At 46.5% G+C, this 90,287-nt stretch carries 79 protein-coding genes and 2 pseudogenes; 23 read left to right on the top strand and 58 right to left on the bottom strand.

The annotated features are described in order from the left end of the window. Nucleotides 1-121 precede the first annotated feature (121 nt). Nucleotides 122-796, bottom strand: coding sequence for a GTP pyrophosphokinase (locus OCV96_RS05595; protein ID WP_022312527.1), 675 nt, complete (start codon nt 794-796; stop codon nt 122-124). 366 nt (nt 797-1,162) lie between these two features. Here OCV96_RS05595 and OCV96_RS05590 point away from each other — a divergent pair, with 366 nt between their 5' ends. The 4 genes from OCV96_RS05590 to OCV96_RS05575 all read left to right on the top strand — a co-directional run bounded on the left by OCV96_RS05590 (nt 1,163) and on the right by OCV96_RS05575 (nt 5,938). Beyond that, complete coding sequence (locus tag OCV96_RS05590; RefSeq protein WP_022312526.1) at nt 1,163-1,429, top strand: hypothetical protein; 267 nt, start codon at nt 1,163-1,165, stop codon at nt 1,427-1,429. A gap of 1 nt (nt 1,430) precedes the next feature. Further along, on the top strand, nt 1,431-3,158 hold the full coding sequence (locus tag OCV96_RS05585) for a glycosyltransferase family 39 protein (protein ID WP_262593757.1): 1,728 nt from the start codon (nt 1,431-1,433) through the stop codon (nt 3,156-3,158). Between the two features lie 212 nt (nt 3,159-3,370). Further along, the gene (gene trhA, locus OCV96_RS05580) at nt 3,371-4,021 is read left to right on the top strand and encodes a PAQR family membrane homeostasis protein TrhA (RefSeq protein ID WP_172594694.1); all 651 of its coding nucleotides are present in this window, start codon (nt 3,371-3,373) and stop codon (nt 4,019-4,021) included. A 939-nt stretch (nt 4,022-4,960) separates the two neighbouring features. Further along, nucleotides 4,961-5,938, top strand: a complete 978-nt coding sequence (locus OCV96_RS05575) for a hypothetical protein (RefSeq protein WP_262593754.1) — start codon at nt 4,961-4,963, stop codon at nt 5,936-5,938. Nucleotides 5,939-5,983: 45 nt separating this feature from the next. On the opposite strand, the pseudogene OCV96_RS05570 reads toward OCV96_RS05575, so the two are convergent. Beyond that, nucleotides 5,984-6,103, bottom strand: a pseudogene (locus tag OCV96_RS05570) (hypothetical protein); the annotation flags it as partial. A gap of 181 nt (nt 6,104-6,284) precedes the next feature. Here OCV96_RS05570 and OCV96_RS05565 point away from each other — a divergent pair. After that, the gene (locus tag OCV96_RS05565) at nt 6,285-7,154 is read left to right on the top strand and encodes a LysR family transcriptional regulator (protein WP_262593753.1); all 870 of its coding nucleotides are present in this window, start codon (nt 6,285-6,287) and stop codon (nt 7,152-7,154) included. Nucleotides 7,155-7,177: 23 nt separating this feature from the next. Here OCV96_RS05565 and OCV96_RS05560 read toward each other — a convergent pair whose 3' ends face one another. The 3 genes from OCV96_RS05560 to OCV96_RS05550 form a co-directional block, all read right to left on the bottom strand. Next, on the bottom strand, nt 7,178-7,792 hold the full coding sequence (locus OCV96_RS05560; RefSeq protein WP_262593752.1) for a TFIIB-type zinc ribbon-containing protein: 615 nt from the start codon (nt 7,790-7,792) through the stop codon (nt 7,178-7,180). Between the two features lie 77 nt (nt 7,793-7,869). Beyond that, nucleotides 7,870-9,258 carry an MATE family efflux transporter gene (locus OCV96_RS05555; RefSeq protein ID WP_262593751.1) on the bottom strand — a complete coding sequence of 463 codons (1,389 nt, stop codon included), beginning with the start codon at nt 9,256-9,258 and terminating at the stop codon, nt 7,870-7,872. Nucleotides 9,259-9,334: 76 nt separating this feature from the next. Beyond that, nucleotides 9,335-10,714: an MATE family efflux transporter gene (locus tag OCV96_RS05550; RefSeq protein ID WP_262593750.1), complete on the bottom strand. Its 1,380-nt coding sequence runs from the start codon at nt 10,712-10,714 to the stop codon at nt 9,335-9,337. A gap of 233 nt (nt 10,715-10,947) precedes the next feature. Between OCV96_RS05550 and OCV96_RS05545 the strand changes: the two genes are divergently transcribed. The 3 genes from OCV96_RS05545 (at nt 10,948) to OCV96_RS05535 (ending at nt 14,052) form a co-directional block, all read left to right on the top strand. Then, a complete protein-coding gene (locus OCV96_RS05545) occupies nt 10,948-12,318 on the top strand; it encodes an NAD(P)/FAD-dependent oxidoreductase (RefSeq protein WP_118730651.1) in 1,371 nt (456 codons plus the stop codon). A gap of 27 nt (nt 12,319-12,345) precedes the next feature. Continuing rightward, nucleotides 12,346-13,203, top strand: a complete 858-nt coding sequence (locus tag OCV96_RS05540; protein ID WP_262593748.1) for a DegV family protein — start codon at nt 12,346-12,348, stop codon at nt 13,201-13,203. A gap of 114 nt (nt 13,204-13,317) precedes the next feature. Further along, nucleotides 13,318-14,052 carry a lysophospholipid acyltransferase family protein gene (locus tag OCV96_RS05535; RefSeq protein WP_262593747.1) on the top strand — a complete coding sequence of 245 codons (735 nt, stop codon included), beginning with the start codon at nt 13,318-13,320 and terminating at the stop codon, nt 14,050-14,052. A gap of 5 nt (nt 14,053-14,057) precedes the next feature. Here the strand turns inward: OCV96_RS05535 and OCV96_RS05530 are convergent, their stop codons facing one another. From OCV96_RS05530 to OCV96_RS05505, 6 genes are all read right to left on the bottom strand, one after another. After that, nucleotides 14,058-15,329 carry a cellulase N-terminal Ig-like domain-containing protein gene (locus OCV96_RS05530; protein WP_022312193.1) on the bottom strand — a complete coding sequence of 424 codons (1,272 nt, stop codon included), beginning with the start codon at nt 15,327-15,329 and terminating at the stop codon, nt 14,058-14,060. A 13-nt stretch (nt 15,330-15,342) separates the two neighbouring features. After that, a complete protein-coding gene (locus tag OCV96_RS05525; protein WP_262593746.1) occupies nt 15,343-16,518 on the bottom strand; it encodes an amidohydrolase in 1,176 nt (391 codons plus the stop codon). Further along, on the bottom strand, nt 16,518-17,417 hold the full coding sequence (locus tag OCV96_RS05520) for a M23 family metallopeptidase (RefSeq protein ID WP_262593745.1): 900 nt from the start codon (nt 17,415-17,417) through the stop codon (nt 16,518-16,520). The genes OCV96_RS05525 and OCV96_RS05520 overlap by 1 nt, the downstream gene beginning before the upstream one ends. 241 nt (nt 17,418-17,658) lie before the next feature. Beyond that, complete coding sequence (locus OCV96_RS05515; RefSeq protein WP_262593744.1) at nt 17,659-18,873, bottom strand: hypothetical protein; 1,215 nt, start codon at nt 18,871-18,873, stop codon at nt 17,659-17,661. A 404-nt stretch (nt 18,874-19,277) separates the two neighbouring features. Next, the gene (locus OCV96_RS05510) at nt 19,278-19,802 is read right to left on the bottom strand and encodes an SseB family protein (protein ID WP_022312198.1); all 525 of its coding nucleotides are present in this window, start codon (nt 19,800-19,802) and stop codon (nt 19,278-19,280) included. Nucleotides 19,803-19,888: 86 nt separating this feature from the next. Further along, on the bottom strand, nt 19,889-22,180 hold the full coding sequence (locus tag OCV96_RS05505; RefSeq protein ID WP_262593743.1) for a hydratase: 2,292 nt from the start codon (nt 22,178-22,180) through the stop codon (nt 19,889-19,891). A gap of 266 nt (nt 22,181-22,446) precedes the next feature. Between OCV96_RS05505 and OCV96_RS05500 the strand changes: the two genes are divergently transcribed. Next, nucleotides 22,447-23,589 carry a glycerate kinase family protein gene (locus tag OCV96_RS05500; protein ID WP_262593741.1) on the top strand — a complete coding sequence of 381 codons (1,143 nt, stop codon included), beginning with the start codon at nt 22,447-22,449 and terminating at the stop codon, nt 23,587-23,589. A 60-nt stretch (nt 23,590-23,649) separates the two neighbouring features. Here the strand turns inward: OCV96_RS05500 and galE are convergent, their stop codons facing one another. Next, the gene (gene galE / locus OCV96_RS05495) at nt 23,650-24,666 is read right to left on the bottom strand and encodes a UDP-glucose 4-epimerase GalE (protein WP_022153306.1); all 1,017 of its coding nucleotides are present in this window, start codon (nt 24,664-24,666) and stop codon (nt 23,650-23,652) included. A 175-nt stretch (nt 24,667-24,841) separates the two neighbouring features. Then, the gene (locus OCV96_RS05490) at nt 24,842-26,068 is read right to left on the bottom strand and encodes a UTP--glucose-1-phosphate uridylyltransferase (protein ID WP_227063694.1); all 1,227 of its coding nucleotides are present in this window, start codon (nt 26,066-26,068) and stop codon (nt 24,842-24,844) included. 298 nt (nt 26,069-26,366) lie between these two features. On the opposite strand from OCV96_RS05490, the gene OCV96_RS05485 reads away from it, so the two are divergent. Further along, nucleotides 26,367-26,510, top strand: coding sequence for a hypothetical protein (locus tag OCV96_RS05485; protein WP_022153308.1), 144 nt, complete (start codon nt 26,367-26,369; stop codon nt 26,508-26,510). A gap of 80 nt (nt 26,511-26,590) precedes the next feature. Here OCV96_RS05485 and OCV96_RS05480 read toward each other — a convergent pair whose 3' ends face one another. The 8 genes from OCV96_RS05480 to OCV96_RS05445 all read right to left on the bottom strand — a co-directional run bounded on the left by OCV96_RS05480 (nt 26,591) and on the right by OCV96_RS05445 (nt 36,063). Further along, nucleotides 26,591-28,360 carry a TFIIB-type zinc ribbon-containing protein gene (locus OCV96_RS05480; protein ID WP_227063641.1) on the bottom strand — a complete coding sequence of 590 codons (1,770 nt, stop codon included), beginning with the start codon at nt 28,358-28,360 and terminating at the stop codon, nt 26,591-26,593. Nucleotides 28,361-28,527: 167 nt separating this feature from the next. Beyond that, nucleotides 28,528-28,779 (bottom strand): sporulation transcriptional regulator SpoIIID, encoded by a 252-nt coding sequence (gene spoIIID, locus OCV96_RS05475; RefSeq protein ID WP_118501909.1) that lies wholly within the window; start codon nt 28,777-28,779, stop codon nt 28,528-28,530. 243 nt (nt 28,780-29,022) lie between these two features. Further along, nucleotides 29,023-30,777, bottom strand: coding sequence for a DUF2326 domain-containing protein (locus tag OCV96_RS05470; protein ID WP_262593740.1), 1,755 nt, complete (start codon nt 30,775-30,777; stop codon nt 29,023-29,025). Next, nucleotides 30,752-31,012, bottom strand: coding sequence for an ABC-three component system middle component 6 (locus OCV96_RS05465; RefSeq protein ID WP_262593739.1), 261 nt, complete (start codon nt 31,010-31,012; stop codon nt 30,752-30,754). Before OCV96_RS05465 ends, OCV96_RS05470 begins: the two co-directional genes overlap by 26 nt. A 30-nt stretch (nt 31,013-31,042) precedes the next feature. Continuing rightward, nucleotides 31,043-31,972, bottom strand: coding sequence for an ABC-three component system protein (locus tag OCV96_RS05460; protein WP_262593738.1), 930 nt, complete (start codon nt 31,970-31,972; stop codon nt 31,043-31,045). A 673-nt stretch (nt 31,973-32,645) separates the two neighbouring features. Next, the gene (locus OCV96_RS05455; protein WP_262593737.1) at nt 32,646-32,954 is read right to left on the bottom strand and encodes a helix-turn-helix domain-containing protein; all 309 of its coding nucleotides are present in this window, start codon (nt 32,952-32,954) and stop codon (nt 32,646-32,648) included. A 249-nt stretch (nt 32,955-33,203) separates the two neighbouring features. After that, nucleotides 33,204-34,925 (bottom strand): class I adenylate-forming enzyme family protein, encoded by a 1,722-nt coding sequence (locus tag OCV96_RS05450; protein ID WP_262593735.1) that lies wholly within the window; start codon nt 34,923-34,925, stop codon nt 33,204-33,206. A 28-nt stretch (nt 34,926-34,953) separates the two neighbouring features. Then, nucleotides 34,954-36,063, bottom strand: a complete 1,110-nt coding sequence (locus OCV96_RS05445) for a PASTA domain-containing protein (RefSeq protein ID WP_262593734.1) — start codon at nt 36,061-36,063, stop codon at nt 34,954-34,956. A gap of 324 nt (nt 36,064-36,387) precedes the next feature. On the opposite strand from OCV96_RS05445, the gene OCV96_RS05440 reads away from it, so the two are divergent. Beyond that, the gene (locus OCV96_RS05440; protein ID WP_262593733.1) at nt 36,388-36,696 is read left to right on the top strand and encodes a helix-turn-helix domain-containing protein; all 309 of its coding nucleotides are present in this window, start codon (nt 36,388-36,390) and stop codon (nt 36,694-36,696) included. Nucleotides 36,697-36,792: 96 nt separating this feature from the next. Here OCV96_RS05440 and OCV96_RS05435 read toward each other — a convergent pair. From OCV96_RS05435 to OCV96_RS05420, 4 genes and pseudogenes are all read right to left on the bottom strand, one after another. Next, a pseudogene (locus tag OCV96_RS05435) lies at nt 36,793-36,918 on the bottom strand (sporulation transcriptional regulator SpoIIID); the annotation flags it as partial. A 78-nt stretch (nt 36,919-36,996) separates the two neighbouring features. Beyond that, nucleotides 36,997-37,137, bottom strand: a complete 141-nt coding sequence (locus tag OCV96_RS05430) for a hypothetical protein (protein ID WP_262593732.1) — start codon at nt 37,135-37,137, stop codon at nt 36,997-36,999. Between the two features lie 51 nt (nt 37,138-37,188). Continuing rightward, entirely contained in the window at nt 37,189-37,497 is a 309-nt protein-coding gene (locus OCV96_RS05425) for a DUF2442 domain-containing protein (protein WP_262593731.1), read from the bottom strand. Between the two features lie 13 nt (nt 37,498-37,510). Then, complete coding sequence (locus OCV96_RS05420; RefSeq protein ID WP_227732704.1) at nt 37,511-37,774, bottom strand: DUF4160 domain-containing protein; 264 nt, start codon at nt 37,772-37,774, stop codon at nt 37,511-37,513. Nucleotides 37,775-38,042: 268 nt separating this feature from the next. Here OCV96_RS05420 and OCV96_RS05415 point away from each other — a divergent pair, with 268 nt between their 5' ends. Next, nucleotides 38,043-39,686, top strand: a complete 1,644-nt coding sequence (locus OCV96_RS05415; protein WP_227064276.1) for a sulfatase-like hydrolase/transferase — start codon at nt 38,043-38,045, stop codon at nt 39,684-39,686. Between the two features lie 109 nt (nt 39,687-39,795). Continuing rightward, nucleotides 39,796-40,038: a polya polymerase gene (locus OCV96_RS05410; protein ID WP_262593730.1), complete on the top strand. Its 243-nt coding sequence runs from the start codon at nt 39,796-39,798 to the stop codon at nt 40,036-40,038. A 90-nt stretch (nt 40,039-40,128) separates the two neighbouring features. Here the strand turns inward: OCV96_RS05410 and OCV96_RS05405 are convergent, their stop codons facing one another. The 14 genes from OCV96_RS05405 to OCV96_RS05340 all read right to left on the bottom strand — a co-directional run bounded on the left by OCV96_RS05405 (nt 40,129) and on the right by OCV96_RS05340 (nt 56,464). Further along, nucleotides 40,129-41,127: a DUF5688 family protein gene (locus tag OCV96_RS05405; protein WP_118538564.1), complete on the bottom strand. Its 999-nt coding sequence runs from the start codon at nt 41,125-41,127 to the stop codon at nt 40,129-40,131. A 317-nt stretch (nt 41,128-41,444) separates the two neighbouring features. Continuing rightward, nucleotides 41,445-42,698 (bottom strand): C40 family peptidase, encoded by a 1,254-nt coding sequence (locus OCV96_RS05400; protein ID WP_262593729.1) that lies wholly within the window; start codon nt 42,696-42,698, stop codon nt 41,445-41,447. Between the two features lie 176 nt (nt 42,699-42,874). Continuing rightward, nucleotides 42,875-44,266, bottom strand: a complete 1,392-nt coding sequence (gene asnS, locus OCV96_RS05395) for an asparagine--tRNA ligase (RefSeq protein WP_117466426.1) — start codon at nt 44,264-44,266, stop codon at nt 42,875-42,877. An 83-nt stretch (nt 44,267-44,349) separates the two neighbouring features. Next, on the bottom strand, nt 44,350-45,453 hold the full coding sequence (gene tig, locus OCV96_RS05390) for a trigger factor (protein ID WP_227064280.1): 1,104 nt from the start codon (nt 45,451-45,453) through the stop codon (nt 44,350-44,352). Nucleotides 45,454-45,535: 82 nt separating this feature from the next. Beyond that, a complete protein-coding gene (gene cls / locus OCV96_RS05385; RefSeq protein ID WP_262593727.1) occupies nt 45,536-47,008 on the bottom strand; it encodes a cardiolipin synthase in 1,473 nt (490 codons plus the stop codon). A gap of 158 nt (nt 47,009-47,166) precedes the next feature. Beyond that, entirely contained in the window at nt 47,167-48,879 is a 1,713-nt protein-coding gene (locus OCV96_RS05380) for an alpha-amylase family protein (protein WP_227732687.1), read from the bottom strand. 14 nt (nt 48,880-48,893) lie between these two features. Then, nucleotides 48,894-49,781 (bottom strand): ATP-binding protein, encoded by an 888-nt coding sequence (locus OCV96_RS05375; protein WP_262593725.1) that lies wholly within the window; start codon nt 49,779-49,781, stop codon nt 48,894-48,896. Between the two features lie 45 nt (nt 49,782-49,826). Then, entirely contained in the window at nt 49,827-50,807 is a 981-nt protein-coding gene (locus OCV96_RS05370; RefSeq protein WP_118505356.1) for a LacI family DNA-binding transcriptional regulator, read from the bottom strand. A gap of 30 nt (nt 50,808-50,837) precedes the next feature. Continuing rightward, complete coding sequence (locus OCV96_RS05365) at nt 50,838-51,671, bottom strand: MBL fold metallo-hydrolase (protein WP_227732678.1); 834 nt, start codon at nt 51,669-51,671, stop codon at nt 50,838-50,840. 4 nt (nt 51,672-51,675) lie between these two features. Beyond that, nucleotides 51,676-52,530 (bottom strand): carbohydrate ABC transporter permease, encoded by an 855-nt coding sequence (locus OCV96_RS05360; RefSeq protein WP_117466431.1) that lies wholly within the window; start codon nt 52,528-52,530, stop codon nt 51,676-51,678. Between the two features lie 3 nt (nt 52,531-52,533). Then, entirely contained in the window at nt 52,534-53,436 is a 903-nt protein-coding gene (locus tag OCV96_RS05355) for a carbohydrate ABC transporter permease (protein ID WP_022312692.1), read from the bottom strand. A 68-nt stretch (nt 53,437-53,504) separates the two neighbouring features. Next, entirely contained in the window at nt 53,505-54,863 is a 1,359-nt protein-coding gene (locus tag OCV96_RS05350) for a sugar ABC transporter substrate-binding protein (protein WP_262593724.1), read from the bottom strand. A gap of 112 nt (nt 54,864-54,975) precedes the next feature. Beyond that, entirely contained in the window at nt 54,976-55,671 is a 696-nt protein-coding gene (locus OCV96_RS05345; RefSeq protein WP_262593723.1) for a tyrosine-protein phosphatase, read from the bottom strand. Nucleotides 55,672-55,714: 43 nt separating this feature from the next. Next, nucleotides 55,715-56,464, bottom strand: coding sequence for a metallophosphoesterase family protein (locus tag OCV96_RS05340; RefSeq protein WP_022312695.1), 750 nt, complete (start codon nt 56,462-56,464; stop codon nt 55,715-55,717). 237 nt (nt 56,465-56,701) lie between these two features. Between OCV96_RS05340 and OCV96_RS05335 the strand changes: the two genes are divergently transcribed. Beyond that, entirely contained in the window at nt 56,702-57,178 is a 477-nt protein-coding gene (locus OCV96_RS05335) for a hypothetical protein (RefSeq protein ID WP_117466435.1), read from the top strand. Nucleotides 57,179-57,289: 111 nt separating this feature from the next. On the opposite strand, the gene OCV96_RS05330 is transcribed toward OCV96_RS05335, so the two are convergent. The 5 genes from OCV96_RS05330 to ispE form a co-directional block, all read right to left on the bottom strand. Next, a complete protein-coding gene (locus OCV96_RS05330) occupies nt 57,290-57,715 on the bottom strand; it encodes a YwiB family protein (protein WP_022312697.1) in 426 nt (141 codons plus the stop codon). A gap of 14 nt (nt 57,716-57,729) precedes the next feature. Then, nucleotides 57,730-58,572 (bottom strand): glutamate racemase, encoded by an 843-nt coding sequence (gene murI, locus OCV96_RS05325; protein ID WP_022312698.1) that lies wholly within the window; start codon nt 58,570-58,572, stop codon nt 57,730-57,732. Nucleotides 58,573-58,585: 13 nt separating this feature from the next. Continuing rightward, nucleotides 58,586-58,915 (bottom strand): hypothetical protein, encoded by a 330-nt coding sequence (locus OCV96_RS05320; protein WP_022312699.1) that lies wholly within the window; start codon nt 58,913-58,915, stop codon nt 58,586-58,588. Nucleotides 58,916-58,996: 81 nt separating this feature from the next. Beyond that, nucleotides 58,997-59,683 carry a GntR family transcriptional regulator gene (locus OCV96_RS05315; RefSeq protein WP_022312700.1) on the bottom strand — a complete coding sequence of 229 codons (687 nt, stop codon included), beginning with the start codon at nt 59,681-59,683 and terminating at the stop codon, nt 58,997-58,999. Between the two features lie 15 nt (nt 59,684-59,698). Further along, entirely contained in the window at nt 59,699-60,559 is an 861-nt protein-coding gene (gene ispE, locus OCV96_RS05310) for a 4-(cytidine 5'-diphospho)-2-C-methyl-D-erythritol kinase (protein WP_117466438.1), read from the bottom strand. Between the two features lie 281 nt (nt 60,560-60,840). On the opposite strand from ispE, the gene OCV96_RS05305 reads away from it, so the two are divergent. Further along, nucleotides 60,841-61,458, top strand: a complete 618-nt coding sequence (locus OCV96_RS05305; protein WP_262593721.1) for a hypothetical protein — start codon at nt 60,841-60,843, stop codon at nt 61,456-61,458. A gap of 98 nt (nt 61,459-61,556) precedes the next feature. Here OCV96_RS05305 and OCV96_RS05300 read toward each other — a convergent pair whose 3' ends face one another. From OCV96_RS05300 to OCV96_RS05285, 4 genes are all read right to left on the bottom strand, one after another. Next, the gene (locus OCV96_RS05300) at nt 61,557-63,137 is read right to left on the bottom strand and encodes a DUF3794 and LysM peptidoglycan-binding domain-containing protein (RefSeq protein WP_262593720.1); all 1,581 of its coding nucleotides are present in this window, start codon (nt 63,135-63,137) and stop codon (nt 61,557-61,559) included. An 82-nt stretch (nt 63,138-63,219) separates the two neighbouring features. After that, complete coding sequence (locus OCV96_RS05295) at nt 63,220-64,125, bottom strand: dihydroorotate dehydrogenase (RefSeq protein WP_022312704.1); 906 nt, start codon at nt 64,123-64,125, stop codon at nt 63,220-63,222. Next, nucleotides 64,125-64,901, bottom strand: coding sequence for a dihydroorotate dehydrogenase electron transfer subunit (locus OCV96_RS05290; RefSeq protein WP_227732659.1), 777 nt, complete (start codon nt 64,899-64,901; stop codon nt 64,125-64,127). Before OCV96_RS05290 ends, OCV96_RS05295 begins: the two co-directional genes overlap by 1 nt. A gap of 67 nt (nt 64,902-64,968) precedes the next feature. Further along, complete coding sequence (locus tag OCV96_RS05285; protein ID WP_022312706.1) at nt 64,969-66,234, bottom strand: dihydroorotase; 1,266 nt, start codon at nt 66,232-66,234, stop codon at nt 64,969-64,971. A gap of 118 nt (nt 66,235-66,352) precedes the next feature. Here OCV96_RS05285 and OCV96_RS05280 point away from each other — a divergent pair, with 118 nt between their 5' ends. Next, on the top strand, nt 66,353-66,979 hold the full coding sequence (locus tag OCV96_RS05280; protein WP_262593719.1) for a methylated-DNA--[protein]-cysteine S-methyltransferase: 627 nt from the start codon (nt 66,353-66,355) through the stop codon (nt 66,977-66,979). A 280-nt stretch (nt 66,980-67,259) separates the two neighbouring features. On the opposite strand, the gene OCV96_RS05275 is transcribed toward OCV96_RS05280, so the two are convergent. Genes OCV96_RS05275 through pyrB form a run of 3 tightly spaced genes read right to left on the bottom strand, consistent with a single transcriptional unit; the run spans nt 67,260 to nt 69,477 of the window. Further along, entirely contained in the window at nt 67,260-68,057 is a 798-nt protein-coding gene (locus OCV96_RS05275) for a YoaK family protein (RefSeq protein ID WP_117569103.1), read from the bottom strand. 53 nt (nt 68,058-68,110) lie between these two features. Then, entirely contained in the window at nt 68,111-68,536 is a 426-nt protein-coding gene (locus OCV96_RS05270) for an aspartate carbamoyltransferase regulatory subunit (RefSeq protein WP_022312708.1), read from the bottom strand. After that, nucleotides 68,530-69,477 carry an aspartate carbamoyltransferase gene (gene pyrB / locus OCV96_RS05265; protein ID WP_117466442.1) on the bottom strand — a complete coding sequence of 316 codons (948 nt, stop codon included), beginning with the start codon at nt 69,475-69,477 and terminating at the stop codon, nt 68,530-68,532. The genes OCV96_RS05270 and pyrB overlap by 7 nt, the downstream gene beginning before the upstream one ends. Before the next feature lie 101 nt (nt 69,478-69,578). Here pyrB and OCV96_RS05260 point away from each other — a divergent pair, with 101 nt between their 5' ends. Both OCV96_RS05260 and OCV96_RS05255 read left to right on the top strand, forming a co-directional pair. Then, nucleotides 69,579-70,520 (top strand): LysR family transcriptional regulator, encoded by a 942-nt coding sequence (locus OCV96_RS05260; protein ID WP_118730643.1) that lies wholly within the window; start codon nt 69,579-69,581, stop codon nt 70,518-70,520. Nucleotides 70,521-70,544: 24 nt separating this feature from the next. Next, a complete protein-coding gene (locus OCV96_RS05255) occupies nt 70,545-70,715 on the top strand; it encodes a hypothetical protein (protein ID WP_022312711.1) in 171 nt (56 codons plus the stop codon). A gap of 11 nt (nt 70,716-70,726) precedes the next feature. Here OCV96_RS05255 and OCV96_RS05250 read toward each other — a convergent pair whose 3' ends face one another. After that, a complete protein-coding gene (locus OCV96_RS05250; RefSeq protein WP_118540018.1) occupies nt 70,727-71,152 on the bottom strand; it encodes a protease complex subunit PrcB family protein in 426 nt (141 codons plus the stop codon). 174 nt (nt 71,153-71,326) lie between these two features. Here OCV96_RS05250 and OCV96_RS05245 point away from each other — a divergent pair, with 174 nt between their 5' ends. From OCV96_RS05245 to OCV96_RS05235, 3 genes are all read left to right on the top strand, one after another. Further along, nucleotides 71,327-72,100 (top strand): AzlC family ABC transporter permease, encoded by a 774-nt coding sequence (locus OCV96_RS05245; RefSeq protein ID WP_118730642.1) that lies wholly within the window; start codon nt 71,327-71,329, stop codon nt 72,098-72,100. Beyond that, the gene (locus OCV96_RS05240) at nt 72,093-72,392 is read left to right on the top strand and encodes an AzlD domain-containing protein (protein ID WP_022153690.1); all 300 of its coding nucleotides are present in this window, start codon (nt 72,093-72,095) and stop codon (nt 72,390-72,392) included. The genes OCV96_RS05245 and OCV96_RS05240 overlap by 8 nt, the downstream gene beginning before the upstream one ends. A gap of 412 nt (nt 72,393-72,804) precedes the next feature. Continuing rightward, nucleotides 72,805-74,853, top strand: a complete 2,049-nt coding sequence (locus tag OCV96_RS05235; RefSeq protein ID WP_262593718.1) for a glycosyl hydrolase 53 family protein — start codon at nt 72,805-72,807, stop codon at nt 74,851-74,853. Between the two features lie 515 nt (nt 74,854-75,368). Here OCV96_RS05235 and OCV96_RS05230 read toward each other — a convergent pair. Next, nucleotides 75,369-77,891: a glycogen/starch/alpha-glucan phosphorylase gene (locus tag OCV96_RS05230; RefSeq protein WP_413086705.1), complete on the bottom strand. Its 2,523-nt coding sequence runs from the start codon at nt 77,889-77,891 to the stop codon at nt 75,369-75,371. Between the two features lie 237 nt (nt 77,892-78,128). After that, entirely contained in the window at nt 78,129-81,281 is a 3,153-nt protein-coding gene (gene ileS, locus OCV96_RS05225) for an isoleucine--tRNA ligase (protein WP_262593716.1), read from the bottom strand. A 510-nt stretch (nt 81,282-81,791) separates the two neighbouring features. On the opposite strand from ileS, the gene OCV96_RS05220 reads away from it, so the two are divergent. Further along, on the top strand, nt 81,792-83,087 hold the full coding sequence (locus OCV96_RS05220; protein WP_227732882.1) for a diguanylate cyclase: 1,296 nt from the start codon (nt 81,792-81,794) through the stop codon (nt 83,085-83,087). A gap of 43 nt (nt 83,088-83,130) precedes the next feature. On the opposite strand, the gene OCV96_RS05215 is transcribed toward OCV96_RS05220, so the two are convergent. Beyond that, entirely contained in the window at nt 83,131-84,426 is a 1,296-nt protein-coding gene (locus OCV96_RS05215) for an ATP-binding protein (RefSeq protein WP_227732880.1), read from the bottom strand. 162 nt (nt 84,427-84,588) lie between these two features. Beyond that, the gene (gene spoVT, locus OCV96_RS05210; RefSeq protein ID WP_118503700.1) at nt 84,589-85,134 is read right to left on the bottom strand and encodes a stage V sporulation protein T; all 546 of its coding nucleotides are present in this window, start codon (nt 85,132-85,134) and stop codon (nt 84,589-84,591) included. A gap of 339 nt (nt 85,135-85,473) precedes the next feature. Here spoVT and OCV96_RS05205 point away from each other — a divergent pair, with 339 nt between their 5' ends. Further along, the gene (locus OCV96_RS05205; RefSeq protein WP_022154788.1) at nt 85,474-86,847 is read left to right on the top strand and encodes a sodium-dependent transporter; all 1,374 of its coding nucleotides are present in this window, start codon (nt 85,474-85,476) and stop codon (nt 86,845-86,847) included. Here OCV96_RS05205 and OCV96_RS05200 read toward each other — a convergent pair. Both OCV96_RS05200 and OCV96_RS05195 read right to left on the bottom strand, forming a co-directional pair. Then, entirely contained in the window at nt 86,837-88,516 is a 1,680-nt protein-coding gene (locus tag OCV96_RS05200) for an ABC transporter ATP-binding protein (RefSeq protein ID WP_262593715.1), read from the bottom strand. The two genes, OCV96_RS05205 and OCV96_RS05200, sit on opposite strands and share 11 nt — an antisense overlap. Then, the gene (locus tag OCV96_RS05195; protein ID WP_262593761.1) at nt 88,503-90,278 is read right to left on the bottom strand and encodes an ABC transporter ATP-binding protein; all 1,776 of its coding nucleotides are present in this window, start codon (nt 90,276-90,278) and stop codon (nt 88,503-88,505) included. The genes OCV96_RS05200 and OCV96_RS05195 overlap by 14 nt, the downstream gene beginning before the upstream one ends. Between the last annotated feature and the right edge of the window lie 9 nt (nt 90,279-90,287).

Raw genomic sequence — 90,287 nt, 5'->3', positions numbered from 1 at the left:
CGACATATTTCATAACCGCCGCAGTGCGATCCCTGCGGAGCATTTTTAATTCATAGGAAGAAATTTCCTATGAATTAAAAATGCTTCTGTCGTTTGTATTACACCGGCAGAAGCTTTTGGATTATTTGGATGTTACGCTATTTAATTGTTTTTCCTCTTCTCTCTTTTGGCTGATGGCTAGTATCTCTTCGTTCAGAGACAGCATCCTCGCATCCAGATCAGACACCATTCTCGCACACTCCACCAGTTCATTTTTAATGCTCTCCGGAGCATCGCCCTCGAATTTGTAATGGATCTTATGCTCCAGGCTGGCCCAGAAGTCCATGGCAACCGTCCGGATCTGTATCTCCACCTTCGTATCCACCGTGCGGTCCGACAGATAGACCGGAATACTGACGATCATATGATAGCTTTTATAGCCACTGGCTTTGGGATACGTAATGTAATCCTTCACCGCGATCACCTGAATATCCTTCTGATCCCGGATCATATCCGCAATGCGGTAAATGTCCGATGTAAAGGAACAGATGATGCGGATGCCAGCAATATCGTTTATGTATTTTACCATGTTATCTATGGTGGATTCCTGCCCGTAGCGTTTGAGCTTTTTCACAATGCTTTCCGGGGTCTTGATCCGTGCCTTGATGTGTTCGATGGGATTGTACTGGTGTACATGCTGAAACTCGTCGTTCAGAATCTGCATCTTTGTCTCCATCTGACGCAGTGCGGCGCTGTATACCAGCGTGACCTCCTTCCAGCTGTCGATTCCATCCCCGTTTTCTACCTTAAACTCCATATTACCTCTCAATCTCTTCTGTCACAGAAGGCTCTGCGACCATTTTTCATATTTGTTACTTCCGTAGACGCTTTTTCGTTACGGAAATTCTGCATTCGTACGTTGATATTTATGATAATTATAGCATACCTCCTTTTAAAAATGTATAATTTTAACAAAACCTTTATTATTTTTTAAGATTGATTGGGCAGTTTTATAGTACGCTTTCGCAAACGTGCCGATTCGGCGGACGAAAGCTATCCCATATACAATATAAGATGGATCTGATGGTTGTGTGACTTTTTTTGCTTGCAGGGGAAACCTCTTCCTATTATAATTTATTATTAACGACCAATATGTCTGATTTTTTGCGTAAGGAGATTTTCTATGTTCCGTATGTGGGCCAAAATTTTTAAAAATAATCATATGCTGAAAGACACCTGCATCGAGGACGGCAGTGACGATACCCGTACCCATAAAGTTTTTCACTCTCTGGACGAAGTCTGCCATCAGTTTGATCTCGGTACGCCCATCTGGCTGGATATGAATATTGCAGACTTTAAACGTCACAACAAGACCCGTTTTACCCAGGACAGTTTTGTAGAGTCCATCGATTTTGACTATCTGGAGATCCAGATCATTGAGGAGGATTAAGATGAACAGCAATTATTCCGCACAAGAGAAAAATTTTGCAACCGCATTGCTGCATAATCTGTGGAAATATCTGTTGCTTGCCGCATCTATAGTTGCTACCGTCAAGATTATTTTCTTCGGATTCGACATTGACGAGCAGTATGCCGTATCTATGGCTTACCGTCTGGTACAGGGAGACAGAATGTTTCTGGAAATGTGGGAGCCTCATCAGACTTCCGCGTTCTTTTCTGCTGCCTTTTTATGGCTGTATATGCAGTTGTTTCACACCTTAAAATACTCCGTGCTCTTTCTGCGAATCGTAGGTGTCGTTACACAGTTGCTCATCAGTATTCTGACCTACCGGACTTTCCGTAAGTTTGTAACTGAGAATACTGCTTTTGTCATTGCTGTTTTTTACTACAATATCATTCCCAAGAACAGTACCGTTCCCGATTTTTCCAATATGCTTCTGTGGTTCAGTACTCTGGTCTTCTTAAGCTTTCTGGAATTTAGTCTGAATCGCGGTACCTCTGCACGCCGTCCTGCCTTTTTCCTGATTGCCGCCGGAGTAAGCACTTCCCTTCTTGTGCTTTCTTATCCCACCTGTATTTTCGTGGTACTTCCCGGATGTATCGGTATCTGGCTGTTATCTGCTGCCGGAAACCGTCTGAAAAATCTTCTGATTTATCTCGGGACCTGTGGTGTCTGCGGTCTGGGTTGGTTGGCCTACTTTTTGTGTCATATGTCTTTCCGGCAGTTTCTGGATGGCTTGTCAGAAATGCTGACCGACGGCTCCCACGATGTCGGACTGCTTGGGAAACTAAAAGATAACCTTTCCTGCCTCGGCGAAACCTTTCCTTATCTGCTGGTCGCTCTGGTGATTGCTTTGGTATTCTGGTGTTTTTTCCGATTCATATGCCGGAAAAACTACCGTTTCTTCCTGTTGTTGATTATTTCCCTGATTCTGGAACAGCTTTTTGTATGGTATCGGTTGCAAAAGCATATCGAGTATCCCGGGTTCGTCTATCTTCTGTTCCCGCTGTGGGGCATTTATTGTTATTTCCTCCGTGAAAAGTCTTCTGGCGAATTGGCCCCTGTTTATAAGGCATTGTTCTGGTTTGGAAGTATTACTTCTCTGTTTTTGCTCCTTGCCGCTTTTACAGCCAGCAATACAATGCTCTACGAGTCTGCCGATTATATGGCTATCGGTATGTTGGTTTCTTTATGCTATGCAGAGCGGGAAACATCGGAATCTCCCGTTTTCTGGAAATCTTTTGTCCTGCTGTTTGTGGGACTTGCCGTCATTCACAAAGGATTTCTGTTGTATAATATTTACGGTCACGACACCATTTTCGTCACACGGCAGAAAGCGGAAGAGGGCCCCATGGCAGGAATCTACGGCCGGTATTCCGATGGCTACGAGTATAATATCCGAGGACGTCTGTTAGACGAATTCATTCCCCGGGGCAGCAAAGTACTGATTGCCAGCCATAAGAGCATTATGTATCTTCAGGAGGATTACGTGATCTGCAACTATTCCACCATCAGCACTCCGACCATCGATGAGCGCTTATTCCAATACTGGACGCTCTATCCGGACAAAGTGCCTGAATATATTGTATGGGATAAAGGTTCTGAAGGCTACATTGCAACAAATCCGGAAGTAAATGCCCGTCTGGTAGAGAATGCGGAGTTACTGGTTGATGATGAAGGACTGTTGATCTACAGACTTCCTGCCAATCCTTATTGATACTTTTCTCCCAAATATCTGAATGACTATTGACTTTTCCTTTTTTATGCAGTAGTATTTGCATTGTCAGATGTAGTTTTGAAAACTACATATAAAAGTATTTCAGAATATGTGTTGTTATTTGGAATAGTAAATACTATTGTCGGATAAAATGATCTTAAATAGATTCGATTTGCAGACGGCAGCTGCTGTCGGGAAAAGGAGGAGTTATTATGCAGATTACCATAAGAGAGCCGGGAAGTGCCATTACCCATTTCATTGCCATGATGATGGCAGTGTTCGCAGCTGTGCCACTGTTAGTGAAAGCCGGTGTACAGTCCGGGCAGGAGAATTTCCTGGCCATGGCCATTTTCATGGGCAGCATGATCCTGTTATACGGTGCCAGCGCCACTTATCATTCCGTGGACCTCACCGGTAAAAGTCTCCGGGTCTTCCGGAAGCTGGATCATATGATGATCTTTGTATTGATCGCCGGTTCTTACACGCCGGTGTGTCTCATTGTGTTGGGCGGTAAGCTGGGATATACGCTGCTGGCTCTTGTCTGGGGCATTGCCGCTGTCGGCATGATCGTAAAAGCCTGCTGGATCACCTGTCCCAAGTGGTTTTCCTCTGTGATCTACATTGCCATGGGCTGGGTATGTGTCCTGGTATTCGGGCCTCTGCTGAAAACTCTGTCCACGCCCGCTTTTCTCTGGCTGTTGGCCGGCGGCATCATCTACACCGTGGGCGGTGTCATCTATGCCCTGAAGCTGCCGATCTTCAATGCGAAACATAAGTTCTTCGGCTCCCACGAAGTGTTCCACCTCTTCGTCATGGGCGGAAGCGTATGTCATTTCATTTTTATGTATTTATATGTAGCATAGCTACGAGCCATGCAAAAATAGAGTGGAACACCTCGATGGGCGCTTGCGCACAAGCGAGGCTGGTTCACTCTATTTTTATACCGTGCGTCCCGCCTTATCGGACGCACTTGACAGCCGTCTATTCATAAGATTGGCAGCGTTCTTTGCTGACAATCTTATGAATGGCACGGGGCATTGCGGAGGGTAGTTTCAAATCCACGAACGTCCACAGCAAACGGAACATCCTTCCGCGGTGGGCATCGCGGCATTTATTATAGCCTACGTTACGAAATGCCCTGTAATTTACGTTTTTTCTCTGCTGAGCCCCGGAAGTTTCCGACAAGTGGGGCGTAATCTACATTTTTTCTCTGCTGAGCCCCGGAAGTTTCCGACAAGCGGGGCGTAATTCGTGTTTTTTCTCTGTTGAGCCCCGGAAGTTTCCGACAAGCAGGGCGTAATCCGTGTTTTTTCTCTGTTGAGCCCCGGAAGTTTCCGACAAGCAGGGCGTAATCCGTGTTTTTTCTCTGCTGAGCCCCGGAAGTTTCCGACAAGCGGGGCGTAATTCGTGTTTTTTCTCTGTTGAGCCCCGGAAGTTTCCGACAAGCGGGGCGTAATCAATGTTTTTTCTCTGCTGAGCCCCGGAAGTTTCCGACAAGCGGGGCGTAATTTACATTTTTCTTCTACTTTGTCCCGAAGATAAAACCCTCCGCAATGAGCTACGCTATTCATAAGATTGTCAGCATAAAGCGCTGCCAATCTTATTTCATATCGCGGCGTTCGCCACATCTCGGCATAAGTAAAGACAGCGAATCATGCGCGAGCGCCCATCGCTGTCTTCACTATGCCTATGCGCGGCTCATTGCTCGCGTAACTTTCTATTTACCGAAACTTCCCCGCCCAATATTCGTCTTATTATAATGTGATCACCATAACACTTCACGATTTTGGGAGGGTATCTTTATGAAGAAGGCTATTTTACTATCAACACTGACAACGATTCTTACGCTTTCCTTGGCAGGATGTGGTTCTACCGGGGGCCTGGAGGATTCTGTAGGAGTGCAAAATTCCACGGCCCCCACCGGGCCAATCGCCCCGGTCATCGCGGAAAGCCTCGTTCCTACAGAATGCCCGGAAAGCGGGCCTGCCGACGATCTGGCGATATCCATGGGGAATGAAGCTATCTGTGATCTGGGACCGGTGCAGTTCTCCCTGTCCCTTCCGGAGACCTGGGACTATGAGATCCGCAATTTAACTTTCGCAGGTACCACCACGACCGATGCTATCATCTTCTGGAACATCGCATACCCGGAGGATACTTTTACGCTTATCTATGCTCCCGTCCCGGGAATCTGCGGCACCGGCGTCACCAGCGAGGAGATCACTCTGCCCGACAGCAACTTAAACGGCTGGAAAAATACCGAGATCTACCAGACAGAACAAAAATACTGGATTTACATTACATTATCCAATCCCGATGTCCCTTTACAGGGAAATACCCTACAGCTGGAAGCCACTATTCCGTTAACAGACTGGTACACTCTGGAAACAGATTTCAACCGCATCCTCGAAACCATCCAGCTTCAATATACAAGTTCCGAAGCTCCTGTGACGCAGGATATTCTGATCTTGCCGGAAGAAACGCAATCAACGACTCCAGACATTCTGATCTTGCCGGAAGAAACGCAGTCAACGACTCCAGACATTCTGCCCTTGCCAGAAGAAACGCAGTTCGCTCCCCAAGACAAGTTGCCCTTGTTAGAAGAAAGACAGTCCAACTGTATCGAGCTGGATACGGATTTCGGTGCACCTGTGACTCAGGATATTCTGATCCTGCCAGAACAAACTCAACCTGCAACTCAGGAGAAACTGCCCCTGTTGGAACAAAGGCAGTCCAACTGTATTGAGCTGGATGCAGATTTCAGAGCCCCCGCATCGTAGGATACTCTAATCTTACCGAAAGAATCACATCCTTGTCTCACGACAGCCGCCATCCTTGACCGCCAGATAAGGGAATCTCCACAGATTGCCCACACCCACCGCGCTTCCGGCCGCCGCCAGCACGAAACCGATCTGCCCGGAAAAATTACTTGTTTTCTTTTCCATATGATTCACGCTCCTTAAAACACTTGTGACATGAGGATAGCATATGCTATACTATCAGTAAAACGAATGTTTTTACTTGTATGCATAAGTATTTGTAATGCAATAAGTGCAAGAAAGCCAATCTGCTCGCATAATTGGTGAACGATGAATTTGAAATTCATAAATTTACGGGGTGAAGATCATGAAAGAACAAAAAGACCGTTACGAGATATTTTTAAAAGTATGTGAAACGGGAAGCTTCTCCAAGGCGGCGGAAGCACTGAATTATACCCAGTCCGGCATCAGCCAGATGATGGCGGGACTGGAGGAAGAACTGGGTGTGCAGCTTTTTGCCCGGGTTAAACGGGGTGTCAGCCTCACCGACAACGGTGCCCGCCTCATCCCTTACATTCAGGAAATGGTCAACCAGAAAGACAAGCTGCGCCAGGCCGCCTTCAATATCAACAATAAGATTGAGGGGAAACTGCGGGTCGGTAGTTTTTCCAGCATCACCGCTCTGTGGATGCCGGATGTGGTTCATTTTTTCCGGGAAAATTATCCGAAAGTGGATGTAGAAATTTTTGACGGCAATTATGATGAGATCCGGGACTGGATCATTCACGGGCAGGTGGATTGTGGATTTTTATCCTCCATCGTGGCGGATGATCTGACCTTTTATCCACTGTTGAATGATCCGCTGTGCGCTGTTTTCCCCGATGGACATCCGCTGGCTGCCAAAAACAGCGTCACCCTGCCGGAACTGTTCGAATATCCTCTGATCATCGAGACCCCCGGCTGTGACAACGACATCCAGCATCTGCTGACCAAATGCCCTGTCCGCCCAAAGATCTCTTACAGCTTCCGGGACGATACCCTGATCATGTCCTTCGTCCGGAACGGTCTCGGTGTCACCATCTCTCAGGAACTGGTATTAAAAGCTTTCGCACGGGGTGTGGTCTCCAGACCCTTATCTCCCAGTTGTCACCGTACGCTGGGACTGGCTTTCTCCAAGACCGCCAACTCCGTGGTGTCACAGACGATGCTGCGGTATTTGCAGGAAACGATCCACTGATCCACCCCAGCTCAACTATTCTGCTATTCTACATTATGATAGCTTCCGCAATACGGGCAGCGTCCGGTATATCCTGCTGCCGCCTGATAGGAAGCACCGCAGTTCGGACACTGCACGGCGGTCATGCGAAGCTTGGAAGGATCCACGGGCTTATCGTCCATCAGTTCCTGCTCTCCCGGCAGAATCTCATCCCGGACGGAATCCGGATCCCAGCCGTATTTTCCCTGATATTCGTAGATATCCATGGTCATACCGATGGGATAGGTCGAAGCGCCCTTTTCAAACGCGGTGGGAATCACTGCCTCCCGCTCGATCTGATTCTTGTCAAAATAATGCACGATCACATTCACCGGGAATCTGCCGTTTACCATATACGCCGTATTCTCCACGTAACCGTAGATCTTGGCGGCATATCTGATTCCGTTTTTTACGATGAGTGACTTTTTATGCTGCCCGAATAATACTGCTGCGATAAAACAAATGCCCAGTATCAGGAAAAACAGCGGCAATGCCAGAAATGCCCTCATGGGCCGGAACACCATGCCGATGCTTCCGAATATCATTGTCAGCACTGCGCCGATCCCCGCAAATGCGCCTCCTATGATCAGTAAAATTTTCTGAGCCATGTTCATTTTCATGTCAGTTTCCCGCCCTTCTCCTATTTTTCATGCCAATCTCCATCCAGCAGCCTTCGGCTGGCGGCACAAATAGTAATTTATACCATCTGGACCACCCAGACATTACTCTTCACCATGAGGTAACCAATGATCACCTTGATCAGTTCCGTACCCTGCACCAGAAAATAGATGCTCACGATCCCCAGGCCGGTGAAATGCGCCAGCAGATATGCCGCCGGCACCACGATCACCCAGGTAAATACGGAATCAAACAGGAAAGTCACCACCGTCTTACCACCGGAACGCAGGGTAAAATACGACGCATGGCTGAAGGCGCAGAAGGGCATGATGATGGCCGATACCGCAATAAAACTGGTAGCCAGTTCCCTGATCTCCTCCGTGGTATTGTAAATGCCGGGGAAAAATCCTCCTACCACGAACATTAACACTGCCATGATCACACAGCAGAAGACACTGAATACGATCATCTTATTGTCCGCATCTTTGGCATCCTCCAATTTACCTGCACCCAGATACTGTCCCACCACAATACTGATACAGGAACCCAGCTGAAGATAGACAATATTGAACAGATTCGTGATGGTGGAGGCAATGTTCAGTCCCGCCACCACGTCCAGACCTCTGACAGAATAGCACTGGGTCACCGTTGTCATGCCCGCTGCCCACAGCACCTCGTTCATCATCAGCGGAAATCCCTTGATCAGGATCGCCTTCAATTCCGCAAGCGGAATACCAAAGCTGGTGTAAGCTCCCTCCAGATAGCGGTTTTTTCCCCGATGGATGTGTGCCCAGATCACCACGATCAGTGCCTCAATGTAACGGGCAATAACGGTAGCCAGCGCCGCCCCCTGCACTCCCAGCTCCGGGAAAGGACCGATGCCGAAGATCATCAGATAGTCCAGAATCGCATTAGTACCCACCGCCACAAAGCTGGCCAGCATCGGGATAAAGGTCTGCCCGGTCTCTTTTATATTTGTCGCGTAGGACTGGTTCACCGCAAAAGGGATCAGTCCCACCATCATGATGGCCAGATATTCCAGTCCGTACTGCAGTGCCAAGTCCGTGGCCCCGTTCCCCACCGTATCCGTCAGATACAGGGAGATCAGTGCGGAACCTTTCGTCAGGAACAGAAGGATCGCTCCGCCTGTCACCAACAGCGTGGCATACAGCTTAAACCGAAAGGAATACATATGTCCCTTATGATTGCCCTTTCCGAAATACTGGGCACCGAAGATGCTGGCAGCTGACACAGCTCCGAAAATTGCCAGATTGTATACAAAGATCAGCTGATTCACAATGGCAACGCCGGACATCTGCTCCGTTCCCAGCTGTCCCACCATGATGTTATCCAGAAAGCTTACCAGATTGGTAATGGCATTCTGCAGGATCATGGGAATAGCCAGTAAAAGATACTTCTGGTAAAAATCCCAGTCTCCAATATATTTTTTCTTAAATTTTGCTAACATAATTTCCCTCAATTTTCTAAATAATCCCTACCTACGCTCGATCATCCCGGGACTTTCACTCCCGAAAACCGACCGCTTATAACGGTTCTTCCTGCGGCATGGTGCTGTGTACTTTCTTTCTGACAAAATAGAAACATACCGCCTGCAGCAGGATCGTTGCCAGCCAGGAGGCCGGATAAGATAAAAACAGTACCATCAACGACCGGTGCATTGGGAATACTCCGTAGATCCAGAAGATTCTCGTTCCCACCGTACCGATAATGGACAATATCATAGGTACCGCCGAATGTCCCATGCCCCGCAAGGCTCCCGGAATCAGATCCATGATGCCGCATAAAAAGTAAGTCAACGTCGTATACAGCAGAATCTCCGTTCCACAGGCAATAACGTCCGCATCCGTTGTGTAAATGTGAAGCAGCTGCGGACCGAAGAGATTGGCGCTTCCGCCCAGCGTTACCGCTACGATCACCGACAGGATCATACAATCGATCAGTACCCTGTCCATACGTTTTTTCTTCCCGGCACCGTAGTTCTGACTGGTGAAGCTCATACACGCCTGGGTAATGGAATTCACCGACACGAACAGGAATCCAAAGATATTATTGGCCGCCGTATAGCCTGCCATGGCGATGGAGCCAAAGGAATTCACCGAGGACTGCAGCAGAACATTGGAGAAATTGATGACTACGCTCTGGATCCCCGCCGGAACCCCCACCTGAAAGATCTGCAGCAGGTACTCCCCTTTTATTCCCAGCTTTGAAATCTGCAGCCGGTAACAGCTGTCCGTAGTAAACAGGCACCATAATACCAGCACACAGGAGATCACCTGAGAGATCACTGTAGCAATGGCTACCCCCGCCACACCCATGGAAAAAGCAATGACCAGAAACAGGTTCAATACCGCATTGATGGCTCCGGATATGATCAGGAACAACAGCGGACGCTTCGTGTCTCCCACTGCCCGCAGAACTGCAGCTCCGTAATTGTACAGCATGAAAAAGGGCATGCTGCAGAAATAAATTTTCATATATAATGCCGCCTGATCAATAACATCCGCCGGGGTATCCATCAATTCCAACGCCCCCCGGGTGCAGAACAGCCCTACGAATACCATGACAATACCGCTGATCAATGCAAAGGTCATAGCTGTATGTACTGTCTCGCTCATCTCCCGCTCTTTCCCGGCAGCATAGAATCTGGCGGACAATACATTGGCTCCCAGAGAAACGCCGATAAACAGATTGACGAACATATTGATCAATGCCGTGGTGGAACCTACAGCCGCCAGCGCCTGACTTCCGGTGAACCGTCCCACCACAATGATATCCACTGCATTGAACAGCAGCTGCAAAATGCTGGACACCATCAGGGGCAGTGCAAAGGAGATCAGCTTGTCCATAATCGTGCCGTTGCACATATCTATTTCATATTTGTTTTTCTTCTGTGTTGCTTCCATAATTTCATTTCCTGCAATTCTCTTCCAAATCCCGTTATTTTCCCGCACCGCTCATCCGCATCTGCAGAAGAACCGCTATAACTTATGATTTTATCACATATTTTGCTATATTTCTATTCCCCATTTTAGCTGAAAATATGATATACTATATTTTGAATGTTTTTGGGGGTTCAAAATGAGTATACATCCCACAAATCCTTACAAGAGAACAAAGAGAAAGGAAACTTATCCCTATGAAATATGACGTAATCATTATCGGTGCCGGTCCCGGCGGTATCTTCTCCGCTTATGAACTGGTGCAACAGAATCCCGACCTGAAAATTGCCGTTTTCGAATCCGGTCACCCTCTGGAGAAGCGCCACTGTCCTATCGACGGTGACAAGATCAAGAGTTGCATCAACTGTAAGAGCTGTTCCATCATGAGCGGTTTCGGTGGTGCCGGTGCTTTTTCCGATGGAAAATACAATATCACCAACGCTTTCGGTGGCACTCTCTACGAGTATATCGGCAAGAGTCAGGCCATCGACCTGATGAAATATGTGGATGACATCAACATGAAGTTCGGCGGTGAAGGCACGAAGCTGTATTCCACTGCTGGCACCTCTTTCAAAAAAATCTGCATGCAGAACAAGCTGAACCTGTTAGACGCTTCCGTACGTCACCTGGGTACAGATATCAACTTCATCGTGCTGGAAAATCTGTACGCAGAACTGAAGGATAAAGTGACTTTCTATTTCGATACCCCGGTGAAAACGGTGGAGACCGTTGGTGACGGTTACCGTATCTGCTGCGAAAACGCTTCTTACGACTGCGACAAGTGCATTATTTCCGTAGGCCGCAGCGGCAGCAAATGGATGGAGCAGATCTGTAAAGATCTGGACATCAACACCAAGTCCAACCGCGTGGATATCGGCGTCCGGGTGGAACTGCCCGCAGTCATCTTCTCTCATCTGACCGATGAACTCTATGAGAGCAAGATCGTATACCGCACTGAAAAATTCGAGGATTCCGTGCGTACCTTCTGTATGAATCCCCACGGTATCGTCGTAAATGAGAACACCAACGGCATCGTCACCGTAAACGGCCACAGCTACGAAGGAGCCGACAAGCAGACAGAGAACACCAACTTTGCCCTGCTGGTAGCGAAGCATTTCTCCGAGCCCTTCAAGGACAGCAACGGCTACGGTGAAAGTATCGCCCGTCTCTCCAACATGCTGGGCGGCGGTGTTATCGTACAGCGTTTCGGCGATCTGGTGAGAGGACGCCGCAGTAATGCGAAGCGTATTGCCGAGGGCATGGTAGAGCCTACCCTGTCCGCAACTCCCGGTGATTTAAGCCTGGTACTGCCCAAGCGTATCTTAGACGGTATCATCGAAATGATCTACGCACTGGACAAGATCGCACCCGGTACCGCCAATGACGATACCCTGCTCTACGGTGTGGAAGTCAAATTCTATAATATGGAAGTGGAACTGGACGAACATCTGGAAAGCTGTCACAAGGGCCTGTACATCATCGGTGACGGCAGCGGTGTGACTCATTCCCTGTCCCATGCATCCGCCAGCGGTGTCTATGTCGCAAGGCAGATCGCCAAAGGGGAATAATTACTAATAAAAAGGAAGGTAGATTCTATGGCACAGACAGTTAAGCTCATCTCTGACAGTACCTGTGATCTGTCAAAGGAATTAGTGGAAAAGTATGACATTACCATCCTGCCTCTGCACATTCTGCTGGGCGAGGATGAATACCGCGATGGCGTGGATATTACGCCGGAAGAAATTTTCCGGTGGTCCGATGAAAACAAGACCACGCCCAAGACCTCTGCTCCTTCTCTGACCGAGGCCATGGAAGTCATGCAGCCTTTTGTGGAAGAAGGCCGGGAGATCATCTGTTTCTCCATCTCCGACAGCATGTCCACCTCCGGCAACGTTATGCGGCTTGCTGCAGAAGAACTGGAAGCTTCCGACAAAGTCACCGTCATCAACTCCGCAAACCTGTCCACCGGCATCGGTCTGCAGGTAATACAGGCTGCCATTCTGGCTTCTGAAGGGAAAACAGCCGCAGAGATCACTACTGCCATCGAAGCCATCCGTCCCAAAGTCCGGGCCAGCTTCGTCGTAGATACCCTGACCTACCTTCACCGCGGTGGCAGATGCAGCGCGGTAGCGGCTCTGGCCGGTGGTATGTTAAAGCTTCATCCCCGGATCGTCGTGGTGGATGGTGCCATGGATGCCTCCAAAAAATACCGTGGAAAATTAAGTTCTGTCATCCTCTCCTACACCAGAGACATGGAAGAGGATCTGAAGAATGCCGTTCCCGACAGAGTCTTCATCACCCACTCCGGCTGCGACCGGGAGATTGTGGAAGCGGTTCGTTCCTATCTGGAAAGTCTGGGAATCTTTGACGAGATTCTGGAAACCAGAGCAGGTGGTGTAGTCTCCAGCCATTGTGGTCCCGGCACGTTAGGCGTACTTTTCATTGCTAAATAAAAAATCCGAAGGAGTTTCGTGTGAAAAATTAATTTTTCACACGCAAATTTGTGCCTGCACAAGGTGCCAAGGCACCTGAAAGTTTGCAGGTTACTGAAAGGCATTGGTATTATTATGATCCGTTTTATATTCGTCGTATTATTTGTAGTATTATTCCTGATCCTGTCCACGCCGTTAATGCTGGTGGAATGGATCATCGGTAAATTTAACCCCTGTCTTAAGGACCGCAGTTCCCTGGCCATTGTAAACTGGGCCTTCCGCTGGGTCATCCGTCTTTCCGGCACGAAAGTCATTGCCATCGGGGAAGAGAACATTCCCACCGACACTGCTGTGCTGTACGTCGGCAATCATCGCAGCTTTTTCGATGTGGTGCTGACCTACGTCCGTGTTCCCAGACCTACCGGTTATATTGCGAAAAAAGAAATGTTAAAATGGCCCCTGCTTAACATCTGGATGAAAGATCTTCACTGTCTGTTTCTGGATCGCCAGGACATCAAGGCAGGACTGAAAACCATTCTGCAGGCCATTGAGAAAGCCAAAAACGGGATTTCCATCTGCATCTTCCCGGAGGGCACCCGCAACAAGACCCAGGATACTTTTCTTCCCTTCCACGAGGGCAGTTTCAAGATCGCAGAGAAAGCAAATGTTCCCATTATCCCCATGACTATTGTGAATTCCGCTGCGGTATTTGAAGATCATTTTCCGAAAATAAAAAAGGCCACCGTAGTCATTGAATACGGTAAGCCTATTTATCCGAAGGAACTGGACAAGGAGACCCGCAAGAGCATGGGCACCTATGTACAGAATATTATCTCCGAAACTTATTTCAAAAACAAAGAACTGATCTGATCTTTCTAATGTCTATCCGCGAGGGAGACCTGCTGGGCTATCAGTAACAGATAATCCGCAGCGTCTCCCTCTTCGGGATAATAACTCACCGAATCCCGGTTCCGTCCCATCAGGTAATGCAGAAAATCCTCTAAAATCTCCGTGTACTGATAACTGTATAACACATAATTAGCACAGGACAATTCTTCTGCCCGCTTCAGAAGATCCTCGGTTCCATTGTTGACATTCATTACGGCATCGATCATGTTATGGGAACGTTTGGCCAGCTCCTCGCCCCGATTCCGGATGCTTTCCATGAATACAGTGCACAGGTCCACATCCACCGGCTGTCTGGTGGCCAGATACGTCATGGAGCCATACAGATAGGCCGTTTCTTCCAGATAACTGGTATTGTCCTCGAAAAAGTCCTTATACTCCAGGATCTGATTGCGGTAAGTGTAGAGTCCCGCCGCCCGGTAAAGCTCCGTCAGCGCCATGAATTTCTCCGCATCTCTGCCGGATGTCGACATCAGCTTGGTGTACACCGACGACGCATGCTGCAGACATTGTGTGGCATATTGCACATCATATTTCTGGTACAGATAACTGAATTTTGCCATCACCGCCACGTAACACATGTTCTCCGGTTCCGGCTTTTCTGTGTCGTTGGCCGTTTTTTCCAGCCAGTCGGCAATAGATTCCAGCAGATCCGGGATATCATTGCCATTATCATCCGCAAGCACCTGCGGATACCACTCACAGGCCTCCAACAAAGTGATGATCTCATCCTCGGTAATACTGCGATCCTGACATCTGTCATGAACATCCGTGCACAACGCTTCCAACAGTTCCTGATAGTGGTCTTCTTTCAGAGAAAATGTCAGGGATCTTCCCACATTGTCACACTCCAGATAGAACTCACCTTCCCCGGTATAGTCCGTGAAATCCGCTGTTCCGATGTACAGAGACAGCTCCCCGTTGTAATCTGTCTGCTTTACCGTGCCTTCATAGACCGTCTCTCCGGTCTCCCGGTCCACCAGCCGGAAAGTCTCTACCGGCTGTCTGCCCTTCACCACTGCCTGTTTTTCACCGACCGCGGCATACCCCTGCTGATCCACCAGCACATTGGGTGTCAGCGTAGGCACTGTATAGTTGATGACCGGTGTGTTTTCCATGCCGGTCATACTTATGCTTACATGCCCTGTCTCTGCCGTTGCCTGCCCGCAGGCGTTCATACCTATACTGTTAAATAGTAATAGCAGGGACAGGATCCCTGCACTTTTCCTGCTGTATCTCAAAATATTCCTCCGGTCATTCCCTGGGGACATTACAGTACACGATCTCCCCGTTGATAATAGTATAAAGGGTTCGTGTGAAAATTTCCATAGGATTTCCGTCGAAAATGGCAATGTCTGCATCTTTCCCCACTTCCAGGCTGCCAATGCGGTCTGCCACGCCACAGATTTTCGCAGGATAAATGGTGATGGCCCGGAAACCTTCCTCCATTGGAAGTCCCGCTTTTACCGCAAGTCCGGCACACAACGGCAGTGTCTGGATCTGTGACACCGGATGATCCGTGGTGATGGCGACCATCACACCGGCCCGGTTCAGCACTCCGGCGGTCTTAAAAGACATGTTCTGCACCTCGATCTTGTTCCGGCTGGTAAGATCCGGTCCCACAATGGCCGGAAATCCTTCCTTCGCCAGTTCTTCCGCCACCAGATGACCTTCCGAGCAATGATCCATCGTCATTTTTATACCGAATTCTTTTGCAATGCGGATTGCTGTGAAAATATCGTCCACCCGGTGGACATGGGCTTTTAACGGGATGTCTCCCCGCAGTACCGGAAGATAGCACTCTTTTTCAAAATCCGGTGCAAAATACTCTCCCTTCTCCGCCGCTTCCTGCTTTTGCCGCAGATATTCTCTGCTCTCCCAGAGTTCCCTGCGCAGCATGGCGGCGATGGCCATACGAGTGACAGGACTTTTGTTCTGCCCGGAATAATTGACCTTGGGGTTCTCTCCAAAGGCCACCTTCATGGCCGCCGGTGATTTCAGGATCAGGTCGTCGATCCGGCGCCCCTTAGTCTTTACCATGGCAAACTGGCCGCCCACCACATTAGAGCTTCCGGGTCCGATCATGGCTGCAGTAATTCCGGCCCGCACCGCATCATCAAAGGCTGCATCCATGGGATTAATACCATCGATAGCCCGCAGAGTCGGTGTCAGGGGATCCACTGTCTCATTACAGTCATCCCCTTCCGTGCTGTTTTTTTCTTCCATGATACCCATATGGCAGTGTGCCTCAATGATGCCCGGCATGATCAGCGCATTTTTCGCGATCACTACCTGCTCTCCTTCTTCCGGCTGTAACTTCACCTCACCTCTGGCACCTACCTGTGCAATTTTCCCGTTTCTTATCTGCAGGATCCCTTCGGGGATCTCTCTGCCCGCCATGGTCAGGATCCTGCCTCCTACAATATACATCAGCGGAACAATGCCTCCCCGTTCACCGGTTCCCCGTTGTGGGTCAGAGCAAAGTATACGTTGCTTCCTTCGGCGCTGTAGTATTTCGTGGGCGCTGCCACACTGCCGATGGTGTCGCCGGGATTCACATAGGAGTTCTCTTTCACTGTGATCTCCGTCAGCTGTCCATAAGTGGCCTCATAGCCGTCACCCAGATCCAGGGTCACCGCCTTGCCGATCTCCTCATTTTCGAAGATCGAAGTCACTTTTCCCTGCGCACAGGCGGTCACTGCCGTACCTTCTTCCGCGGAAAAAATGGTGGCGGGATTGTATTTATACTGATCCAGTGTAGCAAAATAAGTGCTCTTGTCCATAGAGTAATGCATCAGAATATCACTCTGCACCGGTTGCTGTAATCCGTCGCTTTCTGCAAAGTGCAGTGTCTTCTCAACGACCACATCCCCGCCTGCTGTCTGCTTTCCCCCGGTCTCTTCCTTTTGTCGGTCGGCATCGGAATTCTGCTGCTCTTTCTGTGCGGCCTCCAGCAGGGTCTCCTGATCCGTCAGCCCCGGAATCTCTACGTTGCCGGAGCCTACCTCCTGGGGCATATAGTCCAGATCATCCTCGGTGACAGGAGTTCCCGCGATCTCATTTCCCGCTGTATTATTTGCCGTCAGTCCGGGGATGTTCTCGTCCTCCTTCAGAAGATGTTCGTCGTTATTCTCCGTGATCTCCTGTAATTTGTCATCCGCATTGTTGGGAAGCGCAGTGAAGTCCAAGGTATAACCATCATCCCTGGACTCCACATTCTGCCCCTTCATATAGACCCCTGTCATGGTCAATGCTGCCAGTACAAAGGCTGAAGAGGCTAACATTATAATACGTTCTTTGTTAATACCGCTCTTTTTATTTCTTCTCATATCCTATCCGCATCCTTCCTGTTCCCTGAGTCAACTGCCTGCTATACAATCGTTTCAACCACTTTCCCTGGTTTATCCTATAGTCTTGCCCGATTCATGGGTTTTATTCAGAATGTCTTCGATATGAAATTTGCATTTATTTGGAACTATTCAGAGCCATGTAAATAGCGTCGAATGTTTGCATTCGTAAGAACATTTGATGCTATTTATAGGGCGAAGTAACTGAATAGTTATATTTATTCTATGCCTGTGCGGCATAGGCAGCCATATCCACGTGCTGTACCGTACCCACATTTCCGTTTTCGTATAAGAAAATACCGGTCTTGCGGACCACAGCATTGGTCGCATTGGCATTGGTAGTGCCGTCCTGAGCCTTACGGTCTCCCTGCAGGGTAAAATCCGTAGAAACGTTTTGCAGACAGATAGCACCGACACCCTTGTCAGAAAGTTTGTACAGTACGTCGTTGCCGTTTTCATCCTTGCACCAGATTTTTAATTTTGACCAGATGGAATCGTTCTCATCGATCCAGCCGTTGCCATCCTCATCATACTGCGCCAGATCTGTAAAGCCATCCCCATTCCGGGTGCCGAACAGCTCACTGCCGTCGTTGATAGTGCCGTCACCGTTCTTGTCCAGTGCCAGATAGCCGCTGCCATTCAGCACGGAGATCTCTTCTTCCTTGCCATCGGCATCCAGATCAAAATAAAAGGTCTGATCCGACACTTCTGCCACATCAGTATCCAGGTTGATCACCAGCGGATCATGGAGCGTGAATTCTGCTACATTGAGTTGCTCTTTGTAGTATTCCTCGCATCTGCGGCTCATATTTACATTTACATTAAAATTGATCTCTCTGCCATCCTTGGTCCGTACGCTTCCCACGGTGGAAAAACTGGTATCCTCCTGTTCTATGTTCCAGGTCTCGCTCACATAGTTCAATATTTTCACACGGGACGTGACCAGATTGAACACGTCTGACGCAGGTGTTGCGGTTCCCTGTGTGCTGCCGGAATTCGTCTGGGTATTATTTACGCTATTCCCTGTATTCCAGCTGTTTCCGGTCTGATTACCGCTGCTCCATCCGTTTTCCTGCATCCAGTCCCGCAAAGTGCTGTTCCTGGACGGGAATAATAAATCAAAAATATAACGCACCGTATATTCCCGGATGGTAGACAATGTCTGTTCACTGGCACTGCTTCGCATATCCCATCTGGCAGAAGATACCAGCAAACGACTCTGCCAGTCTTTGGCTGTCATCGTGGTGTTCTCTGCAGTGTTCTCCTGTTCCTCCGTGTTCTGTGTGGTATCCTCACCATTCGGTGTCTTCTGTCCCTTAGTGGATACATCTGTCAGACCTGCCTGATAATCCGTTATCTCAAATCGTCTGACGCTTGTCTTAGAAGCGTGATAGCTTCTGGCGGAATCCATTCCTATGCTTGCGGAATCAATTCTCAAATCTGTAATTTTCTCCTTTCCCCGACCTCACCACGAACCAACAGGGCGCGCTTCCTGTAACGTTTAACAGTTCACCGCCGCATGTATTCATAAAAGCGCCTGCTCCGCAGTCGACGCCGCTAAGCGGCTCATCTTTTATTTCATACATGCGGCGCTCCGCTCATGCAATATCATATGTTCTGCTTTGTGTGCCAGCATCCACGCAGAACATATGATATTGCATGGCTGAACTGTTAAACTAAAAAAAGATGGTAAAGAAACAGAATACATATAATATGCCTCTGTCTGATTACCATCCGTGGTGTCATTATCAAACTGTAAAAAATAAGTAGCAGGAAGTGACTGGCCTTGTCACCTCTCTACTACTTATATCGTCCGCTATGGACATTTTATTTAGTGTTAATTTACTGCTGTTTGGGCTGAGTGGGAGCGCCAGGGGTTCCGGGTGCGGGAGGCACCGGTCTGCCGGCTGCTTTCAGCTTTGCTGCGATCATGCTGGCTACCATTTCTCTGGTCACCACGATGTTGCCACCGAAGGGATTGATCACGAATCCCAGCGCCGGGCTGATATTGCCCTGTGCATCTTTGCGCAGCAGCATTCCCGCATAATCGTCAAAGTTCATGGCGAAAGTCTGCTGATTCTCCTCATCTCTCCACCTTTTTAGCTCTGTCCAGTCAGTGAACGCCATGAAGAACTTCCGACCGTCCTCGGTGGACAGCATCGGGAACTGTACTTTGGCATCTCTTGCGATGGTCACCCGGCCGTTTTCATCGGGCACAGGCACCGGATCGATCACGACCGGAGACAGGAACTTTGCTTTCTGCAGTTCATCCAGGAACATCTGTCTGTGTTCTGGGGTGTCCTCTGCTTTTAATAATTCAATGGATCCCACCATCATGGGGTTGGATACCGGTTTGTTAAATTCCATATTTTTTCTCCTTACTTCTCATTGTAACTATTCAGCCTCTCTTCGCGAAACGCATCTGCGATGGTTCGTCACATGTCTCTGAATAGTTACACTCGGTTATAGTTGATCAGGCATCCCTTCAGGATGATCTGACGTTCTTCGTCGGTCAGCTCTCCCAGCTTCAGGGTGAATTCCTTCATGCCTTCTCCTGTTGTTACCACATATGCCTTAATTTCCTCGGCCTTGTCTTCCACGGCTTTCTTAATACCAGGAATGAACAGGTAATCCAGATTCTTGAAAGGCAGGTCTCCGGGCTGGATCAGGAAAGGAAGCATGCCCCAGTTGATCAGGTTGGAACGATAACGCTTGGTGGCATACTCGTTGGCAATATTTGCCCAGCCGCCTAATACCTTCTGGCAGGAAGCAGCCTGCTCACGGGCAGAGCCGTCTCCGGGCTTCACTGCGAAAATAGTGGAACCGAATCCGGTGTTCTCGCGACTTGCATCGGGATACTGTTTCTTTACTTCACCCATAACATCCTTCAGTACCGGAACTGCCTGACAGGGATGTCCGCCGTTCATACGCTCTTTCTCTGCCTTCTGGATCTCCTTGGCACGTCCTACATACTGCGGATCCTTACGGCTTAAAGTGAACTCTGCCAGTCCCAGAGGATTGGAGCGGTAGGAAGAGGTCTCACCGGATGGAATCAGCTCATCGGTAGTAGTTACGGGATCGTGGATCTCGGATACTACCTGCAGTATCAGATTCTCAGGCAGGGCACCCATAGCGGGCCAGTCCTTGATATTGGGGCCGAACTGGATCTCTACGCTCTCGTCTGCCACACCGTGGGAATCGAAGACACGGTTCTTGTAAATATTGCTATCGAAATGATATTTGTATTTTCCGAAATCTCCATCGAAGTCCGTTGCGGAAGTCAGCACACCCTTGTTGGCTGCGGTGGCTGCGATGGAACGGGCATCCATCAGAGCTACGGAAGCGATCTGGCCGTTCTGCAGCTTGGAGCCTTCACGGTTCGGGAAATTTCTGGTAGAGTGACGGATACTGAATGCGTTATTGGCAGGTGTGTCACCGGCACCGAAGCAGGGACCACAGAACGCAGTCTTCATCACTGCACCGGTCTCTAAGATGGTAGCCGCACAGCCGTTGCGGATCAGCTCCATGTATATGGGCATGGATGCGGGATATACGCTTAAAGTAAACTCATCCGCACCGATGTATCTGCCCTTCAGAATGTCGGCAGCCGCACAGATATTCTCGAATCCGCCGCCGGCACAGCCTGCGATGATACCCTGATCTACAATGAACTTGCCGTTCTTTACTTTATTTTTCAGAGTGAAGTCTACAGCACCGTCCAGACTTACTTTCGCACGCTTTTCCGTCTCATCCAGAATATCCATCAGGTTCGCATTCAGCTCTTCGATGGTGTAAGTATTGCTGGGATGGAACGGCATGGCGATCATAGGACGGATCTTGTCCAGATCCACCTCGATCAATCCATCATAGTATGCCACCTGGCCGGGATTCAGTTCCTTATAGTCTTCGGTACGTCCGTGGATCTCATAGAACTCACGGATCTGGTCATCGGTCTTCCAGATGGAGGACAGACAGGTGGTCTCTGTGGTCATTACGTCAATGCCGATACGGAAATCAGCACTCAGGGAAGCCACGCCGGGACCTACGAATTCCATTACTTTATTTTTTACATAGCCATTCTTGAATACTGCGCCAATGATAGCCAGTGCCACGTCCTGAGGACCTACACCCTTCACGGGAGCACCCTTTAAGTATACGGCTACCACGCCGGGCATGTTGATATCATAGGTCTGGTTCAACAGCTGTTTTACCAGTTCGGGACCACCCTCGCCCATAGCTATGGTACCCAGTGCACCGTAACGGGTATGGGAATCGGAACCCAGGATCATCTTGCCACCGCCGGCTAACATCTCTCTGGCAAACTGATGGATAACTGCCTGATGAGGGGGTACATAGACTCCGCCGTATTTTTTCGCACAGGTCAGACCAAACATGTGGTCATCCTCGTTGATGGTGCCGCCTACGGCACACAGGGAGTTATGACAGTTGGTCAGTACATAGGGCATGGGGAACTTCTGCAGTCCGGATGCTCTCGCGGTCTGGATAATACCTACAAAGGTAATATCATGGCTGGTAAGCTTGTCGAAACGGATCTTCAGCTTGTCCATATTGCCGGAGGTATTATGCTCCTGCAGAATACCATATGCCATGGTGTTTTTCGCTGCTTCTTCTTTGGAGATCGTAATGCCGGTCTTCGCCTGTATCTGACTGGCTGCTTCCGGGGTATCCGCTACGATGTCCGTACCGTTTACCAGGTAAGCGCCGCCCTGTGTTAACTGAATCATGCTCGTCCTCCTGTTATTCCACTTCTTATGCGTAATGTGCATCTAAATGTGCACTCCTTTCATTATACTGGATTGTTTTCTCAGATGCAATGATCTTATAGGATGTTTTTGCCACTGTACCACGCTAAATTTTATTTTTCTCCGGGAACCATTCCTCTTTTGTTCCGGTGTTGCTATAATATCCTCAGAAATTATGCCATTTTCCGAAAATCTATACGAAAACGACAGTTGTCGGCCGAATTCCGGCGGCAGCGGAAAGGAACCTTATGAATGTAGTAATAGCTATCGATTCCTTCAAGGGAAGTATGACCTCCATGCAGGCGGGTTTGAGCGCCGCCACAGGGATCAAACGTGTTTATAAAGATGCTCATATTACCGTCCGTCCTCTGGCGGACGGCGGGGAGGGCACCGTCGATGCTCTGGTAAACGGCTGTGACGGCCGTATGACACAGGTGCAGGTCACAGGCCCTTCCGGTCACCCCGTTGTCTGTCCTTACGGCATCGTCGACGAGACCCATACCGCAATCATTGAAATGTCCGGTGCCGCCGGGATTACCCAGGTCAGCGGAGAGGAAAAGAATCCTCTGAACACCACCACTTACGGTGTAGGCGAAGTCATCAAAGATGCAATCCAGAACGGCTGCCGGCATTTTATTGTCGGTATCGGTGGCAGTGCCACCAATGACGGCGGTGTCGGAATGCTGCAGGCACTTGGCTTTGGCTTTCTGGATAAAAACGGAAATCAGATCCGCTTCGGAGCCAAAGGACTGGAGGATCTGGAATCCATCACTACGGATCATGTGCTTCCCGAACTCAAGGAATGTACTTTCCGCATAGCCTGCGATGTCTCCAACCCGCTCTGCGGAGAGCAGGGATGTTCCGCCATCTACGGACCGCAAAAGGGCGCTACTTCCACTATGATCCTGCAGATGGACAAATGGCTGGCTTATTATGCCGCTCTGGCCAGAGAACAGTTTCCTCATGCCGATGCCAAATATCCCGGTGCCGGTGCTGCTGGCGGTATGGGGTTTGCTTTTCTTACCTTCTGCAATGCCACACTGGAATCCGGTATTAAGATCATTCTGGAAGAAACCCATCTGGAAAAATATATCCGGGATGCAGATGTCGTGATCACCGGGGAAGGCCGCCTTGACGGTCAGACGGTTATGGGAAAAGCTCCCATCGGTGTTGCCAAGATTGCCAAAAAATATGAAAAACCGGTACTTGCTTTTTCCGGCTGCGTGGCCAAAGAGGCCGTTGCCTGCAACGCAGAGGGCATCGATGCCTTTTTCCCGATTCTGCGGAACGTGGTATCCCTGGATGAGGCTATGCATACCGACAATGCCATGACCAATATGGCGGATACCGTAGAGCAGGTATTCCGGGCGCTTCAGATTTTTCACCGTTAAGAATCACAAAAGGACATGACCCACCGGCCATGTCCCTTTGTATGTTTCAATATTGTTTTATTATTCTTCATATCCATTCGGATTGTTCTTCTGCCATCTCCAGGAGTCTTCGCACATCTCTTTGATGCCGTTCTCAGCCTTCCAGCCAAGTTCCTTCTCTGCCAGAGAAGCATCGGAATAGCAGGTGGCGATATCGCCTGCACGGCGGGGTTTGATCACGTAAGGAATCTTCACGCCGGTAGCTGCTTCGAAGTTCTTCACGATGTCCAGAACACTGTAGCCCACACCAGTTCCCAGATTGTAGATCTTCAGTCCTGCATTCTCCTCAATCTTCTTCAGAGCCTTTACGTGGCCCTTTGCCAGATCAACGACATGGATGTAGTCACGTACACCGGTTCCGTCGGGGGTATCGTAATCATCACCGAAGACACCCAGCTCTTTCAGCTTGCCGACTGCTACCTGTGTGATATAAGGCATCAGGTTGTTGGGGATACCGTTGGGATTCTCGCCAATGGTACCGCTCTTGTGAGCTCCGATAGGGTTGAAGTAACGAAGCAGGATCACATTCCATTCGGGATCTGCCTTCTGGATATCCGTCAGGATCTGCTCCAGCATAGATTTCGTCCAGCCGTAAGGGTTGGTGCACTGTCCCTTGGGGCATTCCTCCGTAATGGGAACAAATGCGGGGTTGCCGTATACGGTAGCGCTGGAAGAGAAGATAATGCTCTTCACACCATGTTTTCTCATGACATCTACCAAGGTCAGGGTACCGGCAATATTGTTCTCATAATATTCCCAGGGCTTCTGTACGGACTCACCGACTGCCTTCAGTCCTGCAAAATGAATGACTGCGTCAATCTGTTCCTTGCTGAAGATCTCTTCCAGAGCTTCACGGTCCAGAATGTCTGCCTTATAGAAAGGAACCTTCTTGCCTGTGATGGCTTCTACTCTGGGGATCACTTTCTCACTTGCATTGCAGAGATTATCCAATACGACTACATCATAGCCTGCCTGCTGTAATTCCACTACGGTATGACTGCCGATGAATCCGGCACCACCTGTTACCAAAATTCTCATACACTCTCTCCTATCCGCCGTGCATAGGACAATACTATTTGTTCACTATGGCGGCTGCACAATCTCTCATCTGTCAGAGCCGGATGAAATTTTTTCTTCGTTTCTTACAGTATCAGATTACTGTAATTCTATCGATTCCTCAATAACCTTATGTTGTGAAAATCTGTCGAAATGTTTACAGCACCACACCATTCTCGGTGAGCAGTTCTCTGGCACTTTCCACAGAGTCCACACCGATCTTGTTCTTGATCGGCGCAAATTCTTTTCTTCTGACTACTTCGAAGGGCAGACAGCTGTCCATCTGATGGATCATATCCAGCACCAGACTCTCGAATTTGTAGCCGTTGGGAGCCTCCGGCTTCACCGGTTCTCCGTTCTCATCCAGATACGGGATCTTCTTCTCTACGATATGCAGGGGCATCTTCTCTGCCATGATCTTTTCCAGATCCTGTACCTTGAACAGATAATTCAGGATCACACCATAATTATACGCGGGTTCTCCCTTCTCATCCTTAGCATTCATCAGTTCATCGGTCAGTTCATAATATTCTACGATAGAAGGTCTGCCATCCTCTAAGCACATAACGCCTACCTTCTCATCCGGTGCATTCTTGCGGACCACCTTGGAGCCTACCACACAATTTTTCTGAATAGTAGCTCCGATGAAGCAGGGATCTGCGATTCGCTGCAATACATTATCCACGGCAAATACATTGATCCACTCAATGCCTTCTCTGTGTACAATGTCCAGCATGCCATTGTTTTTCATGGAAATGAACCAGCCGCCGTTACCATTGGGGGAAGTGGACAGCTTGCCCTTTTCCTCCAGATAGATCTTACCTTCATAATCGGTAGCCGCAGCCATCTCCTGTTTAAAGAAATGCACATATTCCGCATTATATCCGAAGAAATCATGCTCCTTTAAAAAGGCTATGGTCGCATCGTTGTTCTTATCACTGGTCATTACGAACAGATGGATCCAACTGTCTGCCTGATGTACGACTTCCATCAGATTATTGATCAGGCATTCAAAAATATACAGTTCATGAGTCAGTCCCACATTGTACATTCCCTTGGGATTGTCAGATCCCAGTCTGGTGCCCATACCACCGGCCAGAAGGACCGCTGCTACCTTGCCCTGTCGGATCGCTTCGATACCGGTTGCGGTAAATTCCTCCCTGTTTGCTTCGATTTCGTCTAACTGCATGGCAGCCAACGGTGTGATCACTCCTTTTTTTGCCAGATCTTCTTTATGCTTGCAAGCTTCCAGAATGCTCATATCCGTAGTTTCGATCTGATCCAGAATCCCCTGCTTCTCTTCCTCGTTGAGCTCCCCGTAATACTTCAGAACATGTTCCTGACCATACTTTGCAAGCTTCTCCTTAGCCTGTTCCAGTGTCATACTCATATTCCTACCTCCGTTTTATTTTCTCCGACTATTCCACCCCGGGTAACAGTCAATTTTCTCTATTATACTTGATATTTCCTGCGATTGCAAACCTTACTCCCGGGATCGTTCCCGCCCTGTTAAGATTCTGTAAATGCCTTGCAAAGATTCTGTAAATAACCCGACAAAATGGTGTTAAGGGTCGCTCAAAACTATTCACCCGGGGGTATCTGTTTACTATAATACGATATGTAAAGTTTTTGAAGGAATCAGCAAGCACTTTACAGACTGACAAAAAAGCGAGGAATCCATCATGAACATCGGAATTTTAATTATTGCAATCGTAGGCGGTGCTACCGGACTTTTATCCACAGCATATCTGGCAATCAGTTTCCCTGCTGTGCTCCTGTGGAAGCTCTATCGCAGGGTGGTCCACAGAATTCCTCTCACCCAATAAGCTAACTACAAACACTTTCCCTCTAAAAAGGACCCGGAAGCTTTCGCCCGGGTCCCTTGTCGCATTTTCTTATTCTATTTTTATTCCTGTACCGGATCCCAGTTCTCATCCACCAGTGTCGCAGTTACTGTAATTCCCTCCGATGCATTTTCTGCGCGGATCACAAGATAGAACATTCCTTCTTCCGAATCCGCGGCATATTCTGACGGATTCTCCGGCAAAAAGACAGAAAATCCCTCCGGGTACTGCTGCATCTCCAGAAATCCCTTTTCCAGCAGTGCAGTTTTGTAGTCTTCTTTTACTGCATCCCGGTCCCCACAGGAGTACACCTTTATTGAAGCAAAAGTTCCATCTTCGCTGTCTGTCTCCGTACAATCTGAAATCACAGCATCGGGATAGATAATATCCTGCTGCACCGCTTTCAGATATTCCGTTGACATCCGGACACTCTGTAAGATCTCAAAAGTATCTTTTCCATCCTCGGAATGCGCCATGAGTACCAGACTCAAAAGCAAAATGAGCAGATAACTTCCCAGTGCTCCCGCCAGTATTTTCGCAGAAGGATTCTCTGGCTGCCCCAGATTTGTATAAGAAGTGATGATCCAGCCAAAATTTCGGTAGTCCACCGCGGTATTACAGTATTCGCAGACTCCGCCGCCCAAAATGTCCACACTGCCTCCGCAGTTGGGGCATTTGTATTCCCGGAGTGCCCTGCTGTGCTGCGTTACCACATCCTGTCTGCCTTCCAGTTCCAGCCGGATCTCCTCATAACGGTTCCGGATCTTCTTTCCTGTATCCAGTGTCAATCGGGTCCTCACTTCCACGCTGATTCTGTAAGACTCTCCCCGTGTCTCCGCCTCCAGAAAACGCACACCGCAAATGCAACAGTCCACCACATTCTGATACCGTGCCACCACCGTATCCAGATCACAGGATGCGAAAAAGCGTACCTGCTCTACCGTATCCGCCAGATGGATCATTCGCAGCTGGTATTCCAGATTCTGAAGAAAATTACCCGTGGAGAATTCCGGGATTGCGGCCTTTACTTTCGATTCGTCTTGAATTCTCGGCTTTCTGCGAGTCTCCATCACGATCAACATTACAATAAATATAATGAGCATGTAAAACAACGACCGGAAAAATACCGGAGCCAGACCAATTCCCAGCATCATGGCTGCGGCTGCCTTTACCGCATTGTATCCGTTCCTGCCCAACGCCAACAGCAAAAACATAATGCCGCCCGCACAGATGGCCAGTACCGCAAGAGAAATCGCTGTAATTCCCACCACAGCACCGGCTTTCATAAAGTTGGAAATACTTTTCTGTCTTGCGTCCTCCTCCAGAGAAAATCCGGATACCTTTGTTTCAAAATCACTGACGAGAAACTTTGCCCCGCAGGCATCACAGCCATCGATATAGCTGGTCAGTTTTCCCTCATGTCCACAGTTAGGGCAGATAACCATATCTCCCTGCACATCCGCTTTCAAAAAGCTCGCCGCTGCAATCTCCGGTGTCTTTAGGAACGCAATCTTTTTTCCCTTGCGGTAATAAGTCCGTCTCATTTTTACCGGCTGGGTACGGCGGCAGCTATAATCATAACCATCCTTCCAGGGACCATCATAGTCCGCCAGTCGTGCCGGCTCCTGCATCTCCATATCCACCGTCAGTTCCCGCTGCTGCAGTCTTTTTCTGCTCAGGCGCAGACTTTGCCAGAAAGGCTGGGTTGTCTGCTCCATCAGGTTCTGTTCCGCTTCCCCGTTGCCCTGATAGAATGCTTTTAATTCCCCACAGAAGTCTTCTGTCCGTCTCTCGATCTCTTTCCGTGCATCATTCAGAAACTCTGTTGCCATTTCGTTTTTCTCTCCTCATAAGTGATCCTGCCGCGTAAAGGTCCTGATATCTTTTGTATCTTATGTCCCAACTACTTTGTCCCATATAGCTATGTATCCATTATATAAGTTGGTACCCGGTATTTCAAGACACTTTCCCGTATAGAATGATTTGCCTCATCGAATATCTAGTGCTGGTGCAGATACTTCTCTCTGGTAGCCAGTCCGCCGCGGATATGACGCTCGGATTTATTCACATCCAATACCTTCCGCGCCTGCTTCGCCAACGCCGGATTCACCTGGGCCAGCCGCTCCGTCACATCCTTATGTACCGTGCTTTTGCTGATGCCGAAGGCCTTGGCAGTCTGCCGTACCGTGGCGTTGTGGTCGATGATATAGCCCGCTATCCCTATAGCTCGTTCTTCAATATAGTCTTTCAAAGGAAAACCCCTCAGGATACTTTTTTACAGTGTATGAAAGTATCTGAGGGGTTATGATAGGGATTGTATTTATCTCTCCAATTATATTATTGCTTTCTTTTATCTATGGATACATAAGTAGTGTATGCCTATATTCAACAACAATTTTCCTATGGTTCTGTTACCTCCTAGTCTACCATATGTCTTAAATACATATATGCAAAAGGAGGAATGCTCATAGTTTGCATGAACATTCCTCATCTTTCAAGCTATGTCATCTGTCACCTTACTCTTATCCTCTAAGTCAATATCTATTTGAATTCCAAGTAATTTGCTTTCTGGTGCATCATCGTTGAGTTCCAGAATAACATTATCCCTAACAATATTTTTATAGTCTTCTGTACTCATTATACCCTCAAACGATTCAAGTGCATCCTCATTAATAGTACATATATATTGAAAATCTTTTTTACAGCATGTTTCATATACTATTCTAAAAAGAGTCTCCCTTTGTCTTGGATCCATATTAGCAAACAATCTACTATCATGAGCAATAAATCTCATCTTGCTTATCTCACAATTCAAAATCAACCAGTCAAAGCAAAACATTCTTACTTCATTCACCCCATCAGAGGAGTCGTCTTCTATACGTGCTTCTAATGAATATCGCAACAAATTTTCTCCAGTATTATTTTTTATAACCAATCCACTTTTTTTCTTGGGATAAAAGCGTTTGGCATATTCCCAATACTTATTTCGTAATTCTTCCAAATACCCGCTTTCCTCATCAAGATACTCATCTGTTGCCTTATCTTGCTTTATCATTTCCTCCTTAATTCTCCGTTTATTTTCTCGATATGTCTTCAAAATTTTTTGATATTCCTGTATCCTGTTCAATTCATTCTGTAAAGATGATAATTGTTTTGTCAATGCCACATATTCTTCCAATGCTCCATGCGAATTCAAATAATCAAGCAATTCATCCATCCTACTTCCAAGTTCTACTATTTTGCTGTCAATTTCCTCTAACGCTCTTTTTTGTTTTGCCAGTTCATTTCGAAGGCGTACGTTTCTTGTAGCCAATAACTCACTATGAAACTGGGTTACCTCCGCAAGACTTCTTTTTACCATCTCTGGAATTTCTATTTGAGCTGCCTCATATATTTTTAGTAACTTTTCCTCTTTTACTTCAGTAGTTTCCTTTGTAGATTCCTCAATATTTTTTATATATGTGCTAACAAGTACTCTTTTATTTTCCAGTTCTTTCTTTTGATAACTCTTTTCATCAGCCTCTTTTTCTAACTCATGATAGTTTTTTGATACTTTGAACACAGATATTTCCTTTGCCAATTCTGCAATTCTATATTCTAAATCTGCAACATCTAATTCTGCATCATTTTTTCCCAAATAGTACTGTCGAAAAAGCGGATCATTTTTTATTGCCTTCTCTGTTGCCGCTGCAGCCACTTGCCTATCGCGAAGTTCCCTTTTAGCAACAATTAGTTCCTTATCTATCCCTAACAAAAAACAATTATTCAAAATTTTACTATAATCGCTTTCTTTAGGAACAAAAGCATCATATATTGAATAACACAGACGAGATTTTCTAACAAATCTTGAAAAAAGAGTTGTCCATGTCATATCTTTGGGTGTTTCTTTTAATCCAAAACAAAGTTCTCTCAATCTCTCCTGAACTTCTTTTGGTTTCAGTATCTCTCCATTAAATTCAATTTTATTTTGATTGCATGTTGATCGCATGCAATAGTGTTCTTTATCATCTATTTGAAATCTTAATGTAAACTCCCACTCTGGAATAACTTTCGCAAAAGATTCAATTTTTCTTGATCCCAAACAAAAATGAATTAAATGTAAAGTTAATGATTTGCCAACGCCATTATATGTATTGCCATCATTCTCATTATGAGGAGTAACCTGTTTCCCTGCAATTATATTAATGCCATCTTTAAAAATAATTGGATGAAAAGATTTTTGATTAGCAGTTAAACTTATCAGTCTCATAACACAGCAATCCCCTTTCATTTTTTTCAATCGCACCAATAATAAACAAATAATCTAAGGCCATAATATATTGATCAAAGGAAAATTTCGTCGAATATCTTTTATTAGAATATTCTTCTTTATAATATTCCCATAAATCATCTATCGTCATAGGTTTAGATAATTGCTGAAGTAGAAAAGCACCAAATCCAAAAAAGGACTCACTTACTGACAATTGTTTTTTCGGTAATATCATATTTTCATCCCTTTCTATATCTAGCCTTATCTACCTTGGTTCTTCAAATATATCACATGTTGAAAAATAATATGCCATCAAAACCCAGACACATGTAAGCATCGACATGGTTCTTTTAGGCACGGAATTTTCCAGAATATAATAGCATCTACAATCTGAAGCATTCTCTTGCTCATCTTCAATAATTTCACATGCCTTTTCATATAAAGCCCTAAACTTTTTTTGTAAAATATCCTTTATTCCCGGATTTTCGTTAAAGTATTGATTTAATAATCCTTCTTGATAGCTCCCTACAGTAAGATTTGCTTCAATTTCTTCACTTAAATTATTAAAGGTTATTTTTTGGACGAAATCTGGTACAACCAATTTTTCTCCAGTACTAATTGGCAATTCTGCATTCAATAAATATCTTACAACTTCATTAAGTGCATCATATTCTATAATACAATCTGACACATCAGGAATAAATCCCACTATCTCCTGCATATCATTTTCATCTAACATGTCAAATTTTCCTTGCAAATCTTTTGCTGTAAAAGTTTCAATTTCTATTTCTGAATATAATGGATTTGATTTCAATTCGAGAGCTTTTTGAATTATTGGTGCTGGCAACCCCTCATATCTATCATTTACGACAAAATAAAATTTCTTAATTGCACATATATTATTCCATTTATCATACAACCCTTTAAAATCTGTTTCTAATTTTTTTACCGCATCACCTACTGTTTTTTCTTTATTAACATCTCTAGGTGCATAAACTTGATAGTAAATACCTGTTTGGCTAACAAATCCATCATTTTTTCTATCACCTATATTACCATATGCTTTAACCGGCTGAAAATTTGGTTCCGCTTTCGTCATAACAAAAACAAAAAAATCTTCAAATGCCTGTCCTTTATACTGTAATATTTTAATTCTAAAAAGTATATCTGCAATATATCTATCACCTTTTTCCAATATAACTATCCCCTTTTTCACTTTTGAATATAACTAAATTATTATAACATGACTTTCATTATTTGGTTTATAAGTTCATACAATTTTTCAAACTTTTTCATTAATAATTTTCTTTCACCTTTTATTGTTCTAATTTATAGATTTCATTTTTCGCAATACGTATCATTCCTCGTAAAACCTTCTACATTGTCACTACCAAATGCGCATATTACGGTATATTACGGTTTTACTAATATTAATTTTTTATAATCTTCCTTACTGCGATATTATTGCCGATATCACTTACTATTCTCATAGCTCGTTCTTCAAAAAAGCTTCTTTTCAATGCAAAAAATATGATTGAAATTGAAATAACCTTATATATTCATGTTATAATTTATTGATTTTGGGGCATGTTCCAATTCATATAAACGTTTAATCATCATATCTATGACGCAGTCATTGTAACATTCATTACGGCTACAATTGCTTGGTATATTGCAAATCTTATAACCCCCATTCACTAAAATTCTTCCTTTTTTATCCTTTGACATAAGTTTTTGCATCCTAATATCCCCTTATTCACAATTATATTTTTACATAGTTCTTGACAATCAAACATCTTCTTGCTACCATTCTAATCAAGAAATGGGTTTTCACCGCACTTATTGTTGTGGCTTGCCCGTTTCTTTTTTCAATTATAAATACATCCTTTATCCGACATAGCAGATTCCTGCACTTGATTTATCATTTCATCATAATATGCCCTATAACGATACGCTGTCCTTCGGCTGATTTGACCTTCTTTTACAATTTCCATAATTGTCATACCCGCTTCATACTTAATTGCAAATTCCTGATAAGAAGCCATCCATGCCGCATTATGCCTTTTACGTCCTCCTAAATTACGTGCCTTAAGACGCTCTATTTCAGCCCTAAGTTCTTCATTTTCTATTTCCAATTCATCAATGTGCGTCATTGCTTCCTCTAAAATGCTTATCACAAATGTCCCTCCATCCTTTTGTGTGTCATTTTGGTTTATGGCACTATTATAATTGCTGACTGCAAATGTGTCAATTTGATTTTTGACACGCAAATACTTTTACTAAAAAACATTACAAGCGCACCTGTTTAAAGACATCAAAACAATAAAAGCACATGAAAAAGATTTTATATTACACTCTTTTTCATGTGCCATTTTCAAAGACATTCGCTATTTTATTATGATAATTACCCTTTGTTATAAACGCTTTTAATATTCTTTTTCTAACTTCCTATAATCCACCTTTCCCATCATTGTCATTGGTAATTCATCTATAAATTCAAAATAGTAAGGAACTGCTCTTTCAGCCAATTTTGTAGTACATAATTCCCTAATCTCACCCTCTATAATTCCCGTATCTCTTTTGCACTCATGTTTCATTACCAAAAATGCTTTCGGGACCTTGCCATTTGCGTTATCCTCTATCCCGATAACTGCACATTCTTCAATATCTGGATGCTGAGTTATGACATTCTCAATCGAAGGTGGAAATATTTTAAAACCATCAAATCTGATAATCATTCTCTCCATCCTACTATCTATAGTAAGCACTCCCTGTTTAGACATATGACCTATATCTCCGGAATGTAACCACACTTTACCGTCCTTATGTCGTTGTAACACTTTATCCGTTAATTCTTTATTTTTAAAATACCCCAACATAACACTTGGACCGGTTACACATATTTCTCCTTGCTCATCATATGTTAATTCTTTATCCGTTCCCGGCTCAAAAATACTGATTATATTTTTTACCAAAGGTATGCCTACACTTCCTATCTTTCTACATGTAGGCATTTCTAAAGTTGCCGTAGATGCAAGTTCCGACATTCCCCAACCTTTATACAATTTTCCTTTAGATTTTTTACGGATTAACTCATCTTCTATCTTCTTTTCTAAATTCTCGTTAATCATATCTCCACCACAACCCAAATTGTGGAAAAAAGAAAGATCTTTCACCGTTTTGCTAGACGTTAAAACTTCATAATTATGAGGTACTGTATTGCAGTGATTAGGTTTATATTTTAAACACAATTTAACCATATTCTCTGCAGTAACTCTAGGTTGCACTATAGTATATAGTCCTAATGACAGCGGCAAATGTACAGACGCAACCATTCCAAATGCTGCAAATGCTGGAATTGCCGTCAAAAATCTCTCCCTTCTATTTAATTCCAGCGAAGTAAGTTTATACTGAAATGCTAGTGCATTCAAGTTATCATTTGATAATAAAATTCCCTTGGGCGTTCCCACCGTTCCACTAGAATGAACCAATAGAGCCGACTTATTTTTTTCGTATTCTACTACTTTACCCTTATTGTTCTCCTCTAATTCACAAAATTTCTTCCATGTAATAAACAAATCATCATGTAGCGATTTCTTTTGCTTTTTCCTGTTTTTTATGTAGTATCCTATCTTAGTAACTGTTGGCATTGAATCCGCCGCCGAAACCAATATCACTTTTTGAATATTTGTCTCAGATATAATTTCCTTAATTTTAAAATAACAGGCATCAAATAGCACCAAAATTTCTGATTCATTTTCCTTCAAGTAAAATTTCAATTGATCTTTATTGGATCGTGGATCCAGCATATCTGAAATTGCCCCTATGCTATTAAGCGCATAAAATGCCACTATTGTTTCTACTGTTGTTGGCATGCAAATACTGACAATATCCCCTTTTCCTACTCCTAATTGCGCAAACTGACTGGCACACTTATTTATTTTATGAAACAGTTCTTCGTAAGTGATTAGTCTTCCAAAATAATTAATTGCCGTTTCATTTAATCTATTTTTATTACAAAGGCAAATATAATCATAGGCCGTCATATGGGGAATTTCCACATTGATTGCCTCATCACTATAGTATTTCAACCATGGTCTATCTATAGAGGGATAACCTGTCATTTCGTTTCTTGCTTCTTTTTTCATTTGAATTTTCTCCTAACATCATCTATTGTTACCACATAAAGTATTCATCTGTGCTGACTACATTACAGCTTCCATTCTTCTTCACAAAAATAATACTTTTGGGATTAGCTTCACCTATCTCTGGTACATGCAGTGTAAGTTCGCATTCATATTCATTTCCATTTTCAAAGGGATCTTTTAATTTGACCCGGATTGTTTGATCTCTGTTAATCAATATTCCATAAGGGAATGCACCTTCTCTATCTGTATAGTAATCCCCATTCCATACTGTTTCGTCAGGCCATTGTACCCATAATTGGACATCCGACAAATATTTCACATTATTAACTGTGCTCTTATCACCATCTGCCACATAGAATATAATCGGCAACAGTGTCTCTGTATGATCACTCATCATTGCCCAGGTAAAGTGATAAGTACCGCCTTCCATATTTTGTGAAGAGATTGTTACTTCCGTGCTTGCCTCCTCATAACCTTCCAACAAAACTATCAACTGAAAAGGAATTCCCTGCGGAATATTTTTAAAAATCATAACGTTATCTTGTAATATATAGTCATGGTATTCAACGCCTACCGTTTTTTCCAATAAATATGCCTTTTTTACAGTATAGTCTTTCAATACGTTACCGTAGCATTGTACTGTTTTTCCGGCATCTTCTAATATTATATTTGTATCTTTAAACGTTACCGCAACATTACCATAGGAAACATTTAAGCTTTCTTCCCATATGCGTTTCACTTCAGCATTATTTCCTATTGGCTCTGTAACCAACTCCACACGAGAATTCTTTTCAACAATTGTTCCGGCAACCGGGTCCTGTTCCATAACATAAATACCATTATCTAACACCAGATTATAGCTCAGGTCATTATTACTAAGAGTATTACAGGCATCACTATAAGTCTTTCCTACTATATCCGGCACCTGTGTAATATTTTTTCGCACAACAGTACAAGTAACCACTATGATTGACACAATAATAATCAATTTTACAACCCAGCTCTTTTTATTTCTTCGTGAACGAATTCTAAATTCTGCAACAATTGCCAATATTCCACTCACAATAGACAAAATCATTGTCACCATGTTCATTGTTTCATCTACTGTCAATATCGCTCTTAAAAACATTTCTCTCATAGTATCTCCCCCCTTTATCAGATGTCATTTTCTGTAAAAACCCTTTTCCTTCTTTCATATTCCGTACGATATAAAAATGCGTTCTTTGAACTCGGAATCAATTTGTCCAAAATTCAAACGCTTCCTGCTGAGAAATAACATTTTTAGTGTGATAAATCATACTCCAGCACTCTTGTCCTATAGATTTATTTACAAAAATGTTACTACATCTCTTTAATCATTCTCTATGCTTCTTATTGTCGTTTTTATTATACGTCTTTTAGTATTCTTTTACAACGATAATATTTACTATAATTAACGCATAAACTAAGTATGGTGATAAAGATGATAAATGTACTGGAACGTATAACAGAATTAAGAGAATCACATCATTGGACAGAATATCAGCTTGCAGAACATTCCGGACTTACGCAGTCCACTATTTCTTCCTGGTATCGTAAGCAAATGCTTCCTACGATTCCTTCTCTTGTAAAAATATGTGATGCTTTCGGAATTACAGTTTCACAGTTTTTCCTGGAAAATGAAGATCAGGCAATCCATCTTACAGAAAAGCAATCCGCACTGTTAACTGCTTCTTCTAAATTGAATTCCGAACAGTATAATGCACTACTGGCATTCCTTGAGCAACTATAAAAAGAAGGATAACCGTGTTCACAGTTATCCTTCTTTTTATCTATTCTATATTCCAAATGAACTGCCTTTTTAATATCTTCTTTAAGCATTCTGTTTTGTTACCACTGTATGTACCGTGCTCTTCGAGATACCGAACGCTTTTGCGGTCTGCCGCACTGTGGCATTGTGGTCGATGATATAGTTGGCTATCCCTATAGCTCGTTCTTCAATATAGTCTTTCAAAGGAAAACCCCTCAGGATACTTTTTTACAGTGTATGAAAGTATCTGAGGGGTTATGATAGGGATTCTGTTTGATTTCATTATAGCTGGTCGATTTCCTGCCAGGCTTCTTCTATGGTGTATACTTCACCGGCTTTCATGCTACTGATACCTTCGGCAAGTTTTTCATAGAGTAGCTTACTATCCTCTGTTTTAATATTTTCTTGTGTTTTTTCGTTCATGTGCTTTTCCTTGATTTCCTACTATGAGCCTGTCTTACATTAAAACATTCCTTATCCAACTGCAATACTTACACTTTGGGCTGTATATGGATAGCTATCAGCATACATCGTCTCTGGAGCAATATCAATGTCTCCGTTCATCCATGTCATAACACCATGAAAAATATTAAAATCTTCTAATACCTTTTCATCCTTCAATGGTTCAAACGCTGATCCCTTCAATAGCGTTGTATCAAAAAGCCGTTGCTCTCCTGTAGAAAACGTGAGTAATAACATACCCCCACGTAAAACCTTCGCTTCTTTTACTTTGATATTCTGTGTTTTCTCTCCTGCGTAACATACATCATCAATAATATACATTCAAAGTACCTCCTTACATGGGAGCAATCTTATCAAAATGTTCACCACGTACTGCCAGATTCCATGCTTTATATGCTTCCTCCTCATGGAATGCCAGCCACCCGACCACCATTTTTAGTTGTTTTTTGGGAAGAGCTCCTGCCAATAATTCCCCGTCAATTCCTACAGCAGCCTCATAATCTCCATAATACACATGTACATGAGGCTTATTATGCTGTTTTGTATCCATAAACAGCATATAAATAACCATTCCACCAAATCTGCTGAGTTCCGGCATTGTTCTCCTCCTCGTTTCTTTTGTATTATTATACCATTTCCCATTATATTTCAAAAGTCAAAGAATCTATTTTTCCCATTTTTATTTTATGAGCCAGGTAATATTCTTTCAAAGGAAAACCCCTCAGGATACTTTTTTACAGTTTATGAAAGTATCTGAGGGGTTATGCATCCTGACAATTAAGCCGCTATTTGACAATTATTTTGTTTCAAAATATAATAGTTGTACTTTGCAAGTATCCATTTTGAACATACGGGAGGGTTTTTTTGTGAAAGAGTCAAAGCTCCGGCTGCGTTCCGCCGGTTTACTTTCTGTTGCGGCAGGATTTATGTTGTTTCTTTATGCTCCATTGGAAATTTATTTTAATAACAAATATGAATTCTGGTTTGATTTTTATGATCTGATCCCGCTCTGTCTGTTGATGTTTGCGGTATTTACGGGTGTCAGCTTCCTGCTGGCTTTCATCGTTTCGAAGATAAATACCAGGCTATATCATGGATTTCTCACAGTTTATCTGATTGCGTTCCTCTGCACTTATATTCAGGGCAATTTCATGATAGGCAATCTGCCTCACCTGGATGGAAGTACGGTGGATTGGGCACAGTATTCCGGATTGCGTATCGGCTCCGTTGCTCTCTGGGTGGCAGTCACGGTTCTGGTGATACTGGCGGTGAAAAAGCTGTCCCTTACAAAGGTGGCAGATGCAGCAGGTACTGTCAGCGGGCTGATCAGTCTGGTTCTGTTGGTGACTCTTGTAACGCTAGGGTTCACAAAACAGGGCCTGGAACACAAATTTTCTATGATCAACACCACCTATGGGGAACTGGAAATGTCTACCGATCAAAACCTTGTACTTCTGGTTCTGGACACAGTAGACGGAGACATCATGTCACAGGTGATCGAACACCATCCCGAATATAAGGAAACTCTTTCTGATTTTACTTATTATAATAATACGATGTCGGCCTATCCATTCACCGTATATTCAATTCCTTACCTCTTCTCCGGCGAATGGTATGAGGATCAGGAAGAATTTATCGAATATGCAAAGAGAGTCTATCGGGAAGCTCCTTTCTTTGATGATCTGGAAGCCAGAGGATACCGCATGGGAATGTATGAGGAGGACGCTTACCGTCTGGAAGAAAGCATGTTCCGATTTGAAAATATGATCGACACGACCCCCACGATCTCTTCCATTGCACAATTTATGAAACTGGAAATCAAGCTGGTCGGATTCAAATACATGCCTTTTGATCTCAAACGCTTCTGCCTCACCATCCCGGCGGAATTCAATTCACTGGAGAAGACCGATGATATCAGTGATTACGAACTCTTTTCTTCCGACAATCAGGTCTTCTATACCTACCTGAAAAAGACACCGGTAACACTGACCGATGACAAATGCTTCAGATTCATCCATCTGGTAGGCGCCCACAGTCCCTGGCATCAGGATGCACAGATGAACGAGATTGAAAACGGCACCTACGAACAAAGCATTGAAGCCAGCATGACAATCGTGGCTACGTATCTGCAAAAACTGAAAGACAGCGGTGTCTATGATAATACGGCCATTATGATCCTGTCGGACCACGGATACAACATTGAGGATGATGACAGTTCCGAGAAACGGCAGCATCCTATTCTGTTCGTAAAGGGTGTCGGTGAGCATTATGATGAGCTACAGATTTCCTCTGCTCCCATTTCCCAATCTGATTATCTGGAAGCCTACACACGACTTCTGGATGGCAAACAGGGGGATGCCATCTTTGATTACAAGGAAGGAGATGCCAGAGAACGACGTTTCCTGTTCTATGATTACGATGAGCCCACTCATTTTTATGAGTATATGCAGACCGGATATGCCGGAGATGTAGACACGATGTACTTCACCGGTGTGGAAATCACACCATAATGGTCTCACTCCGAAATAATCACTTGCATTATCTTCTCTAAAAGGTATAATGTTTATAACAGCCTTGTTTTTAACAAATATTGCACGTACATACGAGAAGGAGGTTCTTATGAAATTATCAAAAATCGAACAGGTAAACGAGTTTCTTGCTATTGTTGACAGTTGTAAAGGGGATGTTACTTTAAGATCCGTAGACGGTGATATTTTTAATCTGAAGAGCAAACTTTCCCAATATATTGCCATTGCTGCTTTGCTTGGTCAGCATGGTGATGAACTTGAGTTATTCTGCTCAGACAGCTCTGATGAGGGAAAATTCATGAATTTCCTGATTGAAAATCCCGGTGTACAATAGTTTCACTTATAAATAATATACTATAATAACAAAGCACTCCCATTAATGATCAAACCGGGAGTGCTTTTGTTGTTACTTTAAGATGTAGTTTCACAGCAGCTGCAGCAATCTCCGGTTTTTGTGGTAGCAGAAGATCCGGTCAGACAGCATCTCTCCTTCTCCGTAGACGGCATTGATATGCTGTACGGAGGAACGGATCTCCTGTACACCGGTGCAGTCTACGGGATGCAGGATTGCTTCATGTACGCTTGGAAAGACTACATAGTAGTCCCCGCCCAGTTTCTCCGCCAGGATTGCTTTTACCCCGGGATAGAAAAAGGCCACAGCCCCATGGATTCTGGCAGTAGTGGTGAGGAGATATCCTCTCTGTCCCTCCCTGTGGTTCCAGGGGCTGATCCAGGTCTGACGCCCTTCCTCTTCCGGCAGCAGAATGCCTTCCTCATAGGGAAAAAACTTTCTCCTGTCATCTCCCAGAAACAATCTGGGCGGCATCTTGCGGCAGGTGTTCATCATGGCTTCCGTGATCAACTGGTCTTCCGTAAGCTTCCATGGCAGTACCATACCGCGGGACACCTGTATGGTCAGACTGCTTCCGGTCTTCTCACTGGTCAACAGATGCAGCACCAGCGCCACATCTCCAATCTTACGATAGATGGCATTGCCAAGCTCCTGCCTGCACCGTTCATAATTCACCGGACGCACGATCATATGCCTTCTGCAGACAGCATAGCTCAGATTCTCCCCGGAGAGTACGATGTCCTCTTCTTCATCGTCCTCCGTCAGGCCCGCCGAGATCTCCGGTAAAATACTCTGCCATCCTTCCTGTCCGTATCGCTCATACAAAGGCCGTATCAGCCAGTGCTGTATATATTCTCTTTTTCCACGCATCCATAATGCGCAGAGCATATCTTCACGTATCATGATCTGTTCTCTTCCATACATACATCGGTTCATAATATTCATGATATGAACCGCCATCGGATCACCGCATACCATGTGCCGTTCCAGCAGGCGTATGGTCTTGCCCCGTGCCGTTTCCATGTTCTGCACATTCCAACGCAATTCCTTCTTAAATTCTTCGTATGTCATTGATCCCCCATTATTTTCTCCCTGCAAAAGCAGAGAACTGATCCGTAAATTTGCGTACAAAAATAAAAGGTACTATTAAAAAAATCGTTGGAAATCCCGGCCGAACGGCCTATTTAGAATTCTTATTTCAGAGATTTACAGTTTCCGAAACCATCCGGATTTCGGATAACTCCACCCTATCATAGATAGATTGCTTTGTCTATATGCGATTTCACCAAGGATATCTTTTGTCAAATTTCACGAAAAAATAATTTCAAAAAGAAAAAAAGTCCCCGTTTTCCGCAAAAACAGGGACTTTACAAATGTCAAATATGAAATTACACAACGCGTCGTACTGCCAGGATCGGACGGTAATTGGCATTGCTGATCTTGATACCAGTACGCTGTGTGCTGGCATGCACGATCAGCCCGCCGCCAATATACATAGCCACATGACCGTCATAACAGATCAGATCTCCCGGCTGTGCATTGCTGTAGTCCACACCGGTACCGCAGCTTCTCTGCTCATAGGACGTACGGGGAATGCTGTAACCGAAATCACTGTAGACGCGGAAGGTAAATCCGGAACAATCCGCACCATTCGTCAGGCTGGTACCGCCCGCCACATACGGATTACCTATGTACTGACAGGCATATTTTGCAAGACGCTTTCCCATATCACTGCCGGAGGCACTTTCGATGACTGAGGTATAATTGGTCGTTGCATAAGTGCCGGTGGCTGCGGCAGTATTTCCCTGCTGTGCCTTCGCCTGCAGCTGTTTTAACTGTTTTTGTTCCTGTTGCAACAGTGCCTTCGCTACGGAAGCCTCCTGCTTTGCCTTCTTGATCTCCGCATCATAGTTGGCGGATTCCTGCTTTTTCTTGGCCAGCATCACATCCAGTTCCGATTTCTGGTTCTCCAGATCCGCCTTATCGGCTTCCAGCTGATCCTTATCGACCTGCAGCTGGGTCTTCTCTTCTTCCAGCTGGTTCCACAGCGCCAGTACCTGTTCCTTGGTCTCCTCGTATTCCTGCAGTTTCTGACGGTCATACTCGTAAACGCTCTCCACGAAGTCCATCCGGTTCAGCATACCACTCAGGCCACCGCCCTGTAACAGAAGGTTCACATAATTCTCCGAAGAATCATTTTCATACATCATGCGCATCCGACTGACCATATCGTCATGCTGCTGTTCTTCCTGCGCCTTGGCAATATTGTACTCTTCCTGGGTCTGATCAATCTGGATCTGCTTGTCGGCAAGTTCCGTTTCCTTCGCTGCGATCTCATCTTCCTTCATGCCGATACTGGTCATGGTGTTGATGATCTCCGCATTCAGGTCATCAATCTTCTCCTGCACCAGATCCTGTTCATCCTGCAGGGAATTGATCTGGCTGTTGATATTGTTCAGCTGGTTCTGATGTTCTTTAATGTTGTTCTGCAGATCACTCATGGAAGGTGCTGCCTGCACCGTCTCCGCGGGAGATTCCCAGACAGAGCCGGTGGCTGTCAGCGTCACCGCTGCCAGAAGAAAATAACATAAAAACTTTCTTTTTGCTCTATTTACTTTTCTGCCAGCAGTTTTTTTCTTCATAGGTAGAGTTACTCCATTACAATAATGTCAGGCTCAAAAGTCCCGGGCTTGGATGCCTACGGATTGTTCCGTGCTACGCACTCCCACTTCTCCGCTCCGCTTCGGTCCGTGCTAAACATGTGCCACTGGATAGCACCCTACCCAATATTCGCATATCGTGGGATTAGCATCATATATTATAGGTCGCAGTTATTTACGGTACGAGGGAAGGGGATAACGTCACGGATATTGCCCATTCCGGTGATATACATTACACAGCGCTCGAAGCCCAGTCCGAAGCCTGCATGACGTGCGGAGCCGTAGCGGCGCAGATCCAGATAGAACTGATAATCTTCCTTATTCAGTCCCAGCTCTTCCATACGCTTCTCCAGGATCTCCAGATTGTCTTCACGCTGGCTGCCGCCAATGATCTCGCCGATACCGGGTACCAGGCAGTCCATAGCAGCCACAGTCTTGCCATCCTCGTTCAACTTCATGTAGAATGCCTTAATCTCCTTCGGATAATCGGTTACGAATACAGGTCTCTTAAATTCCTTCTCGGTCAGGTATCTCTCATGCTCGGTCTGCAGATCGCATCCCCAGAATACCTTGTAATCGAACTCATCGTTGTGCTTCTCCAGGATCTTGATAGCCTCAGTGTAGGTCACATGACCGAAATCCGAGTTGACCACATGCTGCAATCTTTCGATCAGTCCCTTATCCACGAACTGATTGAAGAATGCCATCTCTTCGGGCGCATTTTCCAGCACATAGCGGATCACATATTTTAACATGCTCTCTGCCAGGATCATATCATCCTTCAGATCTGCAAAACAGATCTCCGGCTCGATCATCCAGAACTCTGCCGCATGACGGGTGGTGTTGGAATTCTCGGCACGGAAAGTCGGTCCGAAAGTATATACGTTCTTGAATGCAAAAGCATAAGTCTCTACATCCAGCTGTCCGCTTACGGTCAGGTTTACAGGCTTACCGAAGAAGTCCTGGGTGTAATCTACTTTGCCGTCTTCTGTCTTAGGTACATTGTTCATATCCAGAGTGGTCACCTGGAACATTTCACCGGCACCTTCACAGTCACTGCTGGTGATCAGAGGAGTATGCACATAGACAAATCCTCTCTCCATGAAGAAGGTGTGGATTGCATAAGCGATCAGGGATCTGACACGGAACACTGCCTGGAAAGTATTGGTACGTGCTCTCAGATGAGAGATGGTACGCAGATACTCAAAGGAGTGACGCTTTTTCTGTAAGGGATAATCCGCAGTAGAAGGTCCTTCCACGATCACTTCCGCTGCCTGCATCTCAAATGCCTGCTTTGCCTCGGGGGTAGCCACGATGGTGCCGCGGATCACAACTGCCGCACCTACATTGATCTTGCAGATCTCCTGGAAGTTCGCAAGTCCGTCACCATATACTACCTGCAAAGGCTCAAAAAAGGTTCCGTCGTTGATCACCAGGAAACCGAAGTTCTTGGAGTCACGATTGTTCCTCACCCAGCCGCCTACGGTGATCTCCTTGCCGATATAGACGTCCTTTTCCCGGTGAAGTTCTCTGATGTCTGTTAATTCCATAATTTTTCCTATCCGCACGCTGCGACGTGCTCTATCTGAACCGGCCCGCATCCTATTCGCCGGTCACATACTATTTTTAAAATTTAATTGTTGGTGATCTTTGCGTTCTCTACCAGATAATCTGTCACTTTATCATAGAGGAAATACTCTCTGTAGTCTTCCTTGGAGGTCTCGCCGATATACTCCTCGATAGTGTCATAGCCTGCTGCTGTAGCACGATCCAGCAGGATCTGATCCAGTTCTTCATCACTGATGTTCAGGTTTTCTCTGTTGGCCACTGCCTGCAGGGCAATATCCTGCTTTGCTGCCTCCTCAGAATAGGTAGCCAGGAAAGATGCCAGATCCTGTCCATAATAATACTGGGTAAATGTGTCTGCGTCCACGCCGTAAGAAGATGCCATGGAGGTGATGCTGCTCTCTGCGGCATCGGAATATTTCTGTACCAGTGCTTCCGGTACGGAGGTAAAAGTGTTGTTTGCCATAAATGCATCCATCACTGCCTGCTGTACATTGGTCTCATAATTCTGCTGTGCATTCTCATTCAGATAATCATAAGCGTACTGACGGAGTTCTTCCTCGTTCGTCACACCATCGATACCGAAGTTACTGATGACTTCATCACTGAATTCCCCATCCTGTGCGGGCTGAATATAATTTACCGTTACCGTAAATACCACAGCCTGTCCTGCCAGATCGGATTTTCCGTAATTCTCCGGGAATGTAAGATTCAGATCCACTGTCTCTCCGGGCATCACGCCGATCAGTCCATCCTCGAATCCGGCAATAAAGCTTCCGGAACCGATGGTCAGATCGTATCCCTGTGCGGTACCGCCGTCAAATGCCACGTCATCCTTTTTGCCTTCGTAATCGATGTTTACGGTGTCTCCGGTCTCCACGGCACGATCCATAATCCCGCCGTTCTCTGCGGTAATATTTTCATAATATACATTATTGACCAGACTGTCCCACTCATCCTCATCTACTTCCACGGTGTCTACGGATACTTCCAGCCCCTTGTACTCGCCCAGTGTCACATACTTGTCCACATCCATATCCTTCAATGCAGTACTTTCTGCTCCGGCGCCGGTCGCTGCATCCGTGCCGTCTCCTGTATCCTTTGCTCCGCAGCCCGCCAGCATACACATGCTTAAAACCGCTGCCAGAAATCCTAATGTCTTTTTCTTCATTCTAATACTTCCTATACCTTTCATTTTGTGCCTACCATGCGAAATGCATCATAGCACCGCCCATTATAACACATCCACCGGGCTATAACAAGGGTGACAATAACCGGCAGACCTGCTCTTTTATGCGGATCTTCAGGTTCCTTCCCGTGTAATAATCCCGGGTGATCTGACGGCAGACTTCCAGATCCCTGTGAAATATTTCCACCATTTCCCACGCCTTTTTTTCATCATATACCACCGCATTTACCTCAAAATTCAACGCAAAGCTGCGGATGTCCATGTTCGCTGTTCCGTAACACAGTACTCTGTCATCCACGATCATGCCCTTGCTGTGTAGAAAACCGTTGTTATAGGTATAACAGTTGGCCCCGGCCATGACCATATCGCCAAGATAAGAATAGGTGGCCCAATAGACAAACGGGTGATCTGGCATACATGGGATCATAATGTTCACTTCGATCCCGGACTTCACCGCGATCATCAGGGCATTCAGGATCGCCTCATCCGGGATAAAATACGGAGTCTGGATATAAATGCTTTTCTGTGCCTTGTTGATCAGACGCAGGTAATTATCATGGATCTGCTGAGTCGTCTTATCCGGACCACTGCTGATAATCTGCAGATCACAGAAATCCCTCGTACCGGCTTCGATCCCCCGGAACAGTTCCGGGCGCAAAAACAGGTTCTCTCCTGCCGCATAATTCCAGTCTAAAATAAATCGCACCTGGAGCCCCAGTACCGCACTGCCGCAAATCCGCAGATGGGTATCTCTCCAGTGTCCAAACTTTTCATCCAGATCAATATATTCCTTCCCGACATTAAATCCGCCCACGTAAGCCACTTTATTGTCAACGACCACAATTTTCCTGTGGTTGCGGTAATTGATACGAAGCTGAAGCCTCCGCAGGATCGCCGGGAAAAATTCCGCGGTCTGCACACCCTTTTCATTCAGCCATTTCCAGTAGCTGTGCCGCACGGAACGACAGCCCATGGCATCGAACAGAACCCGGACCTCCACACCCTGTGCCGCCTTCTCGATCAGAATATCCTTGATCTGATTGAATAATACGTCGTTTTTAATAATGTAGTATTGGATATGGATAAAATGCTCCGCATTCCGCAGATCTTCCATCAGCGCCCGGAATTTCTCATTGCCGTCGATGAAGATATCCACATCGTTGTCCTTCGTCAGCATGGCTTCTCCGGCCTCCAGATTATACATGACCAGATCCTCATACCCCCGGATATTCTCATCCAGCTCCTGGACATCCCGGGATCTCAGCCGGTACTCCTGCTGTCTTATATCTTTGCTGATGTGATCCTCCACCTCTTTGATCCGGAACATTTTCCGCTTGTGCATATCCTGCCCCAGTAACAGATAGAACACGAATCCCAGTACCGGTATAAAATACAACAAAAGCAGCCATGCCCACACACTCTTTGGATCCCGTCTCTGAAAAAACACGATCACGATGGCAAACAGCATATTAAAAAATACCAGATGGCTGCAGAAAAAATCTATTCCTGTCTTTACGATCTCAAATGCTTCACTCATAATACTGCCCCTTCAGATGAAAAACATCCCTTTTCCTCAATATATCATAATGCAAACCTTCTTTCCAGCAAAAGAGACTGACAAATGCCGAAAAAATCAACATTCTCAGTCTCTTCTTATCTTTTGTATTCAAGCCGGCGGTCTCCGGCCGTGATATTTTATCCCTCTGTGATGAGTGTTCTCTTTCTATCCTGATCGCAGAATTCAATCCCATAGGAACAATCCTGCAGATTTGCCTTCAGCTGTGCAGTACAGCCCTGATGTTCCCATACAAAGCAGATCTGGGATCCTTCACTGCTTACTTTGATCCGGCTTTCTTCCGAGAACGCCGGGCAGGAATTCCGGAATCGCAGCAACTCCAGTTGCTGCTTTACAATCGGCTTACTCAAACCACTGCATATCTGTGCTGTCGTCAGATTTGTCCGATTGATCTCCTTATGTCCTCCGGGACCTGCCTTTTTCACCGCTTCGTAGTCGTTCTTTCCGGCGAACAGATCCAGATACCAGATCTGCGGTTTGCCCGGCATAAATATCTGCAAGGCTCTCGCAAGGAGCATCTTTCTCTCATCTTCGCCCAATGCACTGAAGTAGGTTGCATTCACCTGATAGTAAATGTTTTTCTGACCGTGAAGATCCTTCACATATCCCCCACGGGAGACAATAATGTCGATCAGTTTCTGAATCCGGTCCTCCGCCAGAATTCCTTTGAGATCCAACAGTGGAATCCCATCGTGACAGCCAAGCATATTCACGGTTCTGATATTTTTATCGATCAGCTCCTGTGCCCATCCGGCCAGATGTTCTCCGTTCCCCGATTCCAGGGCATCTATAATGAGTCCCGGCAGAAAGAAGTCATAGGTGACATATCCCTGCTCTGCTATCTTCTCATATATTTTTTCACTATAGCTTTCATGGATCTCCGGCAGAAGTTCCATACCGTACGGTTCCGCAATCTGTTTTATTTTGTTAAGCAGTTCCCAGGTGTCCGGCTGATTCAAAAAATTCCGTTCTCCCGGTTTCTTCGGTGCATAGGCAAATGCATCCAGTCTCACAATTTTGGCACCATACCCTGCCAGTGTCTTTAATACTTCACGGTAGTACTCCCACACCTTTGGCGACTGGATATTCAGATCCATCTGACCAAGATAATACCGGTGCTGCTCCATGTAATTCCAGATCGTTGTAATCTGTTCTTTTGTCAGCCTTCCTGCTTTTCGCTCCAGAACGATTTCCTGCAAAATATCCGCCGGCTTTTTCCCTTCCGGACAGCCCATGGACAGTTCCTGTGCAATGATCTCTGCCTGCATGTATTGCAGATCGGCAGCTTTCATAAGTTCCTGAGCACTGACTTTGGGATAGTTCACTTCCTGATAAAAAGTATTCCAGTAAGGGATCTCTCTCCCATCCGGGAAACGCACCATAAGAATGGGGAGTCCCGGTTTCCGGAAAAACATCTTTTTCAGATACTTTTCTTCTGGAAGGATATATCCCTGCTCCGTCATTTCTCCGCAGTCCTTCCAGAATTCATTCCAATTAATGAAGAAATCCTTGTACTCCGATTCTTCCCCTTTTGCAATGATATCCTGGAATTGCTTCGACAACACCGAAGCATGATTCAGAATAAAATCCAGCTTCAATTCAATCCCAAGCTTTTTTATTGCTTCCAATGTCTCGCCGGAAGCATACATCTTGTTCAGAGAATAATCAATCACAGAAAAGCCTCTGTCCAGATCCGCATGGTACAGACTGGGCAGAATATAGCAGGAAGAAAATGCTCCCTCTGCCTCTTCCGTTTTCAAAAAATCTACAACATCATCCAGGGTTCCGCCCAGACTATCCGGGTAGAGATTCAACATCGGTCCTATGTTCATAACATCTTTCCTTTTTATTTCTGAAGCTTCGGAACAAATTGCGCATATTCCTTCCGGTCTAACACCGTTCCGTCCCGGGTAACAATAAGTTTTGCTTTCTCAGACTGCTTTTTCAGCATTTTCTGCTCAATATCCAGTACCATCATCGTAAATGGGTTGTCTATCCATTGATCACGGTTTCTTTCCAGACGGCTCTGCAATGTCTCCTGGGGGGTACTGTCAAGGTAGATAGGGATATCCACACCGCTGTAGTATTCACTGTTGCTGTGTGTCCACTCCACCAACAGCACTTTTATTCCGGTGAAATCCTTCTCTTCATACCACAGTTCTGTCTCTTCGCGTCCCATATGTCTGACCCATAGCTTTTCTCCGCCGGCTTTAAACGCATGAACCAATCTGTTTACTTCCTCAAAATTAATTTCCTTTTCCGTGCCAAGATAATTTTCCAGAGCCCTTCTGCCGTTTCTGAGATAAGACTCATACCATGAATATTTTCCGACATGTTTTTCATCCGCATCATTTCCGGCTTTTTGAAATTCCTGAATGATTGTACATCGTTCTTCTGTATAAGTCTGCTCTTTCAGCATTCCCACAATTGCATTTTCTCTGAAAATCTGTAACCGCTCCGCATCATTGTACTTTGGAATTCTATGCGGATAAGCATCTCCTGACAGAATGTAATTTTCTATCCCTTTTTCCTTCAGGAAGCAGGAAAGTAACAATGCCGTCACTGTTTTTCCGGATCCGGAGCCTCCGCTTACTGCAACGACTACTTTTTCGGAACGTGTCTGCTTCGCACAGTTTTCAATCATGGGGAGCAGCTTTTGCATCAGTTTTTCTGCCAACGTAGTATCATATATTTTCAGTAGCTCCTTTGATGACGGTTCTGCTTCACTTTCCATTATGGTTCCTTTTTCTATCATATCTGTTCCTTTATCGTCATTATTTTACTTTGTGGACTCCCGGTCGATCAGTTCTACCGGAAATACAACCTGGGATGGAACCTTTTCACTCTTTACTTTTTTCACAATCGCTTCTATGGCATATTCACACATTTCCTGCACCGGCTGATGAATGGTCGTAATGGAAGGATACGTCAGTGTGGAAATCCAGGTATCATCGAATCCCACAATAGAGATATCCTCCGGAACACGTTTTCCCATTTTTTTGCATGCACGGATAATATTTGCAGCCATTACATCACTTGTTGCAAAAATTCCGTCCAGATCCGAATTTTTTTTCAATAATTCCAAAATATTGTTGCCGAATTCTTCTGATAAGGGAGCCAACCTGTCTGTATAAACCACACGTCCACTGATTTTTTTATCCTCGCAGCACTTCATAAATGCCTTTTCTCTGCTATATGCAGGGATATTTTCCTTGGTAGGCGGGTTAAAAATTGCGATATTTCTGCATCCGGCATCAAACAGCCGGTTAGCCGCCAGAATACCACCCTGATAGTTATCGCAAAGAACTGCCGGAATGTTTTCCGCAATTTCTCTCTCAAAAGAGATCAGTGGACAGTTAGAATCCAGATGTTCCATCGTCTCTCCGATATGGCTGCACACAACAATTCCAAGAACTCTGTGTGAATAGAGCAGATCAATATACTGTAATTCTTTTTCCCTGCTGTTCTCGGAAATACAGACCATTATCTTGTAGTTGTGTTTTGTCACATAATGCTCCAGCCAGTGAAGGACCTTGCTAAAGTAAGGATGCTCTACAGATGGGAGAATCACCCCGATATAATCACTCTTCTGCCGGGATAAATTTCTCGCCATTTCGTTTGGCATATAGTTCAGCTTTTCCATGGCAGAATATACTTTTTCTCTCGTCTCTTCACTGATGTATCCACGATTATTCAATACTCTGGATACTGTTGTGGAGGTCACTCCTGCTTCTGCAGCTACATCTTTGATTGTTGGCATATTCCCTTCCCCTTATCTTACTTTTTTGCATCAGACAGTAACGGAAAGTCCGTCGTAAGTCAAAAGGAACCCCTCATGACCTACCAGTCTTTCATATTCCTGCGGAATCATACCGCACATATGAGAATAATGATTCAGATAATATTCCGTATTCGGTGTCACTGCATGCATTCTGCGGAGTTTCTCCCGCAGCTCTACATTTTCCCGAATTCCCATATGCGTGTCACCATCCAGTATACCTCTGCAGGTATCCATACTGACGACGTCAAATTTTATGTTCTGTTGTTCTATAAAATCCAGTGTTTCCTCCGGAAAGACCCCTGTATCATTTGCATACAACAGGGTCGATCTTCCATCCTCGATCACAAAGATCAAAGCTTCCTCGTCCAGCTTGTGATATGCCTTTAAAGGTGTAAACTTTAAATGACCTATACGGAATGGTTCAAACTTTTGAATCCGGTGAAATCTCATCCTTGTCAGATCTACATGTGGATCCTTAGCTATTATCTCCATAATACCATCCCGAACCGCATCATTGCCATAAATTTCCATTACTTTTTTATCTTTTTTTTGAATCACGGATGCCATTTCCCGCAGTCGGAAGCATATTTCTGTGGTATTCAGGTGATCGGAATGGGAATGGGTAAATACTAGGTGATTCACCTCCGATAAATCCACATGGCTGTTAATGCATTGTGAAAAGATATCCGGGGACAGGTCGATCATCACCTCATCCACCAGAGTACAGCTACGTGTCTTTACATTTTTTCCTAACAACATTCTTACCTTACGACATGCTTCACACTGGCAGAAAATACTGGGGAATCCTTCTGCTCCGCCTGTTCCGAGATATCTGATTTCCACTTTATCACCCCTTAATTCCGCTGGATGTCACAGATGCCACAAACTGCTTCTGGAATACCAGGAATAATATCATCGTAGGAATAACCATTAATGTAGAGAACGCAAAGACCTGTCCCCAATCAGTATAGGTGTCGGAAAACAATGATTTTAAAGCCAGCGGCAGTGTTCTGTAAGTACCGTCTCTGGTAACCAGTGTGGGCCACAGCAGATCGCTCCAGGAACGGATGAATGCCATGATCGCAACAGTGGTAATGATCGGCTTAGACAAAGGCATCATGATTTTGGTAAATATTTTCCAGTAGCTGGCTCCATCAATAATTGCAGCCTCCTGCAATTCCTTCGGCATTCCCTTAAAATGATTATAGTATAGATACATGTACATGGGATATGCGACACTGGGAATGGCCAGTCCTATATATGTATTTAACATTCCCAGTGAATTCACTGTCATAAAACGGTTAATGATAATGGACTCTGTAGGAATAATGCTCAATGCCACAATGGTGGATATAATGATTGCCTTTCCACGGAAATTAAGCATTCCCAGTGCATATCCGATCATTGCATTGATTGTGGTTGCCAGCAGGACAAAGATGATCGTTACTACAACGGAATTCTTGAAGAACTTGAAGAAATCCGCTTTCACAATAACATTGATATAGTTATCCAGTGACAGGTCTCCGTAAGGAATGAATGCTCTGATATTTGACATATCCGATTCGATCTGCGCATATGGTTTCAAAGAAGATACGAACAAAAATACGATCGGTCCGATGAAAATAGCTGCTATGAGCAAATATCCAAGATACATGCACAATTTCATAATGATTTTTTTCCTTTTTGACATTGCAGTTCTCATTCCCTAGTCCTCCTTTGCAAACTTATTCTGCAGAATTGAAATAACCATTACCAGCATAAAGAATGTAACTGCGATTGCGGAAGAGTATCCTACCTGTCCATTTACGAATCCGGCTTTGTACAACTGGAATACTACGGTCGTCGTTGCATTGGACGGTCCGCCGTTTGTCAGTACATACACCTGAGTGAATACTTTCAGGGAATTGATAATCACAGATACCAAAACGTATACCAGTGTGTTCTTCAATCCGGGTACCGTAATATAAATAAATTTCTCAAAGGTGGTACATCCATCAATTTCGGCAGCCTCATATAGTTCTTCGGAAATGTACTGCAGACCACTTAAAATGATCAACATCTGCATACCAAGATTCTGCCAGATATACATAATTGCCAGACACGGAAGTGCCAGATGCTGATCCTGAAGCCACTTCTGAGGTGCAATATGCAGCAGACCCAGAAACGAATTTAATAATCCGCTGGATTTGGAGGAAAAAATGAATGCCCAGATAACTGCCACTACAGTCATCGTTACAACCTGCGGACTGAAATAGATCAGTCGGAACACCTGTACGCCTTTGATCTTCTGGTTTACAAAAACCGCAAGCACGGTTCCGATCACCAATACCGAAGGCACTACGATCAGTGCATACAAAAATGTATTTTTAAAAGAAAGTACTGTCACTTTGCTTGTGAAAATCTCAATATAATTCTTCAACCCTACAAAAGCTGTTTCCATTCCCACTTTGGGAATCAGTTGTTTATTGGTAAATGAATACACAACAGACATTGCAAACGGTAAAATGATAAATACCAGTGCCAGCACCACTGCCGGTGTGCAGAACAGGAATGCGGCTTTTGACTCGCCACGTTGTAATCCGCTTTTTTTCTTAGAACTGTTTGCCATAAGTACTCCTTTTTTTATGAATAAGGCTGCCCTCACAGACAGCCTTATCCGATACTTCTTATTTCAGATTATTGAAAGTTCCATCCGTTCTCTGTAATAATTTCATCAATATTCGCAGCGGCATCGTGCAACTCTGTTGCAGGATCTGCGCCGGCATAGATATTACCGATAACGCTGGCCATTGCATCATAAATGGTCATATGTGCAGGGGTGTACGGACGCAGGAAGGAAATACCACTCTCCAGCTGCTGTCTGTACAGATACAGGGTACCTCCCTCACAATAGTCGGGGATTGCATCCATAACACTGGATCTTGCGGGAACCGCACCGTTGACATCTACTACCATCTTGATGTAATCGGGGTTGGTTGCTTCCTGCAGCATTGCCCATACAGCATCATCCTTTCCGGATTCCTGTGCTCCTGTGGTCATGATCATAACAGTAGAACCGGAGCAGGTGTAAACCCCGTGTCCCATATCAGGCAGGGGAACCAGGATCAGATCATCGCCAAGTGCAGCCTTATAATCCTGATACTTGGAATGTCCATACAGAGCCAGGGCATTCTCACCCTTCTGGAAAGAATCTTCATAATCACAGGTTGCATCTGCATATCCATCTGTGAACAGCTTTGCCAGGAAATCGAAAGAAGCAATTGTATTATCGCCGTCCAGAGTTCCTGTGCAAAGTCCGGTCTCACGATTCATGTAGTCTCCGCCAAAGCTTGCTACAAACGGCATCCAGGTGTAATACTCGGTGGAAGGTTTGTTCTGTCTTACATAGATGGGCCATTCTACACCGCTGTCTTTTAATTTCTTCAGCGCATCTTCAAACTCTGCTTTATCCCATGCATCCTTGTAATCGGCAGGAATTCTGACACCGGCATTCTCCAGCATGGATTTGTTAGCCCAGAAAGCCAGACCACTATCGAACTGTGCAACGGAAATGATGTGATCATTATAAGTGCACTCAGATACTACGCTGGGAAGATAATCATCCATCAGTTCATCGGTTACATAATCGTCCAGATTTGCTACCAGACCCGCTTCATAATATTTGGGGATCAGCAGATAGTCGGCAACTACAGCATCCGGCATGTCACCTGCAATAGAAGAAGTCTGCATCTTATTGTCCAATTCATCCTTGGAATAATACTCATCTGTAATGGTAATATTCAGATCACCTTCGATCTTGTCGAACATTTCACGGTATATATCATCTTCTGCGCCGGAGCTGATCCAGACTTTCACTTCTTTCCCTTCATAACCGCCCTGTGCATCTGTTGCAGCGGCTGCTGTTCCATCCGCAGTATTTGCCGTTGTTTCACTCTTGGACTCTGTAGCTGTGGCACCTGTCTCTGAGCTTCCACAAGCTGCTAATGATACGACCATCATTGCACTCAACAATCCTGCTAAAATTTTCTTTTTCATGTATTGTTCTCCTCTCTGAATCTATACATTTTGTAGATATGTAATTGTATGTCAACCGGTTACATATTTTGTAATTAAGAATATATACTAATTTTTATCGTGTGTCAACCGGTTACATATATAAATTTTCAACAAACTTGGATTTGATTTTTTGTATAGTTTCACTTTGTACTCCAATTTGACGCAGATATTCCGGAACTCCACCCCATTCCTGGTCAATCCAGTTCAGAATCCATTTCATGTTGTAGATATTGGAACCGGAAATATCGGTCGTAAATTTTGTAATATAGGTGCTGCTACATTGGTAATCCACCAGAATATCTTCCCTCTCCACTCCCACGGATGATAAGATCAGCATTGCCAGAATGCCGGTGCGGTCTTTGCCGGCTGCGCAATGGAACAATACCGCTCCCTCGGAATCAGCGACTACCTCTAGAGCTTTCTTGATCTCTTTTCCTCCGTTGCGGAGCATCAGGCGATACATGCGATGCAGCGTTTTGGTCTCCACCACACTACTGTTTACAATATCCAACTGTTCCAGCTTTGTGGTACCCATAAGCGAACAGTTGATATAGTCCATATCCTGTCCCAGTCTGTCCGGCAGTTCTTTTGTTTCACTGGGAAATCTTAAGTCAATGACCGTCCTGACGCCAAGATGCTCAATCTTCGCAATATCTTCTTCCGTCGCCTTATTTAAGGCTGTACTCCGGAAAATCACACCATATCTGGTTACACCACCGTCACACGCATAGCCTCCCAGATCTCTGAAATTTGCCACCTGATCCAGACGATATCTCCTACAATTCATCTCTTTCCATCCCTTTTTATCTCTGTTATTGTTATTTTATTCCTTATTCCAACGGTTCTCTTGAGGTCTTTGCATCCCCGAAAAAGAACATAAAATCCTGAATTTCTGTTCTCATCATTTTATCAGTACTTATAAATTCCTTTGCCTTTTCAAACTGTGGTTTCCTGTCGTAGGGAATTTGTTTCAATCGGATCTCGCCGTCTGTAATCGTCGCATAATGTGCCGTCTTATCCGGGTCATCGGGTCTTCGATACGAGGCACTTCCCGGGTTCAGCCATTCCATTCCATCACCCAGAATATGAATACATTGTCTGTGTGTATGCCCGAAAATCAGTCTTCTGTTCCCTGTATTATCTGTTCCGTAATGCTCCGCCCAATATTTATCAAACGCGTACCTGCTTTCTATCGTCCCATAGCCACTATCATACTGATGGGCAATTCCGTATTTCCATCCGTCTGCCTCAAAATATGCAGTTTCCGGTAACTGCTTCAGCCACCTAATACCCTGGTCGTTTAGTTGTTCACAATTATAGTGAACCCACTTGTATTTTCCATCTTCTACATTTTTCCATTCCTTACTTTCATAAGTATTTATAACGTGAAGATCATGGTTGCCATACACAAGATGCGTGTTTTTCAGATTGCGGAACCGTTCTATCACTTCCGCCGGATAGATTCCATAGTCTGTATAATCCCCGGCACAGCACAGAATATCGTAATCAGCCTCTTTTTCCAAAATGGTGTTCAATGCGGCTATGTTCGCATGTACATCTGATACTACCAGTACTTTCATTTTCCGCACCTCCTTCTTTTTTCACATTATATAATTTTACCGCTCGTATGTCAACCGGTTGACATACGTGTTTCATAATTTTTTATAATACAAAAAGACTGCCACATGGTGACAGTCTTCCTTACAAGAACCGGAAACAAGATAGAAATCATAAATGTATGGTTGCGTATTTCATCACATCTATGTTACAATGTTTTTTAGGAATTTGTTCCGATTAACTGAAGGAGGGACTGTAAAATGAGTCCGGTGGCAATCACATTATTAGTTATTGTAATAGTACTTGCGATTATCATTGCAGTATTATATTTCTTAGGTAAGAAAGCACAGAAGAAACAGGCAGAACAGCAGGAACTGCTGGATGCCAACAAACAGACCGTATCCATGCTGATCATCGATAAGAAACGCATGAAGCTAAAAGATGCCGGTCTTCCACAGATGGTCATTGACCAGACCCCGAAGATGATGCGCGGTTCCAAACTCCCCATCATCAAGGCAAAGGTTGGTCCTCAGATCGTATCCCTGATCTGTGACGAGAAGATCTTCGACAGCGTTCCTGTGAAAAAGGAAGTAAAAGCCGTTGTCAGCGGTATCTATGTACTGGATGTCAAGGGACTGCACGGCAAGACCGAAGCTGCTCCCGAGAAGAAAAAAGGCTTCTTCAAGCGTCTTGTAGCTACGGCACAGGAAAAGGCCGGAGCAAAGCCTGTAAAGTAAATAACGATTCAGACCCCATTGTGTGTCGTCTGACGCACATAAAAATAGCAGATGTTCGTTGAATGCTTGCATTCATAAGAGCATCTGCTATTTTTTATGTTTATCTTTCTTCTATTTTTCCCGAATATGGATCTTCAGGCAGCTTTCGCTCAGGGGTTCTCCCTCATGATCCAGCGTGTATTCCACCGTCACGTGAATCTGATCCTCCTGTTCCTCTACCAGTACCCTGCCGGTTTCGATCCCCAGCATCAGTTGCCCGTAGGGTGTGTTGTAGGGGATCATATGTCTCTTATTTTCCTCGAAGATCATATGCATCTCAGCCGTCCCCTGTCTGGTCAGTTCCAACAGATGATCCCGGAATTTGATCCGGCTCCTGCAGGGAGCTTGGTCTTCATCCATTTTCTCCTCATAGAGCAGATAATGACTGTCGTTTCTCTTAAAATATTGTGCCGGCTGCACGGTCTCCACCGCTTCGCTTTCCTGCTCCTGTCCGGAAGCATGCAGACCGGACAGTACAAGTTCTACCTCTCGATTCATTTTCTCTTCATCCTCTAATACTCATCGATCTTAATGGTCTTGGCCGACAGGATTCCGTATTTAATAATGGAATTGGCAAAGTGCTTGAACTTCTCCGCCCCATCGCTGACATAGAACTGGTACTTGTTCTCTCCCAGATGCGGCTCCTCATCATTGAGAATATGATAATGCTGTAACAGTCCCTTCAGTTCTCTGGCTGTCTCGTATGCCGGATTCACCAGCGTCACCTGATCTCCCATGACACGTCCCACCGTGGAACGGATCAGCGGATAATGGGTACACCCCAGAATCAGGGTATCGATGTCAATATCAATCAACTCTGACAGATAACGCTTTGCGATCTCATCAGTCACGGGATCTTCCCACAGGCCTTCTTCCACTAAAGGTACGAACAGCGGGCAGGCCTTGCCGTAGATCGTAACATCTTTATTCAGTTCCTGTATGTATTTGTTGTACATCTGGCTGCCAATGGTAGCTTCGGTGGCAATCACGCCGATGCGGCCGTTGCGTGTCACCTCCGCCGCGGTTCTGGCTCCCGGCTTGATTACACCGATGATCGGAACATCGATCTCTTTTTCCAGTTCATCCAGTGCATAGGCACTCGCCGTATTACAGGCCACCACAATAGTCTTCACCTGAAAAGTCTCCAGAAACCGCACGATCTGCTTTGAAAAGCGGGTCACCGTCTCCTTGGACTTACTGCCGTAGGGCATTCTTGCCGTATCTCCGAAATATATGATCTTCTCATTGGGAATCTGCCGCATGATCTCCCGGGCAACGGTCAGTCCGCCGATACCGGAATCGAATACCCCGATGGGGGCATCCTTTTTCAGCGCAGTAACATTCTCCTGATACATGGGATTTCTCCTTTTATTTTTTTAACATCGTAAGCAGTCTGCTCTTGAACCGGATCTGCTCCGGATCCGCCTCCAGAATCTTCCAATAGATCTGGCTGTCGGAATTCCATTCTACCACTTCCGGACCGGTCTGTACAGTCTCTGCCTCCGTGGCTTCCGTCTCCTCGTATACGATCTCATAGGTGGACGGCAGCATCGTAAGCTCCGGGTAGATCACGCCCCACCAGCCGTAACAGGCCAGTGCCACAGTCAGTATCCGGACTCCCTGCACCAGCCGGTGTAATATTTTCTTTTCTGCAATCATCCTGCGATATTTTTCATAAGAAACATATAATCTATCCATCAGCATTCCTCTTTCCATAAATTACCGTTTCGGTTCTATGGAAATCATTACCGCTTTCCGGACAGATTATACTTTTGAAATCTATTTATTTTTCTCCCGTTCCAGACGGATCTGGCGGATGATCGCCTTTTTCTGATTATCTATATGCACCTTGGCCATATTGGATGCCGTTTCCTTATCCTTTTTCACGATGCTCTCATAGATGACCTTGTGTTCCTCCACCAGGCGCTCATGCTGGCTGAAATCCTTGATATACTCAAAACGATAACGGTACATCTGCTCGGACAGGTTGTTGACCAGCTGGATCAGGCGCTGGTTCCCCGTGGCCTGTACAATGATGTCATGCAATGCCACATCCGCCTGTGCGATCTGTTTAATGTCATCGGTCTTCACAGCCGCTTCAAAGGTATCGCAGGCCTTTTTCAGATCCTGTAATTCCTCCGGAGTGATCCGGTCACACGCCAGCTCCACGCAGAGCGCATCCATGGCCCTGCGGACCTCCAGGACATCGTTCATGCTCTTCTCCGTGATCTGAGCCACTTCTGCTCCTCTTCTGGGGATCATGGTCACCAGTCCCTCCAGTTCCAGCTTACGGATGGCTTCCCGGATCGGCGTACGACTGACTCCCAGCTTGTTGGCAAGATGGATTTCCATCAGTCGTTCTCCCGGCTTCAGTTCCCCCGTCAGAATGGCCTGACGCAAAGTATTGAACACCACATCTCTGAGTGGCAGAAATTCATCCATTGTCACCTGTAAATTATCCTGCATACCTCTACTCTGGCATTACTCACAAAATTCCGTCAGGAAAATCTGCTTTGCCAGCTGTTCCTCCTCTAATTTATCATATGCCCTGCGGGCCATGTCCTTCTCTACAAAAATACCGAATACCGTGGGACCGCTTCCGCTCATCAGACTGTTGATGGCTCCCAGTTCCTTCATACGGTCCTTGATCGTCTGGATTATAGGATATGCACTGACGGTTACCGTCTCCAGCACATTTTCCATCCGGTCCAGGATTCCCTGTAAGCTTTCCTCAGCGATGGCTTCCACCATACCGTCAATATCAGGATGTTTCACGATCTCCTGAGCATCCAGATGTTCATACACGTATTTGGTGGAAACATTGATATCGGGCTTTGCCACCAGTACATAGCAGTCCGGTGCCGGAGCAAGCGGTGTCAGTTTCTCGCCGATTCCCTCAGCCAGCGCCGTTCCGCCCATGACGCAATAGGGAACATCCGCACCGATCTTCACCCCCAGTTCCATCAGGTCCTTCAGTGTGCACCCAAGATCAAACAGACGGTTCATTCCTTTTAAGGTAGCTGCTGCATCCGTACTGCCGCCGGCCATGCCCGCTGCTATGGGAATATGCTTCTCCAGATGGATCTTCACGCCTCCACTGATAGGATAAGTCTCCATCATCAGTTTTGCCGCTTTGTAGATCAGATTATTCTCATCCGTAGGCAGTTCACCGGAATCTGTGGTTATCACGATCCCACCGTCTGTTCTCTCAAAGTCCAGCACATCATAGATTCCTACAGTCTGCATGACCATCTTCACTTCATGGTAACCATTCTCCAGTCTTCTGACCACATCCAGCCCCAGATTGATCTTGGCATACGCTTTTATCCGATATTCGTTCATTTTTGTCTCCAATACGTTAGGGCGCTATTCCAAAACTACATGCCTCTGAATAGCGTGTATACAATAATTGTACTTAATTTTATACAATCCTGCGTATTTTGTCAATGGAGTGCGGTTCTTTCCATGGATTTTTCCACTGTTTTTCTCTAAATCCTCTAAAGTATCCTCTGTCCGGGGACGATATAACAGGTGAAACCAAAAACCCTCAGAAGGTTAAAACATGTATAGTCAAGGATGACAACAGGTACGGACAGCAGAACCGTACCGGAAAAGAGGAAACTATGAGCGTAAACGGAGTTACATCAACCCAGGCCGCTGCAGCCTACAGCTATCACAGCACAAGTGCAGCAAAAGAGAAAACTTCCGCAAAGGAAGCAAAAACTACAACTACCGCGGAAGATACCGGTGTCATCTATGAGCACAGCACCGCTGCCAAGACTTCTTCCACGAAGAAAACCTATACACCGGATACCAATCTGGTCAACAAATTAAAGGCAGATGCGGAAAACCGTGCCAGTCAGCTTCGTTCTCTGGTAGAACAGATGATGGGCAAGCAGGCTAACACCTACGGCAATGCCAATGACATCTGGTCCTTTTTACGTTCCGGTAATTTCACCGTAGATCCTGCTACCAAGGCACAGGCGCAGGCAGATATCGCCGAGGACGGTTACTGGGGTGTGAACCAGACTTCCGACCGTATCATTCAGTTTGCCAATGCTCTGACCGGCGGTGACCCGGACAAGATCGAGTCCATGCGCGAGGCATTCAAGAAGGGCTACGCACAGGCTGAGAAGACCTGGGGCGGTTCTCTTCCCGAGATCTCCCAGAAGACTTATGATGCTGTTATGGAGAAATTCGACAAGCTGGCAGCAGATGCCGGACTGACCACAGAAGAATAATGTCGTATTCTCGACAGACTTTCCTATAGAAAAACCATGTTGTACCGATGCCACAGAACGCATCCATGTACAACATGGTTTTTCTTTTCCGAACTGTATCAGGCCAGACCTTTTACCAGCAGCACCTTCTGCCCCGGGCGTAATTCATCGCTTTCCAGCGCGTTTAATTCTCTTACAGTCTTCACCGGCATATGATATTTCCTGCCGATGCTCCACAGGTCATCCCCCGGTGCCGCAATATAGATCACCGCACTGGGCAGCCCGGCCAGCACATTACTGTCGATTTCCCGCTCTTCCACCCCTTCGATGGCTTCTAACGGAATATTCTTCATCACGGTCGTGGAAAAGGAAAGAACAGCCTTTACATCCAGTTCCTCTCCCTCCAGCAGATTCACCTGCAGCTGCTCCAGTTCACTGTGTACCTCTGCCTGATCCGTTCCCGTCACTCCCTGCACATTCAGGGTATATTCATACGGAATCTGCTCTCTGGTACTCACATAAGGAGTCTCATCATTTTCCGTAATGCACAACACCGTAAGATCAATGCTGCCCTGCAGGCGGATTCCTTCCTCTGTGGTCTCCTGATGATCGATCGTCACGATTCCCTCACTGTGCAACACCTGCAGTACCGGTGAGCCGATATCGGTCTTTCTGTGATCCGTCACTTTTGTCTTGCCTGTGATTCTGGCCAGCAACTGACGCAGGCTGGCATCTCTGGTGTCCGGGATCACTTCTTTTGTCACGCCGTAAATATCTCTTAAAATATCGATCTGCTCTTCCTCATAGAGACGGATATTCAGTTCCAGAGCACATTCCAGCCCCAGGATTCTCTCTTCCCCGTCCAGATCCGGCTGGATCGTCAGCTCTGGCTGTCCGTGTTCCTGTCTTACCAGTGAATACCGGATATCCGGCAGCAGTTCCTCCCGACATCCCTGACATTCCAGAGTGCCATTCAGCGGAATTGTCGTCTCATAGGAACGAATAGACCGCTCCTCCCCCTCTGCCTCATAGAGAACGAAGACCTGAATATCTCCCTGCACTGCCAGTTTCTCTTCCTGTGGCTTGAATTCCACATCCCGCAGTGACACATTACTCCAGAGGATCTGGTAAATATTCGGATAGCTGGAGGGCAGCGGAATCTCCTCTTTTTTGCGAAAAATATCGTTCTTGCAGATGGAAAGCTCCGTCACCTCCATGGGCGAGATCCGGTATTCCACACCTTCTCCGGCGCTGCCTCCCTGGATTCCCACGGGCAGTTCTTCATCGTAAATCTCTTCGATCCGGGCCGTGAGAAGCAGCAATGCCTGCAGATTCAGCTTCCGGGAATTGATCATATTTACCGTGAAATCTTCTACGGTTCCATTCACCGCTACAGTATCTGACGGCAACGTTCCCTCCATATGAATTTTTTCTTCAAAGGGCAGTGCACCGCTTAAAAGCACCAGATTGCTCCCTGTCTCCTGCGTATGATACAGAATGGCATAACCCAGTTTTCCCCGTACCGTCACCTCATCCGTACCGGGCCGGATCTCCTCGATGACAACTTCTCCCTTTTCCAGGTTCAGGGTACTGATGTCCGGTTTATCCTCTGGAAGATTCAGATCCTCCTCCATGGTAAACTGTATGACAGTGGATCGTTTTACCCGGTCCATATGTATATTTCTCTTGATCAGCTCCACAATAAAAGACCTCCATATATACAGATATATCTATATATATGAAGGTCTCTGTGTACTTATACCGTATTCTGTTCTCTGTATCTTACTGCACTGCACCGATCAGATCGGTCAGATTCTCCACATGGTAGGTACGCATGTAATCCTCGATGCCCTCCACTACTTTCACGGTAGTATAGGGATCCACAAAATTCATGGCTCCGACGCTGACAGCGCTGGCACCTGCCAGGATAAATTCGATGGCATCCTCCGCCGTGGCAATACCTCCCATACCGATAATGGGGATCTGTACCGCCTGTGCCACCTGATAGACCATACGGACAGCGATGGGTTTGATGGCAGGGCCGCTCATGCCGCCGGTCTTGTTGGCAATGGCGAATTTTCTGCGGTGAATGTCGATCTTCATACCGGTGATGGTATTGATCAGGGACAGGGCATCTGCGCCTGCTGCCTCCGCTGCCTTTGCCATCTCCGTAATGTCCGTTACGTTAGGGCTCAGCTTCATGATAATGGGCTGTTTTGCATGATTTTTCAGTTCGGAAGTAATATTGTACAGAGCATCTGCTTTCTGTCCGAACGCAATGGCTCCTTCCTTGACATTGGGACAGGATACATTGATCTCCAGCATGCTGACTGCCGGTTCGTCTCCCAGTCGTTCTACCACATCCACGTAATCCTCTACGGTCTTACCGCAGACGTTCACAATGATCTTCGTATCATATTTTTTCAGGAAAGGAATATCTCTCTCCATGAATACGTCAATGCCGGGGTTCTGCAAACCGATGGCATTGAGCATACCGCCGTATACTTCTGCCACACGAGGGGTCGGGTTGCCGGGCCAGGGCACATTGGCTACACCCTTGGTCACCACCGCACCCAGGCGGTTCAGATCTACGAATTCTTCATATTCCATGCCGGAGCCAAAGGTTCCGGATGCTGTCATTACGGGGTTTTTGAAAGTTACTCCTGCAATCGTTGTCTGTGTATTCATCAGATCTCTACCTCCTCAGCATCAAATACGGGGCCATCGGTGCAGATTCTCGCATTATGCACATGAGAATGATGATCCACTTCTTTGGTCTTTACCACGCAGCCCAGGCAGGCACCCACGCCACAGGCCATATGCTCTTCCAGAGAGATATAGGCCTTGATTTCTTTTTCTTCCGCATATTTTTTGATCGCACGGAGCATGGGCATCGGTCCGCACGCGAAGATCACATCTGCCTGCAATGCATTTTCTTCGATGGCATTCATGACATTGCCCTTCGTGCCGACACTGCCATCCTCGGTGGCAATATATACGGTTCCGTTCTCTTCCAGATCCTCTTTTAAGAACAGCTGGTTATCACGGTAGCCCACGATGATCTGCTTTTCTGCGGAAGCCGGAAGCTCTCTTGCCAGCTCCAGCATGGGAGGGATACCGATACCTCCGCCCATAAGGAATACTTTTTTGCCTTCCGCTGCCTCTGTGGGGAAGCCGTTGCCTAAGGTTCCCAGAATCTCCACACTGTCTCCTTCTGTATAAGAAGAAAATTCCGCGGTGCCCTGTCCGGCAATCCGGTACACAATGCGCAGGGCATCCTTTTTGTCGCTTACCTGACAGATGCTGATAGGACGGGGCAGCAAGGTGCTCCGGTCCTTGGGGTATACGCCGATGAACTGACCGGCTTTTGCCTGTTCAGCCAGATCTGTAGCGATCCACATGTCAAAAATTCTGGGTGCGATCTCCTTCTGGGAAAGCACGGTTGCTGTGATTTTCTTTTTCATGTTATTGTCCTTTTCTCTTCTATTTATAACGCTATAGCGCTCTTATAAGTGCTCTCTACCATGGGCTCTACGCTTCGTATACGATTCTGCCTCCGCAGATGGTCTTCCTCACTTCACCCTTCAGATTCCATCCGGTAAACGGTGTATTCGTGGCCTTGGACGCATATTTCTCCGGAGTGAACTCCGCTGCGGTATCGATCAGAATCACATCCGCCGGGCCGTCCTCGGCCAGATATCCGGCATCCAGATGGTACATAGCCGCCGGATTGGTACTCATCAGACGCAACAGCTGCTTCATGGTCAGATATCCTCTGTCCACCAGTTCCGTAATGCCCAGCGCCAGAGACGTCTCCAACCCGGTAATGCCGCTGGGTGCCTCTGTGATCGGCTTTGCTTTTTCCTCCGCAGTATGGGGTGCATGATCCGTAGCGATCATATCGATGGTGCCGTCCACCAGTCCCCGGATCACCGCCTGACGGTCCGCTTCCTCCCGCAGGGGCGGATTCATTTTCGCCAGTGTACCGTACTTGATCACGGCATCCTCAGTCAGGGTAAAATGATGAGGAGTGGCTTCCGCGTGGATATTGGAGCAGCGCTTTTTGGCCTGACGCACCAGCTCCACCGCTTCCTTGCTGCTGATATGCTGAATGTCGATGCAGGCTCCGGTCTCTTCTGCCAGCTTCAGGTCCCGCTCCACCAGCGCGATCTCCGCCTCTCTGGCAGAACCGCCGATACCGTAATACTCGCTGGCCTTTCCCCGGTTCACACCGTTGTTCTCGATATATTTCGGATCTTCTTCATGGAAGCTGATGGGCATGTCCAGCTCTGCGGAGATCTCCATGGCATGGCGCACCAGTTCCGCATCCAGCAGGGGCACTCCGTCATCCGTGAATCCCACGGCACCTGCCACTGCCAGCTTCTTCATATCCGTCAGCTGTTTTCCCTGCATCCCCATGGTCACATTGGCGCAGGTGGTCACATGAATGCCTGTCTTCGCTCCCTTATCCAGGATATAATGCAGCGTCTCCTCACTGTCCACCGCAGGCTTCGTGTTCGCCATCAGTACCACTGTGGTCACGCCGCCTTTTGCTGCTGCTGCTGCACCGGTGTTGATATCTTCCTTTGCCGTAAAGCCGGGATCCCGGAAATGCACATGCACATCCACCAGCCCGGGAGCCACCAATAACCCTTCCGCATTGATCCGGGTCACTTTGCCCCTCGGTTCTATCTTTTCCGCAATCTTTACAATCTTGTCACCGTCGATCAGGATATCATAATTGCCCTCTCTGCCCGACTTGGGATCGATCATGTAGCCATCATGTATCAGTATCATATTGTCTCCATTCCCGGGCTTTTACCACCCGCCTTCGTGACCTGTTTCTCGGAAAAGTTTATCATGTTTTCATAGAAAAGAAAAGAGTGTTATAATAGAAAAAAGGAGGTCTGACGACATGAAAACAAGAGAGGAAGCGCTGAACTACGGATTGTCTTTTCCAAATACTTATATGGAAATGCCCTTCCACGATCCCAACTGGCAGCTGGTACGTGTGAAGGGCAGTAAAAAAGCTTTTCTATGGACTTATGAAAAGGATGGCTGTCTGCATCTGAATGTGAAGACCGATCCTGCCTGGCGGGACTTCTGGCGCAGTACCTTTTCTTCCGTCATTCCCGCATATCATCAGAATAAAGATCACTGGAACACCATTATTTTAGATGGTTCGATCCCCGATGAGGACATCCGGCGCATGATCGCAGAAAGCTATGATCTCGTCACCGACAGTCCTACGAAGCGGATCTATGAAGCCGTCAAAAAGATTCCGAAAGGCTGCGTCGCCACCTACGGTCAGGTTGCCGCCATGGCCGGAGAACCGAAGATGGCCCGGGCCGTGGGCAATGCCCTGCACAAGAACCCGGATCCCGACCATATCCCCTGCTACCGCGTGGTCAATTCCAAAGGGGAACTCTCCGGTGCCTTTGCCTTCGGCGGTTCCAACGAACAGGCCAACCGCCTCCGGGCCGACGGCATCGAGGTCACCGGCAATAAAGTAGACCTGCAGAAATTCGGTATATCGCTGTGAAACTTTTTTCATCGCAGCCTTTCGTCCATGATACCGGAAGCCGGCAAATTTCATCGGTTCTGGCCGATTTTTTACCATGTCAGCAAGGCCATACTGCGGTGTGAAAAACCAATCTTCTGTCCCTGAATGCTTCCATCGAGACGACCCGTGCCTGAGAACATAGCCGCGGATTCGCCGTCGTAGCGGAAGAGATCTCCTCCCAGACCACTTTTGTCCAGGAGATGACCGGTGCTTTACGGGACGATGTAAAAGCACTGTAATATTTTTCGTTGCAGTTTTTTTACTTTTTCTTCTCAATCTGGGAACGGATATCATCCTCCAGAATATGTTCCACATCTTTTGCTTCTTTGCGGATGTTTTGCAGATTTTCACGAATCTCCCGTTCCTCCTGTACGATCTCGGGATGTTCCTTCTTTTCTTCTTTAATGAACATACACAGGAAGCTGATCAGTAATATGATGCAGGAGATCCAGATGGTCCTCGCCCCTATGTAGCCGATCATATGTCCGCCCAGCGCCGCACCAACGGCAAACAGGAAAATGATTCCAAAATAATTGCCGGATTTCCGTAAGATTTTTTTGTCCTTCGTCTTCCCATAGGCACACAGGGATTCCATGCCGCTGCGCAGATTACCGATACACATGGTACTGGCAAAAGCATAACCGTTCACCTTGCGGAAAGCCTGTACCTGCATGGCGCAGGCGAAAGATACCATGGCATTGGCCAGCAGATCCATCTCATTCGGGAAAAATCCCACGGCAAACAGCAACAGAATCTCTATAGCAAGCACCAGCTGCCGCCAGTGGATCCTCTGAGCCTTCTGATATCGCATATGGATGCACTCCGCTGCCGCTACTCCCAACGCGAAGAACAAAAGCGGGGAAAAATACCGAAGCGCCACGGACCAGTTCCGGTCTACCAGATTCTGGGCCAGCAACACGATATTACCGGTCTGGGCATTGGCGAATACCTTGCCACGGTACATATAAGTATAAGCATCCTGTAATCCGCCGGAAATTGACAAAATTCCAGCAATCAGAAACGACTCTGACATTTGTCCGTGTAATTTACGTTGCATAGTAATTCTCATTCCTTTCAGTAACCTGCAGATTCTGTCTCCGATACATACAATTACCTTCCTACAGGCATCTCCTGATTACAGTACAGGCAACGATATCTTCCGGAAGGTGACAGTTCAAATATGTGGTCACAATTCGTCTCTATACTGGTAATACAACGGGGATTTTTACATTTTATCACATTAACCAGTCTTTGTGGAGGAACCGGATGATACTTTTTTGCAACTTTTCCGTCCCGGATCACGATCAGTGTGATCTGACTGTCCAGATATCCCAGAATATCCAACCGCTCCGGCAACGTCTCGCCCTCAATCTTGATCAGATCCTTGCAGCCGTATTTCTGGCTTTTCACCGATTGCAGCAATGCTACAGACTGCGTCTTGGATTCCAATTCCAGCAATCTGTAGATGTCCATTCCCTTTCCCGCGGGAATATGATCGATCACAACACCATTCTGAATGGATTCTACGTTTAACATAAAAACACCTTCTTTCCCGTCACAGGATCCGTAAGGTCTAACAGACTTAAGATCAATGCCATACGGATAAATTTACCATTCAATACCTGCTGAAAATACGCTGCTCTCGGATCTGCATCCACTTCCGGTGCGATCTCGTCCACTCTTGGGAGCGGATGAAGAACCGGCATGTCCGCTTTCGCCAGATTCAGTTTCTCCTGATCCAAAATGTAGATATCTTTTAACCGGATATAATCTTCCTCATTGAAAAAACGTTCCTTCTGAACTCTGGTCATGTAAAGCACATCCAGCTCTGGCAGCGTCTCCTCCAGGCTGGATACCTCATGGTAGGGGGCTTTGGCCGGTTTCAGAGTATCCTCGATCAGATATTCCGGAACCTTCAGTTCCTCCGGAGAAATGAAATAAAATTCATTGCCCGGATAGCGCACCAGACTATTCACCAGAGAGTGTACGGTTCTGCCGAATTTCAAGTCACCGCAAAAGCCAATCTTCAGATGATCCAAGTGTCCTTTGCGCTGTCTTATGGTCAGCAGATCGATCATGGTCTGGGTCGGGTGGTTATGTCCTCCGTCCCCGGCATTGATCACCGGAATCCGGGAATACATGGAAGCTCGGAGCGGTGCTCCCTCTTTCGGATGCCGCATGGCAATGATATCTGCATAGCAGCTGACCACCCGTGCGGTATCTGCCACCGTCTCACCTTTCGTGGCACTGCACTGTTCCGCACCGGCAAATCCCAATGTTCTGCCGCCAAGGTTCAGCATAGCCGTCTCAAAAGATAATCTGGTACGTGTGCTGGGCTCGTAAAATAAGGTTGCCAGTATTTTTCCATCTGCACAATGAGCATATGCAGCGGAATCGGCAGCAATCCGGTCTGCCAGGTCTAAGATTTCCTGCGTCTCCGCTACCGACAGGTCCAGTGAATCAATCAAATGTCGCATATCCTTTTCTCCTCTGTTTACTTTTTTTCAACCGCGTATTATACTATATCCACACGGATACTAAAAATATATAGTTTATATGTGAGGCATATCATTTTTATATGGATATTAGTTTTGAATATTACAAGATTTTCTATTATGTCGCAAAATACGAAAATATCACCAAGGCTGCCATGGTCTTAAAAAGCAGCCAGCCTAATGTGACCCGGATTATTCATATTCTGGAGGATCAGCTGGACTGCCGTTTATTTCTCCGGGAACCCCGGGGACTGAAGCTGACCGAAGAGGGAAAACGGCTCTATGCCCATGTTGCCATCGCCTGTCAACATCTGTTGGATGCGGAAGCCGAACTGTGCCGGAACAAAAACGTGTGCAGCGGCACCATTGAACTGGGTGTCACCGAGACCGCCCTGCATTTATTTCTGTTACAGAATCTCCATGATTTCCAGACTGGCTATCCGGAGATCAAAATACGTATCCAGAACAATACCACTCCGGAGATTCTGAAATCTCTGCAGAACGGCCGGCTGGATCTGGCTGTTGTGACAACCCCTTTTGAACTTCATGATGCTCTGGCCTGCGAAGATCTGCTGACTTTCCGGGAGGTTCCCGCCGGCGGCCCCGACTATGCCGCCTTGTCTGATCGTCCCATGACGCTGAAAGAATTCCGGCTCCATTCCATCATTGGTCTGGGATACGGCACCGCCAGCTATGAATATTACCGGAAGGTATTTATTGAACAGCATCTGGACTACGAACCCGCCATGGAAGTAGCTACCGCCGATCTGGTCATCCCTCTGCTCCAGAACAATCTGGGAGTAGGCTTCGTGCCGGAGCCTCTGGCAGCTCCCTTTTTTGAAAACGACAGTCTCGTTCCGCTGACCTTAAATGTGCCTCTACCGTCCCGCGAAGTAAAAATGCTGTGGGACAAAAGCCGCAGTCAGAGCCGGGCTACCGCTACTTTCTGCAGTTATCTGCGGGAACGCTGTCAGCGTAATCTGCCAATCCTGGATCCTGAAAATGAGTCTGTTGCTGGCAACTAAATCATATTTCAGGAGGATAAAAAATTGAAAAATCCATTTAAAAATTTTACAAAAAAGGAATGGATCCTGTGGACGCTGGCTTCCCTGGAAAACCCGGCATACATCCCCGTTGTAGTGAATTTCACCATCTTCTTTTTCAATGATATGTATGGTTTTATCAGCTGGCGGCGCCGGGAGATTTTGATGGATCTGTAAGAACCATTCGTTTAATCATAAAGCACGGTTTTATCCAGAAGTTCTGTTTTTAACACAATGTAAGGCGTGGAGGGTTTCCCTGCGCCTTCCTTTTGTCCGGTGATATCCGGGCCTAAGAGGCTGGTGCTGACATGAATGGCATCGTCCGTCAGATACAGGGCATCCACAGCAATGCTGTACCCACCGGTCTTCTGCTCACCGTAACCAATACTGATATAGAGGTTCTGATTATCACTGTAGGTCAGCTGAAATGGCTCCGTTCCTTTTTCAGCGATTACAGTCTTTAATTCCTCGGGAATTTTTTCTTCACTGAGTACCGTAAAATCCAGATCTCTGAGTTTCACATTCTCTTTCGAAAGCAGACCGCAGCCTGTGAGCAGCAATGCCCCCAGTACTGCGGTCATTATGATTTTCCACTGTCTCCATTTGATTTTCATCCGTCATCCACCGTTAAAACTTCCTTATTGCATATTTATGTGAAAAAAGCAGAAATATACTCCTGTTCTGTACCTATCTCATTAATTTTCATCCTTTTCTCCTTTGAAAATGTGCGTTATAATAGGTGATGTGCGTCAAAAGACGCCTTACAGAAAGATGAGGGAATCATAATTATGAATGATAAATTCAGCAGGAAAGTCTTCTGCGACGGTATCCGCGACGGCTTTCCCATTGCTCTGGGATATTTCGCAGTATCATTTTCTTTGGGAATTGCCGCAAGACATGCAGGCTTTACCCCCATGCAGGGTTTTCTGGCAAGCCTGTTAAATAACGCTTCCGCCGGAGAATATGCAGCCTTTACCCTGATTGCGGCACAGGCCACATATCTGGAAGTGGCGATCATCACGTTGATTGCCAATGCCAGATATCTACTCATGAGTTGTGCGCTGGCCCAGAAATTTTCTCCCAGCACGCCCTTTTTCCACCGTCTGATCATTGCTTACGATGTCACCGATGAGTTGTTCGGCATTACCATTGCCCGGCCGGGTATCCTGAATCCGTACTATACCTACGGTGCGATCCTGTTGGCAGCGCCCGCCTGGGCCGGAGGAACCGCCTGCGGTATCATCGCCGGAAATGCGCTGCCTCTTCGTGCTGTCAGCGCCCTGAGTGTTGCGTTATACGGAATGTTTCTGGCCATTATCATTCCGCCTGCCAGAAAAAGTAAGATCGTGGCAGCTCTGGTAGCAATCAGCTTCGCACTGAGCTTTGCCTGCAACTATCTGCCTGGGATTTCTTCCCTGTCAGAAGGTACGAGAACCATCCTGTTGACCGTGATCATCTCCGGTGCTGCAGCAATCCTGTTCCCGGTGAAGCAGGGTGCAGAGGAAGCCGTTCCTGCGGAAAACGGAGAATCTGTACAGAAAGGAGACCACGTAAATGAATAATTATATTTATATTGCTGTTATGGCGGCTGTCTCCTATACGATCCGTGTCTTACCCCTGACACTGATCCGTAAACCCATCAAGAATCAGTTTATTCAGTCCTTTTTGTACTATGTACCTTACGTGACGCTGGCCGTCATGACCTTCCCGGCCATCATCCATGCTACCCAGACCCCCATTTCCGGACTGGTGGCACTCATTGCCGGTATCATCGCCGCATGGCTCGGTGCCGGACTGTTTCCGGTATCCGTGATCTGCTGTGTGCTGGTGTTTGTGATCGAATTGTTTGTATAATGCCTTGTAATAAAACACGCCATTGAGAAGGATTCCTTCCCCATGGCGTATTTTTATGGTCCGGCTTCTTCACAGAAGCTTTTACAAATCATATTTTTTTAACATTTCCTGTACGAATTCCGGATCCTGCAAACGGGCGACCTGATCTCCCTCCCCTGCAGCATCCATGCGGGCAATCAAGGTGGACAGTCTGGCGCGTTCCTGCTCTGCACCGCTGCCCGGTCAATGCTTTGTTCAATTCCAATAATACATCTACGATTCCCTGCTTCTGGTATTTAAAACAAATGTTTTGCGCAATAATCTTCGAAATTATTGCGCACTTTTTGTTACATTTTATCTTTGATGGATGATAATATGCTATAATATATATGCACAAGCGGTTGTGCAATTATGTTTTGTGGGAGGATTACTTATGCAACATTTTAGCAAGCAATTACGTACACGGCTGTTGACTCTGTATCTCAGTGCGGGACTGGTCATGGGCGGGCTGCCCGGATGCGGCAGTCAGGATCTGGAAATCGCAGATACAGTGGCAGAATCCGCAGTTACCGCTACTGCAGATGCCACGGATGTCACCACTTTTTCCCAGCCGGAGGGGCCGGAGGAGTCTACAATTTATGTGGAGCCGGTGGACGGCATTTCCGATGATTTTTACCGTGGTATGGACGTATCCGCAGTATTGGCTCTGGAAAACAGTGGCGTGAAATATTATAACTTTGACGGAGAAGAGCAGGATGTGTTCATGACGCTGGCACAGGCTGGTGTGAACTATATCCGTCTCCGGGTCTGGAACGATCCCTATGATGAGAACGGCAACGGTTACGGTGGCGGCAACAATGACGTGGCGACTGCCATCACTCTGGGACAACGTGCCACGCAGTATGGCATGAAAGTCTGCATTGATTTCCATTATTCCGATTTCTGGGCAGATCCCAAGAAGCAGTTCGTTCCAAAGGCCTGGGAAGGTATGGATATCGAAGAAAAATCCGACGCTCTCTATAACTTCACTCTGGAAAACCTGACGCAGATTCTGGATGCCGGTGTGGACGTCGGTATGGTACAGGTGGGCAACGAGATCAACAACGGCATGTGTGGAGAGACAGATGCATCAAACGTTCGAAAACTGTTGGCCTCCGGCAGTAAGGCTGTCAGGGATGCTGCCACTGCTTCCGGAAAAGATATTCTGGTGGCTGTACATTACACCAACATCGATGATATGAAAAAACTGGACACACTACTGACCGGCCTACAGGTAAAGGAGATCGACTATGATATTGTGGGACTTTCCTTCTATCCTTACTGGCACGGCACGATGGAAGATCTGAAAAATGCCATTATCCATGTCCGTGATACTTATGGCAAAAAGGTATATGTAGCGGAAAACGCTTACTGTTATACTTCGGAAGACGGCGATGGCTCTGCCAACAGCATTAAAGGAACCGATGATCTGGCCGAAGGATATTCAGCCAGCGTACAGGGGCAGGCCAACGAAGTGCGGGATGCCTGTGCGGCTGCCAGCGAGGCCGGTGCCGAAGGCATCTTCTACTGGGAAGGTACCTGGATCCCGGTCGGTCCCGCCGATGCTGATAATTCTGCCATCTGGGAAAAATACGGCAGCGGTTGGGCCAGCAGTTATGCAGGCGGTTATGATCCAAAGGATGCCGGACAGTATTACGGCGGAAGCTCCTGGGACAATCAGGCCATGTTCGACTTCACCGGACATCCTCTGGCCTCCCTAAATATATTTAAATATCTGAAGTACGGAGCCACTGCTCCTCTGGCGATAGACACCATCCCCGAAATAGTGGTGTCCTGCAATATCGGTGCGGAAGTCAAGCTTCCGGATACCGTAAGTATCATCTATAACGATCGTTCCGAAGAACAGGTTCCTGTCACCTGGGATGCTGAAGATATTGCCGCCATCGACACGGAAAACGGCGGAGCGTTCACAGTTGCCGGATCTCTGGATGAAGGTACGGAAGTTACTGCCATTGTCACGGTAGAACGGGGCAATTATGTACAGAATCCCGGCTTTGAGGATGCTGATACTTCTATGTGGACTGTAACATACTCCGGTGAAACGAATCCCACCGACTATCAGGTCAAAGCTGCCGATGCCCACAGCGGTGAGGTGGCTTTCCACTTCTGGTCCGGTACCTCCGATATGGACTTTTCCATTGAGCAGAGCTTCACAGATCTGGAACCCGGTACTTATGAATTGTCCGCTTTCTCGCAGGGCGGTGACCTGGCAGCGGATGCTTCCATGGAGCTGTATGCTGTCGTAGACGGCAAGGAGCTGACAGTGCCTTTTATGCTCACCACCTATGCCGACTGGCAGAATCCCACCGTCTCCGGTATCAAAGTCACCGACGGCTCCCTGACCATTGGTGTGAGATATCAATGTAATAAGAACAGCTGGGGAACTCTGGATGATGTGACATTGCATCGGGTCGGGAATTAAATAGAAAGTTAGTTAAATACATTGGCAAAATCAACGAACTCCCGGAGCATGCGATACACATGTCTCGATGTAAGGTCTCCGGATGTGAATTTTCTACGAAAAGTGATGAGTAGTTCTCGTCATGACGGGGCCGCCTACAGTCGACATCCATGTCGACAATCGGCTGACGCGGACATCGTGTCCGCTTTCCCCCTGCCTTTCAGCACTTTTCTAGAAAATATCAACATCCTCCGACAAACATCTTCGACATGGCACCGCATACGCCGGGAGTTCTGCGTTTTGGAAAGCTTTCAAAAAAACCAGTAGCCCCGGCTGGGTATAAGAATAAGCAGTGCCGTAAGCAGACGTCGGTACCATAGCGTCCCAAGGGACGCATTGCGGTCGTATTGTGACCGCTTATGTACCGCTACGCTCTGCGACAGGAGCGCATCGTACTAAAGTACGAGCGTGCCGCGTTTCTTATACCTTGCCAAGGGCTACGGGGATTTGATAGCATTTCTTTACTAACTTTCCATTTACTTCAGTACCACTTTATCCAGATGCCAGATCTCATCCACATACTGCTGGATGGTTCTGTCGGAGGTGAACTTGCCAGAGCATGCCACATTGAGGATAGCGCTCTTAGCCCAGTTGTCTTCGTCGCGGTAAGCGGCTTCTACTCTCTTCTGTGCCTCTGCGTAGGACTTGAAGTCCTTGAGGATGAAGTAGGTGTCTGCCTTGGCGGTGCACTGGGTATTCAGCAGAGAGTTGTACAGCGGACGGAACAGTTCGGGATCTCCCGGTGCAAAGGTTCCGTTGATCAGCTGCATCAGTACCTTGCGGACATCCTGATCGTTGTTGAATATCTCCATGGGATCATATCCGCCATGATTCTCATAGTTGATAACTTCCTGTGCGGACAGACCGAAGATGAATGCATTCTCCTCGCCCACTTCTTCTACAATCTCCACATTGGCACCGTCCATGGTTCCCAGAGTCAGGGCACCGTTCAGCATGAACTTCATGTTACCGGTACCGGACGCTTCCTTACTTGCGGTAGAAATCTGCTCGGAGACATCTGCTGCCGCAAAGATGATCTCTGCGTTGGATACGTTGTAGTTCTCGATAAATACAACCTTGATCTTGCCATTGATGGCGGGATCGTTGTTCACCACATCCGCTACGGAGTTGATCAGCTTGATGGTCAGCTTTGCGTTACGGTAACCGGCTGCTGCCTTCGCGCCGAAGATAAAGGTTCTGGGGTAGAAATCCAGTTCCGGATGCTCCTTCAGTTCGTTATACAGGTGCATTACATGCAGAATATTGAGCAGCTGTCTCTTGTACTCATGCAGACGCTTTACCTGTACATCGAAGATGGATCTGGGATCTACTTCGATACCATTGTGCTCTAAAATGTATTTTGCCAGACGTACTTTATTCTGGTACTTAATGTTCATGAATTCCTGCTGTGCCTTTTTGTCATCCGCATATACCTTCAGGCGGGAGATCTGCGGCAGATCGGTGATCCAGTCGTCACCTACGTGAGCCGTTACCCAGTCAGCTAACAGCGGGTTCGCATGCAACAGGAAACGTCTCTGGGTGATACCGTTGGTCTTATTGTTGAAGCGCTCCGGGAACATCTCGTAGAAGTCCTTCAGCTCCTGCTTCTCCAGGATCTCGGTATGCAGTCTTGCCACACCGTTGACAGAGTAGCCGGAGACGATTGCCATATTTGCCATCTTCACCTGTCCGTCGTAGATGATCGCCATCTTACGGATCTTCTCCTGTACATCCACGCCGGGTACATTGCTGTACTTCTGCTGGATATCCAGAACGAATCTGCGGTTGATCTCCTCTACGATCTGGTAGATTCTGGGAAGCAGTCTGGAGAACAGTTCGATGGGCCATTTCTCCAACGCTTCCGCCATAATGGTATGGTTGGTGTAAGCGCAGGTCTTTGTGGTGATCTCCCATGCTTCTTCCCAGGTCAGATAATAGTCATCCATCAGCACACGCATCAGCTCTGCGATTGCTACAGTAGGATGGGTATCGTTCAGCTGGAACGTAACCTTCTCATGGAATTTATGGATATCGTCATGCTTTCTCATGTACTTCTCTACAGCTTCCTGTACGGATGCAGAGATGAAGAAGTACTGCTGCTTCAGACGCAGCTCCTTACCTGCATAGTGATTGTCGTTGGGATACAGAACCTCTACGATATTACGTGCCAGGTTCTCCTGCTCTACCGCCTTCTGGTAGTCACCCTTGTCAAAAGAATCCAGCTGGAAGCACTCTACAGGCTCCGCATCCCAGATACGCAGGGTGTTTACAATGCCATTGCCATAACCCACGATGGGGAAATCAAACGGAATTGCCTTAACAGACTGATAACCTTCCTGGGTAAATACATTTCTGCCATTCTCATCGGTGTGTACGCTGACATAACCGCCGAACTTTACGATCTTGGCGTATTCGGGTCTGCGCAATTCAAAAGGATTGCCGTTCATCAGCCAGTTATCGGGAACCTCTACCTGATAACCGTCGCGGATTTCCTGCTTGAACATGCCATAACGATAACGGATACCGCAGCCGTATGCGGGATATCCCAGCGTTGCCAGGGAATCCAGGAAACATGCTGCCAGACGTCCCAGACCACCGTTACCCAGTGCTGCATCCGGCTCCTGGTCTTCGATCAGGTTCAGATCCAGTCCCAGTTCTTCCAAAGCTTCTGCTACGGGCTTATATGCCTTTAAGTTGATCAGGTTATTACCCAGTGCTCTTCCCATCAGGAACTCCATGGACATGTAGTAGACCATCTTGGGATCTTCCTTCTCATATGCCTTCTGGGTCTCCATCCAGTTCTCTACGATACGATCCTTGATCGCATAAGATACTGCCTGGAAGATCTGCTGTGCATCTGCTTCTTCCAGATTCTTACGATACAGGGTGCGCACATTATATTCCACACTTCTCTTGAAGAGCTCCTTGTCGAACTCTTTTGCCTTTACCGGCTTCTCGCTGGCTGCTACTGATTTTTTCACCTGTGTTCTCCTCTCCATTGCCTCTCCGGTACTGTACTCTTCTCAAGATATTCCGCACCGGATAGCGTTATGATTTCATCCATATTCTTAACCAAATATAGGTAATATTATAACAAACTTCCAGGCGCATTCCAACTGTTTTCGTAGGTTTTCGTAAGTTTCGTAAATGTTTTTCCGAAACAGAAAAGATTCCGCGGTCCTCCCCGTTGGGAAAACCACAGAATCTCTTTATTCCGGCATTTTATTGCAGAACTTTTATACTCTCTCCACAGCGATCACTGCGTTCTCGCCATTGATGTTCCATTCCTTGGATACGGCATATTCCGCACCACTTGTCAGTTCGTCTGCCAGAACCTTTCCGCTGATGGCGTCTTTGTTCTTCCGGGCGATCTCGGACAGCCTGTCGTTGCCGTTGATGGATACGCGGATGTGATCAGTCACTTCGAAGCCGCTCTCCTTACGCATGGTCTGGATCTTGCTGATGATCTCGTATACGAAGCCTTCCTCTACCAGTTCCGGTGTCAGGTTGGTATCCAGCACAACGGTCATCTTATTGTCCTCCTGAGATACATAGCCTTCCTTCTGTGCCATGTCGATCAGCAGATCGTCCTTGGTCAGTTCCACAGCCACACCGTCTACATCGAACTTTAATGCGCCGTCTGCATTCAGTTCATCCATGGCTGCGTTGCCGTCCAGTGCAGCCAGGTGCTTCTGGATGCCGCCTAACTGTTTGCCATATTTAGGTCCTACGGTACGCAGCTGAGGCTTGAAGGTATAGGAAGTAAAGTCACGTACGTCATCGGTGAATACCACTTCCTTGACGTTTAACTCATCCTCAATGATCTCCTGGTAGAACTCACTTAAGGTGAAATCTGCCTTGATATACATTCTGCTGATGGGCTGACGGTTCTTGATGGCAGCCTCGTTACGGCACGCACGTCCCATAACGACAGCATCCAGTACATCCTCCATATCCTCTTCCAGCTTCTTGTCGATGTGATCCTTGTTGACTACAGGGAAGTCACACAGATGGATACTCTCGGGAGCGGATGCATCATTGCTTCTTACCAGATTCTGGTAAATATCCTCGGTCATGAAGGGGATCATGGGTGCGGCTGCCTTACAGATGTTCACCAGTGCGGTGTACAGCGTCATGTAGGCATTGATCTTATCCTGCTCCATGCCCTTTGCCCAGAAACGCTCACGGCTGCGTCTTACATACCAGTTACTCATCTCATCGACGAAGTCCTGCAGAGCCTTGGCAGCCTCTGGGATACGGTACTGGTCCAGATTGCTGTCTACTTCTGCAACGGTAGAGTTCAGCTTGGACAGCAGCCACTTATCCATTACGGGCAGTTTGTCGTATTCCAGTGTATATTTGGACGCATCAAAATTGTCAATATTCGCATACAGTACGAAGAATGCGTAGGTGTTCCACAGAGTACCCATGAACTTACGCTGTCCTTCCTGTACGGCCTTGCCGGAGAATCTCTTCGGCAGCCAGGGTGCGGAACTGGTGTAGAAATACCAACGGATGGCATCTGCACCGTAGGTCTCCAGTGCGTTGAAAGGATCTACTGCATTGCCCTTACTCTTACTCATCTTCTGGCCGTTCTCATCCTGTACGTGGCCCATAACGATAACGTTCTTGTAAGGAGCCTTGTTGAAGAGCAGGGTGGACTCTGCCAAGAGTGAATAGAACCATCCACGGGTCTGGTCCACTGCCTCGGAGATAAAGTTGGCAGGGAACTGCTGCTCGAACAGTTCCTTATTCTCAAACGGGTAATGATGCTGTGCGAAAGGCATTGCTCCGGAATCGAACCAGCAGTCGATCACCTCGGGAACACGCTTCATCTGCCTGCCGCACTCGGGGCAGGTGATGGTGATCTCGTCGATATATGGACGATGGAATTCTACGGTCTTCGCCTTCTCATTGCCGCTCATCTTGTACAGCTCTTCACGGCTGCCGATGGAATGCTGGTGTCCGCATTCGCACTCCCAGATATTTAACGGAGTACCCCAGTAACGGTTACGGGATACGCCCCAGTCCTGAATATTCTCCAGCCAGTTGCCGAAACGTCCCTCACCGATGGAAGCGGGGATCCAGTTGATGGTCTTATTATTACGTACCAGATCATCCTTCACAGCGGTCATCTTGATGAACCAGGACTCTCTTGCATAGTAGATCAGCGGAGTATCACATCTCCAGCAGAAAGGATAATCATGCTCGAACTTCGGTGCATCGAACAGCTTGCCCTCTGCGTCCAGATCCTTTAATACCAGAGGATCTGCATCCTTTACAAATTTACCGGCATAAGGAGTCTCTGCGGTCAGGTCACCCTTGCCGTCTACGAACTGTACGAAAGGCAACTCATAGTTGCGTCCGATACGGCTGTCGTCTTCACCGAAAGCAGGAGCGATATGAACGATACCGGTACCATCGGTCATGGTTACATAATCATCGCAGGTCACGAAATGTGCCTTTTTCTTCTGCTTCTCAGCGGCATCTCCCGCACACTTGTACAGAGGCTCATACTCCTTGTACTCCAGATCCTTACCAACATAAGTCTCCAGTACTTCGTAAGCTGCTTTACCTTCTTCTGCCAGGCTGCCCAGTACCTTGTCTGCCAATGCCTTTGCAATATAATAGGTATAACCGTCAGCAGCCTTCACCTTCAGGTAGGTCTCCTCCGGATTCACGCACAGTGCAACGTTGGAAGGAAGGGTCCAGGGAGTTGTGGTCCATGCCAGGAAATATGCATCCTCGCCCTTTACCTTGAAACGTACGATAGCGGAGCGCTCTTTGACTGCCTTATAGCCCTGTGCCACTTCGTGACTGGACAGCGGGGTTCCGCAGCGAGGGCAGTAGGGAACAATCTTGAAGCCCTTGTACAACAGACCCTTGTCCCAGATGGTCTTCAGTGCCCACCACTCGGACTCGATGAAATTGTCATCATAGGTAACATAAGGGTTATCCATGTCCGCCCAGAAACCAACGGTACGGGAGAAATCTTCCCACATTCCCTTATATTTCCAGACGCTCTCTTTACATTTGTCAATGAAAGGTGCCAGACCGTATTCCTCGATCTGCTCCTTGCCGTCCAGACCCAGCATCTTCTCGACTTCCAGTTCTACGGGAAGTCCGTGAGTATCCCAGCCGGCTTTACGGGGAACCATATATCCCTTCATGGTACGGTATCTGGGAATCATATCCTTGATGGTACGGGTCTCTACATGACCGATGTGAGGCTTACCGTTAGCGGTAGGCGGTCCGTCGTAGAAGGTATAGGTTTCGCCTTCCTTACGATGCTCCATACTTTTTTTGAAAATGTCGTTGTCTTCCCAGAATTTCTCGACTGCTTTCTCGCGGTCTACAAAATTCAGGCTTGTGGGTACCTGCTTGTACATAGTGCGCTTCCTTTCTTTTCTTATTACAGCATCATACTATTCAGCACCTCGTTCACAAAATCGCATCTTCGATGCTTTCCTGAATAGTATCAAAAAAAGCCCCGTCCTGTAACAGGACGAAGCTCATGCATTCGTTAACCACCTCTTACAACATACTTCCTATTATATAGTATATAGGAGTGATATGCTTCCCGGTAACGGCGGGATTCCGTTCAGAACTACTGACCTGGGCTTTTGTTCTGACAGCTCAGAAGTGATTTTCACTTTTTCCCTACTCGCACCGGTCTCTCACCATCACCGGCTCGCTTTGCCTTTCTGCGGAAAAGTTACTCTCTTCGTCAATGCATTTTTGATATACCGCTATTATATATCTCATTTTTTTGCGTTGTCAAGCCGGATGTTATGATTTGCTTAGAAAGCTTTTCTTTCTTGCTTTTCCGACATTTATTTCATATAATTATTTTAAGACTGATATGTGTACCGATCTTACCGGAAAGGGCAGGGAATTCTATGGAAAATACGCAAAATACGCCGAAAAGAAGCGGCGGTAAAATATCATATACTCTGCAGGCGATCGGCCTGATTCCCCTGCTGGCGCTGGGGATCGTCATGTTATTTTTCACTTCCCAATGGTTCACAAAAACTATGTATCAGGAAGTGGAACGTGAATTGTATGATGCCACAAAAAGTGCCACTACACTTCTGAACGCTGCCTATCCCGGCGATTACCGGCTGGAAGGTGATGTTGCCTACCTTCTGTATAAGGGCGATGTAGATATCACCCGTGAATATTCTCTATTTGATCAATTCAAAGAGGATACCGGACTGGACATCACCCTGTTCTACCAGGATACCCGCATTCTGACGACTCTGTATAACGCCCAGGGTGACCGCATTGTCGGCTCCGGTGCTCCGGATGTGGTGATCCGTGATGTCCTGAATACCGGTGAAGATCATTTTTATATCAACACTCTGATCAATGGAAAGACTTATTTTTCCTATTATAGTCCTGTCCGCAATCAGGACGGCAGCATAGTTGGCATGCTTTTTATAGGAAAATCCAGTGCCGCCGTATCTCAAGCCATTCAACGTTATGTCTATCCGCTGACATGGCTGATCATCGGTTTTGTGGCTCTCGTGGCTGTCTGCATCTATTTTTACACCAGAAGATTCGTGGCTGTATTACTCCATATTCACAGCTTCCTGTCAGAGGTAGCCTCCGGGAATCTGAACGCCACACTGGATCATTCCGTAACAAAACGCAGTGATGAATTAGGTGATATCGGTCGCTGTGCCCTGTCCATGCAGCGCTCTCTTCGTACCATGATCGAGCAGGATGCCCTGACCGAGCTGTACAACCGACGCAGCGGGGAAAAAAAGCTGCGCCAGATCTTCGAGGAAGCCCAATCCTTCCGCCATTCTTTTGCGCTCGCCATCGGAGATATTGACTTTTTCAAAAAGGTTAATGATACCTACGGTCACGAATGTGGGGATGCCGTACTGAAAAATGTCTCTGCCCTGCTGAAGCAGCATATGTGGCGCCGTGGCTTTGCCGCGCGTTGGGGTGGTGAGGAATTTCTACTGGTATTTGAAAATGTAGATCTTGCAGAAGCACGGAAACAGCTGGATCTTCTCATGGACAAAATTCACGAACTGGATACACTCTACGAAGGGCAACACGTGAAGATAAATATGACCTTCGGACTGGTCTGTGAGTCTGACAAAGATGTTCATACATTATTAAAAGAAGCTGATGAGAAATTATATATCGGTAAGACAAACGGTCGTAACCAGGTGATATCTTAACCCGGTTACGACCGTTTTTTATTTGTTTCTGATCTTGTTATCTTTAACCTTGCAGGCATTCCGGATTCAACAGGAAATCATAAATATTGATTGTCAGAATACCATATTCATCATAATATGGCTGCACAATATCTTTTGTAATGACAATTTTTTTAAAAGAGTCATCAATCTTCCGGAACGGTCGGATTTCCTGCGTCCGCTTTGTTTCATCCGGAAGAGAATATGCCGATTGAATGTAATATCTGGCAGAACCAAGATTGCAGACAAAATCCACTTCCAGCTGCCTGCGGTTTACCTTTCCTTCCAAATCTTTTTCTGCGATAGGGACAACACCTACATCCACACTATATCCCCGCATCCGGAGTTCGTTATAGATTACATTTTCCATGGAATGTGTCTGCTCCAACTGCCGGAAATTAATTCTGGCATTCCGAAGCCCCAAATCAGAAAAATAATATTTCTTAGGAGTCTCTATATATGACTTTCCCTTAATATCATAACGCTGTGCTGACTCTATCAAAAAAGAATCTTCAAAGTAATCCAAATATTTCTTTATGGTTGCAGAAGTAATTTTAGATTTCTTCACGGTTTTAAAAGTGTTCTTTAGTTTTTCCGGATTGGTCAACGAACCGATCGCAGAGGAAAGAATATTTAGCAGATCTTCCAATTCCCCAATATTCTTTATACGATTCCGTTTCGTAATATCACGGATATAAATTTCGTTAAATAAATTCTGCAGCGCTGTTGCCTTATCCCCGGCACCATCCCGCAGAACCACTAATGGAATTCCACCGTAAAGCATATATTCAGATAACCCGGTATATTTATCTCCGTTATAAACAGACATAAATTCAGCAAAGCTGAGAGGGTACATATGAATTTCATCACCCCTGCCTGCAAATTCCGTAGCAATATCCTTTGACAACAGTTTTGCGTTACTTCCCGTCACAAACACATCAATATTCTCTTTGCGAAGATATCCATTCAAAACAGCCTCAAAACAATCCAGCATCTGAATTTCATCCAACAGCAGATAATATATTCCCTCTCCTGTAGTTTTCGACCGAATATATGCCATAAATTTCTCCGGATCCACACCCCGCTTTTCCTTTTCGATCTGAATAAGACTTTCACCGATCAGGTAAAGATCATCCGCAGAATCAAAGGCAAACCGTATGATATGGTCTGCTTTCACACCGGAATCTAACAAATGATGATAGAAAATGTTATTCAGCAGATAAGACTTACCACATCTTCGAATACCGGTAATCACCTTGATTAATCCATTGCTCTTTCTTTTTATTAACTTTTCCAAATAGAAATCTCTGCGAATATCCATATATTTTCTCCCTGGAATAGATTTTTGCAACTGGTTGCACTTTTCTATTCTATTATATGGATAATTTAACTGAAAATCAATATACTTGCTTCATTTTTGGAAAAGATTTTTGCAACTGGTTGCACTTTTCTATTTCAAATTGTAAATAAACAAAGTAATTATTTATTGTTCCATCTGTCTGCCCAGGAAGCCCGCCGCAGACAGAGCCAGTTTCTGCTCCACTTCCCCCATTTTGCTCTTCCCGTCATTTTCCAACAGGATCACACTTCCGATGATGTCCCCTTCGCAGATGATCGGCGTGATCAGCTGCCAGGCATAGTCCACGGCAATGTCTTCCGCAATGTTGACATAGTTGCGGTCTCCTTTTGCGGCAATCACAGTCTCTCTATTATTGACCTTCTCTTCCAGTTGACGGCTCACGGATTTATTTAACAGTTGCTTACAGCCTCCTGAGACGGCGATGAACTGGTCTCTGTCCGCGATCAGTGTGGCATGTCCCGACACCTGTGCCAGGCTCTCCGCATACTGTTTGGCAAATGTGGTCATCTCTCCGATAGGGGAATATTTTTTCAGGATGACCTGCCCCTCTCTGTCGGTGAAGATCTCCAGCGGATCACTCTCTCTGATGTGTAACGTGCGGCGGATCTCCTTCGGGATCACGATGCGTCCCAGGTCATCTATTCTTCTTACAATTCCAGTTGCTTTCATCATTTTTTCCTCCATGACATATTGCGTAAGATAAATCATCATCTCGCATTACTAATCATTAACGTTGCAGTTAGTATGCGAAATGCAGGAAAAAATATACTTTAAATTGCCAGATACACCGTCATTCAGCAGTGCCATTACTGGCTTATATTTATAGCAGTTCTGTATTTTTCCTCAGAATTATTGTTTTATATTAAAATTAAAATGCATCCATTCAATTTTCACTCTTGCATTATCGAATTTTTCAATTCTCAATCAGACTATTTCGTACTGTATTTTCCTTATTTCTATGTTACACTTATTCTGTTTACGACAATTTTTTATGGGAGAGTTTAAACTATGAATCACAAAAATAATAACAGAAGTTCATTTTCCGGCAAGATCGGCTTCGTTCTGTCGGCTGCCGGAGCATCCGTAGGCTTAGGCAATATCTGGCGTTTCCCGTATCTGGCAGCCAAATACGGCGGCGGTATCTTCCTGTTGATCTATATTATCCTGGCGCTTACCTTCGGTTATAGCATGATCGTGGCAGAGACTTCACTGGGACGCATGACAGGTAAAAGCCCCGTGGGTGCCTTTCATACCTTTGGGAAGTCCAAATGGCTGTCCTTCGGTGGATGGATCAACGCTATTATTCCTATTCTGATCGTTCCTTATTATTCCGTCATTGGTGGATGGGTGATCAAGTATCTGGTGGAATATGCCAAGGGTCACGGACATGATCTGGCAGCGGACGGTTATTTTTCCACGTTTATTTCCAATGGTGTCTCTACAGAGCTGTGCTTTATCGTATTCACTCTGTGTACTCTGGGCATCATCTACGCCGGTGTCCGCAACGGTATCGAGCGTGTATCCCGCATTATGATGCCGATCCTGGTAGTGCTCTCTGTGGTCATCACAGTCTATTCCGTTACCAGACCGGGAGCCCTGAGCGGTGTGAAGTATTTCCTGATCCCGAATCCCGCGAATTTCTCCTGGATGACAGTCGTAGCTGCCATGGGACAGATGTTCTACTCTCTGTCCATTGCCATGGGTATCCTCATCACCTTCGGCTCTTATATGAAAAAAGATGTCTCCATTGAAGGTTCCACGAAAAATGTGGAGATCTTTGATACCGCCATCGCCATCATGGCAGGTCTGATGATCATTCCCGCCGTGTTCGCATTTTCCGGTGGGGATCCCGATACCTTACAGGCTGGTCCTTCCCTGATGTTCATCACACTTCCCAAGGTCTTCGACAGCATGGGAATGGGCACCTTCGTAGGTATTATGTTCTTCGTACTGGTACTGTTCGCAGCCATGACCAGCTCCATTGCACTTACCGAAAGTGCTGTGTCTACTTTCGAGGACGAGCTTGGCTGGGGTCGTAAAAAATCTACCGTGATCATGGGTGTGATCATGCTGGCACTGGGAACGTTATCCTCACTGGGTTACGGACCGCTCGGTGCTGTGAAGATCATCGGCATGCAGTTCCTTGATTTCTTCGATTTCCTGACCAACTCCGTGATGATGCCTATCGCTGCCATCACCATCTGTCTGCTGGTATCCCGCGTCATCGGAGTAAAGGCTGTGGAAGAAGAAGTCATGCACGGAGAAGCCGCTTTCCGCCGCAAAAAGATATTCAATTTCATGATCAAGTATCTCTGCCCGGTATTTGCTGCGATTATTTTATTAAGCTCCGTGGCAAATGCATTTGGATGGATTAAAATGTAATGATCCGTCCTGTCTCCGCGTTCACTCTATGCGAAATCGAGATTACGGTACGTCCTTCGGAAGCCCTCTTCAGTGCCTGCAGCACCTCTTCTTCGGTCTGGGCATCCAGATTTGCCGTAATCTCATCCAGCAGAAGGAGCTTCGGCTTCGCCACGGCGGCTCTGGCAATGGATAACAGCTGCCACTGCCCCTGCGAGAAGATCTCCGAAGTACAGAGCGTGTCATAGCCTTTTTCCAGCTGTTCTATCGTTGCATCCAGTCCCGCAATTGTTGCAGCCTCCCGTACCTCTTCCATAGTAAAAGAATCGTCATACAGCGTGATCTGATCCTTCACGGTACCGGGTACCCTGTGAAAAGTCTGCTCCACATAGCCGTACAGGCTGCGCTTTTCATTTTCCGGAATCTGAATGGCATCTCTTCCCTGAATCAGCACTTTACCCTCTCCCGGCTGATAGAGTCCCAACAACAGTTTGAAGACCGTACTCTTCCCTGCCCCGGTTCTTCCGGACAGCGTCACCTGTTCTCCGGGATACACTTTGAAGCTTAAGTGATGCAGGATTTTACGGCTGTCATCCTCATAAGCAAAGGTCACGTTTTGCAGTTCCACAAACGGTGTCTCTTGCGCTATGGCCACCGAAGTCTCCAAATTCCGTACTCTCTCCGGCAATTCCTCCAGGGCATAGAATTCATTGATCCGGTGCACGCCCGCAACGGCGGACTGTATGGTCTGGATCTCCATTCCCAGACTCTCCACTGGGGTAAAGATCTGGGAGATATAGTTAATTACCGCTACCGCTGTACCTGCAGACATGCCGAACAGTGTCAGCACCTTTGCATTACCGGAGGCAGAAAACAGCATCACAACCGCCACCACGATAGCATTCAGGATCAGGATCACCGGGGAATAAATAGCATCATAGAAATTCGTGCGATCTACCGCGCGGTAGCTCTCCGCAATATATTCATCATAGCGCTGCTCCATGTAGCGCTCTTTTCCCAGCGTATGAATGGTGCGGATATTGTGCAGCGTCTCCGGCACATGTCCGGATGCTCTGCCCACGGCGCAACGGTTCTCGATCTGGGCTTTCAGCATGTTTTTCTGCACCGTCCGGGTGAACCAATACAGAAATGGAAGCAGAACCAAAAGTACGATCGCCAGTCCTCTGTTTTTTAACCAGATCACCACCAGGATACTTATAATCTTACAGGCATCGGCGAACATACTGATGATTCCGGAGGTGAACAGGTTCTCCACCGTATCCACATCTCCTACGAACCGGGATACGATAGTACCGGGCTCCTGCTTCGTCAGTTCCCCTGCCGTCAGGTTCGTGTATTTCTCCATCATGCTGCTCCGCAGTGCGTGGGTGATCTTCTGACCGAAGACCGTCAGCAGACCTTCCCGAAGGCTTTCGGTCAGCCCGGTGAGCACCGTAAAAGCAAAATACAGTATCACCAATGCAACCGGAACTGCGTTTCCTGCGGTGATCGTATCCACGATACTTCCCAGGATCCAGGGCGGCAAAAGCGCGGTTACAATGGCACCTGCGACTGCCAGCACGATTCCCAGTGACAACCCTGCATAGCCTGTCACAGTCTGCCGGATCACGCTGCGGACATTTTTCACATTCTGTCTCTTATTTTTCTGCATCTGTTTATTTTTCTGCATGATCCGGACCTCCCTCCTGCGTACTGTGTGCTTCAGCGCCATCCGCCTGTGCTTCATACAGTCTCGCATACTCCGGGAACTTTTCAAGGATCTGTTCGTGGGTTCCTGCGGTCACTTTTCCATCCTCCATCCACAGCACCTGATCCATTTCAGGGAACAGATAGAGTCTGTGGGACAGCAGGATCACGATACTGTCTGCTGCCAGCTTCCGTAGATTGGCAAAAACCTCTTCCTCCGTCTTGCGATCCAGTGCGGAAAAAGGATCGTCCAGGATCAGGACCGGACGCTTATGGCACAAGGTTCTCGCCAATGCCAGCCGCTGTGCCTGTCCACCGGAGAGTCGGACACCGCCATTTCCCACAATGGTGTCCATACCCTCTTCCATCTCTGCCACCTCACCGTCGAAACAGACTGCCTTCAGATACTTCTCCGGATCGTCATCATCGCCCAGCAGTATATTGTTACGGACACTGTCATTGAACAGCTCCGGATCATGTCCTAAATATCCCACCATGCCGTTTTGCTCTGCCTTGGTCATCCCGGATAATTCTTTGCCGTGGAAACAGATCCTTCCTTCGTAAGGGTATTCACAGAGGAAGGTCTTTCCCAATGTGGATTTACCACACGCCACTGCGCCGGTGACACCAATGATCTGTCCCGGAGTGGCTGACAGATTGAAGTCCTCATAGATCTTCTCTCCGCCGGGATAAGCGAAGCTTACATCCGATACTTCCAGCGTTCCTGGCTCCTGTACCAGGCTGTCGTCCTCATAAGTGTCTTCCTTCATCAGCAGTTTGATTCGTTTCCAGGAGACCTGGGCTTTATGTACCGCATTGAATAGCTTCGCTGCATGAGAAGATTTCACGGCTAACTTCAAAAAACAGGATAAAAACGTGGTAAAGGCTGCCACATCCCATATTTTCCAGCCGGTTCCCAGCACATTTCTGCTGCCGAAATACAGGATAAACAGTATGCCTGTCATGGAGATGATCCGGTACAGCGGGGGGAACGCGGTACTCCAGATATTAGCCTTCACAGCAGATTTCTCATAAGCGGTAAGATTCGCTTCATAGGCCTGTTCCCGCTCTTTTTCTCTGCCATAGACACGGTAAGTGACAGCATTGGCAGCTCTGTCCAGTGTTGCGGCACTTAAATCTCCGGACTGTTCCTTATATGCCGCTCCGGTACGCTGCACGTTACGCTTCATCTTCTCCGCCAGCACATAAGATACCGGTAAAAACAGCATGCCTAAGATTGCCAGCCGCCAGTCATAGAATAACAGCATTCCCACATATGCTGCCAGTGCCACACCGGTATCGAAGATCTCTGTGGTAAATTTCCGCATACCCTCCGCACAGTCGTCCACATCCAGGATTGCCTTGGTCATCACATTTCCGACACCCTCTTCTTCCAGTTCGGCACGGCTTCTGTGCACCAGACTGCGGTACAGGATCTCTTTCATGTCACGATTCACATTATTAGCAAATCGTCTGACATAAAAACGTTTGATATAACGAGAAATCTGCACGATGGCAATAGACATCACATACGCGGTCACCAGCACCAGCATATCCCGGTATCCTGCTTTCCCACCCAGAATGTCCACCAGGCATCCCGTCATCCGCCCCTCAAACCACGGTCCTGCCAGCAGTCCGAGGTTATAGATCAGTCCGGAGAACATGACTGCCAGCAGCACCGGCCACTGGGTTTTGAAATAATGCAGGATCTGATCCTTTTTCACTGCCTCAGATATCTGTTTCATCCTCTCCTG

Source organism: Waltera acetigignens (assembly GCF_025567015.1).
Lineage (GTDB): Bacteria > Bacillota > Clostridia > Lachnospirales > Lachnospiraceae > Acetatifactor > Acetatifactor acetigignens.
Note: the sequence above shows the minus strand (reverse complement) of the source record. Positions and strands in the feature narration are given on the sequence as shown.

Bases quoted from the DNA above. Each gene is read 5' to 3' on its own strand.
- OCV96_RS05195 (WP_262593761.1), bottom strand. From the start codon at position 90,278: ATGAAACAGATATCTGAGGCAGTGAAAAAGGATCAGATCCTGCATTAT.
- asnS (WP_117466426.1), bottom strand. From the start codon at position 44,266: ATGGAATTAACAGACATCAGAGAACTTCACCGGGAAAAGGACGTCTAT.
- OCV96_RS05260 (WP_118730643.1), top strand. From the start codon at position 69,579: ATGGATATTAGTTTTGAATATTACAAGATTTTCTATTATGTCGCAAAA.
- OCV96_RS05275 (WP_117569103.1), bottom strand. From the start codon at position 68,057: ATGCAACGTAAATTACACGGACAAATGTCAGAGTCGTTTCTGATTGCT.
- cls (WP_262593727.1), bottom strand. From the start codon at position 47,008: ATGAGTGAAGCATTTGAGATCGTAAAGACAGGAATAGATTTTTTCTGC.
- OCV96_RS05205 (WP_022154788.1), top strand. From the start codon at position 85,474: ATGAATCACAAAAATAATAACAGAAGTTCATTTTCCGGCAAGATCGGC.
- OCV96_RS05440 (WP_262593733.1), top strand. From the start codon at position 36,388: ATGATAAATGTACTGGAACGTATAACAGAATTAAGAGAATCACATCAT.
- OCV96_RS05380 (WP_227732687.1), bottom strand. From the start codon at position 48,879: ATGAACATAGGACCGATGTTGAATCTCTACCCGGATAGTCTGGGCGGA.
- OCV96_RS05245 (WP_118730642.1), top strand. From the start codon at position 71,327: ATGAATGATAAATTCAGCAGGAAAGTCTTCTGCGACGGTATCCGCGAC.
- OCV96_RS05215 (WP_227732880.1), bottom strand. From the start codon at position 84,426: ATGGATATTCGCAGAGATTTCTATTTGGAAAAGTTAATAAAAAGAAAG.
- OCV96_RS05565 (WP_262593753.1), top strand. From the start codon at position 6,285: ATGAAAGAACAAAAAGACCGTTACGAGATATTTTTAAAAGTATGTGAA.
- OCV96_RS05200 (WP_262593715.1), bottom strand. From the start codon at position 88,516: ATGCAGAAAAATAAACAGATGCAGAAAAATAAGAGACAGAATGTGAAA.
- OCV96_RS05500 (WP_262593741.1), top strand. From the start codon at position 22,447: ATGAATGTAGTAATAGCTATCGATTCCTTCAAGGGAAGTATGACCTCC.
- OCV96_RS05355 (WP_022312692.1), bottom strand. From the start codon at position 53,436: ATGGCAAACAGTTCTAAGAAAAAAAGCGGATTACAACGTGGCGAGTCA.
- OCV96_RS05330 (WP_022312697.1), bottom strand. From the start codon at position 57,715: ATGAATCGAGAGGTAGAACTTGTACTGTCCGGTCTGCATGCTTCCGGA.
- OCV96_RS05295 (WP_022312704.1), bottom strand. From the start codon at position 64,125: ATGAATACACAGACAACGATTGCAGGAGTAACTTTCAAAAACCCCGTA.
- spoVT (WP_118503700.1), bottom strand. From the start codon at position 85,134: ATGAAAGCAACTGGAATTGTAAGAAGAATAGATGACCTGGGACGCATC.
- OCV96_RS05345 (WP_262593723.1), bottom strand. From the start codon at position 55,671: ATGAATTGTAGGAGATATCGTCTGGATCAGGTGGCAAATTTCAGAGAT.
- OCV96_RS05320 (WP_022312699.1), bottom strand. From the start codon at position 58,915: ATGGATAGATTATATGTTTCTTATGAAAAATATCGCAGGATGATTGCA.
- OCV96_RS05490 (WP_227063694.1), bottom strand. From the start codon at position 26,068: ATGACACTGGAACAGGCTAAGGAGAAGCTTGCAAAGTATGGTCAGGAA.
- OCV96_RS05340 (WP_022312695.1), bottom strand. From the start codon at position 56,464: ATGAAAGTACTGGTAGTATCAGATGTACATGCGAACATAGCCGCATTG.
- OCV96_RS05555 (WP_262593751.1), bottom strand. From the start codon at position 9,258: ATGTTAGCAAAATTTAAGAAAAAATATATTGGAGACTGGGATTTTTAC.
- OCV96_RS05305 (WP_262593721.1), top strand. From the start codon at position 60,841: ATGAGCGTAAACGGAGTTACATCAACCCAGGCCGCTGCAGCCTACAGC.
- OCV96_RS05350 (WP_262593724.1), bottom strand. From the start codon at position 54,863: ATGAAAAAGAAAATTTTAGCAGGATTGTTGAGTGCAATGATGGTCGTA.
- OCV96_RS05465 (WP_262593739.1), bottom strand. From the start codon at position 31,012: ATGATATTACCGAAAAAACAATTGTCAGTAAGTGAGTCCTTTTTTGGA.
- OCV96_RS05445 (WP_262593734.1), bottom strand. From the start codon at position 36,063: ATGAGAGAAATGTTTTTAAGAGCGATATTGACAGTAGATGAAACAATG.
- OCV96_RS05280 (WP_262593719.1), top strand. From the start codon at position 66,353: ATGAAAACAAGAGAGGAAGCGCTGAACTACGGATTGTCTTTTCCAAAT.
- OCV96_RS05535 (WP_262593747.1), top strand. From the start codon at position 13,318: ATGATCCGTTTTATATTCGTCGTATTATTTGTAGTATTATTCCTGATC.
- OCV96_RS05595 (WP_022312527.1), bottom strand. From the start codon at position 796: ATGGAGTTTAAGGTAGAAAACGGGGATGGAATCGACAGCTGGAAGGAG.
- OCV96_RS05370 (WP_118505356.1), bottom strand. From the start codon at position 50,807: ATGCCAACAATCAAAGATGTAGCTGCAGAAGCAGGAGTGACCTCCACA.
- trhA (WP_172594694.1), top strand. From the start codon at position 3,371: ATGCAGATTACCATAAGAGAGCCGGGAAGTGCCATTACCCATTTCATT.
- OCV96_RS05585 (WP_262593757.1), top strand. From the start codon at position 1,431: ATGAACAGCAATTATTCCGCACAAGAGAAAAATTTTGCAACCGCATTG.
- OCV96_RS05540 (WP_262593748.1), top strand. From the start codon at position 12,346: ATGGCACAGACAGTTAAGCTCATCTCTGACAGTACCTGTGATCTGTCA.
- OCV96_RS05430 (WP_262593732.1), bottom strand. From the start codon at position 37,137: ATGAACGAAAAAACACAAGAAAATATTAAAACAGAGGATAGTAAGCTA.
- OCV96_RS05590 (WP_022312526.1), top strand. From the start codon at position 1,163: ATGTTCCGTATGTGGGCCAAAATTTTTAAAAATAATCATATGCTGAAA.
- murI (WP_022312698.1), bottom strand. From the start codon at position 58,572: ATGTATCAGGAGAATGTTACTGCGCTGAAAAAGGATGCCCCCATCGGG.
- pyrB (WP_117466442.1), bottom strand. From the start codon at position 69,477: ATGCGACATTTGATTGATTCACTGGACCTGTCGGTAGCGGAGACGCAG.
- OCV96_RS05410 (WP_262593730.1), top strand. From the start codon at position 39,796: ATGAAATTATCAAAAATCGAACAGGTAAACGAGTTTCTTGCTATTGTT.
- OCV96_RS05285 (WP_022312706.1), bottom strand. From the start codon at position 66,234: ATGATACTGATACATGATGGCTACATGATCGATCCCAAGTCGGGCAGA.
- OCV96_RS05425 (WP_262593731.1), bottom strand. From the start codon at position 37,497: ATGTATATTATTGATGATGTATGTTACGCAGGAGAGAAAACACAGAAT.
- OCV96_RS05550 (WP_262593750.1), bottom strand. From the start codon at position 10,714: ATGGAAGCAACACAGAAGAAAAACAAATATGAAATAGATATGTGCAAC.
- OCV96_RS05520 (WP_262593745.1), bottom strand. From the start codon at position 17,417: ATGAGAAGAAATAAAAAGAGCGGTATTAACAAAGAACGTATTATAATG.
- OCV96_RS05450 (WP_262593735.1), bottom strand. From the start codon at position 34,925: ATGAAAAAAGAAGCAAGAAACGAAATGACAGGTTATCCCTCTATAGAT.
- OCV96_RS05525 (WP_262593746.1), bottom strand. From the start codon at position 16,518: ATGTATATTGTAGGAGGCAGGATCCTGACCATGGCGGGCAGAGAGATC.
- tig (WP_227064280.1), bottom strand. From the start codon at position 45,453: ATGAAGAAAAAGACATTAGGATTTCTGGCAGCGGTTTTAAGCATGTGT.
- OCV96_RS05510 (WP_022312198.1), bottom strand. From the start codon at position 19,802: ATGGAATTTAACAAACCGGTATCCAACCCCATGATGGTGGGATCCATT.
- OCV96_RS05230 (WP_413086705.1), bottom strand. From the start codon at position 77,891: ATGGAGAGGAGAACACAGGTGAAAAAATCAGTAGCAGCCAGCGAGAAG.
- OCV96_RS05420 (WP_227732704.1), bottom strand. From the start codon at position 37,774: ATGCCGGAACTCAGCAGATTTGGTGGAATGGTTATTTATATGCTGTTT.
- OCV96_RS05270 (WP_022312708.1), bottom strand. From the start codon at position 68,536: ATGTTAAACGTAGAATCCATTCAGAATGGTGTTGTGATCGATCATATT.
- OCV96_RS05250 (WP_118540018.1), bottom strand. From the start codon at position 71,152: ATGAAAATCAAATGGAGACAGTGGAAAATCATAATGACCGCAGTACTG.
- OCV96_RS05290 (WP_227732659.1), bottom strand. From the start codon at position 64,901: ATGAAAAAGAAAATCACAGCAACCGTGCTTTCCCAGAAGGAGATCGCA.
- OCV96_RS05560 (WP_262593752.1), bottom strand. From the start codon at position 7,792: ATGAAAATGAACATGGCTCAGAAAATTTTACTGATCATAGGAGGCGCA.
- OCV96_RS05400 (WP_262593729.1), bottom strand. From the start codon at position 42,698: ATGAAGAAAAAAACTGCTGGCAGAAAAGTAAATAGAGCAAAAAGAAAG.
- OCV96_RS05335 (WP_117466435.1), top strand. From the start codon at position 56,702: ATGAGTCCGGTGGCAATCACATTATTAGTTATTGTAATAGTACTTGCG.
- OCV96_RS05480 (WP_227063641.1), bottom strand. From the start codon at position 28,360: ATGGCAACAGAGTTTCTGAATGATGCACGGAAAGAGATCGAGAGACGG.
- OCV96_RS05235 (WP_262593718.1), top strand. From the start codon at position 72,805: ATGCAACATTTTAGCAAGCAATTACGTACACGGCTGTTGACTCTGTAT.
- OCV96_RS05545 (WP_118730651.1), top strand. From the start codon at position 10,948: ATGAAATATGACGTAATCATTATCGGTGCCGGTCCCGGCGGTATCTTC.
- OCV96_RS05220 (WP_227732882.1), top strand. From the start codon at position 81,792: ATGGAAAATACGCAAAATACGCCGAAAAGAAGCGGCGGTAAAATATCA.
- OCV96_RS05485 (WP_022153308.1), top strand. From the start codon at position 26,367: ATGAACATCGGAATTTTAATTATTGCAATCGTAGGCGGTGCTACCGGA.
- OCV96_RS05505 (WP_262593743.1), bottom strand. From the start codon at position 22,180: ATGATTCAGTTAACACAGGGCGGCGCTTACCTGGTAAACGGTACGGAC.
- OCV96_RS05470 (WP_262593740.1), bottom strand. From the start codon at position 30,777: ATGAGACTGATAAGTTTAACTGCTAATCAAAAATCTTTTCATCCAATT.
- OCV96_RS05405 (WP_118538564.1), bottom strand. From the start codon at position 41,127: ATGACATACGAAGAATTTAAGAAGGAATTGCGTTGGAATGTGCAGAAC.
- OCV96_RS05375 (WP_262593725.1), bottom strand. From the start codon at position 49,781: ATGGAAAGTGAAGCAGAACCGTCATCAAAGGAGCTACTGAAAATATAT.
- ispE (WP_117466438.1), bottom strand. From the start codon at position 60,559: ATGAACGAATATCGGATAAAAGCGTATGCCAAGATCAATCTGGGGCTG.
- galE (WP_022153306.1), bottom strand. From the start codon at position 24,666: ATGAGAATTTTGGTAACAGGTGGTGCCGGATTCATCGGCAGTCATACC.
- OCV96_RS05360 (WP_117466431.1), bottom strand. From the start codon at position 52,530: ATGAGAACTGCAATGTCAAAAAGGAAAAAAATCATTATGAAATTGTGC.
- OCV96_RS05575 (WP_262593754.1), top strand. From the start codon at position 4,961: ATGAAGAAGGCTATTTTACTATCAACACTGACAACGATTCTTACGCTT.
- OCV96_RS05315 (WP_022312700.1), bottom strand. From the start codon at position 59,683: ATGCAGGATAATTTACAGGTGACAATGGATGAATTTCTGCCACTCAGA.
- OCV96_RS05240 (WP_022153690.1), top strand. From the start codon at position 72,093: ATGAATAATTATATTTATATTGCTGTTATGGCGGCTGTCTCCTATACG.
- ileS (WP_262593716.1), bottom strand. From the start codon at position 81,281: ATGTACAAGCAGGTACCCACAAGCCTGAATTTTGTAGACCGCGAGAAA.